The 114,583-nt window shown below is 70.5% G+C and carries 99 protein-coding genes and 2 tRNA genes (2 of these 101 only partly in view); 63 read left to right on the top strand and 38 right to left on the bottom strand.

Translation table 11 applies throughout. From position 1 onward, the window contains the following. Positions 1–669: the 5' portion of a Dyp-type peroxidase gene (locus tag AB0K67_RS30310; RefSeq protein ID WP_364067133.1), read on the bottom strand. The gene continues 702 nt to the left of window position 1, outside the view; the window shows 669 of its 1,371 coding nt (coding positions 1–669); it begins with the start codon at positions 667–669; its stop codon lies beyond the left edge, outside the window. A gap of 246 nt (positions 670–915) precedes the next feature. Here AB0K67_RS30310 and AB0K67_RS30305 point away from each other — a divergent pair, with 246 nt between their 5' ends. Further along, positions 916–1,311, top strand: coding sequence for a hypothetical protein (locus AB0K67_RS30305; RefSeq protein ID WP_364067132.1), 396 nt, complete (start codon positions 916–918; stop codon positions 1,309–1,311). Here the strand turns inward: AB0K67_RS30305 and AB0K67_RS30300 are convergent, their stop codons facing one another. Together AB0K67_RS30300 and AB0K67_RS30295 are read right to left on the bottom strand one after the other, a co-directional pair. Then, positions 1,312–1,806: a DUF523 domain-containing protein gene (locus AB0K67_RS30300; RefSeq protein ID WP_364067131.1), complete on the bottom strand. Its 495-nt coding sequence runs from the start codon at positions 1,804–1,806 to the stop codon at positions 1,312–1,314. Then, complete coding sequence (locus AB0K67_RS30295) at positions 1,776–2,459, bottom strand: hypothetical protein (RefSeq protein ID WP_364067130.1); 684 nt, start codon at positions 2,457–2,459, stop codon at positions 1,776–1,778. The genes AB0K67_RS30300 and AB0K67_RS30295 overlap by 31 nt, the downstream gene beginning before the upstream one ends. Positions 2,460–2,518: 59 nt before the next feature. Between AB0K67_RS30295 and AB0K67_RS30290 the strand changes: the two genes are divergently transcribed. The 8 genes from AB0K67_RS30290 to AB0K67_RS30255 all read left to right on the top strand — a co-directional run bounded on the left by AB0K67_RS30290 (position 2,519) and on the right by AB0K67_RS30255 (position 7,700). Beyond that, positions 2,519–3,088, top strand: coding sequence for a TetR/AcrR family transcriptional regulator C-terminal domain-containing protein (locus tag AB0K67_RS30290; RefSeq protein WP_364067128.1), 570 nt, complete (start codon positions 2,519–2,521; stop codon positions 3,086–3,088). 110 nt (positions 3,089–3,198) lie between these two features. After that, positions 3,199–3,561 carry a hypothetical protein gene (locus AB0K67_RS30285; RefSeq protein ID WP_364067127.1) on the top strand — a complete coding sequence of 121 codons (363 nt, stop codon included), beginning with the start codon at positions 3,199–3,201 and terminating at the stop codon, positions 3,559–3,561. Then, positions 3,558–3,935, top strand: a complete 378-nt coding sequence (locus AB0K67_RS30280) for a hypothetical protein (RefSeq protein ID WP_364067125.1) — start codon at positions 3,558–3,560, stop codon at positions 3,933–3,935. The genes AB0K67_RS30285 and AB0K67_RS30280 overlap by 4 nt, the downstream gene beginning before the upstream one ends. Positions 3,936–3,966: 31 nt before the next feature. Then, positions 3,967–4,572: an SRPBCC family protein gene (locus tag AB0K67_RS30275; protein WP_364067124.1), complete on the top strand. Its 606-nt coding sequence runs from the start codon at positions 3,967–3,969 to the stop codon at positions 4,570–4,572. A gap of 275 nt (positions 4,573–4,847) precedes the next feature. Further along, entirely contained in the window at positions 4,848–6,083 is a 1,236-nt protein-coding gene (locus AB0K67_RS30270) for an MFS transporter (protein ID WP_364067122.1), read from the top strand. Then, on the top strand, positions 6,080–6,910 hold the full coding sequence (locus AB0K67_RS30265; RefSeq protein ID WP_364067120.1) for a metal-dependent hydrolase: 831 nt from the start codon (positions 6,080–6,082) through the stop codon (positions 6,908–6,910). The genes AB0K67_RS30270 and AB0K67_RS30265 overlap by 4 nt, the downstream gene beginning before the upstream one ends. A 32-nt stretch (positions 6,911–6,942) precedes the next feature. Then, positions 6,943–7,170, top strand: coding sequence for a helix-turn-helix domain-containing protein (locus AB0K67_RS30260; protein ID WP_364067118.1), 228 nt, complete (start codon positions 6,943–6,945; stop codon positions 7,168–7,170). Then, on the top strand, positions 7,167–7,700 hold the full coding sequence (locus AB0K67_RS30255) for a Clp protease N-terminal domain-containing protein (RefSeq protein ID WP_364067116.1): 534 nt from the start codon (positions 7,167–7,169) through the stop codon (positions 7,698–7,700). The genes AB0K67_RS30260 and AB0K67_RS30255 overlap by 4 nt, the downstream gene beginning before the upstream one ends. Before the next feature lie 123 nt (positions 7,701–7,823). Here AB0K67_RS30255 and AB0K67_RS30250 read toward each other — a convergent pair whose 3' ends face one another. Then, the gene (locus AB0K67_RS30250; protein WP_364067114.1) at positions 7,824–8,717 is read right to left on the bottom strand and encodes an RNA polymerase sigma-70 factor; all 894 of its coding nucleotides are present in this window, start codon (positions 8,715–8,717) and stop codon (positions 7,824–7,826) included. A 74-nt stretch (positions 8,718–8,791) separates the two neighbouring features. Here AB0K67_RS30250 and AB0K67_RS30245 point away from each other — a divergent pair. Further along, a tRNA-Ala gene (locus AB0K67_RS30245) sits at positions 8,792–8,864 on the top strand. Positions 8,865–8,915: 51 nt separating this feature from the next. On the opposite strand, the gene AB0K67_RS30240 is transcribed toward AB0K67_RS30245, so the two are convergent. Next, a complete protein-coding gene (locus AB0K67_RS30240) occupies positions 8,916–9,104 on the bottom strand; it encodes a hypothetical protein (protein ID WP_364067112.1) in 189 nt (62 codons plus the stop codon). After that, positions 9,068–9,316 (bottom strand): VOC family protein, encoded by a 249-nt coding sequence (locus AB0K67_RS30235; protein WP_364067110.1) that lies wholly within the window; start codon positions 9,314–9,316, stop codon positions 9,068–9,070. Before AB0K67_RS30235 ends, AB0K67_RS30240 begins: the two co-directional genes overlap by 37 nt. Position 9,317: 1 nt before the next feature. Between AB0K67_RS30235 and AB0K67_RS30230 the strand changes: the two genes are divergently transcribed. Next, a complete protein-coding gene (locus AB0K67_RS30230; RefSeq protein ID WP_364067108.1) occupies positions 9,318–9,866 on the top strand; it encodes a WYL domain-containing protein in 549 nt (182 codons plus the stop codon). A 198-nt stretch (positions 9,867–10,064) separates the two neighbouring features. Here AB0K67_RS30230 and AB0K67_RS30225 read toward each other — a convergent pair whose 3' ends face one another. Next, positions 10,065–10,268, bottom strand: coding sequence for a DUF4236 domain-containing protein (locus tag AB0K67_RS30225; RefSeq protein WP_364067106.1), 204 nt, complete (start codon positions 10,266–10,268; stop codon positions 10,065–10,067). A gap of 159 nt (positions 10,269–10,427) precedes the next feature. On the opposite strand from AB0K67_RS30225, the gene AB0K67_RS30220 reads away from it, so the two are divergent. Next, complete coding sequence (locus AB0K67_RS30220; protein ID WP_364067104.1) at positions 10,428–11,186, top strand: metallophosphoesterase; 759 nt, start codon at positions 10,428–10,430, stop codon at positions 11,184–11,186. A gap of 39 nt (positions 11,187–11,225) precedes the next feature. Here the strand turns inward: AB0K67_RS30220 and AB0K67_RS30215 are convergent, their stop codons facing one another. Then, complete coding sequence (locus tag AB0K67_RS30215) at positions 11,226–14,630, bottom strand: alpha-L-arabinofuranosidase C-terminal domain-containing protein (RefSeq protein WP_364067102.1); 3,405 nt, start codon at positions 14,628–14,630, stop codon at positions 11,226–11,228. Between the two features lie 229 nt (positions 14,631–14,859). On the opposite strand from AB0K67_RS30215, the gene AB0K67_RS30210 reads away from it, so the two are divergent. The 21 genes from AB0K67_RS30210 to AB0K67_RS30110 all read left to right on the top strand — a co-directional run bounded on the left by AB0K67_RS30210 (position 14,860) and on the right by AB0K67_RS30110 (position 37,567). Next, positions 14,860–15,867, top strand: coding sequence for a LacI family DNA-binding transcriptional regulator (locus tag AB0K67_RS30210; RefSeq protein ID WP_364067206.1), 1,008 nt, complete (start codon positions 14,860–14,862; stop codon positions 15,865–15,867). A 77-nt stretch (positions 15,868–15,944) separates the two neighbouring features. Next, entirely contained in the window at positions 15,945–16,940 is a 996-nt protein-coding gene (locus AB0K67_RS30205; protein WP_364067100.1) for an ABC transporter substrate-binding protein, read from the top strand. Positions 16,941–17,038: 98 nt separating this feature from the next. Next, a complete protein-coding gene (locus AB0K67_RS30200; protein ID WP_364067098.1) occupies positions 17,039–18,550 on the top strand; it encodes a sugar ABC transporter ATP-binding protein in 1,512 nt (503 codons plus the stop codon). Further along, positions 18,547–19,587: an ABC transporter permease gene (locus AB0K67_RS30195; protein WP_364067096.1), complete on the top strand. Its 1,041-nt coding sequence runs from the start codon at positions 18,547–18,549 to the stop codon at positions 19,585–19,587. The genes AB0K67_RS30200 and AB0K67_RS30195 overlap by 4 nt, the downstream gene beginning before the upstream one ends. Continuing rightward, positions 19,584–20,579: a galactofuranose ABC transporter, permease protein YjfF gene (gene yjfF, locus AB0K67_RS30190; RefSeq protein ID WP_364067094.1), complete on the top strand. Its 996-nt coding sequence runs from the start codon at positions 19,584–19,586 to the stop codon at positions 20,577–20,579. The genes AB0K67_RS30195 and yjfF overlap by 4 nt, the downstream gene beginning before the upstream one ends. A gap of 272 nt (positions 20,580–20,851) precedes the next feature. Then, on the top strand, positions 20,852–21,961 hold the full coding sequence (chvE, locus tag AB0K67_RS30185; protein WP_364067092.1) for a multiple monosaccharide ABC transporter substrate-binding protein: 1,110 nt from the start codon (positions 20,852–20,854) through the stop codon (positions 21,959–21,961). 68 nt (positions 21,962–22,029) lie between these two features. Next, positions 22,030–23,559 (top strand): multiple monosaccharide ABC transporter ATP-binding protein, encoded by a 1,530-nt coding sequence (mmsA, locus tag AB0K67_RS30180; protein WP_364067091.1) that lies wholly within the window; start codon positions 22,030–22,032, stop codon positions 23,557–23,559. Positions 23,560–23,564: 5 nt separating this feature from the next. Further along, the gene (gene mmsB, locus AB0K67_RS30175; RefSeq protein WP_364067089.1) at positions 23,565–24,833 is read left to right on the top strand and encodes a multiple monosaccharide ABC transporter permease; all 1,269 of its coding nucleotides are present in this window, start codon (positions 23,565–23,567) and stop codon (positions 24,831–24,833) included. A gap of 75 nt (positions 24,834–24,908) precedes the next feature. Further along, complete coding sequence (locus AB0K67_RS30170) at positions 24,909–25,922, top strand: LacI family DNA-binding transcriptional regulator (protein ID WP_364067087.1); 1,014 nt, start codon at positions 24,909–24,911, stop codon at positions 25,920–25,922. A 37-nt stretch (positions 25,923–25,959) separates the two neighbouring features. Continuing rightward, on the top strand, positions 25,960–27,597 hold the full coding sequence (gene araB, locus AB0K67_RS30165; RefSeq protein ID WP_364067085.1) for a ribulokinase: 1,638 nt from the start codon (positions 25,960–25,962) through the stop codon (positions 27,595–27,597). Continuing rightward, a complete protein-coding gene (locus AB0K67_RS30160) occupies positions 27,594–28,265 on the top strand; it encodes an L-ribulose-5-phosphate 4-epimerase (protein WP_364067083.1) in 672 nt (223 codons plus the stop codon). Before araB ends, AB0K67_RS30160 begins: the two co-directional genes overlap by 4 nt. Further along, positions 28,262–29,722, top strand: coding sequence for an L-arabinose isomerase (gene araA / locus AB0K67_RS30155; RefSeq protein ID WP_364067081.1), 1,461 nt, complete (start codon positions 28,262–28,264; stop codon positions 29,720–29,722). Before AB0K67_RS30160 ends, araA begins: the two co-directional genes overlap by 4 nt. A gap of 97 nt (positions 29,723–29,819) precedes the next feature. Continuing rightward, on the top strand, positions 29,820–31,028 hold the full coding sequence (locus AB0K67_RS30150) for an FAD-binding protein (RefSeq protein ID WP_364067079.1): 1,209 nt from the start codon (positions 29,820–29,822) through the stop codon (positions 31,026–31,028). Between the two features lie 91 nt (positions 31,029–31,119). Continuing rightward, a complete protein-coding gene (locus AB0K67_RS30145; RefSeq protein WP_364067077.1) occupies positions 31,120–31,902 on the top strand; it encodes an LLM class flavin-dependent oxidoreductase in 783 nt (260 codons plus the stop codon). 44 nt (positions 31,903–31,946) lie between these two features. Then, positions 31,947–32,339 carry a DUF3224 domain-containing protein gene (locus AB0K67_RS30140; RefSeq protein WP_364067076.1) on the top strand — a complete coding sequence of 131 codons (393 nt, stop codon included), beginning with the start codon at positions 31,947–31,949 and terminating at the stop codon, positions 32,337–32,339. Between the two features lie 101 nt (positions 32,340–32,440). Beyond that, a complete protein-coding gene (locus tag AB0K67_RS30135) occupies positions 32,441–33,526 on the top strand; it encodes a methyltransferase (RefSeq protein WP_364067075.1) in 1,086 nt (361 codons plus the stop codon). A gap of 77 nt (positions 33,527–33,603) precedes the next feature. Then, the gene (locus tag AB0K67_RS30130; protein WP_364067073.1) at positions 33,604–34,659 is read left to right on the top strand and encodes a 3-oxoacyl-[acyl-carrier-protein] synthase III C-terminal domain-containing protein; all 1,056 of its coding nucleotides are present in this window, start codon (positions 33,604–33,606) and stop codon (positions 34,657–34,659) included. After that, positions 34,656–35,159 carry an isoprenylcysteine carboxylmethyltransferase family protein gene (locus tag AB0K67_RS30125; RefSeq protein WP_364067072.1) on the top strand — a complete coding sequence of 168 codons (504 nt, stop codon included), beginning with the start codon at positions 34,656–34,658 and terminating at the stop codon, positions 35,157–35,159. The genes AB0K67_RS30130 and AB0K67_RS30125 overlap by 4 nt, the downstream gene beginning before the upstream one ends. A 6-nt stretch (positions 35,160–35,165) precedes the next feature. After that, positions 35,166–35,711, top strand: a complete 546-nt coding sequence (locus tag AB0K67_RS30120) for a TIGR03086 family metal-binding protein (RefSeq protein WP_364067071.1) — start codon at positions 35,166–35,168, stop codon at positions 35,709–35,711. Between the two features lie 207 nt (positions 35,712–35,918). After that, positions 35,919–37,403, top strand: a complete 1,485-nt coding sequence (locus AB0K67_RS30115; RefSeq protein ID WP_364067069.1) for a von Willebrand factor type A domain-containing protein — start codon at positions 35,919–35,921, stop codon at positions 37,401–37,403. Between the two features lie 91 nt (positions 37,404–37,494). Further along, positions 37,495–37,567: transfer RNA gene (locus AB0K67_RS30110), tRNA-Ala, on the top strand. A 44-nt stretch (positions 37,568–37,611) separates the two neighbouring features. Here AB0K67_RS30110 and AB0K67_RS30105 read toward each other — a convergent pair. Next, positions 37,612–38,598: a helix-turn-helix domain-containing protein gene (locus AB0K67_RS30105; RefSeq protein WP_364067068.1), complete on the bottom strand. Its 987-nt coding sequence runs from the start codon at positions 38,596–38,598 to the stop codon at positions 37,612–37,614. 71 nt (positions 38,599–38,669) lie between these two features. On the opposite strand from AB0K67_RS30105, the gene AB0K67_RS30100 reads away from it, so the two are divergent. The 8 genes from AB0K67_RS30100 to AB0K67_RS30065 all read left to right on the top strand — a co-directional run bounded on the left by AB0K67_RS30100 (position 38,670) and on the right by AB0K67_RS30065 (position 48,921). After that, entirely contained in the window at positions 38,670–39,938 is a 1,269-nt protein-coding gene (locus AB0K67_RS30100; protein WP_364067067.1) for an MFS transporter, read from the top strand. Next, on the top strand, positions 39,935–40,594 hold the full coding sequence (locus AB0K67_RS30095) for a peptidyl-tRNA hydrolase (protein ID WP_364067066.1): 660 nt from the start codon (positions 39,935–39,937) through the stop codon (positions 40,592–40,594). The genes AB0K67_RS30100 and AB0K67_RS30095 overlap by 4 nt, the downstream gene beginning before the upstream one ends. Positions 40,595–40,825: 231 nt before the next feature. Then, positions 40,826–41,596, top strand: a complete 771-nt coding sequence (locus tag AB0K67_RS30090; RefSeq protein WP_364067064.1) for a hypothetical protein — start codon at positions 40,826–40,828, stop codon at positions 41,594–41,596. Positions 41,597–41,633: 37 nt separating this feature from the next. Next, on the top strand, positions 41,634–43,805 hold the full coding sequence (gene ftsH, locus AB0K67_RS30085) for an ATP-dependent zinc metalloprotease FtsH (RefSeq protein WP_364067063.1): 2,172 nt from the start codon (positions 41,634–41,636) through the stop codon (positions 43,803–43,805). Between the two features lie 130 nt (positions 43,806–43,935). Beyond that, on the top strand, positions 43,936–44,595 hold the full coding sequence (locus tag AB0K67_RS30080) for a DUF937 domain-containing protein (RefSeq protein WP_364067062.1): 660 nt from the start codon (positions 43,936–43,938) through the stop codon (positions 44,593–44,595). Positions 44,596–45,588: 993 nt separating this feature from the next. Beyond that, positions 45,589–46,170 (top strand): nucleoside triphosphate pyrophosphatase, encoded by a 582-nt coding sequence (locus tag AB0K67_RS30075; protein WP_364067061.1) that lies wholly within the window; start codon positions 45,589–45,591, stop codon positions 46,168–46,170. Positions 46,171–46,180: 10 nt separating this feature from the next. Then, positions 46,181–46,915 (top strand): EI24 domain-containing protein, encoded by a 735-nt coding sequence (locus AB0K67_RS30070; protein ID WP_364067059.1) that lies wholly within the window; start codon positions 46,181–46,183, stop codon positions 46,913–46,915. Positions 46,916–47,604: 689 nt separating this feature from the next. Then, positions 47,605–48,921 (top strand): DUF4192 family protein, encoded by a 1,317-nt coding sequence (locus tag AB0K67_RS30065; protein ID WP_364067058.1) that lies wholly within the window; start codon positions 47,605–47,607, stop codon positions 48,919–48,921. Positions 48,922–49,945: 1,024 nt separating this feature from the next. On the opposite strand, the gene AB0K67_RS30060 is transcribed toward AB0K67_RS30065, so the two are convergent. Continuing rightward, complete coding sequence (locus AB0K67_RS30060) at positions 49,946–50,290, bottom strand: hypothetical protein (protein ID WP_364067057.1); 345 nt, start codon at positions 50,288–50,290, stop codon at positions 49,946–49,948. Positions 50,291–50,424: 134 nt separating this feature from the next. Between AB0K67_RS30060 and AB0K67_RS30055 the strand changes: the two genes are divergently transcribed. After that, positions 50,425–51,021 (top strand): DUF1707 and DUF4870 domain-containing protein, encoded by a 597-nt coding sequence (locus tag AB0K67_RS30055; RefSeq protein WP_364067056.1) that lies wholly within the window; start codon positions 50,425–50,427, stop codon positions 51,019–51,021. Positions 51,022–52,060: 1,039 nt separating this feature from the next. On the opposite strand, the gene AB0K67_RS30050 is transcribed toward AB0K67_RS30055, so the two are convergent. The 4 genes from AB0K67_RS30050 to AB0K67_RS30035 all read right to left on the bottom strand — a co-directional run bounded on the left by AB0K67_RS30050 (position 52,061) and on the right by AB0K67_RS30035 (position 58,343). After that, positions 52,061–52,807, bottom strand: coding sequence for a septal ring lytic transglycosylase RlpA family protein (locus AB0K67_RS30050; RefSeq protein WP_364067054.1), 747 nt, complete (start codon positions 52,805–52,807; stop codon positions 52,061–52,063). 900 nt (positions 52,808–53,707) lie between these two features. Further along, entirely contained in the window at positions 53,708–55,231 is a 1,524-nt protein-coding gene (locus AB0K67_RS30045) for an ATP-dependent DNA ligase (protein ID WP_364067053.1), read from the bottom strand. A gap of 1,209 nt (positions 55,232–56,440) precedes the next feature. Further along, positions 56,441–56,815: an FKBP-type peptidyl-prolyl cis-trans isomerase gene (locus AB0K67_RS30040; protein ID WP_364067052.1), complete on the bottom strand. Its 375-nt coding sequence runs from the start codon at positions 56,813–56,815 to the stop codon at positions 56,441–56,443. Between the two features lie 88 nt (positions 56,816–56,903). Beyond that, on the bottom strand, positions 56,904–58,343 hold the full coding sequence (locus AB0K67_RS30035; RefSeq protein ID WP_364067051.1) for a GuaB1 family IMP dehydrogenase-related protein: 1,440 nt from the start codon (positions 58,341–58,343) through the stop codon (positions 56,904–56,906). 96 nt (positions 58,344–58,439) lie between these two features. Between AB0K67_RS30035 and AB0K67_RS30030 the strand changes: the two genes are divergently transcribed. Both AB0K67_RS30030 and AB0K67_RS30025 read left to right on the top strand, forming a co-directional pair. Continuing rightward, entirely contained in the window at positions 58,440–58,892 is a 453-nt protein-coding gene (locus AB0K67_RS30030; RefSeq protein ID WP_364067050.1) for an effector binding domain-containing protein, read from the top strand. A gap of 82 nt (positions 58,893–58,974) precedes the next feature. Next, positions 58,975–59,103, top strand: coding sequence for a hypothetical protein (locus AB0K67_RS30025; RefSeq protein ID WP_364067048.1), 129 nt, complete (start codon positions 58,975–58,977; stop codon positions 59,101–59,103). A gap of 7 nt (positions 59,104–59,110) precedes the next feature. Here AB0K67_RS30025 and AB0K67_RS30020 read toward each other — a convergent pair whose 3' ends face one another. Next, entirely contained in the window at positions 59,111–60,241 is a 1,131-nt protein-coding gene (locus AB0K67_RS30020) for a CaiB/BaiF CoA-transferase family protein (RefSeq protein WP_364067047.1), read from the bottom strand. Positions 60,242–60,431: 190 nt separating this feature from the next. Between AB0K67_RS30020 and AB0K67_RS30015 the strand changes: the two genes are divergently transcribed. The 4 genes from AB0K67_RS30015 (at position 60,432) to AB0K67_RS30000 (ending at position 65,756) form a co-directional block, all read left to right on the top strand. Then, on the top strand, positions 60,432–61,970 hold the full coding sequence (locus AB0K67_RS30015) for a serine/threonine-protein kinase (protein ID WP_364067046.1): 1,539 nt from the start codon (positions 60,432–60,434) through the stop codon (positions 61,968–61,970). Continuing rightward, on the top strand, positions 61,967–62,950 hold the full coding sequence (locus tag AB0K67_RS30010; protein ID WP_364067045.1) for a 2-hydroxyacid dehydrogenase: 984 nt from the start codon (positions 61,967–61,969) through the stop codon (positions 62,948–62,950). Before AB0K67_RS30015 ends, AB0K67_RS30010 begins: the two co-directional genes overlap by 4 nt. 192 nt (positions 62,951–63,142) lie before the next feature. Further along, positions 63,143–64,492, top strand: a complete 1,350-nt coding sequence (locus tag AB0K67_RS30005; protein ID WP_364067204.1) for an FAD-binding oxidoreductase — start codon at positions 63,143–63,145, stop codon at positions 64,490–64,492. Positions 64,493–64,496: 4 nt separating this feature from the next. Then, entirely contained in the window at positions 64,497–65,756 is a 1,260-nt protein-coding gene (locus AB0K67_RS30000) for a cyclopropane-fatty-acyl-phospholipid synthase family protein (RefSeq protein ID WP_364067043.1), read from the top strand. A gap of 129 nt (positions 65,757–65,885) precedes the next feature. Here the strand turns inward: AB0K67_RS30000 and AB0K67_RS29995 are convergent, their stop codons facing one another. The 5 genes from AB0K67_RS29995 to AB0K67_RS29975 all read right to left on the bottom strand — a co-directional run bounded on the left by AB0K67_RS29995 (position 65,886) and on the right by AB0K67_RS29975 (position 70,544). Further along, positions 65,886–66,053: a hypothetical protein gene (locus AB0K67_RS29995; RefSeq protein WP_364067042.1), complete on the bottom strand. Its 168-nt coding sequence runs from the start codon at positions 66,051–66,053 to the stop codon at positions 65,886–65,888. 135 nt (positions 66,054–66,188) lie between these two features. Further along, positions 66,189–67,466, bottom strand: coding sequence for a PHB depolymerase family esterase (locus tag AB0K67_RS29990; RefSeq protein ID WP_364067041.1), 1,278 nt, complete (start codon positions 67,464–67,466; stop codon positions 66,189–66,191). 151 nt (positions 67,467–67,617) lie between these two features. Next, positions 67,618–68,571 (bottom strand): phosphotransferase, encoded by a 954-nt coding sequence (locus AB0K67_RS29985; RefSeq protein WP_364067040.1) that lies wholly within the window; start codon positions 68,569–68,571, stop codon positions 67,618–67,620. Positions 68,572–68,630: 59 nt separating this feature from the next. Next, complete coding sequence (locus tag AB0K67_RS29980) at positions 68,631–68,906, bottom strand: hypothetical protein (protein WP_364067039.1); 276 nt, start codon at positions 68,904–68,906, stop codon at positions 68,631–68,633. A 93-nt stretch (positions 68,907–68,999) separates the two neighbouring features. Beyond that, the gene (locus tag AB0K67_RS29975; protein WP_364067037.1) at positions 69,000–70,544 is read right to left on the bottom strand and encodes a long-chain fatty acid--CoA ligase; all 1,545 of its coding nucleotides are present in this window, start codon (positions 70,542–70,544) and stop codon (positions 69,000–69,002) included. 148 nt (positions 70,545–70,692) lie between these two features. Between AB0K67_RS29975 and AB0K67_RS29970 the strand changes: the two genes are divergently transcribed. The 3 genes from AB0K67_RS29970 (at position 70,693) to AB0K67_RS29960 (ending at position 74,565) form a co-directional block, all read left to right on the top strand. Next, on the top strand, positions 70,693–72,240 hold the full coding sequence (locus AB0K67_RS29970; protein ID WP_364067036.1) for a GMC family oxidoreductase N-terminal domain-containing protein: 1,548 nt from the start codon (positions 70,693–70,695) through the stop codon (positions 72,238–72,240). Positions 72,241–72,376: 136 nt separating this feature from the next. Next, positions 72,377–73,216: an alpha/beta hydrolase gene (locus AB0K67_RS29965; RefSeq protein WP_364067035.1), complete on the top strand. Its 840-nt coding sequence runs from the start codon at positions 72,377–72,379 to the stop codon at positions 73,214–73,216. Between the two features lie 107 nt (positions 73,217–73,323). Beyond that, the gene (locus tag AB0K67_RS29960) at positions 73,324–74,565 is read left to right on the top strand and encodes a cytochrome P450 (protein ID WP_364067034.1); all 1,242 of its coding nucleotides are present in this window, start codon (positions 73,324–73,326) and stop codon (positions 74,563–74,565) included. A gap of 12 nt (positions 74,566–74,577) precedes the next feature. On the opposite strand, the gene AB0K67_RS29955 is transcribed toward AB0K67_RS29960, so the two are convergent. Next, positions 74,578–76,470, bottom strand: a complete 1,893-nt coding sequence (locus AB0K67_RS29955) for a hypothetical protein (RefSeq protein ID WP_364067032.1) — start codon at positions 76,468–76,470, stop codon at positions 74,578–74,580. Positions 76,471–76,916: 446 nt separating this feature from the next. Between AB0K67_RS29955 and leuS the strand changes: the two genes are divergently transcribed. After that, on the top strand, positions 76,917–79,388 hold the full coding sequence (gene leuS / locus AB0K67_RS29950; RefSeq protein ID WP_364067202.1) for a leucine--tRNA ligase: 2,472 nt from the start codon (positions 76,917–76,919) through the stop codon (positions 79,386–79,388). A gap of 1 nt (position 79,389) precedes the next feature. Here leuS and AB0K67_RS29945 read toward each other — a convergent pair whose 3' ends face one another. Both AB0K67_RS29945 and AB0K67_RS29940 read right to left on the bottom strand, forming a co-directional pair. Continuing rightward, entirely contained in the window at positions 79,390–80,358 is a 969-nt protein-coding gene (locus AB0K67_RS29945) for a TIGR03557 family F420-dependent LLM class oxidoreductase (RefSeq protein ID WP_364067031.1), read from the bottom strand. Positions 80,359–80,407: 49 nt separating this feature from the next. Further along, complete coding sequence (locus tag AB0K67_RS29940; protein ID WP_364067030.1) at positions 80,408–80,836, bottom strand: hypothetical protein; 429 nt, start codon at positions 80,834–80,836, stop codon at positions 80,408–80,410. Positions 80,837–80,986: 150 nt separating this feature from the next. Here AB0K67_RS29940 and AB0K67_RS29935 point away from each other — a divergent pair, with 150 nt between their 5' ends. Beyond that, positions 80,987–84,148, top strand: coding sequence for a PDZ domain-containing protein (locus AB0K67_RS29935; protein WP_364067028.1), 3,162 nt, complete (start codon positions 80,987–80,989; stop codon positions 84,146–84,148). Positions 84,149–84,308: 160 nt separating this feature from the next. Here AB0K67_RS29935 and AB0K67_RS29930 read toward each other — a convergent pair whose 3' ends face one another. Beyond that, entirely contained in the window at positions 84,309–85,382 is a 1,074-nt protein-coding gene (locus AB0K67_RS29930; RefSeq protein WP_364067027.1) for an aminotransferase class I/II-fold pyridoxal phosphate-dependent enzyme, read from the bottom strand. 101 nt (positions 85,383–85,483) lie between these two features. Between AB0K67_RS29930 and AB0K67_RS29925 the strand changes: the two genes are divergently transcribed. Both AB0K67_RS29925 and AB0K67_RS29920 read left to right on the top strand, forming a co-directional pair. After that, positions 85,484–86,332, top strand: coding sequence for an aminoglycoside adenylyltransferase domain-containing protein (locus AB0K67_RS29925; protein ID WP_364067026.1), 849 nt, complete (start codon positions 85,484–85,486; stop codon positions 86,330–86,332). Between the two features lie 184 nt (positions 86,333–86,516). After that, positions 86,517–87,902, top strand: coding sequence for a family 43 glycosylhydrolase (locus tag AB0K67_RS29920; protein ID WP_364067024.1), 1,386 nt, complete (start codon positions 86,517–86,519; stop codon positions 87,900–87,902). Positions 87,903–88,827: 925 nt separating this feature from the next. Here AB0K67_RS29920 and lexA read toward each other — a convergent pair. Then, positions 88,828–89,535 carry a transcriptional repressor LexA gene (gene lexA / locus AB0K67_RS29915; RefSeq protein ID WP_364067022.1) on the bottom strand — a complete coding sequence of 236 codons (708 nt, stop codon included), beginning with the start codon at positions 89,533–89,535 and terminating at the stop codon, positions 88,828–88,830. A gap of 28 nt (positions 89,536–89,563) precedes the next feature. Next, entirely contained in the window at positions 89,564–89,815 is a 252-nt protein-coding gene (locus AB0K67_RS29910) for a hypothetical protein (RefSeq protein WP_364067021.1), read from the bottom strand. Positions 89,816–91,925: 2,110 nt separating this feature from the next. Between AB0K67_RS29910 and AB0K67_RS29905 the strand changes: the two genes are divergently transcribed. The 3 genes from AB0K67_RS29905 to AB0K67_RS29895 all read left to right on the top strand — a co-directional run bounded on the left by AB0K67_RS29905 (position 91,926) and on the right by AB0K67_RS29895 (position 96,380). Further along, positions 91,926–92,210 (top strand): LysM peptidoglycan-binding domain-containing protein, encoded by a 285-nt coding sequence (locus AB0K67_RS29905; protein WP_364067019.1) that lies wholly within the window; start codon positions 91,926–91,928, stop codon positions 92,208–92,210. Between the two features lie 874 nt (positions 92,211–93,084). After that, complete coding sequence (nrdR, locus tag AB0K67_RS29900) at positions 93,085–93,540, top strand: transcriptional regulator NrdR (protein ID WP_043614619.1); 456 nt, start codon at positions 93,085–93,087, stop codon at positions 93,538–93,540. Then, entirely contained in the window at positions 93,537–96,380 is a 2,844-nt protein-coding gene (locus tag AB0K67_RS29895; RefSeq protein WP_364067016.1) for a vitamin B12-dependent ribonucleotide reductase, read from the top strand. The genes nrdR and AB0K67_RS29895 overlap by 4 nt, the downstream gene beginning before the upstream one ends. A 96-nt stretch (positions 96,381–96,476) precedes the next feature. Here AB0K67_RS29895 and AB0K67_RS29890 read toward each other — a convergent pair whose 3' ends face one another. The 3 genes from AB0K67_RS29890 to AB0K67_RS29880 form a co-directional block, all read right to left on the bottom strand. Next, on the bottom strand, positions 96,477–97,331 hold the full coding sequence (locus AB0K67_RS29890) for a glycerophosphodiester phosphodiesterase family protein (protein WP_364067014.1): 855 nt from the start codon (positions 97,329–97,331) through the stop codon (positions 96,477–96,479). A 498-nt stretch (positions 97,332–97,829) separates the two neighbouring features. After that, positions 97,830–98,264, bottom strand: a complete 435-nt coding sequence (locus AB0K67_RS29885; RefSeq protein ID WP_364067013.1) for a TIGR03618 family F420-dependent PPOX class oxidoreductase — start codon at positions 98,262–98,264, stop codon at positions 97,830–97,832. 82 nt (positions 98,265–98,346) lie between these two features. Then, positions 98,347–98,748 carry an ester cyclase gene (locus AB0K67_RS29880; RefSeq protein ID WP_364067011.1) on the bottom strand — a complete coding sequence of 134 codons (402 nt, stop codon included), beginning with the start codon at positions 98,746–98,748 and terminating at the stop codon, positions 98,347–98,349. Between the two features lie 37 nt (positions 98,749–98,785). On the opposite strand from AB0K67_RS29880, the gene AB0K67_RS29875 reads away from it, so the two are divergent. Together AB0K67_RS29875 and AB0K67_RS29870 are read left to right on the top strand one after the other, a co-directional pair. Beyond that, positions 98,786–99,997: an amidohydrolase gene (locus tag AB0K67_RS29875; RefSeq protein ID WP_364067009.1), complete on the top strand. Its 1,212-nt coding sequence runs from the start codon at positions 98,786–98,788 to the stop codon at positions 99,995–99,997. A 59-nt stretch (positions 99,998–100,056) separates the two neighbouring features. After that, a complete protein-coding gene (locus tag AB0K67_RS29870; protein WP_364067007.1) occupies positions 100,057–101,142 on the top strand; it encodes a PrsW family intramembrane metalloprotease in 1,086 nt (361 codons plus the stop codon). A 100-nt stretch (positions 101,143–101,242) separates the two neighbouring features. Here AB0K67_RS29870 and AB0K67_RS29865 read toward each other — a convergent pair whose 3' ends face one another. Further along, complete coding sequence (locus AB0K67_RS29865; RefSeq protein WP_364067005.1) at positions 101,243–102,583, bottom strand: MFS transporter; 1,341 nt, start codon at positions 102,581–102,583, stop codon at positions 101,243–101,245. A 46-nt stretch (positions 102,584–102,629) separates the two neighbouring features. Between AB0K67_RS29865 and AB0K67_RS29860 the strand changes: the two genes are divergently transcribed. Beyond that, complete coding sequence (locus AB0K67_RS29860) at positions 102,630–103,223, top strand: helix-turn-helix domain-containing protein (protein ID WP_364067003.1); 594 nt, start codon at positions 102,630–102,632, stop codon at positions 103,221–103,223. Next, complete coding sequence (locus tag AB0K67_RS29855; protein WP_364067001.1) at positions 103,192–103,812, top strand: pyridoxamine 5'-phosphate oxidase family protein; 621 nt, start codon at positions 103,192–103,194, stop codon at positions 103,810–103,812. The genes AB0K67_RS29860 and AB0K67_RS29855 overlap by 32 nt, the downstream gene beginning before the upstream one ends. 149 nt (positions 103,813–103,961) lie before the next feature. Here AB0K67_RS29855 and AB0K67_RS29850 read toward each other — a convergent pair whose 3' ends face one another. Together AB0K67_RS29850 and AB0K67_RS29845 are read right to left on the bottom strand one after the other, a co-directional pair. After that, positions 103,962–104,132 (bottom strand): hypothetical protein, encoded by a 171-nt coding sequence (locus AB0K67_RS29850; protein ID WP_364066999.1) that lies wholly within the window; start codon positions 104,130–104,132, stop codon positions 103,962–103,964. 458 nt (positions 104,133–104,590) lie between these two features. Next, positions 104,591–105,040: a hypothetical protein gene (locus tag AB0K67_RS29845; protein ID WP_364066997.1), complete on the bottom strand. Its 450-nt coding sequence runs from the start codon at positions 105,038–105,040 to the stop codon at positions 104,591–104,593. A 194-nt stretch (positions 105,041–105,234) separates the two neighbouring features. On the opposite strand from AB0K67_RS29845, the gene AB0K67_RS29840 reads away from it, so the two are divergent. Next, entirely contained in the window at positions 105,235–105,486 is a 252-nt protein-coding gene (locus AB0K67_RS29840; RefSeq protein WP_364066995.1) for a hypothetical protein, read from the top strand. A 235-nt stretch (positions 105,487–105,721) separates the two neighbouring features. Here AB0K67_RS29840 and AB0K67_RS29835 read toward each other — a convergent pair whose 3' ends face one another. From AB0K67_RS29835 to AB0K67_RS29810, 6 genes are all read right to left on the bottom strand, one after another. Beyond that, complete coding sequence (locus AB0K67_RS29835; RefSeq protein WP_364066993.1) at positions 105,722–107,416, bottom strand: ABC transporter family substrate-binding protein; 1,695 nt, start codon at positions 107,414–107,416, stop codon at positions 105,722–105,724. Between the two features lie 30 nt (positions 107,417–107,446). Then, on the bottom strand, positions 107,447–109,477 hold the full coding sequence (locus AB0K67_RS29830; protein ID WP_364066991.1) for an ABC transporter ATP-binding protein: 2,031 nt from the start codon (positions 109,475–109,477) through the stop codon (positions 107,447–107,449). Beyond that, complete coding sequence (locus AB0K67_RS29825; protein WP_364066989.1) at positions 109,474–110,385, bottom strand: ABC transporter permease; 912 nt, start codon at positions 110,383–110,385, stop codon at positions 109,474–109,476. The genes AB0K67_RS29830 and AB0K67_RS29825 overlap by 4 nt, the downstream gene beginning before the upstream one ends. Beyond that, the gene (locus AB0K67_RS29820; protein WP_364066988.1) at positions 110,382–111,368 is read right to left on the bottom strand and encodes an ABC transporter permease; all 987 of its coding nucleotides are present in this window, start codon (positions 111,366–111,368) and stop codon (positions 110,382–110,384) included. The genes AB0K67_RS29825 and AB0K67_RS29820 overlap by 4 nt, the downstream gene beginning before the upstream one ends. A 126-nt stretch (positions 111,369–111,494) precedes the next feature. Further along, the gene (locus tag AB0K67_RS29815; RefSeq protein WP_364066987.1) at positions 111,495–113,846 is read right to left on the bottom strand and encodes an AAA family ATPase; all 2,352 of its coding nucleotides are present in this window, start codon (positions 113,844–113,846) and stop codon (positions 111,495–111,497) included. A 64-nt stretch (positions 113,847–113,910) separates the two neighbouring features. After that, a protein-coding gene (locus tag AB0K67_RS29810) for a haloalkane dehalogenase (protein WP_364066985.1) crosses the window boundary here: on the bottom strand, positions 113,911–114,583 show its 3' portion. The gene runs 224 nt beyond the window's last position; the window shows 673 of its 897 coding nt (coding positions 225–897); the start codon falls outside the window, past its right edge; the stop codon is at positions 113,911–113,913.

The following is a 114,583-nucleotide window of genomic DNA, read 5'->3' as shown; positions in this document are numbered from 1 at the left end:
CGCCGGATCCCAGTGCTTCCTCGGCTCCTTGTCCACCTCGTCGGCGAGGAACAGCGGCTGGCTGCGGCCGTCGACGTAGCCGAAGTGCTCGATGCCGTCGCCCGCCAGGTTGCGCATGCCCTGACCGCGCTCCTCGCCCAGCAGCCTGGCGCTCTCGGGCAGGTCGTCGATGATCTCCTGGCGCAGCCGATCGACCGGGGCGCGCTCGGCGTCGCCGATGAGGATGACGGCGTGGATCTCCCGCTGGTAGGTGCGCTCCCACTCCTCGACGGGCGGATCGTTGACGATGGCGACGCGCCGCTTCATGCCGTCGCGGAAGACCGGGTCGCCGAACCTGCGCACCTCTTCGGCCGAGTGGCCGAGGTCGCGGTAGCCGGCCTTGCTGATGCCGACTCCGACGTACGGGGTGCCGGGCCGGCGGCCGGCCGCGAAATCGCGCACCTCCTCAAGGTGGTGGCGGGCCGACTTCATTTTGGTGGTGGCCAGGCGGCGCAGAAACGCCCGCCCTTCGGCCACGTCGTTGAAACGGACGAACAGCACGGACATGTGCTCGCGTACGTGGGCACGCAGGATGTTCGGCTGCAGATTGTCCAGCATGGCCTTGGTGTCGGCGTCGAGCGAGGCCGAATCCCAGGCGAGAGGTCGTTCATTGTCAAGGTCGACAGGCATGCCGCTGTCCCTTTCCCCGTTCACCCGATCACATGAAATCGGACCCCCTGCGCGTTGAGGGAGGAAAGGGCGGCGGAAATCCCCCGGTATTCAACGCGTCCAACCATGACGACTGTCGACGGCCCGGGAAAGTTTCCGGCTCAACGGGATCGCTGCATTTCCCGATGCGGGCTACGCCGCCGGGCGTATCCGGGCCGCCTCCCTGGGGACGATGGCCGGGCGGCCGCGCGGTGGCAGCGTGGTGGCATGGATGTGCTCCGCCGGCTGCTCGGCCGGCTGTCGGTGCTGTACGTGCTGGTCTTCCTGACGTTCGCGCTGGCGCACGCAGGGGTCGCGATCGGCCCCATCCGCGAGCCGGTGATCGTGCCCGCCGTCATCGTCGAGACGCTGTGCGCCGCCGCCCTCGCCGTAGGCGCGTACGGCGCGCTGGCCGGACGGGCGTGGGCCTGGGACGGCCTCCTCTACGGCCACGCGGCCGCGCTGGGCGGGGTGCTGCTCGGCATCGCGGCCACCACCCTGCGCGGAGGCGGCGGGGACGCGGATGCGCCTAGCGCGTTGCTGCTGACCTATCACGCCACGATGGCGGTCGTGCTGACCGCCGGGCTGGTGGGCGCCTTCTACGTCTCCCGGGCGCGCACGTAGTCACCCTTCCAGGGTGCGCAGGTAGCCGGCTGCCGCTTCGAGGTCGTCCTCGCCGAACACGCGGATGCCCTCGGACTCCAGCAGCGCCGTCGTGACGCCCTGGCCTGGCGTACGCCGCCCGGAAAAACTCCCGTCATAGACGGAGAGCGCACCGCAGGAGGGGCTGCCCTCCTTGAGCACCGCCATCCGGATGCCGTTGGCGCGCGCGACCGCGAGCGCTCCCCGCGCGCCGGCCACGAACGCGGCGGTCACGTCGGCGCCGTCGCTCGTCAGCACGCGTGCCGAGCCCGCGAGGACCGCAGCGCCGCCCAGACCGCCCTCGATCTCGGATGCGGGGCGCGGGACCGGCAGCCCGCCCGCCACCTCGGGGCAGAACGGCACCAGCCGCCCCTCCTCCCGCCACCCGGCGAGCAGGGCGGCCGAGCTGGTCTTGGCGCGGCCGTCGTAACGCACCTTGCGGCCCATCAGGCAGGCGCTGACGAGGATCTTCTCCACGTCTTCGATCCTATGAGCGCGATCGGCACCAGCGAGACCGCGGTCAGGCCCGCCACCACCCAGAACGCGTACGCGAACGGCCGGGCGACGCCCGCCGCGGTGAACGCCTGCAGCGCCATGGTGAGCACGGCGACGCCGAACGGCGCGGCCAGGCGGACGGCGATGGTGCTCAGCGTGGTCGCCGCCGGGATCGCGGAACGCTCCAGCGTCGCGAACGCCGCCGCCATCACCGACGTGGACACCAGCCCGTGCCCGAGCCCGACCAGGAACATCGGCGCGAAACCGCCGCCGAGCAGCGCGAAGGCCACGATGCCCGCCGTCGCCACGACCACGCCCGCCGCGCCGATGCCGCGCCCGCCCTTGCTATCGCCGAACAGCCGCAGGTCCAGCAGCGTGCCCGGCGAGCGCAGGGCTCGTACGACGAACGCCGCCACCAGCGCCAGCCCCGCCGGCAGCACCGGCAGCGCGCCGCCGCCCGGCTCCGACAGCCCGTAGACGACGGCCGCGAGCCCGGGGGAGAGCAGCGCCAGACCGGCCAGGTCGAGCGGCTGCGGGCGGTCGCCGGGCTCGGCGGGCAGCAGCACGAGCGCGGCCAGCCAGACGCGCCGCGCGCCGAACCTGCCCGTCGCCCAGCCGGTGACCGGCACCGTCATGGACAGGGCGAGCAGGTAGGCGGTGACCGTCCACTGGACGGCCGCGTGGCGCCCGCACGATGACGCTGTACTCGTACATCGAGCGCAAAGAGGACCTTCTCGCACTGATGGCCGACGAGATCGCCGCCGAGGCCCACGTCGACGAGCCGCTACCGGACGACTGGCGGGAGGCGCTGCTGCTGCTCGCCCGGCGCGAGCGCGACCTGGTGCGCCGCCATCCCTGGCGGGTCGATCTCATCTCCCAGCGCGTCCCCGTCGGTCCCAACGGGCTGCGGCACGTCGAGCAGAAGCCGGCCGCCATCGACCGGCTGGCGGCGAGCGGGGTGGCGGTCGGCCGGCTGACGGCCTGGCGGATCCTCGCGGCGTTCAACGACTACATGACCGGCTTCGTGATCAGGGAGGCGCAGGAGCGCGGTGCGCCCCGCGAGGAGGGGATCAGCGAGGCCGAGCGGGCCGCGCTCGCCGAGCCGTACATCAGGGAGCTGGTCGCGGGCGGCGAGTTCCCCCGGCTCGGGCCGATGATCGAGGAGGGCGTGCAGGGGGCGGACGACAATTTCGAGCGCGGTCTCGGGTGGGTGCTCGACGGCATCGAGGCGCACCTGCGCGGAGGGCCGGAGGGCCGCTCATGAAGCCGACTGCGGGCCGGTCCTGAAGGCGGGCCCTGAGCCGGTCAACGGCCGATCGCGCAGGGGCCGGTCGTCGGCGGGGGCGACGCCCCCGGGCGATAGCCTTACCCCCGATGAACACCACCGTCTCCACGATCGTCATCTCGGGCTCGCTGCTGCTCATGCTGATGAGCCTGATCAACGCGATCCGCAACCGGCCGATGGGCATGGTGCTGCTGGTCGGCTTCGCACTGCTGGAGGTGGCGGTGCTGGTGCAGGCCGGGTTCGTGATCGCCGGAGTGGTGGGCGGCGCGGGACCCGACGACAAGGCCACGCTGTTCGGCTACGTCGGCGGGGAGGTGCTGATCCCGCCCGCGGCGGTGTTCCTCGCGCTGGCCGAGCGCAGCAGGTGGGGCTCGGCGATCCTGGCCGTGGCCGGGTTCGCGATCGCCGTGATGACGGCCAGGCTGCTGCAGATCTGGCAGGGCGTGGCGTGACCGGCTCGATCAGCACCGGCCCCGGGCGCGCGCTGATCGCGGTCTACGGGCTGTTCGCGCTGGCCGCGGGGTCGCGGGCGGGCGTGCAGATCGCCACCAGGTTCTCCGAGGCGCCGCTGGCGTACTCGCTGTCGGCGTTCGCCGCCGCGGTCTACATCCTGCTCACCGTCGCGCTGTGGCGCGGCGCGCGGCGGCTGGCGCTCGTCTCGCTCGGCATCGAGCTGGCCGGGGTGCTCGTCATCGGCACGCTCAGCCTGGTCGATCAGGCGGCTTTTCCCGACGAGACCGTGTGGTCGGCGTACGGCAAGGGTTACCTGTTCATCCCCCTCGTGCTGCCTCTGGTGGGCCTGTACTGGCTGTGGCGCCGGCGTTAACGCCGTCATCGCCTGGGCAGTGGCAGAGCCCATGAGCATGATCGAGCATTCAGAAGACGTCAAGGTCCCCGTGCGCGTCGCGTACGACCAGTGGACGCAGTTCGAGAGCTTCCCCGAGTTCATGGAGGGCGTGGAGTCGGTCAAGCAGCTCAGCGACACCCGCACGCGGTGGGTGGCCGACATCGCCGGTGTGAGGCGCGAGTTCGAGGCCGAGATCGCCGAGCGGCACCCCGACGAGCGCGTCGCCTGGCGCAGCGTCGATCGCCCCCACCACGCCGGTGTGGTGACCTTCCACCGCATCGACGACAACACGACCAGGGTCACCCTCCAGATGGAGTACGACCCCGAGGGCTTCGTCGAGACGGCGGGCGACTGGCTGCAGCTCGTCCGCATGCGCGTGATCGGCGACCTCAAGCGGTTCAAGACGTTCATCGAGTCGCGCGGCGGAGAGACCGGCGCGTGGCGCGGCGACGAGCCGGGGCCGCACCAGGAGGGCTCCACGTACGGTGGCGGCGGCCGGCCGGTCCCGCCCGGCACGGTCGGCGGCGACGGCAGGGAGCCCGGCGGCACGCTGCCTCCTCCCGGCCCGATTCCCCTGAACGAGCCGCCCGCAGGCCCGCCCCGGCCGGTGCTCTGACCAAAACGGCGTCTATTCCCCGAGGCCGAAAGAGCGGTGTACATCACATTCGGCGCCCCACTCAAAACTCGCATTTAACGGCGGATAACCTTATTAAGTCCGGATTGGCGCAGGTCAGGGCCTGTGCCGTGCGACCCGAGAGCGCGCGGAGCGAGTAACAGGAACCCTCGGAACCCCTCCGAGGGTTCTTCAACGCCCGGAATAAACGGGGATTTTGTCCCTGTTAGGGTTGGCATTCGTCCCATGATTTGATGAGTGGAGGATTGTCTTCAGTCATGAGCGTGCTCGCGCAAGAGTCCCGTGGCGGTAGCGGCAGCGGCAGCAGCACCCGCCTCGCTTGGCTCCTCGTTCTGGGAATCGTTCTGGCCGCACTCAACCTGCGCACCGGGGTCACCAGTGTCGGTCCGCTGCTCGATCAGCTCGCCGCCGGGCTCGGCATGTCCAGCGCCGGCACCGGCCTGTTGACGACCCTGCCCGTGCTGGCCTTCGCCAGCGTAGGCGCCGTGACCCCGTCGCTCGCCAGGCGGATCGGGGAGCATCGGCTGCTGCTGCTCGCCCTCGTCACCCTGGGCGCGGGACTCCTCGTCAGGTCGCTGGTGGACTCCGCACCGGTGTTCCTGGTGAGCAGCGCCGTCGCGCTGTCGGGCGGCGCCGTGGGCAACGTGCTGATCCCGACGCTGGTCAAGCGCCACTTCCCGGCGCGTACCGGGATCATGACCACTGTGTACACCACCGCACTCGCGGTCGGCACCATGCTGGCCGCCGCCGCGACCGTGCCGATCGAGCGCGCGGTGGGTGACTGGCACGTCGCGCTCGGCGTGTGGGCCGCCCTGGCGCTCATCGCCGCCGTTCCGTGGCTCGCGCTGCTGCGCAACGAGCCGGCGCGGGACGCCAACGCCAAGCACGCGGGCATCGGCCGCCTGGCGCGCAGCAAGCTGGCCTGGATGGTCGCGATCTACTTCGGCAGCCAGTCGATGATCGCCTACATCTTGTTCGGCTGGCTCGCGACCATGCTGACCGACAACGGCTTCAGCACCGCCGAGGCGGGGCTGATCCTCGGCCTCTTCACCGCGCTGAACATCCCCGTCTCGATCGGCGTGCCCATGATCGCCTCGCGCTTCGGCGACCAGCGGCCGCCCATCGTCGGGCTCATCGCCTTCTACGTGGTCGGCTTCCTCGGCCTGTGGTTCGCGCCCTCGGCGGCCTGGGTGTGGGTGGTGTTCGTGGGCATCGGGATGGGCTCCTTCCCGCTGGCGCTGATGCTGCTGGCGCTGCGCACCCGTACGCCGGAGAGCACCGCCGCCCTGTCGGCCTTCGGCCAGAGCGCCGGCTACCTGATCGCCGGTGCCGGTCCGCTGCTGGTCGGCGTGCTGCGGGATGTGACCGACGGCTGGACGGTGCCGTTCGTGCTGATATTCGTCGTGCTCACCGTCCAGCTCCTCACCGGCCTGTACGCGGGCCGCAACCGCTATCTGGAGGACGAGCGCCCCGCTGCCACAATGGCCGGGTGAAATCCACGCTCGTCACCTTTCCCAGCGGCCTGACCAGCGGCCGCTCGCAGATCGTCGGTACCGTGCCGGTCGAAGGTGGTCGGCACGGTCTCGTCGTTTCCGAAACCCCCTTCCATCCGCTCGACCACACCTGGCCCGACCAGCCCGCGGACCGGGGCACGATCGGCGGCCTGCCGGTCGTCGACTGCGTGACAGGAGCGCTCCCCGAGGACGGGGAGATCCTGCTCGGCACCGACATCCCCGTACGGCGCGGCGCCGAGGGCTGGGAGTGGCTGGTCGTGCACGTCACCGACTCGCCGCTGCCCGTGGGCACGGAGGTGGAGCTCGAAGTGGACCGCGAGCACCGTACGGGGCTGTCGGCCGGTCACACCGCCTGCCACCTCGCCGCGCTCGCGCTCAACGCCGCGCTGGCCGGCCGGTGGCGCAAGGAGGCCCGGCCGGATTCGCTCGGCCACCCCGACTTCGACCAGGCCGCCATCACCTCGTCCCGCATCGAGCCGTACGGCAGCGTGGACGTCTACCGCCTCGGCAAGTCGCTGCGCAAGAAGGGGTTCTCCGCCGACGACCTCGACCCGTCGGCCGTCGCGGATGAAGTGAACGAGCGGCTGGCCGGATGGGTGGCGGCGGACGCCCCCGTACGCGTGGAGGTGCCGGGGCCCGAGCTGACCGCCCGGCGCACCTGGCACTGCTCGCTGCCCGACGGCGAGGCGTCGATCCCGTGCGGCGGCACCCACGTCACCCGTACGTCGGAGCTCGGCTCCGTCTCGATCGCGCTCACGCTGGACGACGCGGCGCTCACCATGAAGACGACTGTCAGCATGTGTTGACAGCCGGCCCCGTGTCAGCACATGCTGACACCATGGACGTAAGAGAGCTGGCCGAGACGGCCGCCGGCCGCGACCCAGGCGACGGCCTGCGCGCCGTGGCCGCTCTCAGAGCGCTGCTCGAGGAGCTGGAGGCGGCCCACGTCTCCAACGCCCGCGCGCAGGGCTGGTCGTGGGAGCAGATCGCCGACGCGCTGGGCGTACGCCGCCAGACGGCGCACCGTAAGCACGCCCGCAGGACGGGGAAGGCAGGGGGTCGATGATGTTCACCAGGTTCACAGAAGGTGCTCGCCGGGTCGTGGTCGCGGCCGGGATCCATGCGCTCGACGCCGGACGGCCCGCGCTCGACGCCGCGCCGATCCTGCTCGGGCTCGCGGAGGTACAGCCGTTCGCGCTGAAGCACTTCACCGCCGACCCGGCCGACGTGCGCCGGCTCGCCGGGCTGCCCGACCCGCGCGCGCTGCTCGCCACGCTCGGCATCGACCTCGACGAGGTGCACCGCCGCACCCGTGCGGGCGCCGAGGACCCGCGGCGATGGAGCCTGCGCCGCTCGCGCGTGCGCCCGCCGCGCGTGACCCTGTACGGGCCGCTCGGCTCGCTGCCTCTCACCCCGGCGGCCAGGAAGGTCGTGGAGGTGGCCAAGTCGCGGCCGGGCCCCGTCACCGGCGAGCGCCTGCTGTGGGGGCTGCTCGCCGACGGCGGCAACGGCGCGCGCCGGATCCTGCGCGCGGCCGGGGTGGACGTGGCGGCGCTGGTACGCGAGGCCGCCATCCCCGCCCGCCGCGCCGCCTGACCGCCCGCCGCGCCGCCTGACCGCGCGCTCCACCGCCCGGCCGCCCCGGCGTGCCGCCTGATCGAGTGCGGCGGAGTCGGGTCACGCCCTCATAGCGCCGCCCGCATGATGGGCGGCGGGCGGTTAGACGGCGGGGCTGAGGTGGGCGAGTTTGTCGGGGTTGGCCATCACGTAGATCGTCTCGATCCGGCCGTCCACGACGACGAGCGAGAGCACGCCGACGACCCGCCCGCCTGCCGACATCACCAGGGCGGGCGCGCCGTTGATCGCCTGGATGTCGTACGACACCTCCGCCCCGGCCGCCTGGCCGACCGAGGTCATGAACCTGGCGATGTTCGCCGGGGTCTTGATGGACAGCAGGAAACGGCTGACGTTGCCGGACCCGGTGATGACCCGCAGCGCCGCCTTGGCCTTGCCGCCGCCGTCGCTGACCATCGCCACCTGGTCCGACAGCAGCGAGATGAGCCCGTCCAGGTCGCCCTCCATCGCCGCGTCGAAGAAGCGCTCGGTGATGCGCCGCCGCTCGTCCCGGTCGACGTCGTAGCGGGGCCGCCGCTCGCGTACGTGGTCGCGGGCCCTGCGGGCGAGCTGCCTGACGGCGGGCTCGCTGCGCCCGACGATCTCCGCGATCTCCGCGAACGGCAGGTCGAACGCCTCGCGCAGCACGAAGACCGCCCGCTCAAGGGGTGTCAGCGTCTCCAGCACCACCAGCAGCGCCAGCTCGACGGAGTCGGCCAGCTCGGCGTGCTCGGCGGCGTCGGGTCCGGTGCTGATCGGCTCGGGCAGCCACGGGCCCACGTACGACTCCCGCCGCGTCTTCGCCTGCCGCAGCCGGTCGATGGCCAGCCGCGAGGTCACCGTGACGAGGTACGCCTTGGGGTCGGCGATGTCCGCCCGATCGGCGCCGGACCAGCGCAGCCACGCCTCCTGGACGACGTCCTCGGCGTCCGTCACGCTGCCCAGGATGCGATAGGCGACGGACATCAGCAGGCCACGGTGCTCCTCGAAGGTCGGCATGAACCCTAAGACGTATCACGGAACCGCGACGTGACACGAGGGCTCCGAACCTCCGTTATAGTTGTGGATCGCAAGGGGCTATAGCGCAGTTGGTAGCGCGCCTCCATGGCATGGAGGAGGTCTGGGGTTCGAATCCCCATAGCTCCACCCGATCGAAAGCCTCGCCGTCCGGCGAGGCTTTTCGCATCTCCCGGTCGTTCAGCGTGCGGAGAGCTCGTCGAGCACGGCCAGGTAGTGCGGGTTGCGCATGGCGCCGAGCACATTGCCCCACGGGTCGACCACCGACGCCGTCACGAAGCCCGAGCCGTCGCCCTGCTCTCTGATCGCCCGGTGCTCCTTGGCGCCCATGCTCAGCAGCCGCTCCACCGTGGCCTCCAGATCGTCCACGTGCCAGTACGCGATGGCGTCCGCGGGCCGGTCGGTCGTGCCGGGCCCTGCGGCGCAAGGTGGGCGTAGCGGGCGTCGATGATGCCGAACTCGTGCTGGTAGTCGCCCAGGCGGAACTCGACGTATCCGGGCCGGTGGTAGTACGGCTCGATGCCGAGGAACTCGGTGTACCAGGACTGCGCCGCCTCCAGGTCGGCGGCCCAGAACGTCAAAGTGGCGATTCCGCGGAGCGTGTCGGTGGCCACCGCGCGCCGGGATCTGGAGGCGCTGCCGGCGGCGGGCGTCCCCGTCTATCCGCAGGCGGGCCGGGGCGGCGGGTGGCGGTTGCTGGGCGGGGCGCGTACCGACCTGAGCGGATTGTCCTCCTCGGAGGCGCAGGCGCTGTTTCTGCTCGCCGGGCCGGCCGCGCACGCGACGCCCGAGGTGAAGTCCGCGCTGCGCAAGCTGCTGCGGGCGTTGCCGGAGACGTTCAGGGAGGAGGCGGAGGCGGCGGCGAGCGCCGTCGTGGCCGATCCCGCCGCGTGGGGCGCGGTGGGCAAGGAGCCGCCCGGCCTGATCAGGGTGCTGCGGGACGCCACCTGCACGGTCCTCGGCGAGGAGGAGGATGGGCGGGACAGGGTGCGGGTGGCGGCGCCGATGGCCCTGTCGCTCGCCGAGCAGCTCGCCGGGTGGGGCGCGCGGGCCGAGGTGGTGGGGCCCGATGAGGTCGGGGCGGAGCTGGCGCGCATCGGCGCTGAGCTGGTCGCCCGCTACGCCTCCTGAGCGGGGAGGCCAACGCAGGCGCGGAGCCGGTGGCTCACTACACCCCCTGAGCGGGGCGACCGGTGTGGCGCACCTCGCCGGCGTGGCGAGAACCCTCGTGCGGTGAGCAGGGCCTGAACGCGGCGGGAAAGCAGAGGGCCGGAGGTGGAAGCCTCCGGCCCGTTTTCTATGTCAAGCGGCCGGGACGGCCGCCGAGGGTCAGGAGTAGTGGCGCGGGCGGCGCCGGCCGAACGACTTGCCGACGTGGAAGCCGCCGGGCAGGTGCACCGACACGTGGCGGCGGCCGTCGGTCGTGGCCGAGACGTGGAAGCGGCGCCCGCCGAAGCTGCTGCTGATGCCGTGTCGCGAGAGGTCGACCCGGAACGGACCGAGTTTGACCGACTTGCTGTAGTGCCAGCCCATGTGCCTCCTCCGCCGTCATGCGCTCTGCCAGAAGAACGTCCGGCGCGGCGGCCGGGTTCCCGGCCCGACTGGTCGGGCGTTCGCGCGCGCAAGTGGACCTCGGCCCGGCCGGCACCCCGGGTCTACGGTGAGAGCAGGTTCCGGCGAAGGGTCATCGACATGTTCGTGATCGCTCATCTGAGCGACGTCCACATCGGCGCGACTCCCGAGGCCGTCAGCCGTACGGAGGCGGTCATGCGGTATCTGGACGCGCTGCCGGGCGAGCTCGACGCGGTGCTCGTCACCGGCGACATCGCCGACCACGGCCGCGCCGAGGAGTACGAGACCGCCGCCAAGCTGCTCGCCTCCCGCCACGCCGTGCTGATCGGCCCCGGCAACCACGACGTGCGCGCCGAGTTCCGCCGCGTCCTGCTCGGCGATCAGGGGGAACGGAGCACCCGGCCGGTCAACCAGGTGCTGCGCACCCCGAACGCGATCTACGCGATGTGCGACTCCTCGATCCCCGGCCAGGACGCGGGCCGCCTGGACGACGAGACGCTCGGCTGGCTCGGCGGCGTGCTGGCGGGCAGTGGCGGGCTGCCGGTGTTCGTGGCCTTCCACCACCCGCCGGTCCAGCTGCACGGCCCGGCCATCGACGGCATCAGGCTGCACGAGACCGGCCGCCTTGAGGCGCTGCTCGCCGAGCACCCGAACGTGCCCGCCGTGCTGGTGGGGCACGCCCACACGGCCGCCGTCACCACGTTCGCGGGCCGGCCGCTGCTGGTGGGCGGCGGCGTGGTCTCCACGCTGACGTGGCCATGGGAGGGCGGGGTGACCTTCGACGACTGCATCGACTACGCGCTGCCGCCGCTGATCGCCTTCCACGTCTTCGATGAGAACGCGGGCCGGGTGACCACCCACTACCGCGTCGTGCCGTGAGAGCGGCGGCGGGCCTGTGCGGAGGCCCGCCGCCGGGTCTCACCGCTCGCTGAGCTCGATGAACGTCACCGAGTATGCCGGGAAGTCGTAGGTGAAGGCCGAGGAGAAGCCGTTCACCCGCTGCCGCCGCGGCGAGATGCGATCGGGGTCGGAGATCGAGTTGACGTCGGACGGCTCTCCGGTCAGCGACGTCACGGTGGCCGACGGGCGCAGCCGGGCCGTGCCGAGGTCCACGCTCGCGCGTACGGCGCCGTCCTGGGCGTTGACGACCTTGAGCGTGATCGTCTTCCCGTCCCTGGAGACCACCTGGTACAGCGGCTCGACCCGGGAGTCGTCGACGAACTCGTTGATCTTCTCGCCGTCCAGCCAGGTCGTGATCGTGCGCCCGCTGACCTGCACCTTCAGCCGGTAGTCGCGGCCGGTCTCGACGGTGGTCGGCGACGTGGCGATCGACGACTTACCGCCGCCCACGGCCTTCTCGACGGCGGACTGGGTGTTGTTCCAGCCGCCGACGTTCCACCAGTAGAAGTTGCCGCTGTCGCGGACCCCGAACATGAGCAGGAAGCCCTCGGCCCCGGCGGTCTTGCGTGCCGTCACCTCAATCGTGTAGTTCGACCAGTCGGCCGAGCCCGCCGTGGAGCGGGCGTCCTCGACTTGGGCGGTCTGCACGTACGCGCCGTCCTCGACGGCCCAGGTGCCGAGGCCGGGCGACCAGCGGTCCGCGCCCGCCGAGAAGTCGTCATCCAGCAGCACGGTGCCGTCGGCCGCGGTGACCTTGACGTCGTCGTAGCGGACGGCGGTGTTCCACGCGCCCAGCCCGACGGCGCCCTTGATGTCCTCGACCGGCCTGGGCTCGCCCTCGAACCTGCTGGGCACGATCCGGTCACCGACGTTCGTGGAGAACAGCCGCTGCACGTGGTAGCTGGGCGAGCCGTACGCCTCGTCGTTGTCGAACCAGATGAGGTCGGGCGTCCAGTCCACATAGTCCACGTTGGCGAGCAGCGGCGCGTACGACGCGAGCCGGACCACGTCGGAGTTGCGCTCGATGCCCGTCAGGTACGACGCCTCGCTGAGCGCGTTGTAGAAGGTGTTGCCCCGGGAGGCGTACTCGCCCACGAACACCTTCGGCCCCTCGCGGTCGTAGGAGTCGTAGCGGCGGTTGTTGGCGAGGAACCAGTCGGGGTTGTTGTAGTAGTGCTCGTCGACCAGGTCGGCCTTCTGGTCGCGGGCGAACTGCCACATCCGGTCGAACCAGGCGCCCTGCGAGGTCTGCCCGGCGTTCGAGATGATCTTAATTTCCGGATGCTTCACCCTGATGGCATCGGCGAACTTCGGATAGTTGGTGAAGAACTCCTCGTAGATCTCCTCGTTGCCGAGCCCGATGTACTCAAGGCCGAAGGGCTTCGGATGCCCCATCTCGGCCCGCTTCTTGCCCCAGGTGGAGGTGACGGGGCCGTTGGCGAACTCGATCAGGTCGAGCGTGTCCTGCACCCAGCGGGCCAGCTTGGCCTCGTCGGTCAGCGGGCGGTTCTCGCCGCAGCCGTTCACGCCCACCGACAGCACCGGCAGCGGCTTGGCCCCGATGTCCTCGGCGAACTGGAAGTACTCGTAGTAGCCGATGCCGTAGCTCTGGTTGTAGCCCCAGAAGTTGAAGTTGGTGGGCCGCTCCTCGACCGGGCCGATCGTCTCCTTCCACTGGTAGATGCGGCGCCGGTCGCCGGTCTCCGCGTACGGGTCGTAGGTGCCGACGTTCGTCACGCAGCCGCCGGGGAAGCGCAGGAAGCTCGGCTTGAGATCGGCGATCAGCTCGGCCAGGTCGGCGCGCATCCCGTGCCCCTTGAACGTCTTGCGCGGGAACAGCGAGACCATGTCGAGGTCGGTGCGCCCGGCGGGCGCCTGGACGACGAGCCGCCCGGCGTCGGTGGTGGCCGAGGCGGTGAACGACGCGCGGTACTTGGCCCAGCCGCCCGCCTTGACGCGCACAGTGGCCCGGCCCAGCACCTTCGTGCCGTCCTCGACCGTCACCGTGAGCGTGGCGGGCTCGGCCCGCCTGGCCCACAGCGACAGGTCGTAGCGCTCGCCGGCCTTCAGCGGCACGCCGCGGTTGAACCCGGCGTTGCTCACCCCGGCCGTGCCCCCGCCGGTCACGTCGAGCCGCAGGTAGTTGCGGTTGTTGGAGTTGAGCGGCTCTTCGCCGGAGACGGTCAGCGTGGCGGTGGCGCCGCGCTCTGCCTTGCTCCAGGCGGTCAGGCCCGTGTAGCCGGGCTCGTCGATGGAATTGAACTCGAACGAGCGGTTCTGCACCAGCTCGGCGTACAGGCCGCCGTCGGCGGCGTGGTTGATGTCCTCGTAGAAGACGCCGTACAGGTCGGGGCTGACCTTGGTGCCCTTGGCCCGGGTGTCCACGGTGAGCTCGCCCGTGCTGTAGCGCTCGATCCGGAACTTCGCGGCCTCACCGGGCGCCGCCATCACGAGCGCGCCGCCCTTGACGGCGACGGCCTGATCGCCCGAGGCGAGCCTGACCTTGCCGCCGCCCGCGTCGGTGAGCCGGAAGACCGAGCCCTTCCCGCTCAGCCGCAGCTTGGCCGCGGCCTCCAGATACGTGCCGCCGGACTCCTTGAGCTTCACGCCGTCGCCGCTCGGCTCGGCGGTGAAGGCGAGGCTCGTCATGTCCGCCGACGCCGAGGCGCGCACCGTGCCCGAGCGGTCCGCGCTCAGGTACGGCAGCGCCGGAGCCCGCAGCGTGAACGTCCCCTCCGGCACCACCGCCCGGCCGGGAGCCGCCTTGATCGCGAAGTATTCGAAGCCCACCCGCATGGAGGTGCCGTTCTGGGCCGAGAGCCCGAACAGCCCGACCTGCCCGACCGACAGCCGGGCGGTCATCTTCGCCGCCTGCACCCAGGCGGAGCCGTCCCAGTACGAGGAGACGAACTCGTCGCCGGTCCTGGCCAGCTTGAGTATCTCCGCGCTTGAGCCGGGCCTGGCCGCGAACTGCGCGGTGAAGGCCGCCCCGACCTCGGTGGCCGTCTCGATCACCGGGCCGCCCGCGAAGCCCACGTGGGCGAGGCCCGCGCGCACGTAGTTGTCCCAGTCCTGCCAGGCCAGCAGGCCCGCGCTCTGGTAGTCGAGCGCCACGGGGGCGCTGAGCTTGGTCACCACCTCGAAGTCGCCGTCGGGGACGTCCACGAGGAACAGGTTCCTGGCGTTGTTGGTGGCCTGGTGCGTGTCGCCGGTCGAGGTGTCGAGGCGTAACGCGCCGCCGGACAGGCTCCAGCGGGAGTCGTCGGGGGAGAGCACGCTCCAGTCGGGCCCGAGCGTGGTGCCGTCGAACTCGTCCACGATCGCGCCGTCGGGGATCGGATCGGGGGCGGGATCGGCCGGGGCGCGGGCCGGTGCGACCAGGGAGGCGGCCACGAGCAGGGCCGACAGGGCGATGCGCGACATGAGCGGGGGGCTCCTCATGGGTTGTTAGCGTTAACACATAAGTGAGCGTTAACAACTGCGATCGGCGATTAGTTAAGGACGTCCGACCAGGGGCGTCAAGAGGCGGCTGTGTAACCCGACCGTAATCCGGCGAGCCCTTGACGGGAGTGATTGTGAGCGTTCACAGTCGGGGCCAAGCCAGGAAAGGAGCACGGCTGTGAGATCCACCCTGGGGCGCCGCCCGCCGGTCATGGCCGACGTGGCCAAGGAGGCCGGCGTGTCGCATCAGACGGTTTCGCGCGTGCTCAACGGCCATCCGAACGTCCGCAGCGAGACCCGTACGCGGGTGCTCCAGGCCATCGACAAGCTCGGCTACCGCCGCAACCTCGTCGCCCGCGCCCTGGTCACCAAGCACTCGAGGACGCTCGGCGTGGTCAGCTTCGACACCACCCTGTACGGCCCGGCCAGCACCGTCTACGGCATCGAGCAGGCGGCCAGGGCGGCCGGCTACTTCGTCAGCGTCGTCAGCCTCACCTCGATCGACCGGGCCGGCGTCCGCGACGCCCTCGACTACCTGGCCGAGCAGGGCGTGGACGGCGCCGTGGTGGTCGCGCCGCAGCGCTCGGCCGCCGAGGCGCTGGCCGACCTGCCGCCCGGCATGCCCGCCGTCGCGGTCGAGGGAGCGATCGGGGGCGAGGCCGGCGGCGGACAGGCCGGTGACGTCTCGGTCGTCTGCGTCGACCAGGTCGCGGGCGGCAGGCTCGCCACCGAGCACCTGCTGTCGCTCGGCCACGAGACGGTCTGGCACGTCAGCGGCCCCTCCGACTGGCTGGAGGCCGAGGGGCGCCTGGCCGGGTGGCGGGCAGCGCTGGAGGAGGCGGGCCGGGAGGTCCCGCGCCCGCTCGCCGGCGACTGGAGCCCGCGCTCGGGATACGAGGCGGGCCGCAGCCTGGCGCACATGAGGAACGTCACGGCGGTCTTCGTCGCCAACGACCAGATGGCGCTGGGCGTGCTGCGGGCGTTCACCGAGCAGGGGGTGAGAGTGCCCGAGCAGGTGAGCGTGGTCGGCTTCGACGACGTCCCCGAGTCGGCGTACTTCTCGCCGCCGCTCACGACCATCAGGCAGGACTTCGACGCGGTGGGCAGGCACGGCATCGAGGTGCTGATACGGCAGCTCGAAGGCGGCCACGACGGGCGGGAGCGGCTGGTGGTGCCGCCCTCGTTCGTGGCCAGGGCCAGTACGGCCCCCGTGGCCTGAGCCGCCGCGGCAAGGCAGGACGCGCTGCCCCCCGAGCCGGGGTGTTAGCGCTCACACCAGGAAGGAAACCCCCCCACGTGTTCAAGAGGATCTCGGCGCTGATGCTCGCCGGGCTCACCGCGCTCGCGGTGACGTCCTGCGGCAGCGAGGGCGGCGGCACCGGTGGCGACGCAGGCGCCGGTGGCGGGAAGGACGACGCGATCGTCATGGGCTTCTCCCAGGTCGGCGCGGAGAGCGGCTGGCGTACCGCCAACACCAAGTCCGTGCAGGAGGCGGCACAGGCGGCGGGCATTGAGCTCAAGTTCTCCGACGCCCAGCAGAAACAGGAGAACCAGATCAAGGCGATCCGCTCGTTCATCCAGCAGCGGGTGGACGTCATCGCCTTCTCCCCGGTGGTGGAGTCGGGCTGGGACCCGGTGCTGAACGAGGCCAAGAGGGCGAACATCCCGGTCATCCTGACCGACCGCGCGGTGGACTCCCAGGACACCTCGCTCTACAAGAGCTTCCTCGGCTCGGACTTCGTCGAGGAGGGCAGGAAGGCCGGTCAGTGGCTGGTCGAGGAGTACAAGGACTCCGACGAGACCGTCAACATCGTCGAGCTGCAGGGCACGACCGGCTCGGCCCCGGCCAACGACCGCAAGGCCGGCTTCGCCGAGGTCATCGGGAAGGACCCCAAGTTCAAGATCATCGCCTCGCAGACCGGCGACTTCACCCGGGCCAAGGGCAAGGAGGTCATGGAGGCCTTCCTGAAGGCCCACCCGGACATCGACGTCCTCTACGCGCACAACGACGACATGGGGCTCGGCGCCATCGAGGCCATCGAGGGCGCGGGCAAGAAGCCCGGCGAGGACATCAAGATCATCACCGTGGACGCGGTGCGCGACGGCATGCAGGCGCTCGCCGACGGCAAGATCAATTTCATCGTCGAGTGCTCGCCGCTGCTCGGCCCGCAGCTCATGGACCTGGCCAAGAAGATCGTGGCGGGCGAGCAGGTGCCGCCCAGGGTGGTGACCGAGGAGACCACCTTCACCCAGGAACAGGCCAAGGAAGCGCTGCCCAGCCGCCAGTACTGACCGGGCGCCGCAGGGCGTGACGACGAGGAGCGGCGGCCCGGCGCAGGCGTCCGGGCCGCCCCTCATGCACGGAAAAATCCACGGAAGGGGAAAGGCACATGGCCGTACCCGCGCCGGTCCTGACGATGAGCGGGATCGGCAAGAGGTTTCCGGGGGTGACGGCCCTGGACGGCGTGAACCTGCGGCTGCTGCCCGGCGAGGTGCACGCGCTGATGGGCGAGAACGGAGCGGGCAAGTCCACCCTGATCAAGGTGCTCACCGGCGTGTACGCCGCCGACGCGGGCACCATCGAGCTGGACGGCAGGCCCGTGGCGTTCGGCAGCCCGCTGGAGGCGCAGCAGGCCGGCATCAGCACGGTCTACCAGGAGGTGAATCTCTGCACGAACCTGTCCGTCGCCGAGAACATCCTGCTCGGCAGGGAGCCGCGCCGCCTGGGCCGCATCGACTGGCGGCGCATGCGGGCCCGCGCGGGCGAGCTGCTGGCGCGCCTTGAGCTCGATCTCGACGTGGCCGCGCCGCTGTCGTCGTACTCGCTGGCCGTGCAGCAGATGGTGGCGATCGCGCGGGCCATCGACATCGACGCGAAGGTGCTGATCCTGGACGAGCCGACCTCCAGCCTGGACGCCGACGAGGTGCGGCAGCTGTTCAGGGTGATGCGGCGGCTGAAGGACGAGGGCATCGCGATCCTGTTCGTCTCGCACTTCCTCGACCAGATCTACGAGATCTCCGACCGCATGACGATCCTGCGCAACGGCCGGCTGGTCGGCGAGTACGCCACCCGCGAGCTGCCGCAGGTCGAGCTGGTCGCGAAGATGATCGGCAAGGAGCTGGCCGCGCTGGAGCGGCTGCACGGCGCCTCCGAGGTGGCGGAGCGGCCGCTGGTCGAGGCGCGCGACCTCGGCCGCACCGGGGCGATCGAGCCGTTCAGCCTGACCATCCACGAGGGAGAGGTGGTGGGGCTGGCCGGGCTGCTCGGCTCCGGCCGTACGGAGATCGCCCGGCTGCTGTTCGGCGCGGACCACGCGAGCACCGGCGAGATCGCGATCGGCGGCCGGCCCGCCTCGCTGCGCACGCCGCGCGCGGCGATGAACCACAAGATCGCCTTCTGCTCGGAGAACCGCAAGGCCGACGGGCTGATCCCCGACCTCACCGTGCGCGAGAACATCATCCTCGCGCTCCAGGCCACCCGGGGCTGGACCAGGCCGGTGCCCCGCGACCAGCAGGACGAGCTGGTCAGGAAGTACATCGAGGCGCTCAAGATCAGCCCGCCCAACCCCGACCACCTGGTACGCGACCTCAGCGGCGGCAACCAGCAGAAGGTGGTGCTGGCCAGGTGGCTGATCCTGGAGCCCAGGCTGCTCATCCTGGACGAGCCCACCCGCGGCATCGACGTCGGCGCGAAGACCGAGATCCAGCGCCTGGTGGCCGAGCTGTCCGGCGGCGGGATGGCGGTGCTGTTCATCTCGGCCGAGCTTGAGGAGGTGCTGCGGCTCAGCCACAAGGTCGAGGTGCTGCGCGACCGGCGGCTGGTGGCCGAGCTGCCCAACGACGCCGGCCTGACCACCGACGTGCTGATGGAGACGATCGCGAGCGGAGGGCGGACCTCATGAGACGCCTGATCTGGCCGATCGCGGTGCTCATCGCGCTGCTGGCGCTGAACGTGTTCTTCACGCCCGGCTTCTTCTCGATCGAGGTCAAGGACGGCCACCTCTACGGCAGCCTCATCGACATCCTGCGCTTCGGCGCGCCGCTCATCCTGGTCGCGCTCGGCATGACGCTGGTCATCGCGACCGGCGGCATCGACCTGTCGGTGGGCTCGGTGGTGGCGATCTCGGGCGCGCTGGCCTGCCTGCTGATCAGCGGGGACGCGAGCGTGTTCACCGCCGTTGCGCTGGCGCTCGGCCTGTGCCTGGTGCTCGGGCTGTGGAACGGGTTCCTGGTGGCCGGCATCGGCATCCAGCCGATCATCGCCACGCTGATCCTCATGGTGGCCGGGCGCGGGCTCGCCCAGCTCATCACCGACGGGCAGATCATCACCGTCAACAGCCCGGCGTACAAGGAGATCGGCGCCGGCTACTGGCTGGCCCTGCCGTCCGGCATCATCATCGTGGCGGTCGTGCTGGCCATCACCGCGTTTCTGACGAGGAGGCTGGCGCTGGGCGTGCTCATCGAGTCGGTGGGCGGCAACGCCGAGGCGAGCAGGCTCGCCGGCATCAGGTCGCGCGGGATCATCGTCATGGTCTACGCCTTCGCCGCCCTGTGCGCGGGCGTCGCCGGCCTGATGATCAGCTCGAACGTCTCCAGCGCCGACGGCAACAACGCCGGCCTGTGGATCGAGCTCGACGCGATCCTGGCCGTGGTGATCGGCGGCACCTCGCTGGCCGGCGGGCGCTTCTCGCTCGGCGGCACCGTGCTGGGCGCGCTCATCATCCAGTCGCTGACCACCACGATCTACTCGATCGGCGTGCCGCCGGAGACGACGCTGCTGTTCAAGGCGCTGGTGGTGACGGCGGTCTGCCTCATCCAGTCGCCGTCGTTCCGTGCGAAGGTGCTGCGCGGGCGAGGGCGCGGGCGTGCGGCGCCGCCCCCGGTCCCGGCCCCAGCCGCACAGGAGGAGACGAGCGCGCCGGACGGAGTGAGGTCATGAGCACGATGAGCGGGACGGCGGCGCTCGGGCGGGTGTCCGTGCCGTCGAAGTACCTGCCGGTCCTGGTGACCGGCTGCCTGTTCGTGGCGATGTTCGTGGCGGGCGGCATCCGCTACGAGGGCTTCGCCCACGGGCAGGTCATCTTGAACGTCTTCATCGACAACGCGTTCCTGCTGGTGGTGGCCGTCGGGATGACGTTCGTGATCCTGACCGGCGGCATCGACCTGTCGGTCGGCTCGGTGGTGGCGCTGTCGACGATGATCGCGGCCAGCCTCATGGAGGGGCCCGGGTGGCCGCCGTACCTGGTGGTGCCGCTGGTGCTGCTCATCGGCTCGGCGCTCGGGCTGGTGATGGGCTACATCGTGCAGGCCTTCGACATCCAGCCGTTCATCGTGACGCTGGCGGGCATGTTCCTGGCGCGGGGCCTGTGCTACACGATCGGCACCGACTCGATCCCCATCCGCGACGCCACGTTCACGGCGTTCGCGCAGGCCAGGATCGATCTGTTCGCCGATCTGTGGATCTCGCCGAGCGTGGTGATCGCTGCCGTGGTGGTCGCGGTGGCGGCGTACGTGCTGCACTACACCCGCTTCGGCCGGTCGGTCTACGCGACGGGCGGCAACGAGCAGTCGGCGATCCTCATGGGGCTGCCGGTGGGCCGTACGAAGATCATGGTCTACACGATCAGCGGGTTCTGCTCGGCCCTGGGCGGGGTGCTGCTGACGTTCTACATGCTCTCCGGTTACGGGCAGCACGCCGCGGGCATGGAGCTCGACGCGATCGCGGCGGTGGTCATCGGCGGCACGCTGCTGACGGGCGGCAGCGGGTTCCTGCTGGGGACGGTGCTCGGCGTGCTCGTGCTCGGCCTGATCCAGACGATTCTGAGCTTCGAAGGGACGCTGTCGTCGTGGTGGACGAAGATCGTCATCGGCGCACTGCTCTTCGTCTTCATCCTCCTGCAGCGGCTGTTCTCGGTGCGGACGCGGAGGTGAAACGCTGGTAACCGGTAAGAAACCTGCCCATTTGCCCGCTCCGACGGGTGTCACGCCTGGTCAGAGGGGAGGCGGGCGGCTCGCGCAATCGACTGGAAAGTTACCATCAGGTTATGCCCGGGCGTTGACATGGTCGTTGTTAGCGATAACAATCGGGCGAAGCAGGTGTGTGCTTTGTTGTGGTTCGTCCGGTTCTACGGACGGATCTCCTTACTTTATCCGGCAGCAGCCGCGTTCCAGCGCTGCCGCGACCCCCATGGAAAGGGACACTCATGAGGTTGGGACGAATCGGGGGCGTGGTGTCGGCCATCGCGCTCGCCGCGACCATGACGGCGTGTGGATCGAGCACGAAGACCATCGACGCCGAGACATCGGCTTCGGCCGCCGCCGGCAACGCGGGCGCCCTGATCGGCGTCACGATGCCCACCAAGTCATCCGAGCGCTGGATCCACGACGGTGACAACGTCAAGAAGCAGCTCGAGCAGCTCGGTTACAAGGTCGACCTCCAGTACGCGGAGAACGACATCCCGACGCAGGCCAACCAGATCGAGAACCAGATCACCAAGGGCGCCAAGCTCCTGATCATCGCCTCGATCGACGGTACGGCCATCACTTCGCAGCTCCAGCAGGCGGCCGACGCCAACATCCCGGTCATCGCCTACGACCGGCTGATCCGCAACAGCCCGAACGTCGACTACTACGCGACCTTCGACAACTTCAAGGTCGGCGTGCAGCAGGCGACGTCGCTGCTCAAGGGCCTCGGCGTCGAGGACGGCAAGAAGGGCCCGTTCAACGTCGAGCTCTTCGCCGGCTCGCCCGACGACAACAACGCCACGTTCTTCTGGAACGGCGCGATGTCGGTGCTCCAGCCGAAGATCGACGACGGCACGCTGGTGGTCAAGAGCGGCCAGACCGACTTCAAGCAGGCCGCCATCCTGCGGTGGGACCCCGCCACGGCGCAGAAGCGCATGGAGGACATCATCACCAGCACCTACACCGGCGGCACCAAGGTCGACGGCGTGCTCTCGCCGTACGACGGCCTGTCCATCGGCATCCTGTCGGCGCTGAAGAGCTCCGGCTACAGCAAGCCGTACCCGATCGTGACCGGCCAGGACGCCGAGCTGCAGTCGGTGAAGTCGATCATCGCCGACGAGCAGTACTCCACGATCTTCAAGGACACCCGCAAGCTCGCCGAGCAGACGGTCAAGATGGCCGACGCCGTGCTCAAGGGCCAGCAGCCCGAGGTGAACAACACCAAGGACTACGACAACGGCAACAAGGTCGTGCCCTCGTACCTGCTCGACCCGGTGATCGTCGACAAGAGCAACTACAAGGACGTCATCGTCGGCAGCGGCTACTACACCGAGGACCAGCTCAAGTAAGGGACCGTGCCCCGGGGACGGCGTCTCGATGACGTCCCCGGGGCGGTATCCCTGAACGCGAGGGGCATATGACCGAGCACATCTTGCAGATGAGCGGGATCACCAAGACGTTCCCGGGCGTCAAAGCGCTCCAGGACGTCAACCTGTCGGTGCGCAGGGGTGAGATCCACGCCATCTGCGGCGAGAACGGCGCCGGCAAGTCGACGCTGATGAAGGTGCTGTCGGGCGTCTACCCGCACGGCACCTACGAGGGCGAGATCACCTTCGAGGGCAAGCGCTGCGAGTTCGGCGGCATCCGCGACAGCGAGCACGCCGGCATCGTCATCATCCACCAGGAGCTGGCGCTCAGCCCGCAGCTGTCGATCGCCGAGAACATCTTCCTCGGCAACGAGCGCGCCACCCGCGGCTTCATCGACTGGAACCGCACCAACTACGAGGCCGCCGAGCTGATGAAGCGGGTCGGCCTGCGCGAGAACCCGACCACGACGATCTCCGACATCGGCGTGGGCAAGCAGCAGCTCGTCGAGATCGCCAAGGCGCTGTCGAAGAAGGTGAAGCTGCTCATCCTCGACGAGCCCACCGCGGCGCTCAACGACGACGACTCGGCCCACCTGCTGGACCTGCTGCGCGGGCTGCGCGACGAGGGCATCACCTGCGTGATCATCTCGCACAAGCTCAACGAGGTGATCGCGATCGCCGACTCCGTCACGATCATCCGCGACGGGCGCACGATCGAGACGCTGGACATGGCCACCGACAACGTCACCGAGGACCGCATCATCGCGGGCATGGTGGGCCGCGCGCTCGACAACCGCTTCCCGCCGCACGAGCCGAAGATCGGCGACGAGGCGCTGCGCATCGAGGACTGGACGGTCTACAGCCCGGCCCAGCCGGACCGCAAGGTGGTCGACGGCGCCTCGCTCATGCTGCGGCGCGGCGAGATCGTCGGGCTCGCGGGGCTCATGGGCGCCGGGCGCACCGAGCTGGCGATGAGCGTCTTCGGCCGCACGTACGGGGTGCACATCTCCGGCAAGATCTTCAAAGACGGCAAGCCGGTCGAGATCCGCAACGTCCAGGACGCGATCAGCCACGGCATCGCCTACGCCTCCGAGGACCGCAAGCGCTACGGGCTCAACCTCATCCAGGACATCAAGACCAACATCAGCGCCGCCGGGCTCAAGAGCCTGGCCAAGCGCGGCTGGGTGAACGAGAACGAGGAGTACCGGGTCGCCGAGGAGTTCCACAAGAGCATGAACATCAAGGCCCCGAGTGTGGACAGCATCGTGGGCCAGCTCAGCGGCGGCAACCAGCAGAAGGTCGTGCTGTCGAAGTGGATCATGACCGAGCCGGACGTGCTCATCCTCGACGAGCCCACCCGGGGCATCGACGTCGGCGCCAAGTACGAGATCTACACGATCATCAACAGGCTGGCCGACCAGGGCAAGGCCATTCTGGTGATCTCCTCTGAGCTGCCCGAGCTGCTCGGCCTGTGCGACCGCATCTACACGCTCTCCGAAGGACGCATCACCGGAGAGGTGCCCCGCCAGGAGGCCACCCAGGAAAGCCTCATGTATCTCATGACCAAGGGACAGGAGTAGCTCCCATGAGCAGCATCACGCCCACCGGCCTGCGTGAGGCCGGAGCCGCGGGCGAAGGAGGAAAGGCGCCCAGGCAGCCGGGCCGGGTGTCGCTCGGCGGCGTATCGCTCAACCTGCGATCGAGCGGCATCTACATCGCCTTCGCGCTCATCATCGTGCTGTTCTCGGTGCTCACCGACGGCGCGCTGCTCCAGCCGCAGAACATCTCCAACATCATCGTCCAGAACTCCTACGTCCTGATCCTCGCGATCGGGATGATCCTGATCATCATCGCCGGGCACATCGACCTGTCGGTCGGCTCGGTGGTGGCGGTCACGGGAGCTCTGGCCGCGGTGCTCATGGTCAACATGGGCTGGCCGTGGCCGCTGGCCCTGCTCGCCACGCTGGTGGCGGGCGCGCTCATCGGAGCCTGGCAGGGCTACTGGATCGCGTACTTCGGGATCCCGGCGTTCATCGTGACGCTGGCCGGCATGCTGCTGTTCCGCGCGCTGACGCTGACCGTCCTCGGCAACCAGGGCATCGGGCCGTTCCCCGACCAGGTCCGTACGCTGGCCAACGGCTTCACCGACGGCTACCTCGGCAACATCGGCCTCGGCCCGCTCGGCGGCGCCGACCTGTTCAGCCTGCTCATCGGCATCGTCGCGATCGCCGGCATGGTCGCCGCGCAGTGGCGCACCAGGAGCGCGCGCAAGGGTTACGGCCAGGCCGTCGAGCCCATGGCGCTGTTCGTGCTGAAGATGGCGGCGGGCGCCGCGATCATCCTGTTCCTGGTGGTGCAGCTCGCCCGGTTCAAGAACCTGCCGTGGGTGCTCGTGCTGCTGGCGATCCTCGTGCTGGGCTACTCGCTGATGGCCAACCGCACGGTCTTCGGCCGGCAGATCTACGCCATCGGCGGCAACCTCCAGGCCGCGATCATGTCCGGCGTGAAGGTCAAGTCCGTCGTGTTCTGGATCTTCGTGAACATGGGCGTGCTGTCGGCCATCGCCGGCATCATCTTCGCCGGCCGGCTCAACCAGGCGGGCCCGACCGCGGGCAACAGCTTCGAGCTCGACGCGATCGCCGCGGCGTTCATCGGCGGCGCGGCCGTGCAAGGCGGCGTCGGCAAGGTGGTCGGCGCCATCACCGGCGGCCTGATCATGGCGGTCATCAACAACGGCATGTCGCTGATCGGCTCCCCGAGCGAGCGGGTCATGCTCGTCAAGGGCGCGGTGCTGCTCGCGGCCGTCGCGTTCGACGTCTGGACCAAGCGCAGGGCGGGTGCCGCAGGACGCTGAGAGCTCATGGGGAGCCCGCCACCAAGATCACGCGGGCTCCCCTGAGTAAGATCCCCCCGAGCGAAAGGAGAGACCGTGACGACCCCCAAGCGTCGCGTGCCGGTCATGGCCGACGTGGCCAGGGAGGCGGGCGTGTCGCACCAGACGGTCTCCCGGGTGCTCAACGACCATCCCAACGTCCGGCCGGACACCCGCGCCCGCGTGGAGGCGGCGATCAGCCGGCTGGGCTACCGCCGCAACCTCGCCGCCCGCGCCCTGGTCACCAAGCGCTCGCGCACCCTGGGCGTGGTCAGCTTCGACACCACCCTGTACGGCCCGGCCAGCACCATCTACGGCATCGAGCAGGCGGCGAGGACCGCCGGCTACTTCGTCAGCATCGTCAGCCTGAAGTCGATCGACACCGCGAGCGTCGGCGACGCCATCGACTACCTCGCCGAGCAGGGCGTGGACGGCGTCGTGGTGGTGGCGCCGCAGCGCTCGGCCGGGCGCGCCCTGGAGAACCTGCCCGCCGGCATGCCCGCGGTCGCGGTCGAGGGCACGCACAGCACCGATGTGTCGGTGGTCTGCATCGACCAGGCCGAGGGCGCCAGGCTCGCCACCCGCCATCTGCTGGAGCTGGGCCACGAGACGGTCTGGCACGTGGCAGGCCCGCAGGACTGGCTGGAGACCGAGGGCCGCATCGAGGGCTGGCGCTCGGCGCTGGAGGAGGCGGGCCGCCCGGTGCCCGAGCCGCTGGCCGGTGACTGGAGCCCGCGCGCCGGCTACGAGGCCGGCAAGAGCCTGGCCGGCATGGACGGCGTGACCGCCGTGTTCGCGGCCAACGACCAGATGGCGCTCGGCGTGCTGCGCGCCCTGTCCGAGAAGGGAGTGCGGGTGCCGGAGCAGATGAGCGTGGTCGGCTTCGACGACATCCCCGAGTCCGAGTTCTTCTCGCCGCCGCTCACCACGGTCAGGCAGGACTTCGACGTGGTGGGGCGCCACTGCATCGAGGTGCTGCTGCGGCAGATCGAGGCGGGGCCGGCCGCGTTCGAGCGGCTGGTCGTGCGGCCGAGCTTCGTGGTGCGGGCCAGCACCGCCCCTGTCCGGTAGATGATGGGCATGCCCCCGGAAACCCCTGGAGTTCAATGTGAACGCTAACAAGTACGTCGTCGGAGTGGACTTCGGCACGTTGTCAGGACGTGCCGTCGTCGTACGCGTCAGCGACGGCGCCGAGCTGGGCAGCGCCGTCCACGAGTACGCGCACCGCGTCATCGAGCAGACCCTGCCCGGCACCGACGTGCGCCTCGGCCCCGACTGGGCGCTGCAGTCGCCGCAGGACTGGCTCGACGTGATCAAGAACGCGGTGCCGCAGGCGATCGCCGCCGCGGGCGTGCCGGCCGCCGACATCATCGGCATCGGCACCGACTTCACCGCCTGCACCGTGCTGCCGACCACGGCGGACGGCACGCCGCTGTGCTTCGAGACGCCGGAGGTGCCGCACGCCTGGCCCAAGCTGTGGAAGCACCACGCCGCGCAGCCGCACGCCGACCGCATCAACGAGCTGGCCGCACGGCGCGGCGAGAGCTGGCTGCCCCGCTACGGCGGCAAGATCTCCTCGGAGTGGGAGTTCGCCAAGGCGCTGCAGGTGCTGGAGGAGGCCCCCGAGGTCTACGCCAGGGCCGAGCGCTGGATCGAGGCCGCCGACTGGATCATCTGGCAGCTCACCGGCGTGGAGAGCCGCAACATCTGCACGGTCGGCTACAAGGGCATCTTCCAGGACGGCAGCTACCCGTCGCGGGAGTTCCTGGCCGAGCTGAACCCGGGCTTCGCCGACTTCACCGACAAGCTCGCCACCGGCCAGGTCGGCGACGACGTGAACGGCGTCACGCTGGCCCCGCTGGGCGGCCTGGCCGGCCGGCTCACCGCGCAGGCGGCCGAGTGGACCGGTATCCCCGAGGGCGCGGCCGTCGCCGTCGGCAACGTGGACGCCCACGTCACCGCGGCCGCCGCCGACGCCGTCAGGCCCGGCCAGATGGTCGCCATCATGGGCACCTCCACCTGCCACATCATGCCGAGCGACCGGCTGGCCGAGGTGCCCGGCATGTGCGGTGTCGTCCAGGACGGCATCGTGCCGGGGCTATGGGGCTATGAGGCCGGGCAGTCCGCGGTCGGCGACATCTTCGCCTGGTTCGTGGAGAACTTCGGCACCGAAGGCCACGACGAGCTGACCGCGCTGGCCGAGAAGCAGGCCGTCGGCCAGCACGGGCTGGTCGCGCTCGACTGGTTCGGCGGCAACCGCTCGGTGCTGGTCGACCACAACCTGTCCGGCGTGATCGTCGGCCAGACCCTGGCCACCAAGCCCGAGGACGTCTACCGGGCGCTCATCGAGTCCACCGCCTACGGCGCGCGGATGATCGTCGAGACGTTCGAGCAGTCCGGCGTGCCGGTCGAGGAGTTCGTGGTGGCCGGCGGGCTGCTGAAGAACTCCTTCCTCATGCAGGTCTACGCCGACGTGCTGCGCCGCCCCCTGTCGGTCATCGGCTCCGACCAGGGCCCCGCGCTCGGCTCGGCCATCCACGCCGCGGTCGCCGCCGGCGCCTACCCCTCCATCGAGGAGGCCGCCGCGGCGATGGGCAAGCGCACCGAGCGGGCCTACGAGCCCGACCCGGACCGCGCCGACGCCTACGACCGGCTCTACGCCGAATACCGCAGGCTGCACGACTTCTTCGCCGACGGACGGATGCTGCACACGCTGCGCGCGATCAGGAACGAGGCAAGCGCATGACTTCCCCCGATGTGACCACTCTCCGCAAGACGGTCGCGGACCTGCACGCCGAGCTGGTCCGCTACAACCTGGTGGTGTGGACGGCCGGCAACGTGTCGGGCCGCGTGCCGGGTGAGGACCTCTTCGTCATCAAACCGTCAGGCGTTTCCTACGACGAGCTGACCCCGGACAACATGGTCGTGTGCGACCTGGACGGCAACCTCGTCGAGGGCGAGCACTCGCCGTCCAGCGACACCGCCGCGCACGCCTACGTCTACCGCAACATGCCCGACGTGGGCGGCGTCGTGCACACCCACTCCACGTACGCCTCGGCCTGGGCCGCCCGCGGCGAGGCCATCCCGTGCGTGCTGACCGCGATGGCCGACGAGTTCGGCGGCGAGATCCCGGTCGGGCCGTTCGCGCTCATCGGCGACGACTCCATCGGCAAGGGCATCGTCGAGACGCTCAAGGGCCACCGCTCCAAGGCCGTGCTCATGCAGAACCACGGGGTGTTCAGCATCGGCAAGGACGCCAAGGCCGCCGTGAAGGCCGCCGTGATGTGCGAGGACGTGGCCCGTACGGTGCACATCGCCCGCCAGCTCGGCGACCCGCTGCCCATCGCGCAGGACGACATCGACCGCCTCTACGACCGCTATCAGAACGTCTACGGACAGAGGAGCCCGCGTTGACAATCTGGTTTCTGACCGGCAGCCAGGGGCTGTACGGCGAGGACACGCTGCGCCAGGTGGCCGAGCAGTCCCGGCGCATCGCCGAGCAGCTTCCCCTGCCGGTGGAGTGGAAGCCCGTCCTGACCGACGCGGCGGCCATCCGGCGGGTGATGCTGGAGGCCAACGCCGACGACGACTGCGCCGGCGTGATCGCGTGGATGCACACGTTCTCCCCGGCGAAGATGTGGATCGCCGGGCTGGACGCGCTGCGCAAGCCGCTGCTGCACCTGCACACGCAGGCCAACGTCGAGCTGCCGTGGGCCACCATCGACATGGACTTCATGAACCTCAACCAGGCCGCACACGGCGACCGTGAGTTCGGGTTCGTCCAGACGCGCCTCGGCGTGCCGCGCAAGACGGTGGCAGGGCACGTCAGCGACCCTGCGGTGGGCGAGCGCATCCTCGCCTGGCACCGGGCCGCGACGGGCCTCGCCGAGCTGCGCACGCTGAAGCTGGTCCGCTTCGGCGACAACATGCGCGACGTGGCGGTGACCGAGGGCGACAAGGTCGAGGCGCAGCTCCGCTTCGGCGTCTCGGTCAACACCTACGGCGTCAACGACCTGGTCGAGGCCGTGGACGCCGCCTCCGACGCCGAGGTGACCGCGCTCGTCAAGGAGTACGAGGAGCAGTACCGCGTCGTGCCGGAGCTGCTCGGCGAGCGCAACGAGTCGCTGCGCTACGCGGCCAGGATCGAGCTGGGCCTGCGCGGCTTCCTGGAGGCGGGCGGCTACAAGGCGTTCACCACGAACTTCGAGGACCTCGGCGGGCTGCGCCAGCTCCCCGGCCTGGCCGTGCAGCGGCTGATGGCCGACGGCTACGGCTTCGGCGGCGAGGGCGACTGGAAGACCTCGGTGCTGGTGCGGACGCTGAAGGCCATGACCGGCGGCAAGGGCGGCACCTCCTTCATGGAGGACTACACCTACAACCTGACGCCGGGCCAGGAGCTGATCCTGGGCGCCCACATGCTGGAGGTCTGCCCGTCGATCGCGGCGGACACGCCGTCGTGCGAGATCCACCCGCTCGGCATCGGCAACCGCGAGGACCCGGTGCGGCTGGTCTTCGACGCCGAGCCCGGCCCGGCCATCGTGGTGGGCCTGGCCGACATGGGCGACAGGTTCCGCCTGGTGGCCAACGAGATCGACGTGGTCGCCCCGCCGCAGCCGCTGCCCAAGCTGCCGGTGGCGCGCGCGGTGTGGAGCCCGCGCCCGAACCTGCGCACCTCCACCGAGTCGTGGCTGACCGCGGGCGGCCCGCACCACACGGTGCTGTCGAAGGCGGTGGGCCGCGAGGAGCTGACGGACCTGGCCGACATGCTGGGCGTGGAGCTGGTGATCATCGACGCCGACACCACGACCGAGCGGTTCGCCAAGGAGCTGCGCTGGAACCAGGCGTACTACCGGCTGGCCCAGGGCCTGTGAGCCCGGCGGGTTCCCGCGCCGGGCTCACAGGCCCGGCGCGGGGACTCGCGGGCACCCGCCGGAGGGCGGCGGGCGATGTTGTGGGAAGGTGAACCGCGTGACGCTGACCAATTGGGCTGGAAACACCACATTCCACGCGAAAGAAGTCCATCATCCGACGTCCCTCGACGAGCTGCAGCGGCTCGTCGCGGGCAGCAGCAGCGTACGGGCGCTGGGCAGCGGCCACTCCTTCAACCACGTCGCCGACACCACCGGCGACCTGGTGGTGCTGGACCGCATGCCCGAGCTCGTGGAGATCGACAGCGCCGCCGCCAAGGTGCGCGTCGGCGCCCGCATCACCTACGCCCAGCTCGCGCCGCTGCTGCACAAGGCCGGGTTCGCGCTGGCGAACATGGCCTCGCTGCCGCACATCTCCGTCGCCGGCTCGGTCGCGACCGGCACTCACGGCTCCGGCGTCACCCAGCCGGGCCTGGCCTCCGCCGTGTCCTCGATCGACCTGGTCACCGCCGACGGCTCGCTGCTGACGCTCTCGCGCGGCGACGCCGACTTCCCCGGCGCGGTCGTCTCGGTGGGGGCGCTCGGCATCGTCACCTCGCTCACGCTCGACCTGGTGCCCGCGTTCGAGCTGCGCCAGTACGTACGCGAGGGACTGACCCCCGACGCGCTCGCCGACTTCGACGCGATCATGGCGAGCGGCTACAGCGTCAGCCTGTTCACCGACTTCCGCGACACCCGCGTGTGGCTCAAGCGCGAAGACGAGCTGACCGACCCCGACTGGTACGGCACCACGCCCGCCGACGGCCCGCGCCACCCGCTGCCCGCCATGCCGCCGGACACCTGCACCGGCCAGCTCGGCGTCCCCGGCCCCTGGTACAACCGGCTGCCGCACTTCCGCGCCGACTCCCCGCCCAGCGGCGCGGGCGACGAGCTGCAGTCGGAGCTGCTGCTGCCCAGGGAGCACGCGGTCAAGGCGCTGCGCGAGCTGTTCGCGATCGGCGACCGCATCCGCCCGGCCCTGCAGATCTCCGAGATCCGCACCATCGCCGCCGACGAGCTGTGGCTGAGCCCGTTCAACGGCCGCGACACCGTCGGCATCCACTTCACCTGGGTCAGGGACGTCGACACCGTCATGCCCGTGCTGGAGCTGGTCGAGCGGACGCTGGCGCCGTTCGACCCGCGGCCGCACTGGGGCAAGCTGTTCACCCGCTTCCCCGAGTGCCCGCCGCGCTTCAAGGAACTGGCGCGCAGGCTCGATCCCACGGGCAAGTTCGGCAACGCGTTCACCCGCGTACTGCTGGGGGAGTAGCGCATCCGCGCGGGGCTGCGCCGCATGACGTAGCCCCGCACCGGTCCGCGAGACGATGTGCCGCGCCCGCCCGTCGGCGATCGTGAAGTGCATGACAGACCACCCCTTCAGATTCGGCGCCGTCGGTGGGCGGGCGCCCGATGCCGCCGCGTGGACCGGCCTCGCCCGCAGGGCCGAGAGCCTGGGATACGGCACGCTGCTGGTGCCCGACACGCTCGGCACGTTCTCGCCGTTCCCCGCCCTGGCCGCGGCCGCCGCGGCGACCACGACCCTGCGCCTCGGCACGTACGTGCTGAGCGTCGCCAACCGCACCCCGCGCGCGGTCGCGTGGGAGACCGAGACCCTTCAGACGCTCAGCGGCGGCCGGTTCGAGCTGGGGCTCGGGGCCGGGCGGCCGGACGCCGAGCAGGACGCGGCGGCGCTCGGCGTGCCCTACGGCACCCCGGGCGAGCGCGTCGAGCGGGTCATGCGGACCATCGACGCCGTCGGGAACACGCGGATCCTGGTGGCCGCGTCAGGCCCCAAAATGCTGCGCCTGGCCGCGCAGAAGGCCGACACGATCGCGCTCGGCCTGCCGGTCCACTACACCGAGGAGCAGGTGGCGGCCAGGCTGGACGAGCTGTACGAGCTGTCCGGCGACCGTTTCCACGACCTGGAGCTGGCCATGAACCTGGCCTTCGCCGGCGAGGACCCGCCCGGCTGGGTAGCGAGCCGCTTCGGGCTCACCGGCACCGGCGTGCTCATCGGCACGCCCCAGCAGATGGCGGACACGCTGCTGCGCCGCCGCGACAGCCTCGGCGTGTCGTACGTCTCGGTGAACGCCCAGTGCATGGAGGCGTTCGCGCCCGTCGTGGAACGCCTGGCCGGAACCTGACAGGAGTTGACAGGTAAGCCTGCCAGGCTGTCCTCATGACCCGGATGACAGCCAAAGGGACTTTCGATATCACCGTCTGGACGCCGCAGCCGCCGGTGCACGAGCGCGACGGCGTCACGATCCAGCTCGTCACCCTCAACAAGACCTGGCACGGCGACCTGACCGGCAGCAGCGTCGTCACCATGCTGACCGCCACCACGCCGGTGGAGGATTCGCGCTCGTACGTGGCGATGGAACGCTTCGAGGGCACCCTGCACGGCCGGTCGGGGTCGTTCGTGGTGCAGCACGACGGCGTGAGTGACGCGGGCGCTCAGTCGACGCTGGTCAGGGTCGTGCCGGAATCGGCGACCGGCGAGCTGCGCGGGCTCAGAGGCCAGATCGGCATCTCCATCGCCCCCGACGGCACCCACTCGTACACCTTCGACCACACGCTCTGAGCGCATCTTCGGCCGCACGTTCCGAGCCGCCCCGCCGTACCGAACAGTGGCGGTAAAACCGGTGGCCTCTCGGGCGCCGCCCGTGAAACGGTCGAGTCCTGATGATCCGATGGAACGAGGCAGGACACGAGCGATCGGCGCCCTGGCGATCCGTGCTCGGCGCGCCGCCACCCGCCCGCGTGGTCGTCGCCGACGACCGCACCAGAGCCGCCACCGCGTATCGGCTGGCCTGCGAGGGCACCGCGCTGCTGTGGCGCGGCGACTTCCACAACGCGCGGCAACTGCTGGCCGCGATGGGGCGGCGCGGCAAGCCCGCCGCCCCTGGCAGCGACTTCCACCGCTACCGTCAGGCCCGTGCGCAGCGCGCCCGCACCCTCGGCATGCTGCTCATCCCGTACGACGCGGGTCACGTGGTGCCGCTGCGCCGCGCCCCCGACGTACGGGCGGCCTGCGCCGCCGTGCACGGCCCGCACGCCCCGCCCGCGGTGGGCCCGCTGCGCGAGCTGCTCGGCCTGATCGGCGCGCACGAGTGGCGGGTGAAGGGCGTGCACGTGCCCGCGCTCGGCGCCCGCGTCCACCCGCACTACGGCGTCTTCTCCCCGGTCAGGAGCGAGTACGTCGACCTGGTGGCGCAGGCGCCGCTGCCCGGCGACCGGCTGGCCTTCGACATCGGCACCGGCACAGGCGTGCTCGCGGCCGTGCTGGCCAGGCGCGGGGTGCGCCGCGTGGTGGCCACCGACCTCGACGCGCGGGCCGTCGCGTGCGCCGGCGACAACCTCGGCAGGCTGGGGCTGGCCGACCGGGTCGAGGTGATGAAGGCGGACCTGTTCCCGCCCGGCCGCGCGCCGCTGATCGTCTGCAACCCACCGTGGCTGCCCGCCAAGCCGGTCACGCCGCTCGACCACGCGGTCTACGACCCGGGCGGCCGCATGCTGCGGGGCTTCCTGGACGGGCTCGCCGAGCATCTGGAGCCCGGGGGCGAGGGCTGGCTCATCATGTCGGACCTGGCCGAGCACCTGGGGCTGCGCGGCCGGGGCGAGCTGCTCGCGGCGTTCGAGCAGGCGGGCCTGCGGGTGGCCGGCCGCCTCGACGTGACACCGCGCCACGGACGTTCCCGTGATCCGGACGACCCGCTGCACGCCGCCCGCGCGGCCGAGGTGACCTCGCTCTGGCGGCTGCGCCGCTGACCGCCGCTGTCTGCCCGGGTCCCGGACGCGTGGCCCGGCCGCCTGGTATGGCCGGACACCGGCCCCGGCGCGCCCGCATGTTAGCCGGGGCCTCTCCGCGGCAGAGGAGACGTATGCATATTGCGGGAGTACAGACCGTTTTGCCCGAACATCGTTACGGGCAAGCGGAGATCACCGAGGCGTTCTCCCGGCTGACCGACTGCGACGAGGAGCTGCTTCGCCGGTTCCACGCGGCCACCGGCGTCCAGGGCCGCAACCTCGCCCTGCCCCTCGCCGACTACGCCAAGCTCGACTCCTTCGCGCGCGCCAACGACGTCTACGTCGAGCGCGCGCTGGAGCTCGGTGAGCAGGCACTTGCCGGGGCGCTGCGCAAGGCGGACATCCCTCCTGAGAAGGTCGATCTTCTGCTGTTCTGTTCGACCACCGGGCTGTCCACGCCCTCGCTCGACGCCAAGATTGCCCAGCGGATCGGGCTGCGGCCCGACGTCAAACGGGTGCCGGTGTTCGGGCTCGGCTGCGCCGCCGGCGCGTCCGGGCTGTCCCGCCTGCACGACTACCTGCGCGGCTGGCCGGCACACGTCGCCGTGCTGGTCTGCGTGGAGCTGTGCTCCCTGACCATCCAGCGTGACGACACCTCCATCGCGAACCTGATCGCCAGCGGGCTATTCGGCGACGCCGCCGCCGCGGTCGTCGCCACCGGGCGCGGGCCCGGCCCCGAGGTGGTCGCCACCCGCAGCCGCCTGTATCCCGACACCGAGCACCTCATGGGCTGGAACGTCGGCGACCACGGCTTCCGCATCATGCTGGACGCCGACCTCACCTCCTTCGTCGAAGAGGTGCTCGCCGCCGACATCAAGGCGTTCCTCGCCGACTACGGGCTGACCACCGACCAGGTCGCCAACTGGATCTGCCACCCCGGCGGGCCCAAGGTCATCGAGAAGATCGTGGACACGCTCGGCCTGCCGCCGAAGGCGCTCGACGTGACCTGGCGATCCCTGCGCGAGAACGGCAACCTGTCGTCGGTCTCCGTGCTCCACGTCCTGCAGGAGACCCGGGGCCGGCCCGGCACGCCCGCCGTGCTGATGGCCCTCGGCCCCGGCTTCTCCGCCGAGCTGCTGCTGCTGCACTGGTGAGCGCTTATCTCGTCCTCGTCGGGCTGGTCGTCCTGGAACGGCTGGCCGAGCTCGTCGTGGCCCGGCGCAACCTCGCCTGGGCCCGCGCGCGGGGCGGCGTCGAGTACGGCAGGGGGCACTACCCGTTCATCGTGCTCCTCCACGTGGCGCTGCTGGCCGCCGCGCCCGCCGAGGTGTGGGCTTTGCACCGGCCCTTCCTGCCCGCGCTCGGCTGGCCGATGCTGGCCCTCGTCGTGCTGGCCCAGGGGCTGCGCTGGTGGTGCATCCGCACGCTCGGGCACCAGTGGAACACCCGCGTCGTGGTGGTGCCCGGCCTGCCGCTCGTGGATCGCGGGCCCTACCGGTGGTTCCGGCACCCCAATTACGTGGCCGTGGTCGCCGAGGGCATCGCGCTGCCGCTGGTGCACACCGCCTGGGTGACCGCCGTGGCGTTCACCGCCGTCAACGCCGCGCTGCTCGCCGTCCGCATACGCGTCGAGGAGCGGGCTCTGGCACTCTGAGGTGCCATGGACGAAGTGCTGACCATGATGCGCGAGGCGGCCGGACGTACCGCCGACCTCGTCGAGAGCGTGTCCGGCGACGAGCTCTCGCGACCCACGCCCTGCTCCGAGTACGACGTCAAAGGGCTGATCAACCACCTGGAATGGGCCATGACCCTGTTCGAGTCGGTGGGGGAGGGCGGCGGGTTCCCGCCGCAGAAGGAGTACACCGGCGACTTCCGCGCGCGGGCCGAGCGCATGCTGGCCGTCTGGGAGCGTCCCGAGACGTGGGAGGGCACGTGCGAGGCCATGGGCGGCCTGCCCAAGACGACGCTGGCCCGCATGGCGCTGACCGACCTCGTCGCCCACGGCTGGGACCTCGCCAAGGCGACCGGCCGCGACTTCCAGGCGTCGCAGGCGGCGGTGGAGCTGCTGGTGGAGTTCGTCGCGCAGCAGGCGCCTGTGGGGCGGAAGATGGGCGCGTTCGGGCCCGAGGTGAAGGTGCCGGACGACGCTCCCGCGTTCGACAGGTTCCTCGGCCTCATCGGGCGGGACCCGGCCTGGAAGCCGTGACGCCCTGAACGGGCCGTGGCCGCCTTGCGCGCGGGCCGCGATGCTGAGCGGCGCCGTGTCACGTCGCCGTCCCCTTCTCGCGGGCTCGCCGCCTCAGGGATCTCACCCGTCACAAAGCATCACGTGCTGATCGCGGTTTGTGCTCGCTTGTATCACCGGCCCGGCCGGGCTGTGCGGCATTCCGTCGTACGGCTCGGAGGTGTTGAGATGAAATTTCGGCCTTTAGCGGCGAGCATCGGCCTGGTAGCGCTCCTCGGCCTGGCGGCCTGTGGCGGTGGCGGCGCCACGAGCGGCGACACCAGGCCCGCGCCGGCCCGGCAACCGGGCGTACCGGAAAGCCGGATGACCGCCACGACCGCACCCGATGAGCAGAACGAGCGGGACGAGCAGGAGACCACGACGGCGCAGATCTCCACGTTCGCGCTGGACGTGGACACCGCCTCGTACGGCTACGCCCGCCGCGCGCTCGAGGAGGGCCGCTGGCCCGCTCCCGCCGAGATCCGGCCAGAGGAGTGGGTCAACGCCTTCAGGCAGGACTACGCGCAGCCCTCCGACGACGGCTTCACCGTGCACATGGACGGCGCCATGCTGCCCGGCCGCGACGAGGCCGTGATGCGGGTGGGCCTGCAGACCCGCGCCTCCGACCCGGCGGCCCGCCGGCCCGCGAACCTCACGTTCGTGGTGGACGTGTCCGGCTCGATGGCCGAGCCGGGCCGGCTCGACCTGGTGAAGGCGGCGCTGCTCAAGCTGCTCGACCAGCTCGCGCCCGGTGACCAGGTCTCCATCGTGTCCTTCAGCGACGACGCCGACGTGCTGGCCAGGATGACCCCGCTCACCGCGAGGGACGAGCTGCGCGCCGCCGTCGGCGAGCTGGCCATCGGCGGCGGCACCGACCTGGAGTCCGGCCTGGTCGCCGGCTACCAGGAGGCGGCCAAGGCGTACCGGCCGGCCGCCACCAACCGCGTCATCGTGCTCTCCGACGGCCTGGCCAACCAGGGCGACACGCAGTGGCGGTCGCTGCTCGACCGGGTCAAGGACTACGCGGGCAGGCAGATCACGCTGCTCACCGTCGGCGTCGGCCGCGAGTACGGCGACGAGCTGATGGAGCAGCTCGCCGACAATGGCGACGGCATGGCCGTGTACGTCAGCACCCAGGAGGAGGCCGACAAGCTCTTCACCACGCAGCTTCCCGCCACCATCGAGCTGCGCGCCCGCGACGCCAAGGCCCAGGTCGTCTTCAACCCCTCCGTGGTGGAGAGCCACCGCCTCATCGGCTATGACAACCGCACCATCGCGGCCGAGGAGTTCCGTGACGACGCCCGCGACGGCGGCGAGATCGGCCCCGGCCACTCCGTCACCGCCCTGTACGCGGTCAAGCTCAAGCCCGGCGCGCGCGGTCAGGTCGCCCAGGCCACCGTGCGCTGGCAGGACCCCGACACCAGGGAGGCGTCGGAGGCGAGCGAGACGCTGTCCTCCGGCGACCTGGCCGGCGACCTGTGGGGTGAGGCGTCACCGCGGCTGCAGGTGAACGTCGTGGTGGCGGCGTTCGCCCTGTACCTGCGCGACAGGAAGGCGTTCGGCATGGACCTGCCCGAGCTGGCGAAGCACGCCGGCCGGCTCGCGCCCGTGACCGAGGATCCGATGGTGTCCGAGCTGGCCACGCTCATCGAGAAGGCCAGGTCGATCGCATGATTCCGGTCCCGGGGTTCCGGCTCCTTGCCGGGGCCCCGGGAAAAGGCGTGCAGAGAGGGTCTCAAAGTCGGATACACTCGTACAGGCACGCGGGGCTATGGCGCAGTTGGTAGCGCGCCTCCATGGCATGGAGGAGGTCTGGGGTTCGAATCCCCATAGCTCCACAGCGCGTGACGAGGCCGCTCCCGGGGTTCGGGAGCGGCCTTTTTCACGCCTTCTCTTCGGCGGCCGCGGCCCGTACGTGGTCGGCGGCGCGGAACGTGCGGCGGTAGGCGAGCGGCGCGACGCCGACGGCCGCGTGCAGGCGCTGGCGCAGCGAGACCGCCGTGCCGAAGCCCGCCCGCCTGGCCACCTCCTCCACGCCCAGGTCGGTCGTCTCCAGCAGGTGCCTGGCGTGGCGGACCCGCTGGCCGGTCAGCCACTTCGCCGGGCTCTGCCCGGTCTCCTCGCGAAAGCGCCGGGTGAACGTACGGATGCTCATCTTGGCGTGCTCGGCCAGCGCGGCGAGGTCGAGCGGGGCGTCGAGGTTGGCGAGCATGTACTCACGGGTGGCCGCCGTGCCGCCGCCGGCCTCGTCGGGCAGCGGCCGGTCGATGTACTGCGCCTGGCCGCCCTCGCGCCACGGCGGCATCACGCACCGCCGGGCCGCGGCGTTGGCCACCTCGCTGCCGTGGTCGCGCCTGATCACGTGCAGGGCGAGGTCGAGCCCGGCGGCCACGCCGGCCGACGTCAGCACGTCGCCGTCGTCCACGAACAAGACGTCGGGGTTGAGCGCGACCCGCGGGAAGAGGCGAGCGAAGCGCGGCGCCTCGGCCCAGTGCGTGGTGGCCGGCCGGCCGTCCAGCAGCCCGGCCGCCGCCAGCACGAACGAGCCCGTGCAGATCGACATGACGCGGGGCCGCCCCCGCAGCGCGGCGCGGAGCGTGCCGGAGATCGTGCCATCCCGCAGCACCGCACCGCCGTGGACGCCGGGCACCACCACGGTGTCGGCGGTGTCGAGCACGTCGAGGTCGTGGTCGGGCAGCACGGTGTAGCCGGCCTCGCAGCGTACCGGCATGCGGCCCTCCGAGCAGGTCACCACCTCGTACAGGCGCTCGCCCGACGGCGTGCGCGCCGCATGGAAGACCTGGCCGGGCACCCCGAGGTCGAGCGGCGCGAAGTGGTCGAGCACCAGCACGGCGATGCGATGAACCATGGCCGGATTCTTGCACATATTGGCTTTCCGGCCACTCGTGGCGATGCGCGGTGATCCTCCAGGATGTCCGCATGACTGTGCGCACCACCCCCGCCACCCGCCGCAGGGTGCATCGGGCCTGGTACGTGGCGGCCGTCGCGTTCGTGGCCATCCTGGGCGCGGCCGGCTTCCGCGCCACCCCCGGGGTGCTGATCACCCCGTTGCAGGAGGAGTTCGGCTGGTCGGCGGGCACGATCTCGTCGGCGGTCTCGATCAACCTGGTGCTCTACGGGCTGACCGCGCCGTTCGCCGCAGCCCTCATGGACCGCTTCGGCATGCGCCGCGTGGTCGCCGCCGCGCTGCTGCTGATCGCCGCGGGCAGCGGGCTGACCGTGCTCATGACGGCGAGCTGGCAGCTCCTGCTGTTCTGGGGTGTGCTGGTGGGCCTGGGCACGGGGTCGATGGCGCTGGTGTTCGCCGCGACGGTGGTGGACCGCTGGTTCGTCCGCCACCGGGGGCTCGTCACGGGCGTGCTGACCGCCGCGGGGGCCACCGGGCAGCTCATCTTCCTGCCCCTGCTCGCGCACCTCGCCGAGGGGCCCGGGTGGCGCGTCGCCTCGCTGACCGTGGCAGGGGCGGCGCTGGCCGTGGTGCCGTTCGTGTGGTGGCTGCTGCGCGACCGTCCCGAGGAGGTCGGCACCACCGCGCTCGGGGCGGAGCCCGGCGCCGTGCGTCCCGCGCCGCCCACCGGGGTCAATGCGGCGGTCAGGGCCGTCACCGTGTTCGCGAGCGCGGCGCGTACCCGCCCGTTCTGGCTGCTCGTCGGCGGCTTCGCGATCTGCGGCGCCAGCACGAACGGCCTGGTCGGCACCCACTTCATCCCCGCCGCTCACGACCACGGCATGGCCGAGCCGGTCGCCGCGAGCCTGCTCGCCGTCATCGGGATCTTCGACATCGTCGGCACCGTCGCATCCGGCTGGCTCAGCGACAGGATCGACCCCAAGGTGCTGCTCGGCGTCTACTACGGACTGCGCGGCCTGTCGCTGATGGTGCTGCCCGGCCTGTTCGCGGCCACCACCGAGCCCAGCATGCTCATCTTCATCGTCTTCTACGGTCTCGACTGGGTGGCCACCGTGCCGCCGACCGTCGCCCTGTGCCGGAAGATCTACGGCACCGACGGCGCCGTGGTGTTCGGCTGGGTGTTCGGCTCGCACCAGGTGGGCGCCGCGATCGCCGCCGTCGGCGCCGGACTGACCCGCGACCACCTGGGCGCCTACGACCTCGCCTGGTACGCCGCGGGCGCCCTGTGCCTCCTCGCCGCCGGCATGTCACTGGCCATCGGGCATGCTAGAGGGCGATGAACGCCGAGCTTTATGTGTTGCCGCTGGTCGTGCGGATCGAGCGCGCCACGCCCCCCGAACGCACCGATGCCCTGGAGGCCGCCGCCAAGGCGGTGCTCGACCTGCTGGCCGACCCGGGGGAGTGGGCCGCCGAGGTGCACGCCTGGGAGGCGACCGGGAAGATCCGCAAGGTGGTGCGCAGGGCCAGGGGCGCCGAGTGGCGCCGCGCCGTCGCGCTGCCCGGCCGTACGATCGAGCACCGCACCGCCGAGGTGCGCGTGCACCCGCCCGTGCCGCTCGACGGCTGGCCCCGCGACCTGGCCAGGCTCCAGGTCAAGGGCACCGAGCTGACCGACACCGTCGCGCCGGGCCCCGCCGAGCCGCCCATCCTGTGGGAGAACCCGGCGCTGGAGATGTCCGCGGGCAAGGCCATGGCGCAGGCCGGGCACGCCGCCCAGCTCGCCTGGTGGGCCAGTGACGAGGGCGAGCGGGCGGCCTGGCGGGAGCAGGGGTTCCCGGTGACCGTGCGCAAGGCGGAGAGCCCGGCCGCGTTCGAGGCCATGGCGGCGGCCGGGCTGCCGGTGGTGCGGGACGCGGGGTTCACGGAGATCGAGCCGGGCTCGTGCACGTTCGTGGCCGACGCGCCGTGGCTGGCCGGACGGGTGGCCCGACCCTGAGGCTGATCGAGGAGGGTGGCCGCTTTCTGCCCCGACCAGACCGAAAAGGCGCCTTTCCGGAAACGCCAAGATTGCACTTCGGTAGCTTCATGGGCGCAATGCCGGGATATGTCGTACGCTCCCGTCGTGCCACATGGGGAAGATGAGGTCAAGGGTTCCCAAGTGAGACCGCCCGTGCGTCGCGGGATCCCGGCTTCTCCCCCCAAACGCTCCCGCATCGGTGACATTCGGATGCGGGTGGTGTACCGGGGGCTGGCCGTGGCCGGCGCCGTCGTGGTCGTCGCCGCGACGCTGGCCGTGGTGCTCCCGTCCGAGCCGGACGAGGTCGCGGCGGGGCCGGTTACCGCGCCGCCGGCCGCACCGTCCTCGTCCGGCTCCGCACCTGTGCCCCCGCCCACTGCGTCTCCGTCGGCCACTCCCGTCAAGGAGCGGGCGACGCCGCGTCCGGGCACCTCGCTCGCGCCCGGCTACACGGCCATGGAGGCCCTGTACGCCGACCCGCGCGTGCCCAGGCTGACCCGCTCCGTCAAGCGCATGCCCCTGCGCTCCCCGGGCAAGCGCTTCATCAAGGACCGCAGGGCCGGCCTGCTGGTGCCGAGGCTGCCCCGGCCGTGGAAGAGGTACGGGGCGGCGCCGTTCACCACCAAGCAGGTGCTGCCCAAGCAGCGCGGCACCGCGTTGCGCGGCGTCTTCGTCACCTGCCCCCTTCCGATCATGAAGCAGAAGTCCCCGCGCGACACGGCGCTGCTGGCCGCCCGCTGGACGCTCAACCACCACCCCAAGGGCTCGCGCATCACCTGGCTGGCCTCCCAGCCGGTCAAGCGCGGATGGATGCTCGCCTACCGCGTCACGTACGGCAAACACAGCTCCCGCGCCGCCGTCGTCGTGGTCGACGGGGGAATGAGCAAGCCGGGACTGGCGTTCGTGTCAGTGCCGGATTCGCAGCGCAAGCAGTGGCGCGACATCGGCCGCGTGGCCTCAGGGGTGCGTGTTCTAGGCTAGAAAGATCATGAAAGCGGCGATGTTGGGGAGTGACGCCGTGGAACGCTCTGGACCGCCGCAGGCGCCGAATAAGGGCAAGGGTAAACCGCCCTGGCGTTCGGAAGGCCTGCCCGGCACGCCCGGAGGCCGGCCCAAGATCAATTGGTGGCGCTTCATCGTCACCTTGCTCGTGGTGTACGCGGGTTTCTTCGTCGTGTCGTCGTTCGTCGACAGCGGCTCGGTGGAGACGATCTCGTACACCGAGTTCACCAAGCAGGTGAACGCCAAGAACGTCAAGGACATCTACGCCCAGGGCCTGTCGGTCGAGGGCGACCTGCGCACGCCGGCGAAGAACCCCGAAGGCGGCGCCACGTACACGCGCTTCGCCACCGAGATCCCTGCCTTCGCCAACACCGACCAGCTCGACGAGCAGCTCGCCAACGGCCAGGTGGAGATCACCTCCAAGCCGATCACCCGCGGCTTCTTCTCCAACCTGCTGCTGTCGCTGCTGCCCGTGCTGCTGTTGGCCGGCCTGTGGATCTGGATCATGCGGCGCGGCGCCAGCATGATGGGCGGCGGCCTGGGCGGGCTCGGCAAGTCGAAGGCGGCCAAGCCCGTCGACGCCAACCAGGTGCGGGTCACGTTCGAGGACGTCGCGGGCATCGACGAGGTCGAGAACGAGCTCGTCGAGATCGTCGACTACCTCAAGGACCCCGCCAAATACCGCAGGCTGGGCGCCAAGCTGCCCAAGGGCGTGCTGCTCGCCGGCCCTCCCGGCACCGGCAAGACGCTGCTGGCCAGGGCGGTCGCCGGTGAGGCCAAGGTGCCGTACTTCTCCGCCAGCGCATCCGAGTTCATCGAGATGATCGTCGGTGTGGGCGCCTCGCGGGTGCGCGACCTGTTCGAGGAAGCACGCAAGGTGGCGCCGTCGATCGTGTTCATCGACGAGATCGACGCCATCGGCCGCGCCAGGGGCGGCGCCGGCGGCATCGGCGGCCACGACGAGCGCGAGCAGACGCTCAACCAGATCCTCACCGAGATGGACGGCTTCTCCGGCGCCGAAGGCGTGATCGTCATCGGGGCCACCAACCGTCCCGAGATCCTCGACCCGGCGCTGCTGCGTCCCGGGCGCTTCGACCGTACGGTGCAGGTGGGCCTGCCCGACGCGGCCGGTCGCACCGCGATCCTCGCCGTTCACACGCGCGGCGTGCCGCTCGACGGCGAGGTCAGCCTCGAACAGATCGCCAAGACCACGCCCGGCATGACCGGCGCCGACCTGGCCAACCTGGTCAACGAGGCGGCGCTGCTCGCCGCCAAGCGCGGCCGCGAGAAGGTCACCATGTCCGACTTCGCCGACGCGCTGGAGAAGCTGCAGCTCGGCGCGGCCCGCAGCATCGTCATGCCGGAGGAGGAGCGCACCCGCACCGCCTACCACGAGGCCGGTCACGCGCTGCTCGGCATGCTCCAGCCCGGCGCCGACCCGGTCAGGAAGATCTCCATCATCCCCCGCGGCCGGGCGCTCGGCGTCACGCTCTCCACCCCCGACACCGACCGCTACGCCTACGACGAGCAGTACCTGCGCGGGCGCATCACCGGCGCGCTCGGCGGCATGGCGGCCGAGCAGGTGGTGTTCGGCGTCATCACCACCGGCGCCGAGAACGACCTCGAACAGGTCACCATGATCGCCCGTGGCATGGTGGGCCGGTGGGGCATGTCGGAGAAGGTCGGCCCGCTGACCATCCTGCCCAACGACGGCCAGCAGCCGCAGGCGTCGCCCGTCACGCTCGCCATGGTCGACGAGGAGGCGCGGCGGATCGTGGACGAGTGCTACGAGCGCGCCGTTCAGATCCTCACCGACAACCGCGACAAGCTCGAGGCCATCGTGGGGGCGCTGCTCGAGCACGAGACGCTGGACGAGACCGAGGCGTACGCGGCGGCCGGGCTGCCGAGGCCCGACGAGGACGGCAAGCCGGACGCCTCCGGCGGCGAGGGCGACAAGCCGGCCGCGTCCCCCGACGGGGACGGCAAGCCGGCCGCGTCCTCGGACGGTGACGGTATGTCTCCCGCGTCCCCCGACGGGGACGGCAAGCAGACCGCCTCCGCCGACGGGGACGGGAAGCCGGCGGCCGCCTCCGACGTGAACGGGAAGCCGGCCGCCTCTTCGCGCCCGACGGCCTCGCCGCAGCACTCGCCCGCGGAGGTGCGGCGCACGGCGGCGGAGGGGCGCTGACGTTTGCCGCAGGGCTCTGCTGACGGGTTGCCTCAGAGCTCTGCTGACGGTCGCCGCACGCTCTGCAGACGGTTCCCGCAGGGCTCTGAGCGACGGCGTGTCCTTTCCAAAATTTAGGACATTCCGGACGTTGCTTGGAGTCCTGCTCGGGAACGTTTCCCGAGACAAGTGTGATCGGGGGACCGTCGTGACACTTAATGACGAGCTTCTCGCCGGACTCGGAGCCCCAGGGCTGGAACAGATCGCGGGGATGCTCGGTACCGACCAGCTCACGGCCCGCAAAGTCACCGAAGCCGTGTCCGGAACGATCGTGGGCGGCCTGGCGTACAACGCCGCACACCCGGACGGCGCCGACGCCCTGCGCGGAGCGCTCGACGACCACATGGACGCCGACCCCTTCAACGGCGATGTCGCCTCTCTGACCCGCGACGGACACAGCATCCTCGGTCACATCTTCGGCGCCCAGGCCACCGAACGGGCCGCCGCCCGGCTCGCCCAGCTCGCCGGCGTCGGCTCCGCGCGCATCATGAAGCTGATGCCCCTGATCGCCCCCATGATCATGTCCCTGCTCGCCAACCGGGCCGTCGAACGCGGTATGGACTCCGCTGCCCTCGCCGACGACCTCGACCGCGAGCGGACGTCTCTCTCGGGCGGGCTCGGAGAGCTCATCGACGAACTGCTGGGCGACGTCCTCGACGGGAGCGGCATGCCGCGGCCGCCCGCGCCGTACCCGGCGTATCGGACGGAACGGGAAGTGACGCCGGGGAGCACGTACAACGCGGACTGGTGATCGTTCGCGTGCTGTTCGTTTTCCGGATTCTCCCTACAACCCCGACTGGAGCTTCCACCTCGACCCCGACACGATCTCCTTCTTCGACCTCACGACGGAGGTCTGCGACGCCGGCACCCAGTACGTGGAGGACCACCTGGACGAGGTCGGGGGCGCGTTCCTGCCGGGCAACGTGTGGTGCCCGTGGCGCTCCCACCTGGTGGAAGAGGTCAGCGGCTCCTGAGGGCGCTTCGTAGCGACTGACGGCGCGGCACTTTCGATGGCCGGGAGTGCCGCGTTCTTCATGTTTGTCTGGGCCGGTGTGCCGCGCGCTCGTTCCGGCTCGTGCGACGCGTTCGTTCTGACTGGCGTGCCGCGCTTGATTTGGCCGGCGTACCGCGCTCATCGCGTTGAGCCCACCAGCACCCGGCCGCTTCCATCGCCTCTATCGCCGGGCGCAGGGCTCGGTGCCCCGCGAAGCCGCCTCCAACGCGTCCATCGCCGGGCTCGGAGCGCGGCGTGCCTCGAAGCAGCGTCTATGAAGCAGCGTCCATCGGCCCGGCGTGGTGCGTCCCGAAGCCGCTCCATCGCAGGCTCCCGGTGCGGCGCGCTCCCGAACCACCGCCTCGCCGACCGCGCGAGGAAGCCGGGTTCCGGTGCGGCCCCTGCCCGCAGCCGCCGCCCGCGCCTCGTATTGGTGCCCGGAGCCGCCGCCCGCGCCTCGCGTTGTTGCCTGCAACCACGCGAGGCGCCATCACGCCGCAACTGGCACCTGCGGCCCGCCTCATCGCCCGCACCGTCTGGCCGCACGCACGCTCGCCTGCCCGCGCCACGCCGACGTTGATTCACCGATCTGTGCGGTCGCCTCGTCGTTCGGTGGCGTCGGCGACCGTCTGTCCTGGGCCGTGGGTGCTGGGGCGGTTCGCTGCGGGATGGACGACCCGCCCGGGTGGCTGCTTGACAACGAGGGCCGGGAGTGACATGGGGCCGTCCTGCGGCCGGTAGGCTGTTGTGGTGATCGTTCTGGCTTCAGCCTCCTCCGCACGCCTGGCTCTCTTGCGCAGTGCCGGGCTCGACCCGAAAGTGATCGTCAGCGGCATCGACGAGGATTCCTACTCCGCCTATTCTCCCGCCGCGCTCAGCCTGGTGCTGGCCAAGGCGAAGGCGGAGGCGGTGGCGAGCGGGCTCGACGAAGGACTGGTCATCGGCTGCGACTCGATCCTGGAGCTCGACGGCCGCCCGTACGGCAAGCCCGCGACCCGCGAGGAGGCCATGGAGCGGTGGCGCCTCCTGCGCGGCCGCACGGGCCGTCTCGTCACCGGTCACTGCGTCATCGACGTCGCCGCGGGCCGCCAGGCGGCCGAGGTCGGCACCACGGTGGTGCGCTTCGCGCAGCCGTCCGAGGAGGAGATCGCCGCGTACGTCGAAACCGACGAGCCGCTCAACCTGGCCGGGGCGTTCAGCATCGAGGGACGCGGTGGCTGGTTCGTGGACAGCATCGAAGGCGACCACGGCAACGTGCTCGGGATCTCCCTGCCGCTGCTGCGCGAGCTGTTCGCCGAACTCGGTTACTCGATCACGTCGTTCTGGCGCTAGCCTGCCGGGCATGCGAGCAGTGCGTGATTTCACCGGCGGGGTCGGCTTCTTCTTCGAAGGGCTCGGGTGGGTCGCCAGGCATGGCAGATGGTGGCTGTTCGGGCTGATTCCGGCGCTGATCGCGTTCGCGGTCTACGTGATCGCGTTAGTCCTCCTCGGGACGAACGCCTCCGACCTGGCCACGTTCCTGACGCCGTTCGCCGATACGTGGAGCTGGCGGGAGATCTTCCGCGGGGTGGTGGCCGTCGCGCTGGTCCTGGGCGGGCTGGCGGTGGCTGTGCTGACGTTCACGGCGGTGACCCTGACCATCGGCGACCCGTTCTACGAGCGGCTGTCGACCGAGGCGGATCCCTTGGAGTCGGAGGACGACCAGCCGTGGTGGCGTACGCTGCCGCGATCCATCCGCGACAGCCTGGTGACCCTCTTCTACATGCTGCTCTTCACGGTCCCGCTGTTCTTCCTGGGGTTCGTGCCCGTGGTCGGCCAGACCGTGGTGCCGGTGCTGGGTGCGCTCGTGTCCGGGTTCTTCATGACCGTCGAGCTCACCACCTTGGCGCTGGAACGTCGTGGCATGGCGCGCAAGGAGCGTTTCGCGTTGTTGCGGGCTAATAAGGCCAGTGCGCTGGGGTTCGGGGTGGCGGTCTTCGTGCTGTTCCTGGTGCCGTTCGTGGCGGTGATCGCCATGCCGGCGGCGGTGGCGGGGGCGGCTCTGCTCGTACGGAACCGGTTGGCGCCTGTCGCCTGACCTGCGTACGGGGGCCTTGTCCACCTGCGTACGGGGGCCTTGCCCACCTGCGTACTGGGGCCTTGCCCACCTGCGTACGGGAGTTCTGCCTATCTGCGCGCTGCGGGCGACGAGGCCGCAACCCGTGATCCACAGCAAAGAGTCTGAGACCACCTGATGGCGCGATGCCCGCGGTGCGGGCGATGAGGCCGTAAGCCGCTATCCACAGGGTCGCCTCGCGCCTCTTCCGTCGTCCACAGAACCGCATTCGGCCAATCCAGAGCCTTCGCCGCCCGGCACCCTATGGGGCCATGACGACGAACCGCTCGCCTCGCCCGGCCTCTCGTACCCCCATCACCTCCAGCTCACCATCGGCGTTCGTCCCGGCGCCACGCTCGCCCATCACCCGTGCCTCCACACCCACCACGGAAGTCACCGGCACGTGGGGCTTTACACCCTCAGCCCTGGAGAGCTCGGAGCTCAAGACCGCAGCAACCGCGAAGACCGTCCAAGACGGGCCTGCCGCGGAGACCTCAGAGCCCGACACCTTCAGTCCTGCTGCCCTGTACCCCAACAGGACCGACACCCGCAGAGCCGAGTCCGACAGGACCGACGCCGACGGGCTGGATGCCGACCGCCGTGACATCAACGGGACAAGCACCGACAGGGCGGACACCGACGGGCAGGAAACCGACCGCGGGGACGCCGTGATGACGGACACCACCGCCATGAAGACGGCCGGCACGGACGCGAGTGCCACGAGGACGGCCGGCTCGGGCGCGAGCGGCACGAGGACGGCCGGCTCGGGCACGAGTGCCACGAGGACGGCCGGCACGGGCGCGAGTGCCACGAGGACGGCCGGCTCGGGCGCGAGTGCCACGAGGACGGCCGGCACGGACACGAGCGCGAAGAAGGGAACGGAGGAGGGCAGCCCGGACGGTGACATCTCCGACCCCTTCAAGTTCTCGTCCGAGCCGTGCCTGACGCTCACCTGCCCCACCGACATCCTGGCCGCCGTCCCCTACCTGGTGGGCTTCCACCCCGCCACGAGCCTCGTCGTGGTCGGCCTGGCGAACGGGCGCGCCAAGATGGTGGCCAGGTGGGGCCTGCCCTTCCCGCCCGGCACCCTCAACGCGATGGCCCCGCTCATCGACCGCGAAGAGGTCACCGACCTCGTGATCGTCGGCTACGGCCCGGGTGACCTGGTGACACCGGCGGTCGACGAGGCCAGGAACCTCGCGATGGCGACCGGCGTGCACGTGGGGGAGGCCCTGCGGGCACATGAGGGCCGCTACTGGTCCTACATCTGCGACGTACCGACCTGCTGCCCGGCTGAAGGCACCCCTTACGACCTCTCGACGAGTCCGATCGCGGCCGAGGCGACCGTACACGGGCTGGTGGCCCTCCCCAACCGCGAAGCGCTCGAACGTACCGTCGCCCCTGTGACGGGCCCCGTGCGGACGGCCATGCGCAAGGCCACGTCCGAAGCGATCGCCGGCTTCAGAGCGGACCTCATGGCCGCCCGCGACCTCGACACCTTCGCCCGGGACTTCGTCGCCGACGGCTTGGCCAGGGTCCGCTCGGCCCTGGAGATTCATACGGGAGGAGGCCGGCTCAACGACGAGGAGGCGGCGAAGCTGGGCCTGGCCTTGGCGGTCATGAGAGTGCGAGACGAGGCATGGACCCTCATGCACGAGTCCCACGCCGCGCTCTGGAGGGACCTGACCCGCCGCCTGGAGCCGCGCTTCGTACCCCCGGCCGCGTCCCTGCTCGCCATGGCCGCCTGGCGCGCCGGCGACAGCGTCCAGGCCACGGTAGCCCTCGAACGCGCCCTGACCACGGACCCCGGCTACTCGATGGCCAACCTGCTCATGCACGCACTTCACAACCTGCTCTCCCCGTCCATCCTGCGCGACCGCCTCCCCACCCCTGCAGAACTGGACACCGCCATGGGCCCCGTCAGCCCCGCCTGGCTCCTCCCCCTGATCAACCTCCTGGACGAAGAAGGTCCAGACCCCACGGAGTAACGCACCTCGCCAGGGGCCGAAGGTACGCGCTCAAAGCCACCCACCTCAGCACCCGGCTCACCCCTCAACACACACCGCGAGGCACGGTCGCCTAGGAGCCCGCAACCCATCACCACGCAGCCACGCCGACGTCCGACTGTCACGGCACGAGGTCGCCGACGACAGCTCGCCTTCGGCCATGCACCTCCGCATGCGGGAAGAAGGGCCGGTGCTCGATTGTCACGGCACGAGGCCGCCGACGACAGCTCGCTTCCGGCCCCGTCCCCGCCCGCATGCGGAAGGAAGGTCTGCATGATCACCCGTTGGACCGCCTGAACAAGGAGGTCGAACGTCGCACCGCCGTGTTCGGCATCGTCCCCAACCCCCGAAACACTGCTGCGGCTGGGCCGGTATCCCCTCACCCGCCATCCTCAGAGCTACGTTCCTGTGTCTCAGAGGCTGATTGCGGTCCCCTCGGCTGGGGTGTGTCCCGGCGTCATCTTTGGCTGGAAGGCGTCCCGGCATCGCCATCGGCCGGGAAGCGTTCCGGTACCGCCGTCGGTTGGGTTGTGTGCCTGCCGCGCCATCCGCTGGGCTGCATCCCCATGCAGCCTTCATCAAGCGGTGGCTTTCGCTGCCTGTCGCTGGGCGGTATCCCCGTCTGCCTGTCGCTGGGCGGCACCCCGTCTCCCCGGCGGCTGGGTGGCACCCCGCTCCCTGGCCGCTGGGTGGCATCGTGGTGGGCGCGTTTGCTGGGCGGCCTCCTCGTGTCCGCGTTCGCTGGGTGACGCTGCCGGGCCGTCGTCCCACTACGGCATCGCCCGTACCGGGTTGTGCATTGCCGACGTTCTGTTCCTCAGGATGCGGTCGCTGGCGGGGGAGAGCAGCTGACGAACTTGGGAAACTCCGGCTGCGAAAGAACCCTGCGGCCGTAACCCCGGTGGGTCGCCGGCGAACTCGGGAAACGCTAGCTGATCAGAGCAGGTCACCAGGGGACTTTTGGGCATGACGACAGTCGGGGTAGCGCTCGGCGACGGAGAGGAGGCTAAAGGGAGCCTTCTTCTCTTTTGCGGCGCTCGTTGTAGGTGCGCATCCGCTGCGGGTACCCCGTCAACTGCACGTCGTACACCGGCAAGGCGAGATCGCGGGCGACCTTGTGGATCACGGCGGGGGAGCCGACCCTGCGCCTGGTCCACTCGCCGTCGTCGGCCACCGCCACGGCGGTGGTGTCGGTGGCGAAAGTCTCAGGTTCGACGTAGAACTCGACGCCTCGCCGCGAACGGGCAAAGGCGATGAGCGCCTCGATGTCGGCGTCAGTCGCCTCGCGGTCGAACTTCGCGATCTTGCGGCCGCGCAGTCGACGAATGCCGTAGCGGTCTCGCCATCTCATGAATCCTTTTTATACCGTCTCGGGCTCGAGCGCGTCGGGGACGATCTAGGGGACGCATCCGGGATTCTCCTGATGCACGAACCGCTCAGGCGACGCAGTATGTCAGTATCAGCTCGATACTCTGAGGGAGAGGCATGGCGAATATGGCTGGGGTGCCGAAAACCCCCGGGCCGGGGCGGATGCCGCCAGCTCATCTGCGCGTCACCAACCAGGACCGCGAACACGTGGTGGAGCACATCAAAGCCGCCTACGCGGACGGACGCTATGACAAGCTTGAGTTCGACGAGCGTTTGGAACGCGCGATGACCGCGCGCACGCACGGCGACCTCATGCCCATCATGAATGAGATCTACGGCCCGAACGCCGTGCCACAGCTCGCCCCCATGCCGCCCGCTCCGGTGGCGCAGGAGGGTCCGGCCGAGAGCCACGAGCGCCTCGGCGGCGCCCTCGCCCACCTGATCCCGCTCCTCGGGTTCCCGATCGTCGGCCCGCTGCTCCTGCTGGTAACGGGCGCGAAAACCTCGCCCTACATGCGCAAGCACGCCCTCGAAGCGCTCAATTTCCAGATCACCGTGGTCGGGGCCACGATATTGCTGCCGTTCACCGTCGTCGGGATCGTGCTCTTGCCGTTCATCCTGGTCTTTGGGGTGGTGCTTTCCGTGGTCGGCGGCGTCAAGGCCCTGCAGGGGGACGATTTCCGTTACCCGATGACGCTCCGCCTGGTGAAGTGACCGGGCCGGGGTCTCACCTTCAGTTTCCGGGGCGTTTCTGTACGTCGTCGCGTCGTCCCGCCGAGGTTCGTGCATCTCGGCGGGTGTACTGCTTTTTGGTGCGATATGGGGGTCGAGTGAGTCGCGTCCCTGATATATATCAGGGTGGATTTCGGTAAATGTCCTGCTCAGGCGGCTGCGGTTAGGGTCTTCTGTTTGTGGCGATGGGCGGGTGTTGGCCGGCGCAGCACGTGGTCGTCGTCCGCTCGGCAGAACTCGCGGGCTCGCGGGCTCACGAGATCACGGGCTAACGACGCTTGCGGCTTACGGCGGCCGTGGGCTTATGGCCGTTTGGGGCTCACGGGTGCGGGCTCATGGGTTCACAGGCTCATAGCGTTCGGCAGGCCACGGCGTTTGGCAGGGCTCACAGCGTCCAGCAGGGTCCCGGTGTTTGGCAGGGTCACGGTGTTTGGCAGGGCTCGCGGGTTCAGGGCGTTCGGCAGGGCTCACGAGCTGACGATCTCGCGGACTTACGGCGTTTTGAGAGCTCACGACGCTCGCGGGGTTACCTTGCGGGCCCACAGCGTTCGCCAAGGCTCGCGAGTCCGCGAATCTCCGGCGCTCGCGGGCTCGGGATGCGCTGTGCGTAACCCTGTACTCCTGTGCAGCTCGGCCGTACCCCGTGCAGGGCCCGCTTCGTGTGGTCGCAGGCGCGGTGGGGTGTCGCGGGCTTCCGTGCGGTCTTTGGTGCTCCGTGTCAGCGGCGAGCTTCCCTGTGGCTCTGCGGTTCTCCGTGACCCTTATTCGGTCGGCCGGAGCGTGTGAGCCCTCCCCGAGATGCGCACTTGCCGAACCTCGAAAGCCTCCTCATCCCGCGCGAGTCGTGCGCCTGTGGCTACCCCGAGGCTTCTTCAGTGCGCTACTCCAGCGCTCCTGTAGAGCGTCGGTTCGTGGGGCATGAGGTCGGTGGTGCGGTGGCAGGCGGGGTTGTTCTGCCTTGGCTTCGGGCCGTGGGTGGTCGGCCCCGCAATGCTGCGGGAGGCGTGTAAGCGTCCTGCGGTCAGCGGGCGAGGACCTCGTACTTGACCTGCATGACCCCGGCGCTGGTGTTGCCGATGGCGGCGAAGGCGGCCGTGGAGAGGTCGAGGCAGCGGCCTCCGACGTACGGGCCTCGGTCGTTGATGCGGACCGTCACCGACTCGCCGGTTCTGGGGTTGGTGACGCGGACCTTACTGCCCAGCGGGAGGGTTTTGTGGGCGGCCGTCATGGCGTTGGGGTTGAAGCGTTCGCCGCTGGCCGTCATCTGGGGCTCGCCGTAGTAGGAGGCGCCGCAGGTGCCTGAGGAGATGACGCGGAGCTTCGGCTTCTTGGGCTTCGACGCTGCCAGTCGGTTCGGGGTGCTCTGCTCGGTAGAGGTGGTACGGGTGCCGCTTGAGGGTCTCTGGTCGGCCGCAGAACGTCGGTGGGTGGATGAGGGGCGTTCGGTGGAGGTGGGTGCCGATGGCGAGGGAACCGCGGCTTTGGGGAGGGTGGCCGAGTTCTGGTGGTCGGGGGAGGTGGTGAGGTCTGGCTGGGTGGCCCTCGCCAGGTCCTGGGTGGGGGCGGGCGACGGGAATGCCTTCGTGGTCGGGGAAGGCGGGGTGAGGGCCGCTGCGGGCTTGGGGGAGTCGTCGTTGCCGATCATGGCCCAGGCGGTGGTCGAGGCGGCTGCCGCGATGGCCACGCCGGCTGTGATGGCGGCCCAGCGGCGCTGGCTCGGGGAGAGCTTGCGGGTCTGCGGGGACGGCTTGCGAGAGTGCTGGCCCAAGGTAAACCACGGTCCTGGATAGGGGATAGGGCAGGGAAAGGCCGGGCCGGCAGGGGTGGATGGCGTACGGCGGCCGATCCGACGGCGGGGCAGGGGCCCGCGCGGTCGGGGACGAAGATATGCGACAAACAGCAGGTAAAGGCAACTTAATGGGACATCCAGTGATGTTTCTCACCGTGGTTAAGTCCGTCCCAAAGGGTGGATCTTGATCCAGGCGGTGCGGGAGGTCGCCCGCCGACCGCAACCACGAACGCGAGCATCGTCGGCTTCTTCGCGCGGACGGTGGGCTGCACGTCGGCTGCGGTGGGGCTCGTTCGGGACGCTCGTCGGGGGCGGTGACGCAGAGTCGCGAGCGCAGCGCAGATCGTGGGTGAAGCGGAGGGGGCTGAACCGCTCCGGTTGAGGGATGAACGTGGTGGCGAGGGCCCGTTCAGCCAAGGGCAGGCCAAGCGCTCCGGGAGAGCTGAAGCGCTCTGGGTAGGGCACGGCACCTCAGGCAGGCCGAGACCTACCAAGGCAAGCCAAGGCCAGCAAGCCCTGTCAGGGCGGTCCAAGACCCGTGAAGGCAGGCCAAGACTTGTTAGGGCGCAAGACCCGTCAAGGTGGGCGGGACCTTTCAAGGCGGGCCTCAAGGCGGGCCAAGACCTTTCAAGGCGGCCCAGACCTGTCAAGGCGAACCAAGACCTGCGAGGGTAGGTCAACGCCTGTCAGGGCAGACCGAGGCAGGGATGCGTGTCGGGCTTGGCCAGAGTCCCCTGGGTGCCCATAGGCGCGGGCGCTCTCAGCCGGTGGAGGGTCTGGCGCGCTTCTCACCCGACGACCTGATCCTGGAGCGCGGCGCTGCCGAGAGCCCCACGGTGCACGGGCGAGGGTTCTTTCCCGCAGTGCGCGGGCGTGCGTTCAGAGGAGGAGGGCGCGGACCGTGTCGACGGTGTCGGCTTCCTCGGGACGTTTGTCCGGGCGGTAGCGCAGGACGCGGGCGAAACGGAGGGCCATGCCGCCGGGGTAGCGAGGCGAGCGCTGCACGCCGTCGAACGCGATCTCCACGACCAGCTCAGGGCGCAGCCGTACGGTCCACGAGTCGGTGGGCCCCTCGGCCAGCTCCAGGAAGCGCTCGGTCTGCCAGGCGAGCAGCTCGTCCGTGAGCCCCTTGAACGTCTTGCCGAGCATCACGAACCCGCCCTCCGGGTCGCGTGCACCCAGGTGGAGGTTGGAGAGCTTGCCTTCGCGGCGGCCGTGGCCCCATTCGGCGGCAAGGACCACCAGGTCGAGCGTGTGGCGGGGCTTGACCTTGATCCAGCCCGCGCCGCGTCGCCCGGCCGCGTACGGCGAGTTGAGCGACTTGACCACGAGCCCCTCATGCCCTGCCTTGACCACGTCGGTGAAGAACTTCTCCGCCTCCGCCACGTCCCCCGTCACCAGGCGCGGGGTCAGCAGGGCCGGCGGCACCGTACGGGCCAGGACCTCCTGGCGCTGCGAATAGGGCAGATCGAGCAGGTCGGCGCCGTCGACGCGCAGCGCGTCGAAGAAGAACACGCTCAGCGGCGTGCGCTCGCGCAGCTGAGCGACGTTGGTCTTGGAGGAGACGCGCGCCGAGGTCACCTGGAACGGATGCGGGCGGCCGTCCGGGCGCAGGGCGATCACCTCGCCGTCGAGTACGAGGTCGCCGGACGGCATCTCCAGGACCGCCTCGACCAGCTCGGGGACCTGCGGGGTGATGTCGTCGAGCGTACGGGTGAAGACCCGCACCTCTTCGCCGGAGCGGTGGGCCTGCACGCGGATGCCGTCGAGCTTCCACTCCAGCGCGGCCGGGGCGCCGGCCTTGTCCAGGGCGGCGGCGACGTTGGGGGCGCTGCCCGCCAGCATCGGCGCGACCGCTCGCCCCACCTCCAGCCGGAACGCCCGCAGCGCCTCCACCCCGCCGCTCAGCGCCGCCGCACCGACGGCGGGCAGCGAGCCGCGCAGGGTCAGCGCCCGGCGTACGTCGGCTGACGGCGCACCCGACGCCTTGGCCACCGCCTCGATCATGACGCCGTCGAGGGCCCCCTGCCGCAGCTCCCCGAACAGCAGCCGCCGCATGAACTGCTGCTCCTGGCTCGTCAGCCCCGCGAACAGCTCGGCCACCAGCGCCTTGCGCGCCGCCTGCGAACCCTGGCCCGACACCGCCTTGATCCGGCTGAGCAGCGCGTCGACCGACGTCAGCGTGGCGGTGGCGGCCAGCTTGGGCTGCGGGATCTCCTCCAGCGTGCGCCAGCCCACGCCCACCTGGCGCTGGGGCAGCTCGCCCGACAGGTAGGAGATCGCGATCTCCGCCTCGTCCGGGCCGACCCGGCCCAGCAGCTCCGCCAGGTGGCCGATCTTGCCTAGCCTGGCGGACGTGCGCGTCACCGCCTCGGAAACCCGGACCACGTCGATCAGAAGCACAGGCCTATGGTGCCTCACGGGGGTGACATTTCCCCACCTGATATCGGCATATCTGCAGAGTGTGTCGGTAAAGCGGGTGAAGGCCCTGGATATGGTGCTGTGGCGAAAAAGGGGATCTAGTCGGCTGTTGGTGTGGCGGTAATACTCCGCCTCCGCGCGCGGGCGGGAAATGCGAGGGGAGAGTGGGTGGATACGGGGCGGTGGACAGGCGAGGGCGGGTCTCCGTAGTGGAAGCGGTACGCGGGCGTGCGTCGGTAGATGTCCGCGGCCGAAGGGGGCGGCGCGTCGGGAGGTGTACGTGGTCGAAGGGGGGCGGCGCGTCGGTAGGTGTCCGTGGTCGAAGGGGGCGGCGCGTCGGTGGGTGTCCGTGGCGGAAGGGGGCGGCCGGGCGCGCGTTGGTGGGGACGCCCGGAGTAGGAACGGGGTCGCGAACGTTGCGAGCGGGCGTGGGCGCCGCCGTGGCTGGGCGTCGATGGCGGGGCGTCGATGGCGGGGCGGGGTCAGTGGCGGGACGGGATGCCGGTGGCGGGACGGGATGTCGGTGGGACGGGGTGGGTGGCAATCGGGGTTCATGGCGCGCGTGCTTGCCGAGGCGGGAACGCTGCCGGGGACCCTCGTGGCGGGTGCCTGCGGCTGGGAACGAGTGCGCAAGCGCGAAGGGGTCGATGGGGGCGGGTGTCGGACGCTGGTGGGGGGAGAGCGTCTGCGCGGAAGCGGGTGCGCGAAGTCCCGGTCAGCGCCCGGGGCGAAGACGATGCCCCGAGCGCGAGGAGTGAGTGGGTGGCCGGGTCGTGGGGGCGCTGATACGCGGGGTGCGCGGCGTGGGCCGGAGGCGGAACGGGTGCCGCGAACGTCTGCGGTGGGTGATCGCGGCCGGGACAGGTGCTGCTGCGCGTAGGGGCGTGCGTTCGCGGTCGTGCGAGCTCGTCGGGCCGAGCGTTCGCCAGCAACAACTGCTCGGGGCGGTGTCGCGGTGAGACCGTGTGCGCGGGGAGAGCGGGTGCGCCGTAGGCCCGTGTGCGCGGGGAGAGCGGGGGTACGCGGTGGGACCGTGTGCGCGGGGAGAGCGGGGGTACGCGGTGGGACCGTGTGCGCGGGGAGAGCGGGTGCGCCGTGGGCCCGTTAGCGGGTGCGCGGGAAGGGGTGGGTCCCGGGGCCGTGCGGGGCCGGGGCGTCCTTTCGTTGAGGGCGCCCCGGCTCAAACGGACGTCAGTTCACGCCGAGCAGGTCGACGACGAAGATGAGCGTCTCGTTCGGCTTGATGCGCGGCGGAGCGCCGCGGGTGCCGTACCCGAGGTGCGGCGGGATGACCAGCTTGCGCCGGCCGCCCACCTTCATGCCCACGACGCCCCGGTCCCAGCCGCTGATGACGTGCCCGGCGCCCAGCGGGAACTCGAACGGCTGGCCGCGGTTCCACGACGCGTCGAACTCCTCTCCGGACGAGAACGAGACGCCCACGTAGTGGACGCGTACCTTCTGGCCGGCCTTCGCCTCGGGGCCGTCGCCGACGGTGATGTCCTCGATTTCGAGATCGGCGGGCGGGTTGCCACCGGGGAAGTCGATCTCGGGCTTTTCGAGTGCCACGAATAGGCTCCTGTTGTCGTTGAACACGGACCCGACGACTCTATGCGGTGGCGCGGCGCGGTCGTGCAGAGCCACCCGTCCCCAGATGTCACCAGCTCTGGTGCAGCGGCATGCCCTCGGCGTACCCGGACGTGCTCTGGACCCCGACGACGGCCCGCTCGTGGAATTCTTCCAGGTTGGACGCCCCCGCGTACGTGCACGCCGACCGCAGCCCGGCCACGATGGCGTCGATCTGATCTTCGACGCTTGGCCGCTTGGGGTCGAGGTACATGCGCGAGGTGGAGATGCCCTCCTCGAACAGCGCCTTCCTGGCCCGCTCGAACGGGGTGTCGTCGGCGGTCCGCAGCCGGACGGCGCGCGCGGACGCCATGCCGAAGTTCTCCTTGTACTTGCGGCCGTTGGCGTCGGTGTGGGTGTCGCCGGGCGACTCGTACGTTCCGGCGAACCAGGAGCCGATCATCACGTTGGAGGCGCCGGCGGCCAGGGCGAGCGCCACGTCGCGCGGGTGCCGCACGCCGCCGTCGGCCCACGCGTGCCGCCCGAGCCTGCGGGCCTCGGCGGCGCATTCGAGCACGGCGGAGAACTGCGGCCGACCCACGCCGGTCATCATCCGGGTGGTGCACATGGCGCCGGGCCCGACGCCGACCTTGACGATGTCGGCTCCGGCGTCGACCAGGTCGCGTACGCCGCCGGCGGTCACGACGTTGCCCGCCGCGACCGGCACGCCGGGGTCGAGGGCTCTGACGGCGCGCAGAGCGGAGATCATCTTCTCCTGGTGGCCGTGCGCGGTGTCGACGACCAGGCAGTCGATGCCGGCGTCGAGAAGCTCCTTGGCCTTGGCGGCCACGTCGCCGTTGACGCCGACGGCGGCGGCGATGCGCAGCCTGTTCTGATCGTCGACGGCTGGCTGGTAGAGGGTGGCGCGCAGCGCGCCCGTACGGGTGAGGATGCCGACCAGCCGCCCGTCGCCGTCGACGATGGGCGCGAGGCGGTGGCGGCCCTCGTGCAGCCGCTCGAACGCGCCGCGCGGGTCGAGCCCGGCGGGCAGGGTGAGCAGCTCGCTCGACATGACCTGGGAGAGCTGGGTGAACATGTCGACGCCCTGGCAGTCGGCCTCGGTGACGACGCCGACGGGGCGGTTCTCCCAGTCGACCACGATGACCGCACCGTGCGCCCGCTTGGGCAGCAGCTGCAGGGCCTCGCCGACGGTGGCGTGCGGGGTGAGGGTGAGCGGTGTGTCGTGGACGAGGTCGCGCTTTTTGACCCAGTCGACCACGTTGGCGACGACGTCGAGGGGGATGTCCTGCGGGATGACGGCGATGCCGCCCCGCCGTGCCACGGTTTCGGCCATGCGCCGGCCGGCGACCGCGGTCATGTTGGCCACGACGATGGGGATGGTGGTGCCCGTGCCGTCGTTCGTCGAGAGGTCGACAGCGAGCCGCGAACCGACCGCGGAACGCGACGGCACCATGAACACGTCGCTATAGGTCAGGTCGTAATGGGGCTCGAGGTCGTTGAGAAATCTCACGTTCATCCATCTTATGTGCTGACTGGTCAACAGGGGTTTTCCCCCTTTCCGGGGGCCTTATGATCGGCCCGGACACTTTTGGGGGAGGGAGGGTCTGTGAACGTCACGGAAAGGGCCGAGCTGATCGTTGTCGGCTACGTCGTTCGCACCACCAATGCCGACGAAATGGATCCGGCGCGCGCGAAACTGCCGGCGGTGTGGCAGCGGGCGGGCGCTCCTGGAGCTTTCGCCCATGTGCCGGGCCGTGTCGACGAGAACCTGTACGCGGTGCTCACCGACTTCGAGAGCGATCATCACGGGGCCTTCACGCAGATCGTCGGCACGGGCGTGCGCACGGTGCCGCGCCTGCCGGAGGGGATGGTGGCGGTCCGCGTGCCGGCCGGGCAGGCGATGAAGATCGAGGTACGCGGGCCGATGCCGCAGGCGCTGACCGACACCTGGCAGCAGGTGTGGAAGCACACCGAGTCGGGCGGTGCTCCGGCGCGCGCCTTCACCACGGATCTCGAGGTGCATCACCCCGAGGGCGTGGACCTGTACATCGCGGTCTGACGGACCGGATGCAAAGGTGCATCGCGGTCTGACGGATCGCGTTCAGAGGTACGCAGCGGTCTGACCAGACCGCATCCGAAGGTTGAGAGACCGAGCACGGCGGCCGCCGTGCTCGGCGGCCACGGCCAGGCCGGGCGGCAAGGGCGCGCGGCTGCACGAGGCGATCACGCTCAAGGACTACGCGCCCGCCGCCCGCCGGCACTCCGGCTGACGGACGGTCAGGCGAGCACTCCCTGCTCGCGGAGCTTGGCCGCCTGCTCAGCCGGGAGCCCCCAGCCGGACAGGTCCTCAAGGCGGGTGGCGGGGGACAGGTCGGGAGCGGGCACGCCGAGCAGGCGCGGCGCGGGCATCGGCTGGACGACGCCGCCGACGTCGGTGAACGAGCCGCGCGCCACGTTGTGCGGGTGCGCGGCGGCCTCGGCCATCGACAGCACGGGCGAGACGCAGGCGTCGGAGCCGTCGAAGACCTCCTCCCACTCGGCGCGGGTGCGCTTGCGGAACTCCGCGGCCAGCCGGTCGCGAAGGGCCGGCCACTGGGCGGGGTCGTTCCGGTCGGGGAGGCCGGGATCACCGTCCAGACCCATGCGGCGCAGCAGCTCGGCCCAGAACTTCGGCTCCAGCGCGCCGACGGCGAGGTACTGCCCGTCGGCGGTCTCGTACGTGTCGTACTGCGGGGCCCCGGTGTCGAGCAGGTTGGTGCCGCGCGGGCCCCAGGCGCCGCTCTGGACGGCCTGGTAGAACATGGCGAACAGCACGGCGGCGCCGTCCACCATGGCCGCGTCGATCACCCGGCCCTTGCCGGTGCGCTCCCGCTCGTACAGGGCGAGCAGCACGCCGTAGGCCAGCATGAGCCCGCCGCCGGCGAAGTCGCCGAGTATGTTGATCGGCGGGGTGGGCTTGCCGCCCGCGCGGCCGAGCATCGACAGCACGCCGGAGATCGCGATGTAGTCGATGTCGTGCCCGGCGGTCGGGGCGAGCGGCCCGTCCTGGCCCCAGCCGGTCATCCTGCCGTAGATCAGCCGCTCGTTGACGGCGTGCAGGTCGTCGGGGCCGATGCCGAGCCGTTCCGCCACGCCGGGGCGGAAGACCTCGATCACCACGTCGGCGTTCCTGGCCAGCTCCTTGAACGCGGCCACGCCCTCGGGCGACTTCAGATCGAGCCCGATCGTGTGCTTGCCGCGGTCCATGACGTCCCTGCGGGGAGCGTCGCGCACGGCGCCGACCCGGTCGACGCGCAGCACGTCGGCGCCGTGGTCGGCGAGCATCATGCCGGCGAACGGTCCTGGGGCGAGCCCGGCGAGCTCCAGCACGCGCACGCCGGTCAGCGGACCTCGGCTAGTCTCGGGCATCGGCCTCTCCTTGCTTGGGATCCCGACCAAGTAGAACAACATTCGGTGATCTTCTGCAAGCGGCCTTGCCGACCTCCCCGCGAAGTCCGGGCAGGTATGGGAAACTTGCCCACTGTTCGGGTGGTCTACAGGTGGCCGTCGATGACGGCTGCCTGCAGCAGGCGCACACGCGCCGCTACAGGGGTAGGACATGGTTTCGGAGAGCAACCGGCTCATCGCAGGGCGCTACCAGTTACTGCGCGAACTGGGCCGCGGCGGGATGGGTGTGGTCTGGGAAGGCCGCGACACGCTGCTCAACCGGCAGGTGGCCATCAAAGAGGTGCTGCTGCCGGACAGCCTGTCGCCGGCCGACAAGGAACGCCAGCTCCTACGGACCGCTCGCGAGGCCCGTACGGCGGCCAAGCTCAACCATCCCAACGTCGTCGCCATCTACGACGTGGTCGAGGAGGGCGGCCGGCCGTGGATCGTGATGGAGCTGGTCAGCCACCCGTCGGTGGAGCAGGTCGTGCTCACCACGGGTGCGCTGCCGGTGCGGGAGGCGGCGAGCCTGGGCCGTCAGGTGCTGTCGGCGCTGCGCGCCGCCCATGAGGCGGGCATCCTGCACCGCGACGTCAAGCCCAGCAACATCCTGTGGTCGGAGAAGGACGGCCGCGCGGTGCTCATGGACTTCGGCATCGCGACCGTCGAGGGCGACGTCTCACTGACCAGCACCGGCATGGTGACGGGCTCGCCGAGCTTCCTCGCGCCGGAGCGGGTACGCGCCGAGAACGCGGGCCCGGCGTCCGACCTGTGGTCGCTGGGCGCCACGCTGTACGCGTGCATGGTCGGCCGCTCGCCCTTCGACCGCGGCGACGCGATGTCCACGCTCAACGCGCTCCTCACCGAGGAGCCCGACTACCGGCGCATCCCGCCGATCATGCACCCGATCCTGAAGGGCCTGCTGCAGAAGGAGCCCGAGGACCGGGTGGACGCCGACGAGGCCGACCGGCTGCTGCAGGCCATCATCGCGGCCAAGCCGGCGCCCGTGGACTTCGACGATCCGGATCGCAAGCGCGGTGGCGGCCGCGCCCTGCTCGCCGCCGCCGCGACGGTGGTGCTGGTGCTCACGGGCGGCGCGGTCGCGTACTTCAGGACGGCCTCGCCCGCCGAGGGCACGCCGCGCGCCACCACGCAGCCGGCCGCCGCGACCAAGCCCATCACGCCGACGGCCACGCCCACGGCGACGCAGACGAGCGCGACGCCGACCCCCACGCCCAGCGCCGCCAGGCGCGCCCCCCTGGTGCGGGTGTGGAAGTCGCGCGACGGCTGGGCCATCCTGCGGCCGACCGGCTGGCGGGGCGCGCTCGGCGAGGCGTACACGGAGTGGACCCGCCGCGACCGCAACGCCCACCTCGGCGTGGAGGCCGTCTACAGCCGGCTCGACCCTCACCAGCTCATGCGCGACTCGCAGGAGACGTTCCGGCAGAACGCGCGCACGGTGGTCAACCGCGGGCAGCGCACGGTCATGCACAAGGGCATCAAGGCCGTGGAGTGGGAGTTCACCTGGATCGCGGGCGAGCAGAACGACGCCGCCTGGGTCCGGCCCGGCACGCGCTACCACGAGATCCGCAGGGCCCTGGCCACCGACGAGGCCGCGTACGTGCTGTCGTGGACGGTCACCGAGGACCAGTGGCTGCGTAACAGGGCACTGATGCGGCAAGTGATCGGCAGCTTTACTGTGAGGGCATGACCCCCTGGAACCTGCTGGCCCTGCCTCCGCTTCCCGAAGAGCTGCTCCGCGGCCTGCTCGCGCCGCTCGGCGACCGGGTGGAGGTCAGGGTGCCCGCCTCCCGCGACCGCGCGGCGCTGCTCGCCGCGCTGCCGGAGGCGGAGATCGTGCTGGGCGACTGGACCGGCGAGCTCGTCATGGACGCCGAGGCCGTCAAGGCGGCGCCGCGCCTCGCGTTCGTGCACCAGCCGTCGGTCGGAGTCGACGGCCATGACCTCGACGCGCTGGCGGCGGCCGGGGTGCCGCTGGCCAACACGCCGGGCGTCAGCGCCGTGGCGGTCGCCGAGTGGTGCCTGGCCGCCACGCTGGCGCTGCTGCGCAAGCTGGCCGAGGCCGACGCCGCCGTACGCGCGGGCAAGTGGCCGCAGCAGAGCCTGCAGCCCCACGAGCTGCGCGGCCGGCGGGTCGGCGTGGTCGGCTACGGCCCGATCGGCGCCGGCTGCGCCGCGATGTTCCGCGCGCTCGGCTGCGAGGTGTCCTACTGGACCCGCACGCCGCGCGAGGACCCCGGCTTCGCCGACCTCGACACGCTCGTGTCCACCTCCGACGTCGTGGTCGTCGCGATCGCGCTGTCGGCGCAGACCCGCGGCCTCATCGACCCCGGCCGCATGAAGCAGGGCGCGCTGCTGGTCAACGCGGCCAGAGGCGGCGTGGTGGACCAGAAGGCGCTGGTGGCGGCCCTGAGCGAGGGCCGGCTGGGCGGCGCCGCGCTCGACGTGTTCGACGTGGAGCCGCTGCCGCCCGGTGACCCGCTGCGCGAGCTGCCGAACGTGCTGCTCTCCCCGCACGTGGCCGGCGTGACCGCCGAGTCGACCGGCCGCCTGCTCACCGTCACCCTCGACAACCTCGCCGCCGCCGTCGAGGGCCGCGAGGTGGACGGCGTCCTGAACGGCGTTCGGCCGGTGATCGTCCGAAAACTTCCGCAATCACCTACCAATTAGGCGATTCACCTGGCACGATAAACAGTTTTCGTGTCTTTAACGCACCCCGGTCTGTTCGGGCCGGGCGGGTGGAGATACCGTGCTACGGACGATCTCTACCAGCTCAAGGGGGTGCTACGTGAACGAGCGACGCGTACCTGAAGGGCGCGGCGCCGGCACGGCACCGACGGAGGAGGGGCCGTGACGACGACGATGTCGACACACCGACGGGCAGTAGAGCAGATTCGGCAGTCGTACGCCGAGATCCCGGGCGACGCGGCTCCCCGGCTGGCCAAGGCCACGTCCAACCTCTTCAGGTTCCGCGACGGCGGCAGGACGGCCAAGCTCTCGGCCAAGGATCTCGACGAGGTCATCAGCGTCGATCCCGAGACGATGACCGCCGAGGTGCAGGGCATGACCACCTACGAGCACCTGGTGGACGCCACGCTGCCGTACGGGCTCATGCCGTACGTGGTGCCGCAGCTCAAGACCATCACGCTGGGCGGCGCCGTGACCGGGCTCGGCATCGAGTCCACGAGCTTCAGGGACGGCCTGCCGCACGAGTCGGTCGAGGAGCTGGAGATCCTCACCGGCGACGGCCGCATCGTCGTCGCCCGCGACGACAACGAGCACCACGAGCTGTTCCGCGCCTTCCCCAACTCCTACGGGACGCTGGGCTACGCGCTGCGCATCAGGATCAAGCTGCGCAAGGTGCAGCCGTACGTGCACCTCACCCACGTCAAGTTCACCGACGCGGGCAAGTGCATGCTGGCCATGCAGGAGATCTGCGACAGCATGGTGTACCAGGGCGAGAGCGTCGACTTCGTCGACGGCGTCTTCTTCGGCCCCGGCGAGATGTACATCACGCTCGGCCGCTTCGCCGAGCGCGCCCCGTACGTCTCCGACTACACCGGCATGCGCATCTACTACCAGTCGATCAGGCAGCGCAGCCGCGACTGGCTGACGATCCGCGACTACCTGTGGCGCTGGGACACCGACTGGTTCTGGTGTTCGCGCGCGTTCGGCGTGCAGCAGCCGGTGGTGCGCTCGCTGATGCCGCGCCGCTGGATGCGCTCCGACGTCTACCGCCGCCTGGTCGCGCTGGACAGGAAGTTCGGCCTGACGGCCCGCATCGACCGCTGGCGTGGCAAGCCGGTGAGCGAATCGGTCATTCAGGACGTCGAGACGCCCGTCGAGCGCGGGGCCGAATTCCTGGAGTTCTTCCACGAGAAGGTGGGCATGACTCCCGTGTGGATGTGCCCGCTGCGCGCCGGGTCTCGGTGGCCGCTCTACCCGCTCGAGCCGGGCAAGCTCTACGTCAACTTCGGATTCTGGGGAATGGTGCCGCTGCCAAAGGGCCAGTTCGACGGTTACTACAACCGGCTCATCGAGCGTTCCGTGCACGATCTCGACGGCCACAAGTCGCTCTACTCGACCTCGTACTACGCGCGTGAGCAGTTCTGGCAGCTGTACAACGGCGACGCCTATTGGCCGGTCAAGCAGGCATACGACCCCAACGGACGCCTGCTCGACCTGTACGAAAAGTGTGTGCGGGGAAGGTGAGCAGATGGCTCTGGCAACCATCTTTGAGAAGATCGTCGGCCCTGAGGCGAACATCGCGTTCACGGCGTACGACGGCAGCAAGGCGGGGCCCGACGGCGCCGACCTGGCCATCGAGGTCAAGTCGCCGATCGCGGTGGCGCACCTGGCGCACGCGCCGGGCGAGCTGGGCCTGGCGAGGGCGTACATCTCGGGGCACATCGATGTCCAGGGCGACATGTACACGCTGCTGGACCGGATGTGGAACATCACCACCAACGACCTGACGACCGCCGAGAAGATCGCCGCCGTCCGCTCGCTGGGCATCAAGCCGCTGCTCATGCGGGTGCCGCCGCCTCCGCAGGAGATGCGGCAGAGCGCGCTGGCCAGGCTCGGCTCCCGGCACGCCAAGCAGCGTGACGCGGAGGTCATCCACCATCACTACGACGTCTCCAACCGCTTCTACGAGTGGGTGCTCGGCCCGTCGATGGCCTACACCTGCGCCTGCTTCCCCAGCGAGGACGCCACGCTGGAGGAGGCCCAGTTCGCCAAGTTCGACCTGGTGGCGCGCAAGCTCGGGCTCAAGCCGGGCATGCGCCTGCTCGACGTCGGCTGCGGCTGGGGCGGCATGGTCATCCACGCCGCCAAGCACTACGGCGTCAAGGCGCTCGGCGTCACGCTGAGCCGCCAGCAGGCCGAGTGGGCGCAGAAGGCGATCGCCGACGCGGGGCTGCAGGACCTCGCCGAGGTCCGCCACATGGACTACCGCGACGTCACGGAGACGGGCTTCGACGCGGTCAGCTCGATCGGCCTGACCGAGCACATCGGCAAGGCCAACGTGCCGCGCTACTTCGAGTTCCTGTACGGCAAGCTCAAGCCCGGCGGCCGCCTGCTCAACCACTGCATCACCCGGCCCACCGGCAAGGAGAAGACGTTCAACAAGGGCGGCTTCATCAACCGTTACGTCTTCCCCGACGGCGAGCTGGAGTCGGTCGGCTGGCTGATCCGGCAGATGGAGGACCTCGGCTTCGAGATCCGCCACCAGGAGAACCTCCGCGAGCACTACGCCAAGACGCTGCGCCACTGGTGCGACAACCTCGACGCCAACTGGGACGACGCGGTCGAGGAGGTCGGCATGGGCACCGCCCGCGTGTGGGCGCTCTACATGGCCGGCTGCATCGTGGGCTTCGAGCGCAACAAGGTGCAGCTGCACCAGGTGCTCGGGGTCAAGCTCGACGAGAAGGGCCGCTCCGGCGTGCCGCTGCGCCCCGCCCGCGACTGGCCCTGATCCTGATGTGAACCGGCATGGCGCCGGGCGTGCCGGCCGCGCGCCCGGCGCTGATCCGGTTCATGGCACGGAACACAGCACGGCTCCCGGACCACATGGCCCGGGAGCCGCGGTGACACCCCCGTGACGTCAGGAGACGGCGGCCTGCTCGCCCGTCGTCGCCGTGCAGCGGTGCCGGTCTTTGGCATGGCGCTCTTTCGCGTGCCGCCCCCGGCTCGGAGGGAGCTCCTTCTGGGCGTCCTCCAGCGTCTCCTGTGGCTGCTCCTTCGGATTGTGGGGCTTAGCGTGCCTGCCCACGTGCTGTCTCCTTCGTTGTCCCCCAACTGCTTAAAGTGACCGTATGGCTACCCTCAGCGCCGGGGCAAGGGGGTTATCCGGTAAAGGAGAAGTCGTTACCGACAAGCGACCAAGCCATCCGCGCGTCCGCGCTGATCAGGTAGAACAGGCGGTTCCGTTCAGGGTGAAAGCGGCCGGTTCGCCGGTGTCGCCGTTGTGCGTGCCCTGGAAGCCGAACGACGCCGAGCCGCCCGGCGCTATCGAACCGTTATAGGAGACGTTGCGCGCCGTCACCTGGCCGCTGTCCGGCGTGATCGTGGCGTTCCACACCGACGTGATCGTCTGGCCCGCGGGCAGCGTGAAGCCCAGCGTCCAGGACGACAGCGGCGACTGACTGGTGTTCGTCACCTTCACCTCGGCGGTGAAGCCGGTGTTCCAGGTGTTCATCGTGTACGTGACCTGGCAGTCGCCCGGCGGCTCAGGCGTGATCGTCGGGTTGGGGCCGGGGTCGTCGTCGGCGAGGCCGAAGAAGTCGATGACCATGGCCGCCATCCCGCTCTGCGGCAGGCTGTGGCCGACGCCCTGCAGGCTGATCGCCTCGACCGGGGCCGTCGTGCCGGTGCCGCCGTAGCGCGTCCTGGTCCAGCCGGAACGCGGCTGGTCGGTGAGGCTGGGCGTCTGGCCCAGGCCGTGGACGTTGGTCCACTGCTTGATCTGCTCCTGGAAGTTGGGGTAGCGCAGCGTGGCGTCCTCGGTGCCGTGCCAGATCTGCATGCGCGGGCGGGGGCCGCTGTAGCCGGGGTAGGCCGCGCGTACGAGGTCGCCCCACTCCTGCGGGGTCTTGCTGATCTGGCCATTGGCGCAGGCGCTGTTCCAGCTCGACCCGTCGGTGGTGGCGAAACAGCCGAACGGCACGCCGCTGAACGCCGCCCCCGCCGCGAACACGTCGGGGTAGGCGCCCAGCAGGACGTTCGTCATCATGGCGCCGGAGGAGGCGCCGGTGACGAACGTGCGCGCCGGGTCGGTGTTGTAGCGCTGCTGGACGTACCTGACCATGGAGACGATCCCGACCGGGTCGCTGCCGCCGTCGTGCCGCAGCGCCTGCGGCGATGAGACGTCGAAGCAGGAGCCGCTCCGCGTCGCGGACGGATAGATGACGATGAACTTGTGCTGGTCGGCGAGCCGGGCGAACTCCGTGCCCGAGTAGAAGGCGGGGCCCGACCCGGTGCAGTAGTGCACGGCCACCAGCAGCGCGGGACGGTCGGGGACGCCGTCGGGGACGTACAGGTGCATGCGAAGGTTGGTGGGGTTCGTCCCGAACCCGGTCACCTCGGTGAGCTGCGCCGAGGAGGCCGGGGGTGCGGTGATGAGGCCGGTGACCACGAGCGCCGCGAGGGCGATCAAGGCGCCGGCCAGTCGAGCTCTCAGCTTCATCGAGATCCTCTCGCAACTGCGGCCGAAATATTGCGAGTGTGAGCAGAAAATTTCGGTCTCGCAATGGGCCTCGTGCGGGCCGCCAGGCTCAGAGGCCGTGAGCTGCCGCGAGAGCGTCTCGGAAGCGAGAACTCTATGAAACTTTCGGCCGTCAGGCGTCGCCGGCCAGCTCCTCCAGCGTGTCCTTGAGCCCCTGCCAGGCCACCGCGGCGTCGGGGGTGCGGGCGTGCGGACTCCGGAACCACCGGACGAAGTCGGCCACGTCGTCCAGCGCCCAGCGCAGCCGGTAGAGCGTCATCAGCCGCTCGTCGGGGGTGCGCCCGGTGGCCTCGGCGTAACGCGCGCGGTCCTCGGCGGTCTCGGCGACCAGCCACAGGTCCCGCTCAGCAGCGGCCACGCCCACCGTGTCCCAGTCGACCAGCAGCAGCCGGCCGCGCGAGCGCAGCAGGTTGCCGGGATGGGGCTCGCCGTGCGTCACCACCGGCTCGCCCGGCTTCTCCGCCAGCAGGTCGAACTCCTCAAGCGCCCGCCGCAGCGTCCCCGCGTGGCTCGTGACCAGCTCCCTGGCCGGCTCGGAGTAGGGGCCGCCGAGCCAGGGCAGGTCGCCGTCCTCCTCCGCGGCCAGCCGCTCCAGCAGGGCGCGGCCCGACGGCTGCACCGGGGCGAGCGGGGCGGACAGCGGCGGCGGGGTGGCGTGCAGCGCGGCGAGCAGGTCGATGACGGCCGCGCGCTCGGCGTCGTCCTGCTCGTCGCCGAACTCTCCCGAGCGTCCCTCCACGTACGGGTACACGCTCATCGCGTAGCGGCGGCTGTCGAGCCTGCGCAGGGTGGCGCCCTCGTCGTCGCGCAGCGGTGACACCACGAAGTCGAGGCCGGCCTGCTCGCGCAGCTCCGCCGCCGTGTCCAGGGCGAGCCGCACCTCGTCGTACGCCCGCCGGCGCACGTCGACCACGGTCACGAACCAGCGCCCGCCCCGGCCGTCCGCCACCCAGTGGTAGTCGCCGAACCCGACAGGTGCGTATTCGAGCGTCGCCGCATCGACGCCCCACGCCTTCAGCGCGGGCCGCAACATCGCCTCATCGAAGTCCTGTGGCCGATCCCGCATGCCCAGCAAGCTACCGGGACCGGCCCCGCGCCTTCATCCCGATTGATCGGATCGCTCAATCAGCTCGGTGGCGGCGAGCACGTCGGTGACGGCGTGGTCGGCCTCGTCCGGGCGGGGCACGAGCCCGTGGTCGATCCGTTCGTCACGATCCCGAGCGTCCATCCGGCGGCGCGTAACCGGGCGAGCCCGTCCAGCACCTCCGCAGGGCACGTCACCAGCCACGGCACCGCCTCCGCGCCCAGGCGCCGCTGGGCGGCGAACTCCGCGGCCCAGCGCTCGAACGCGGCGTGCCGGTCGATCAGCGTGTTGTCCAGGTCGAAGAGGGCGAGGGGCATGCCCGCGCGCTACCAACCGCGATCAAGAACCCGGTCGTGAGCAGGGCGCCGCCCGCACGACCGGGGCGGCGCCCGTCGAGCGCCCTTACGGCCTCAGCCCGCCGAGCGCAGCTCGCGCTTGAGGATCTTGCCGGTGGCCGTCATCGGCAGCGAGTCGCGGAACTCGATGATGCGCGGGTACTTGTAGGCCGCCATGTTCTCCTTGCACCAGGCGATCAGCTCGTCCTCGGTGATCGTCGCGCCGGGGTTGCGGATGACGTACGCCTTGATCTCCTCGCCGTGCGACTCGTGGGGGACGCCGACGACGGCGGCCAGCGAGACGTCGGGGTGCGTGACCAGCACCTCCTCCAGCTCGCGCGGGTAGACGTTGAAGCCGCCCCGGATGATCATGTCCTTGGCGCGATCGACGATGGAGTAGTAGCCGTCGGCGTCGCGGGTCGCGATGTCGCCGGTGCGGAACCAGCCGTCCCGCATGACCTCGGCCGTCGCCTCGGGCCTGCCGTAGTAGCCCTTCATGATGTTGTGGCCGCGGATGGCGATCTCGCCGGGGCCCTCGCCCTCGATCGTCTTCCAGTCGCCGTCCACCAGCTTCATCTCCACGCCCCAGATGGGGGTGCCGATGGTGCCGGGCTTGGCGGGCCTGCCGGGCTGGTTGAAGCTGGCGACGGGCGACGTCTCGGAGAGCCCGTACCCCTCCAGGATGCCGATGCCGAAGGTGCGCTCGAAGTCGTTGAGCACCTCGACGGGGGAGGCCGCGCCGCCCGCGACGGCGACCCGCAGCGAGCGCGGCACCTCCATGCCCTCGGAGTGGATCTTCGTCAGCATGCCCCAGTACATCGTGGGCACGCCGGCGAAGAACGTCACCTTCTCCTTCAGCATCGTCGCCAGCGCCTCCGCGGGGTCGAAGCGCGGCATCAGCACGACGGTCGCGCCGCGCAGGAAGCCGGTGTTCATCACCACGGTCTGGCCGAAGGAGTGGAAGAGCGGCAGCACCGCGAGGTAGACGTCGCCGCCTTCCTCGGCGGGGAACATCTTGTCGCTGACCATGGCGTTCATCACCATGTTCTGGTGGCTCAGCTCCGCGCCCTTGGGCCGGCCGGTGGTGCCGGAGGTGTAGAGGATCACCGCCGTGTCGTCGGGGGCGGTCTGCACGGTCTCGAACTCGGATGGCAGCCCGTCGATCGCCGCCCAGATCGACTCGCCGTACTCGGACTCGGTGGCGAGCGGGGTCGCGGGCAGCACGAAGAAGTGCTCACAGCGCTCGGCCGCCTCGAAGCCCGCCTTGCCGCGCTCGCCGAGCGGGAGCTCGGGGGTGCCTTCGAAGCAGAACAGCGCCTTGGCGTCGCTGTCGTCGAGGTGGTAGGCGATCTCGCGCGACTGCAGCAGCACATTGAGCGGTACGACCGTGGCGCCGGCCTTGAGGATGCCGAAGTAGACGAACGGGAAGTACGGCAGGTTCGGGCAGGCGAGGGCGACCTTGTCGCCCTTGGTGATACCGCGCGCCACCAGAAGGTTCGCGACCTGGTTGGCCACTGTGTCGATCATGGAGTACGGCAGCCGCATGTCGCCGAAGACGATCGCGGTGCCGTCGGGGGTGTTCCTGGCGCTGTCCTCCAGGACGATCGACAGGTTGAGCATGACGCCTCCCTATAGAACGGCTTCGCGGTCATCTTGTCAGGACCCCCATACCGACCGGTAGGTAGCGCGGGTCACAAGTGGATATGGACGCGTTCCCCGGGCGTGGAGTAAGCAAGGGGCAGGTGATCGAGCCCCGTGGAGGAGACCAATGGAGTACGACTACGTCATCGTCGGGGCCGGCTCTGCGGGGTGCGTCCTGGCCAACCGGCTCTCCGCGGATCCGGGGCTGTCGGTGGCGCTGATCGAGGCCGGCGGCAAGGACGACAAGCTGGAGATCCGCATGCCGGCGGCGTTCTTCAAGCTCTTCAAGACCGAGTACGACTGGAACTACTCCACGGTCAAGCAGGGCGAGCTGTCCGGCCGCGAGCTCTACTGGCCGAGGGGCCGGGTGCTGGGCGGATCGTCCTCGCTGAATGCCCAGATGTGGGTGCGCGGCTGCCAGCAGGACTACGACCAGTGGGGCATCCCGGGCTGGGCCTACGACGACGTGCTGCCGTACTTCCACAAGGCCGAGCACCGCGTCGGCAGCAACCGCGGCGGCGTCTACGGCACCTCCGGCCCGCTCTACATCTCCGAGCTGCGCAGCCCCAACGAGACCACGGCCGCCTTCCTGCGGGCCTGCGAGGAGCTGGGCATGACCCGGCTGCCCGAGCTGAACGGCCGCTCCAACGAGGGCTACAGCCCCACCCCGGTCACCCAGCTCAGGGGCCGGCGGTGGAGCTCGGCCGACGCCTACCTGCGCTCGGCGGGCAACCGGCCCAACCTGCACGTCATCACCGGCGCCACCGTGTCGCGGGTGACGTTCGACGGCAGGCGGGCGACCGGCGTCGAGCTCAGCGGCGGCCGCCAGGTCAAGGCCAGGCTGGAGGTGGTGCTGGCGGCCGGGGCCATCGGCTCGCCGTACCTGCTGATGCGTTCGGGCGTCGGCGCGGCCGGCGAGCTGCGCGACGCCGGGGTGCCGGTCGTGCACGACCTGCCCGAGGTCGGCAAGAACCTCCAGGACCACCTGGTGACCGGCGTGTACGTCGAGTGCCGCAAGCCGGTGACGCTGACCAAGGCGGAGTCGCTGCCCAACCTGCTGCGCTACCTCGTGCTGCGCTCCGGCATGCTGACCACGAACGTGGGCGAGGCGGTGGCGTTCATCAGGACCTCGCGGGACGAGCCCGCGCCGGACATCGAGCTGGTGTTCGCGCCGGTGCCGTTCAAGGACCACGGGCTCACCCCGCCGACCGGCCACGGCCTGACCGTCGGCGTGGTGCTGCTGCAGCCGGAGAGCCGCGGCAGGGTCGGGCTGAACGGCCGCGACGTCGTCATCGACCCCGCCTACCTGACGGCCGAGGCCGACCTCCGGCGGCTGGTCGCGGGGTTGAAGCGGGCCAAGCAGGTGGTCGCGACGGAGGCGATGAAGCCGTACGCGGGCGGGCCGATGGAGCCGTACTGGGGGCCGGAGACGGACGAGGAGCTGGCCCGGTGGGTACGCGAGCGCGCCGAGACCCTCTACCACCCGGTCGGGACGTGCAGGATGGGCGACGACGACGGCTCGGTGGTGGACCCGGCGCTGCGCGTGCGTGGCGTGGAGGGGCTGCGGGTGGCCGACGTGTCGATCATGCCGACGCTCAACCGCGGCCACACCCACGCCCCCGCCATCATGATCGGCGAGAAGGCGGCGGACCTGATCAGAGGCCACAAGGCTTGAGCCGTTCACCCGGCTGCCGCGCATCAGCCCGGCTCCGCCGGCGTTCTGACGCCGCGGTTTACCGGCGGGCATCCTCGCTGGTCAGGTGGCGAGAAGCCCGGGCCGGGCGACAGGGCGCGTGCTAGGTTTCGCTCTCATGGAGATCAGGACGATCCACGCCAACGGTGTGGAGTTCGCGTATCTGACACTGGGGGAGGGGCCGCTGGCGCTGTGCCTGCACGGCTTCCCCGACACCGCGCACACCTGGCGGCACCTGATGCCCGCGCTGGCCGAGCGCGGCTATCGCGCGGTCGCGCCCTTCATGCGCGGCTACGCGCCCACGGAGGTCCCCGCCGACGCCGCGTACGAGACCGCCGCGCTGGTGGCCGACGTACGCGCCCTGCGCGAGGAGCTCGGCGGCGGCGAGGACGCCGTCATCATCGGCCACGACTGGGGCGCCTTCCCCGTCTACGCCACCGCCGGCCGCTTCCGCCGCGCCGTCGCGCTCGCCGTGCCGCCGCCCGGCGCGATGGGCGCCGCCTTCCTCGACTACGAGCAGCTCAAGCGCTCGTTCTACATCTACCTCTTCCAGACCCCGCTGGCCGAGCAGGCCGCCGCCGTCCCCGGCTTCTTCGAGAACCTGTGGCGCGACTGGTCGCCCGGCTACGACGCGAGCGAGGACCTCGCCTTCGTCCGGCGCAGCATCGGCGAGCCCGCCAACCTGTCCGCCGCCATCGGCTACTACCGCGCCATGCTCGGCACCACGCCGCCGTCCGGCCGCTACCCGGACGTCGAGCCTGCGGTCACCGGCCCCGTCCTCTACCTGCACGGCGCACAGGACGGCTGCCTGGCCGCCGGCCTGGCCAAGGACGCCGTCAACCACCTGCCCGATGGCTCGCGGGCCGAGCAGGTCGACGGCGCCGGGCACTTCCTCCACCTCGAACGTCCCGCCGAGGTCAACCGCCTCATCCTCGACTGGCTCGGCCCCGCCTCCTGACGCCTCTCCGCGGCCGCTCGCCGCGGCCGGCCAGGTCCTGCCGCCGCGCACGTACACCGTACGTAAGAAGCATTGACGTAAGTGGATGCTTTTCCCATGATTGCCACATGAGCGTCCTGGACTTCGATCTGTCGGACCGCGACTTCTGGGCCCGGCCCATGAGCGAACGGGAGGAGGCGTTCGCGCGGCTGCGCAGCCTGGACGGCCCCGCCTTCTTCGAGGAGATGGAGATCTCCTACGCGCCCAAGGGTCCCGGCTACTACGCCCTGGTCAAGCACGCCGACATCCTGGAGGCCAGCCGCAACCCCGAGATCTTCTGCTCGGGCGACGGAGGCGCGACGAACATCCCCGACATGCCGGCGGAGTTCGCCGAGTACTTCGGCTCGATGATCAACATGGACGATCCCCGCCACGCGCGGCTGCGCAGGATCGTCTCGCGCGCCTTCACACCGAAGATGATCAAGCAGTTCGAGGCCGACGTGGAGGCCGCCGCCGCGGGCATCGTGGACGACCTGCTGGCCAAGGGTCCGGGCTGCGACTTCGTGACCGAGGTGGCCGCCCGCCTGCCGCTGAAGATCATCTGCGACATGATGGGCATCCCCGAGCGGGACTACCAGTACGTCTTCGACCGCTCCAACGTCATCCTCGGCGGTTTCGACCCCGAGTACACCGGCGGCGACCTCGACCAGATCGCCGAGCGCCTGCTCACCGCCGGCATGGAGCTGCAGCAGCTCGTCCAGGACCTCGCCGCGCACCGCGCCGAGCATCCCACCGGCGATCTCACCTCGTCACTGGTGAACGCCAATATCGACGGCGAGCGGCTGACCATGCAGGAGCTGGGCTCGTTCTTCATCCTGCTGGTCGTCGCGGGCAACGAGACCACCCGCAACGCCATCTCCCACGGCCTGCACATGCTGACCGAGAACCCCGACCAGCGCGCGCTGTGGCTGGAGGACATCGACGGCCGCGCGCCCGGCGCGGTCGAGGAGATCGTCAGGCTCGCCTCCCCGGTGAACTTCATGCGCCGCAAGCTCACCAGGGACTACGAGATGAACGGCCACCTCTACCGCAAGGGACTGAAGGTCGTGCTGTTCTACTGGTCCGCCAACCGCGACGAGTCGGTCTTCCCCGACCCGCTGCGCTTCGACATCACCCGCAACCCCAACCCGCACGTCGGCTTCGGCGGGCCGGGGCCGCACTTCTGCCTGGGCGCTCACCTGGCCAGGCGCGAGATCACGGTGATGTTCCGCGAGCTGCTGCGCAGGGTGCCGCGGATCGAGGGCGGCGAGCCCGACCGCCTGCACTCCAGCTTCATCAACGGGATCAAGCACATGGAGTGCAGGTTCTAGCCGGCGCGGGTGCTAGCCGGCGTCGGTGAGCCTGATCTGGTTCATCACCGTACGGATGTCGGGCAGCAGCGACTTCTTGTCGGCCGGGATCGACATGAACACGATGGCCGGCTTGGCGGCTCCGGTGTTCACGGCGATCGTCGCGATCGTCGCCTTCTCGGTGTCGGAGGTCAGCGAGTACGCGATCAGCCGCCCGGTCTGGTCGCCCACCTTGATCGGCTGCTGGGCGATCTTGCGGACCTTGTTGCCGGTGGGGAAGAACCGCTTGCGCGCGTCCAGCACCACCTGCTTGATCACCGGCTCCAGGTTGTCCTGCTCGTAGTAGGAGGCCATCCGCTCCTGGAGCGGGCCCGCCATGATCACGGCGTAGCGCTGCGGCGCGACCTGCACGTACTGGCGGTGGGTGAAGTTGTAGGTGCCGTTGATGGTGGCGGCGGGGCGCTGGTCGAGCTGCCATTCACCGCCCAGGCGCGGCACCGAGATGCCGGCCGAGGCGACCGCGAGCCGGCCGGTGACGGGGCTGGCCTTGCCGGGGTACCTCGGCAGCGGGCCGATGGACGTGGCGGTCTTGGTGGCGGTCGGCTTCTTCGACGCGGTGGCCTCCGTCGCCGCCGTCTCGCCTGCGCTCGCCGCGTCGTCGGAGGCGAGCGGGCCCCACAGGAACGCCCACAGCAGCGCCGCGACCAGCGCCACCACGACCGAGCCGCCGAGCGCGTAGACCCAGACCGGCTTGCCGGAGTCCTCGTCGAGGTCGTCCTGCTCGCCCATGGCCTGGTAGTTGTCGCCGAACACCGTGTTCCAGAGCTCCTGCTGGCGCTCCGGCGGCGGCGTGCGCGAGCCGCTGATCTGGCCGGCGGTGACGAACCTGTGCTCAGGGTCTGACGGGTCGCGGCTCAGGTTGGAGCCGGGGCGGGCGGACTGGTCTTCGGCGGCGGGCGAGCCGGTGTGTGTCGAATCCATGGAGGTGGAGGGGACCGCGCGTTCGTTGAGGAGGTTCTCGGTGTGCTGGGCGTAGGTGACCGTACGCTCGTCGGCCGGATGTGACCGGTGCTGCTGGGACTGCGGCTGGTCGTGGGACTGCCGGGGAGGCGGCAGGTCCTGTCGCGGGGTGTTGCTCTTGTCGTACATCACCGTGCGTTCCGCCGGTGGCGGGTCGGCCGGCTTGTCGGCGGGCGGCCACGGGGCGGGGCTGGACAGGTTGGACCACGCGTCGTGCGACGGCGCGGGCGGCTGCGCCCAGGCGGGCACGGGGTCGGCGGGCTGCCCCGGTGGCGGGGTGCCCTTCGAGGAGACCTCGGGCCAGCCGCCGGGCCCCGCGGGGCTCTGCGGCGGCGGCACGGGCTCGGGCCACGACGTCTGCGTGTCCTGCGGGTTCGCCTCGGGCCATGAGGTGATGGGGCCGCTCTGCGGGGACGACTCCGGCCATCCGCCGCCGCGCGGCTGCTCGGGCCACGACGGCTGCTCGGGGGCGCGGCCGCCGCCCTCGTGCCGGCCGCCGTCATGCCGTCCGCCGTCGTGCGGGCCGCTGCTGGGACGGCCGTCCTCGAAACGGCGCTCTATGAGCCCGCCGTCGTGCCGGCCCGGCTGGGGGCGGGCGGATTCGGGGCGGACGGGCTCGATGAGGTCGGGCCGCGTGTTGTCGGGGCTCGTGGACGCGGGCTCGTAACCGCCGGCGTCCCTGCGCGCGCCCCGGGGGCGCGGCGCGGCGGGCGGCTCGGGCCACGAGGGGTCCTTGCGCGGCGGCTCTGGCCAGGACGGCTCCGGCGTCCGCCGCGGCGGCTCAGGCCAGGAGGTGGGCGCCTCGGCCGCGGGCGGCTCGGGCCAGGCGGGCGCGGGAGGCGTCTCGCGCCTGGGCGGCTCGGGCCAGGACGAGGGCATATGAGGTCCGGAGTTCTCCGTTGCCATTGCCGCCGGTCCTCCCGAGTTCGTGTCCGGATGTCCCGTTATATCCGGATTTGACGTGTCACGCATGATCCCATGGGATTTTCCAGGAGACCCCGGTGGTTCCGCAGCGAAACGAGCGAAGCCATGCGGATCGGTAGGCGGATCCTGCAGGGGCAGGTCGTTCTCCGGTCTATCTCGCTCAGCTGGGTACACCACGGCGACAAGGCTATTCTTACGGGACGAATGAGGTCACAACGGATACATCACCATCAGGTCTCGCCGGACCTGAAGGATCCATTGTGCCCGCAGAGCCCTGCCGAGTGCCTGCAATCAGCCGAAGACGTGCGCTAGGCTTGACACATGCGTTCCGCGACCCTGCTTCTTAGCGGGCCGCGACGGCCCTGAAGTTCTCGCCGTCGCGGCTCCACCCCTCGTTGTGTGCACGAGGGGTTTTCTTATGGGTCCGAATCAAGTCCAGAAGGGCAGTAGCCGTGAGTGAGTATGACCCGCAGGCGCTGCAGGCCAAGTGGCAGCAGCGATGGGAGGAACAAGAACCCTACCGTGCCAGCGAAGACCCCGCGGACCCCCGCGAGCGCCGCTACATGCTGGACATGTTCCCCTACCCCTCGGGTGACCTCCACATGGGCCACGGCGAGGTGTTCGCCATCGGCGATGTCGTAGCCCGCTATTGGATGCAGAAGGGCTACAACGTCCTGCACCCGATCGGCTGGGACTCCTTCGGCCTGCCCGCCGAGAACGCCGCGATCAAGCGCAACGCGCACCCCGCCGAGTGGACCTACGCCAACATCGAGACGCAGGCCAACTCGTTCCGCCGCTACGCCGTCTCCTTCGACTGGTCGCGCCGCCTGCACACCAGCGACCCCGACTACTACCGCTGGAACCAGTGGCTGTTCATCCGCTTCTTCGAGCGCGGGCTGGCCTACCGCAAGGGCGGCCTGGTCAACTGGTGCCCCAACGACCAGACGGTGCTGGCCAACGAGCAGGTCGTGGGCGGCAAGTGCGAGCGCTGCGGCGCCGACGTCATCAGGCGCGAGCTGACGCAGTGGTACTTCAAGATCACTGACTACGCGCAGCGCCTGCTGGACGACATGGACCAGCTGACCGGCTGGCCCGAGCGGCTGCTGACCATGCAGCGCAACTGGATCGGCCGCTCCGAGGGCGCCGACGTGCAGTTCGAGATCGAGGGCCGCGACGAGCCCGTCACGGTCTACACCACGCGCCCCGACACCCTGTACGGCGCCACGTTCTTCGTGGTCGCCGCCGACGCGGCGCTGGCCGACGAGATCGTCACCGACGAGCAGCGCCCGGCGTTCGAGGCCTACCGCGCCGAGGTGGCCAAGCTGAGCGACATCGAGCGCCTGTCCACCGAGAAGGAGAAGACCGGCGTCTTCCTGGGCCGGTACGCGATCAACCCGGTCAACGGCGAGCGCATCCCGGTCTGGGCGGCCGACTACGTGCTGTCCGACTACGGCCACGGCGCCATCATGGCGGTGCCCGCCCACGACCAGCGCGACCTGGACTTCGCCCGCAAGTTCGACCTGCCGGTGAAGGTCGTCGTCCACACCGGCCTGGCCGACCCCGGCGAGACCGGCGTGGCCACGCCGGGCGAGGGCACCCTGGTCAACTCCGGCCCGCTGGACGGCCTGTCGAAATCCGAGGCCATCCGGAAGATCATCGAGATCCTGGAGGCCGAGGGCAAGGGCCGCGGCGCGGTCAACTACCGGCTGCGCGACTGGCTGCTGTCGCGCCAGCGGTTCTGGGGCACGCCGATCCCGATCATCCACTGCCCCGACTGCGGCGAGGTGCCCGTCCCCGACGAGCAGCTGCCGGTCACGCTGCCCGACATGCGCGGCGAGGCGCTGGCGCCCAAGGGCGTCTCCCCGCTGGCCAGCGCCACCGAGTGGGTCAACGTCGAGTGCCCCAAGTGCTCGGGTCCCGCCAAGCGCGACACCGACACGATGGACACCTTCGTCGACTCGTCGTGGTACTTCCTGCGCTACTGCTCGCCGGGCTACACCGAAGGCCCGTTCGACCCCGAGCAGGTGCGCAAGTGGGGGCCGATCGACCAGTACGTCGGCGGCATCGAGCACGCGGTGCTGCACCTGCTGTACTCCCGCTTCTTCACCAAGGTCCTGTACGACATGGGCATGGTCGACTTCACCGAGCCGTTCATGCGCATGCTGAACCAAGGGCAGGTGATCAACGGCGGCAAGGCCATGTCGAAGTCCCTGGGCAACGGCGTGGACCTGGGCCAGCAGATCGACGAGTTCGGCGTCGACGCGGTACGCCTGACGATGATCTTCGCCGGTCCGCCGGAGGACGACATCGACTGGGCCGACGTCTCACCGGCGGCCTCGCAGAAGTTCCTGGCCAGGGCGCTGCGCGTGATGTCCGACGTCACCAGCGAGCCGGGTGTCGCGTTCGACGGCGGTGACGCCGAGCTGCGCAAGGTGACCCACCGCACGATCGACGAGGTCACCAAGCTGATCGAGGCTCAGCGCTTCAACGTCGCCGTGGCGCGCATGATGGAGCTGACCTCGGCCACCCGCAAGGCCATCGACTCCGGCCCCGGCCCCGCCGACCCGGCGGTGCGCGAGGCCGCCGAGACGCTGGCGATCATGCTGTCGCTGGTCACCCCCTACACCGCCGAGGAGGGCTGGGAGCGGCTGGGCCGCACCGGTTTCGTGGCGTTCGCCGGGTGGCCGGAGGCCGACCCCGCGCTGCTGGTGCAGGAGTCGGTCACCTGCGTGGTGCAGGTGGCGGGCAAGGTACGCGACCGGCTGGAGGTCTCGCCCGACATCACCGAGGCCGAGCTGCGCGAGCTGGCCCTGGCCTCGGAGAAGGTCGCCGGTTACCTGAACGGCGCGCCGCGCAAGGTGATCGTCCGGGCGCCCAAGCTGGTCAACATCGTCCCGTAGGTCACACCTCGCGCAGGGCCGGCAGCAGCTCCTTCTCGGCCCAGTCGAAGAAGTGCTGCTGCCGGTCGTGCCCGATCTGCACGAGCGCCACGTGGGTGAACCCGGCGTCGGCGAACTTCCTGATGCCCCGCACGACGGCCTCGACGTCGTCGCCGCACGGCACGCTCTCGGTCACGTCCTCGGGGCGGACCGTTTTCGTCGCGGCGGCGAAGTTCACCGGGCCGGGCAGCTCGGCCATGACCTTCCAGCCGCCGACGCTCGACCAGCGCCACAGCTCGTGCGGGCGCTGGATCGCGGCGTCGCGGTCGGTGTCGTAGGAGATGGCGAGCTGGCCGTAGACCGGCTTGCCCTCCCCGCCCGCGGCCTTGAACTGCCGCACCACCTCGGTCATCGGCTCGTTGATGACCAGCACGTCGCCATACTGGGCGGCCAGCTCGGCCGACTGGCCGCCTGATGCGGCGATGCCGATGGGGACGGGCTCGTCCGGCAGGTCGTACAGCTTGGCGGAGTCCACGTCGTAGAACTCGCCCTGGTGGGTGACGTACTCGCCGCTGAACAGCTTCTTGATGATCAGCACGGCCTCGGCGAACATGCGGTGCCGGGTGTCCACCGGCGGCCAGCCCTCGCCGATCACATGCTCGTTGAGGTTCTCGCCCGCGCCGAGCCCGAGGGTGAAGCGCCCCTTGCTCAGCACGCCCATCGTGGCGGCCTTCTGCGCCACCACCGCCGGGTGGTAGCGCATGATCGGGCAGGTCACGTACGTCATGAGCGGCAGCCGCTCGGTCACCTGGGCGGCCGCGCCGAGCACCGACCAGCAGTAGGGCGAATGCCCCATCTCCTCAAGCCAGGGGAAATAGTGGTCGGAGATGACGGCGAAGTCGAAGCCGATCCGCTCGGCCGCCGCGGCGTAGCCGACCAGCTCGTGGGCCGGCGTCTGCTCGGACATCAAGGTGTAGCCGATCTGTACCATGCGTCCCGGCTACCCCGCTTTGCTCACATTAGCGGCGGCGAAGCGGAGATCAATGATGGTCGCGCTCGCACAGTTCCTCGATCACCAGGCTCAGCCCGATGCCCAGCAGCCACACGTCCTTGACCACGCCGATGCCCTCATGGCTCGGGCGCAGGCTGCCCTCCTTGCGCATGCCGGGCGTGCGCAGGTAGAGGCCGACCAGCCCTGCCGCGAAGCCGGTGAGCGCCGCACCGGCCAGCAGCGACGGCACGAACGGCGCGAGCAGCGCCGCCCCGAGCGCGATCTCGCCGCGCGCCAGCAGCCGGACGAACTTCGCCGGCTCCATCTTCCCCAGGAACGGGTACGTCGTGGCCGCCATGCCGTGCAGACCCGCCGCGGCACCCTCGTCGGCCCCGAGCATGTCGATCCCCGAGTTCAGGATGACGGCCCCGGCGGCCAGGCGGGTGGGCATGTGGTGGGCGCGGGTGAAGATCCTCATCGGTGCCTCACAAGGTCGGGAAAAATGGGCAGGCGTCCCCTTCCCTTGGGGGCTGCGTACATCCCGACCTTGGGATTTCCCTGGGTGTGACGTGCCCTCGGGTGGAAGAATTCTTGGGCTTCGCTTGGCGTCGGCGATTAATGTGCAGGGGTGACAAATGGCGCATACCTGAGATACCCGCACCTGCACGGTGACCTGGTCACCTTCGTCGCCGACGACGACGTCTGGCTGGCCCCGCTGGAGGGAGGGAGAGCCTGGCGCTTCACGGCCGACCGCGTGCCGGTCTCCAATCCGCGATTCTCCACCGACGGCAGCCGCATCGCGTGGACCAGCACCAAGGAGGGCGCCGCCGAGGTGTTCGCCGCCGAGCTCGACGGGCCGGAGGGCGAGCGGCTCACCTACTGGGGCGGGGCGGCCGCCACTGTGGTGCGCGGCTGGACCCCCGGTGGTGACGTGCTGGCGGTCAGCGCGGCCGGGGAAAGCTCGTTCTCGCGGCGCTGGGCGTACGCGGTGCCGCTTGACGGCGGGCCGGCCACGCGGTTGCCGTACGGGTGGGTCAGCGACGCCGCCGTGGACGGAACGCGGGTCGCCACCGTGTCGTCGCTGTGGCGCGAGCCCTCCCATTGGAAGCGCTACCGGGGCGGCACCGCCGGCAAGATCTGGGTGGACGCCGAGGGCAGCGGCGAGTTCGTCCGGCTGTTCGCCGACAGCACCGCCCAGTACTGGTCGGTGAGCTGGGTCGGCGACCGGCTGGTCTTCCTGGCCGACATCGACGGCGTCGGCAACGTCTACTCGTCCCTGCCCGACGGCTCCGACCTGCGCAAGCACACCTCACACGAAGAGTTCTACGCCCGCCACGCCACCAGCGACGGGCAGCGGGTGATCTACTCGCACGCCGGTGACCTGTGGCTGCTGGAGAGCCTGGACGCCGAGCCGTACAAGCTGGACGTGCGGCTCGGCGGTCCCCGGCCCGGGCGCGCCAAGCGGCCCGCGCCGCTGCGGGTGGGCTCGTACGCGCCGGACGCCACCGGCCGGGCCAGCGCCGTCGAGATCCGCGGCACGGCCCACTGGGTGACCCACCGCGACGGCCCCGCGGGCGTGCTGCGCGCCGAGCCCGGCGTCCGCGTACGGCTGCCGCGCGTGCTCGACGCCGACGGCAAGGCCGTGTGGATCTCCGACGCCACCGGCGAGGACGCCCTGGAGATCGGCACCCCCGGCGGCGAGATCAGCACGCTGGCCGCGGGGCAGCTCGGCCGCGTGCTGGAGCTGGCCGCCGCACCCGACGGCAAGCACGTCGCCGTCGCCAGTCACGACGGGCGGCTGCTCGTCGTGGACGTGGAGAGCGGGAACATCAGGGAGCTGGACCGCACCGACCAGGGCGACATCTCCGGCCTGACGTTCTCGCCCGACTCCGGCTGGCTGGCCTGGGAGTTCCCGCACGAGGAGCTGTTGACGCAGATCAAGCTGGGCCGCGTGGACGGCAGCTCGGTCATCGAGGCCACCCCCGCCAGGTTCAGCGACTACAGCCCCGTCTTCACCAAGGACGGCAAGCACCTCGCGTTCCTGTCCGCGCGCACGTTCGACCCCGTCTACGACACGCACGTGTTCGACGTGTCCTTCCCGTACGGGGTCCGGCCGTACATCCTGCCGCTGCAGGCCACCACGCCCTCGCCGTTCGACCCCTCGCTCCAGGGGCGCGGCTTCAACGGCGAGGACGACAAGCCCGCCAAGGGCGACGACAAACAGAGCGACGACGCGCCGCCGCGCACCGAGGTGGACGCCGAGGGGATCTTCGACCGCGTGGTTCCCGTGCCGGTGCAGGCCGCCCGCTACGGCAACCTGCGCGCCGCCAAGGACGCGCTGCTCTGGCTGCGCTACCCGGTCGCCGGCCGGCTCGGCGACGGCAGCGAGCAGAACCACGAGATCGTGCTCGAACGCTACGACCTCAAGAAGCGCTCCAAGTCGGAGCTGACCAGGGAGGTGCGCTCGTTCGAGGTCAGCGGCGACGGCTCCCGGCTCGTCACCAACGGCAAGAACGGCCTGCAGACCAGGGCCGCGAGCGAGGGCGACGAGGCCGTCACCATCGACCTCGACCGGATCAACGTGCAGATCGACCCGGTGGCCGAGTGGCGCCAGGGCTTCCGCGAGGCCGGCCGCCTCATGCGCGACCACTTCTGGCGCGCCGACATGGGCGGCATCGACTGGCAGGGCGTGCTCGACCGCTACGAGCCGCTCGTCGAGCGCATCGGCGCGCACTCCGAGCTGATCGACCTGCTCTGGGAGACGCAGGGCGAGCTGGGCACCTCCCACGCCTACGCCATCGGCTCGGGCGGCGGCTCCGACCCGCGCCGCCGCCAGGGCCTGCTCGGCGCCGACCTGACCAGGGACGAGGACGGCGTCTGGCGCGTCACCCGCATCCTGCCCGGCGAGACGTCCGACCACGCCGCGCGCTCGCCGCTGCTCGCCCCCGGCGTCGCGGTCCGTCCCGGCGACGCGATCGTCGCCGTCGGCGGACGCCCGGTCGATCCGGTACGCGGGCCGCTCGCGCTGCTGGCCGGCACCGCGAACCAGCCCGTCGAGCTGACCGTGCGGCCCGCATCGGGCGGGGACGTGCGCCGGGTCGTGGTCACCCCGATCGACGACGAGACCCCGCTGCGCTACCACGACTGGGTGGCCGGTCGCCGCGCGTACGTCAAGGAGGCGTCCGGCGGGCGGCTCGGCTACCTGCACATCCCCGACATGCAGGCGCCCGGGTGGGCGCAGTTCCACCGCGACCTGCACACCGAGATCGCCTGCGACGGGCTGATCGTGGACGCGCGGGAGAACGGCGGAGGCCACCTGTCCGAGCTGGTCCTGGAGAAGCTGTCGCGCAAGGTCACCGGATGGGCGCTGGTCCGCGGCTACCGGCCCATGCGCTATCCCGAGGACTCGCCGCGCGGGCCCGTCGTGGCCATCGCCGACGAGTTCGCCGGGTCCGACGGCGACATCTTCAGCGCGGGCATCAAGAACCGGGGGATCGGGCCGCTCGTCGGCGTGCGGACGTGGGGCGGCGTGATCGGCATCGACTCCCGCTACTCGCTCGTGGACGGCACCGTGGTGACCCAGCCGCGGTACTCGTTCTGGCTGGAGGGACCCGGCTGGGGGGTGGAGAACCACGGCGTCGATCCCGACGTCGAAGTGGTGATCACGCCGCAGGACCGGGTCGCCGGGCGTGACCCGCAGCTCGACAAGGCGATCGAGCTGGCGCTGGCGGCGCTGGAGGAGAACCCGCCCGCCACGCCGCCCGAGCTGCCGCCGCTGCCCGCCTCCTGACCCGCCTTCCGGCCGGGCCATCGGTCGCCCGCCACCTGGCCGCCGCGCATCCGGTACGGCCTACCCGCCTCTTCCCGGCGGGCCGCCCCTTCGGGCCTGCGCCGTCATGGCCCGGCCGCCTTCATGGCCGGGCGCTGTGGCGGGCGGCCCGGCCGGTGGGTCAGCGCACGGTGGCCAGGCGGGTGAGGATCTCGTCGAGTATGGCCTCGGTGGTCGCGAAGTTGAGCCGTACGCAGTGCTCGCCGCCGGGACCGAAGCCGGCGCCGTCGTTCAGCTTGACCTTGGCCTCGCGCTCGATCACCTCCGCCATGCCCGGCCGCCCCACCTCCAGCCAGGCCAGGTACGTCGCATCAGGCACCCGGTAGCGGAACGTGCCGGGCAGCCGTTCGGCGATCGTGCGGCGGTTGCGGTCGAGCAGGGCCAGGGTCTGGGCCAGCCAGGCGTCCCCGTGCCGCCAGGCCGCGACCGTGGCCTCGACGCCGAACACGCTGGGGGAGCCGTACACGAAGGGCGGCTGTGCCTCAAGGGCGGCGCGGACGCCCGCGTGCCCGAGGTGGGCGACCGAGCAGCGGATGCCGCCCAGGTTGAACGCCTTCGTCGCCGAGGTGAGGGTGACCGTGCGTTCCGGGAGGACGGTGGCGAACGGGATGTGCCGGTGCGGCTCGTACACGAGGTCGGAGTGAATCTCGTCCGCGATGACCAGCAGGTCGTGGCGTTCTGCGCACTCGGCCAGCGTCTCAAGCTCGGCGCGGGTGAAGGCGCGGCCGGTCGGGTTCTGCGGGTTGACCAGTAACAGCACCCGGCAGCCCGACAGGTCGGGCACCTCGAAGCGCCAGGTGTCACCGTCAGGTTCGAGGCGGATGGGGTGGAGGGGACGGTCCATGACCTGCAACGTGGTCAGGAACGGGTGGTAGGCGGGGGTGTGCACGGCCACCCCGTCGCCGGGCCGCGTCCAGATCTGGAGCAGCACCTGCAGCGCCTGGTTGAGATCGTTGAACGAGCGGACGAGCGAGGGGTCGGCGTCCCAGCCGTACCGGGCGGACATGCGCTCGGCGAACGCCTCGGCCAGCGGGCCCGCGGTCGGGTCGAGCAGCCAGGCGGGGTAGCCGAGGTCGCCGGCCGCACGCTTGGCGAGGACCTCCTGGACGGCGGGGGCCGTGGGCAGGTCCATGTCGGCGACCCAGGCGGGAATGACGCCCGGTTCCACCGCCGCCCACTTCAGCCCATCATGCACTGATTTAAGGTCTATTGGGGGATATGCGTCCTCCACGCGGCCATTCTAGGATCTTTCAATGTGATGAGGCGGTGGCGCGGCTTATGGCAGGCTGGGCGGCCATGACTCCCCACCCGAAGATCGGCGCCATCGTCGAGACGTACCTTTCCGTGGCCGACGCGGAGGCCCCCGGGCTGGTGGAAGGGCTCTACCTCGAAGGCTCGGCGGCGCTCGGCGACTACCAGCCCGAGACCAGCGACGTCGACTTCGTGGCCGTCACCACCGAGCCGCCCGCGCCCGGCGTGCTCGAACGCATCCACACCCGCCTCGGCGCCCACCCGTTCCAAGGCATCTACCTCACCTGGGACGACCTCGGCCACGACCCCGCCGAGCTGGGCGAGCGCCCGCAGGCCGAGGGCAGCAGGCTCAACCGGCGCGGCGAGCCGAACCCGGTCACCTGGCACACCCTCGCCCGCCACGGGCTGACCTGCCGGGGGCCGAAGCCCGAGGAGCTGGAGATCTGGAACGATCCCGCCGTGCTGGCCGCGTGGATCGACGGCAACCTCGACCGTTACTGGCGGCGGCTCGTCACCCGCGCCTCCCACCTCGTCTCGCCGTGGGGGCTGACCTGCCTCGGCGGGTACGGCACGGTCTGGGTGGTCACCGGCGTCTCCCGCCTGCACTACACGCTGGCCACCGGGGAGATCGCGTCCAAGACGGCCGCCGCGCTGCACGCGCTGGAGACGTTCCCCGAGCGGTGGCACCGGGTGGTGAACGAGGCGCTGCGGCTGCGCCGCGACGACTCCGCGCAGCCGTCGCTGGCCGGGCTGGTCTCGGGGCTGGCCGAGCACTTCGGGACGCCGCGCCGCTCGCTGTACGGCTCGCCGTTCGAGCGGCGGCGGGACGTACTGGAGTTCGCCGATCAGGTGATCACGGCGGGGCACCGGCTGTACCAGGCGCGGGGGGATTGACCGGGCCTCGGGCTCGGGGTACGAATGCGATCCCGACGACGCGGAACCCGGTGGCGCAGTGTTAGCGCTAACACCAGCTCCCTTCCACGCCCGGGGCTCCCGGCCGGGCCGCGTGATCGAAAGGACGCCTATGACCGCACTCTTACGGACAGCCCTCGGCCTGCTCTTGGCCACAATGCTCCTCGTGATCCTTCCACCGGGCGCCGCCCACGCCTCCCCGGCCGTGCAGTACACCAACCCCATCGCCGCCCAGCGCGCCGACCCGCACATCTTCCGGCACACCGACGGCTACTACTACTTCACCGCCACCGTCCCCGAGTACGACCGCATCGTCCTGCGCCGCGCCACCACCATCCAGGGCCTGGCCACCGCCCCCGAGACCGTCATCTGGCGGCGGCACACCACCGGCGAGATGGGCGCCCACATCTGGGCACCCGAGATCCACTTCATCAACGGCAAGTGGTACGTCTACTTCGCCGCGGGCCGCGCCGACGACGTCTGGCGCATCCGCATGTACGTCCTGGAGAACGCCGCCGCCAACCCCCTGACCGGCACCTGGACCGAGCGCGGCCGCATCGTCACCCCGTGGGACACGTTCTCGCTCGACGCCACCACTTTCGTCGCGGGCGGCGTGCGCTACCTGCTCTGGGCGCAGCAGGAGCCGGGCATCGCCACCAACTCCAACCTCTACCTCGCGCGGATGGGCGCCGACCCGTGGACCATCACCGGTCCCGTCACCCGGCTCACCGTGCCCACGCTGGCGTGGGAGACGCGCGGCTACAAGGTCGCGGAAGGGCCCGCCGTGCTGCAGCGCAACGGGCGGATCTTCCTGACGTACTCCGCGAGCGCCACCGACGCCAACTACTGCATCGGCCTGCTCACCGCCTCCGCCTCCGCCGACCTGCTGCAGGCGTCGTCGTGGACCAAGAGCCAGACGCCCGTCTTCGCCAGCAACGCCGCCACCAGCCAGTACGGGCCGGGGCACAACTCCTTCACCATCTCCGAGGACGGGCAGAGCGACCTCCTCGTCTACCACGACCGGAACTACCGGGACATCTCCGGCGACCCGCTCAACGACCCGAACCGGCGCACCCGCGTACAGAAGGTGTACTGGCGCTCCGACGGCACGCCCGACTTCGGCATCCCCGTGGCGGACGGGGTCACGCCGGTGCGGCTCATGGCGTACGACGTGGCCGGGGCGGCCGTACGGCACTGGGAGTTCCGTGCCCGCCTGGAGAGCGACGTCACGCCGCTGGCCGACTCACAGTTCAGAATCGTCAGCGGGCTGTCCGGCAGCGGCACCGTCTCTCTGGAGTCGGCCAACTTCCCCGGCTACTACCTGCGGCACCGCAACTTCGAAACGTGGGTGCACCAGCGGGACGGCTCCGCCCTGTTCGACGCGGACGCCTCGTTCATCCGGCGCAGCGGTCTGGCCGGCAGCGGCACCGTCTCGTTCGAGTCGGTCAACTATCCCGGCTACTACCTGCGGCACCGGGCGGGGACGGTGTTGGTGGAGCGGGACGACGGGACGAGCGCGTTCCGCAGCAGCGCCAGCTTCATCTTGGAGTGAACGCCGGGGCGGCGGACAAGGGTGGCCAGGGCCGGCGGCACCAGAGCGCGGAAGAGCAGCGACACCAGGAAGCGCGAGGAACCGCCGGCCCGGTCACCCATGCGACATCGGGACCGCGAAGCTGTGCGACAGGCGGAGGCACGAGAGGAGGATGTACCTCGGCTGTACCTCGGCGAGCGATCGGAAACGGTCTCGTGACGCACGTCGCCGCCCGCGCGGAGGAACACCCTCTGCTCGGACGGACGCCGCCTGCGCGGACGGGAGAGCGCCTGCGCGAACGGAAACCGCCTGGGCGTACAGGCACCGCTTGGTGTGCGGACATCGCTTGCACGGACGGACACCGCCTGGGCGGACGGACACCGCTCGGGTGCGCAGACACCGCTTGGGCGCGCAGAGACACCACGAACGTCCCGACGCCCAAACGCCGCAGCCGCACTGACGGCGCAGACACCGCGAACGCGCAGGCGTCCAGTACCGCAGACGCCGCCCGGACCGGAAGCATCGCCGTCCGGACGGGACGCACCGCCGCCCGGACCCGACGTACACCCGGACCCGACGTACACCGCCTTGACCGGACGCGCCGCCGCTCGGACTGGCCGTACACCGCCTGTACCGGACGCGCCGCCGCTCGGACTGGCCGTGCACCGCCTGGACCGGACTGGACGTACAGCCACCCGGACTGGCCCCTAGACGTACCGCCGCCCGAACTGGACATGTACCGCGGGGACCGGACGCCGCCCGACCTGCAGACGTCAGGAACGCACCGACGGCGGAGAGGTGGAGACACCGCCCCCGCGTGGAGACGTTGGGACACCGCCCGCAGGGGAGGTGGAGACACCGCCCCGCGTTAGGAGACGCACACCACGAGACCCTTCCCGCGAAGAGTCAGATACGAGTGGGACCCGAGTGAGGAGAGACCAGGAGGTCAGAGGCGGCGGAGTACCGCTACCACCTTGCCCAGCACGCTGGCCTCGTCACCGGGGATCGGCTCGTAGTTGGGGTTGTGGGGGACGAGCCAGACGTGGCCGTCCTTCCGCTTGAAGGTCTTCACTGTGGCCTCGCCGTCGATCATCGCGGCCACGATGTCGCCGCTCTCCGCGACGGGCTGCTGGCGTACGACCACCCAGTCACCGTCGGCGATAGCGGCCTCGATCATCGAGTCACCGGTGACCTGGAGGAGGAACAGCGTGCCCTCACCGACGAGCTGCTTGGGCAGCGCGAAGACGTCTTCGACGCTCTCTTCGGCGAGGATCGGGCCACCGGCGGCGATGCGGCCGACGAGCGGGACGTAGGCGGCGGTCGGGCGGTTGACCGTGGGCTCCTCGGTGCCCGCGTCGGGGTCGACCCACAGCACCGGCTCGCCCGGGAGGCGGACCTCCAAGGCGCGCGGGCGGTGCGGATCGCGCCGCAGGTAACCCTTACGCTGAAGGGCGGTGAGCTGGTGCGACACGCTGGACGTGCTGGTCAGCTGCACCGCCTCGCCGATCTCACGCATGGAGGGCGGATATCCGCGCTGCTGCACCGAGTCGCGGATCACCTCGAGGATCTTGCGCTGCCTAGGTGTCAAGCCCAGCGCGTCTCGTCGGCGCACCGCGAGGTCATTGACCCCGTTTGTGCCATCCCGCTCGGTCATGCTCTTCCTCCTCGCCTGGCGGCCCGCCTCACCGGCGGACCTCCCGGTGTGTGGTCCTGATGTCGCACACAGCGACCGTATCGCTGTTGAAGATCATCTTCAAACAATTGTTCGAGTCTTCCTCGAAATTGTCGCCAGTGTGGTGTACAACATCGTACGGGAGTTCGATCGACACCGTGTTCGATTCGCCGATCTTATTTGCCCTTTTCCTCAGGCCGCACGGCAGGAGGTCATCCATGCGAACGCCCACAAACTCGGACACGACCAGCGAAGACGTCAACCGGCTCACCTTGATCGCCGAAGCGACGCGGAGTGACGATCGACGGACAGACAATACGCGGGCGGGGGGTAGTGTTCGCGTGAATTCCGGCAAGAGGTTGGGGCCCCGTGGGAGTCGTGGGGGGAGGCCCCATTTGCACCTCGTACCACCGCCGCGCACCGGCGAAGACGTCGAGCAGTCGGCACAAAACAACGGGATTCCGGACGAGATAGGGATTACGGGAACGCGCCGTGCATCGGGAAGTCGCGACACGCCCGACAGCATCGGCGACGCGCTTCGAAACGAAAGACGCCCGGCCGGGGCGAGCCGGGGGAGCGGCGACCTGGGAGGCTCCGCGCCGTCCAGGAGCGGAGAAGCAGCGGCGGGTAGCGCGGAGACGAGCGACACGCCGGCCGGCCGGGCCGTAGCAAATCCTGGCAGGTCGCGCTGGTGGCAGCGCGGCGGGGATGGGCTGCGCGACGAGGCGTCCCAGCCCGGCAGGCCAGGCCGGTGGCAACGCGGCGGGGACGGGCTGCGCGACGAGGTGTCCCAGCCCGGCAGGCCAGGCCGGTGGCAGCGCGGCGGGGATGGGCTGCGCGACGACGTGCCTCTGCCCGGCAGACCACGCCGACGCGGGACGAACGCCAGCGGCCTACCCCCCGACCCCACCCCCTCCCGGGCTCGCGAGGGCAGTGCCCGCACCGCGTCCACGCCCGTCACCGGAGGCGGCGAGGGTCCCGGCGATCTCCAGCGAGGTGACGGCGCGGGCGGCGAGTCCTCGGCGGCCGGTACCGGGAGCTGGGACGCTCCTGCGCCTCTCCGTAGTGGCGACGGCAGGGGTCACGCCCTGCCGTCGCCCGCCGTCGGACGTAGCAACGCTGCCGCCCGTCTCCGGTGGGACGATGGCATGAGCCGCGCATCCTCGGAGGACGGAGCCGGGAGCCCCGGCGGTCCTACGCGGCGTGGTGATGGCGTAGGCCGCGCATTGCCAGGGACCGCGGGTAGGAGTGGGGACGCTCCTATGCGTGCTCGGCGCAGAAGTGGCAGGGGGCGCGCCTTGTTGAGTGCCGCTGGTGGGAGCGGCGGTGCTCCTGAGGCTCTCCGGCGCGGTGACGGCGGTGCTCTCGAAACTCTTCGGCGCGGTGATGGTGGTGGTCACGCCGTGTCGCCGTCCACCGCCGGACGCAAAGACGACGCTCCTGCTCGTTCCCAGCGCGGTGATGGCAGGGGGCGCGTCTCCTCGGCGGGGGCCGGAGTAGGGGGCGGCGCTCCTGCTCGCCTGCGGCGTGGTGATGGCACGGGCCGCGTTTCGTCACCGGCCTCCGCTGGAATCGGCGGCCCCTCTGGGCCGTCTCGGCGTGGTGAGGGCAGGTCTTCTGGGTCGCTCCGGTGTGGTGAGGGCAGGTTTGACACCCCTCTTGGCCGTGTCCTCGCTTCCCGGAGCGTGCAGGGCAAGGCCATTGGTGGCATCGCCCTCTTCCGGCGCTTCTGGAAGCGAGCCGACGCTGGTGAGGTCGGTGGCGTACCCCAGCGGGCTCGGCTGACGCTTATTCAGGGAGAGGCCGGGACGCGTGAGTCGGAGCGAGCCGGCAGATCCGGGCGACGCTCTGCGCCGGCCACCAAGGAACACGGCGGCGCGCTTTCATCGGGCCGAACCAGCGGGGCCGCGAGGCCAGGGGCGAGCGCGACCAGGCGGGGGAAGGCGGCAGGTCGGCAGGCGGAGGCTGACCCCGAGGCGGGATCGCAGCGCGAGACGACGGGCGAGCGCGAAAAGGTGGCTCTCGCTTCCCGCCGGGGCAGCGTGGTCCAGCGGGGCGGCGCGGCTCGGCGGGGCGGCATGGCTCAGCGGGAGAGCACCCTCGGGCGTGGGAACGCTGCCGTGCAGGACGGCGCGGTCTGGCGGGAGAGCCGGGTCGGGCGCGACGGAGCGGTTGGACTAGCTAGTGAGGCCGGGAGGGGAGGCCCGGCTGAGAGGGACGGTGCGGCTCGGCGGGGGAGTTCGGCCGGGCGGGGGAGCGCCGGGAGGCCCGTGAGCGTGGGCGGGCGGGAGCGAGGCGGTGCGCCTGGGCTGGGGAGGGCCGGGGCGAGGCGGCAGGCGGCTTCTGTGCGGTTGACGCGGCGCGGACGGATCGTGCTGGTCGTCGCGGCGGCGTTGCTGTCGCTGGGCGGCTTCTGGCTCGGCACGCGGGCCGCTGGTTACGCGGCGGTGCAGGTGGTGGTGACCGACCACACCGGCCTGCCGTGGGTGGAAGTGCACAAGGGGGATACGTTGTGGAAGATCGCTGATGCGCTCGCGGAGGGGGAGGACCCCGCTGCTCCGGTGGAGGAGATCAAGCGGCTGAACGGCCTGCCCGACTCCTTCATCCAGCCCGGCAGCCGTCTGTACGTGCCGAGAAACGCCGCCGCGTTACGGTGATCGACCCCCAAGGCGATCGCTCCGGGACAACAGCATTCCGGGCGAGCCCGCCACCGTGTTCGGTGTTCGGGTGGGGTGCACTATGACGATTACTTCCGGGTGGGGTGCGCTACGGCGGTCAGCCCCTGAAGGGGTGCGCCACGCCGGTCAGTTTCCGAGGGGGTGCGCTACGGCGGTCAGCCCCTGAGGGGGTGCGCCACGCCGGTCAGTTTCCGGGTGAGGGTGCGCAACCGCGATCAGCTCACCGGTGGGTGCGTTACGCCCATCAGCTTCCGGATGAACGAGCCGCGATGATCAGCGCCCGGGTATGTGCGCCACGCTGATCCCTCGACACTCCGACCCCCGAAGATCCCGGCAAGGCCGCACCCCGCCTGGCAGGGGAGCACCCGGAGGGCGGGGCAGTGCGGCCGGAGGGGAGAGCTTGGGGCCCGTGTAGGTGGGAGCGCGTGAGTCGGGTGCGGAATGCGTTGGCAAGCGTGACTGGTTGGTCGGATGAAACGGCGGTCATCGCGACGGGAGGAAGCGTGGCGAGTGTCGGTCGGTCTCGCTGTGAGATTCGTTCACGTGCGAGGCCGAACACAACCGATGTGACGCTCTCACCTGCGAGAAGATCACCCGCGGCGGCGCGACACGCCCGGGACGCGTGAGCCCGGTGGGCTGATCAGCGACTTCGGCGGAAAGAGTCGGCTCGAGTTGCGTTCATGGCGGCGCGCTTCTACGGTTGGACCACAACATCTAGTAGTTTCACCGATGTAGTTCACCACACCTTGTGTTTCCGTGACCGCTCCATGGGGTGCCGTGGAGCGTGCTTCAGCGTCCCGTCACGGGGTTTTCTGCGGCGTGTGGTGGCCGCAGGTCTTGGAGGCGAAAAAGCGTGCACTGTCCGTTCTGTCGCCACCCTGACACCAGGGTCATCGACAGTCGCTCGACGGACGACGGTGCGGCCATCCGGCGCAGGCGGACCTGTCCCGAGTGCGGACGCAGGTTCACCACGCAGGAGACCGTACTGCTCATGGTGAGCAAGCGCAGCGGAGTGACGGAGCCGTTCTCGCGTGACAAGGTCGTCGCGGGCGTACGGCGGGCCTGCCAGGGCAGGCCGGTCAGTGAGGATTCGCTGGCGCAGCTGGGGCAGCGGGTGGAAGAGGCCATCAGGGCGAAGGGTGCGGCCGAGATCCCGTCCAACGAAGTGGGGCTGGCCATCCTCGGGCCGCTGCGCGAGCTGGATGAGGTGGCGTACCTGCGGTTCGCATCGGTGTATCGCGGTTTCGAGAGCCTGGCGGACTTCGAAGCCGAGATCAAACAGTTGAAGGCGGAGAAGGGGGAGTCATGACGGAGACGGCCAGCGGTTCAGTGGCGCGCGGGGGCAAGCGTCCGCGTAAGGGCCTGAAGATGAAGCGGATCTTCACCAAGCCCGGTGTGCACCCGTATGACGAGATCAAGTGGGAGCGCCGGGACGTCGTCATGACGAACTGGCGCGACGGGTCGGTCAACTTTGAGCAGCGAGGTGTCGAGTTCCCCGACTTCTGGTCGGTGAACGCGACGAACATCGTGACGACCAAGTACTTCCGTGGCGCCGTGGGCACGCCGCAGCGCGAGTGGAGCCTCAAGCAGCTCATCGACCGGGTCGTGGGCGTCTACACGAAGACGGGTCTCGAGCACGGCTACTTCGCGAGCGAAGAGGACGCCGAGATCTTCGACCATGAGTTGAAGTACGCGTTGGCGCACCAGATATTCGCGTTCAACTCGCCGGTGTGGTTCAACGTGGGCACGCAGTCGCCGCAGCAGGTGAGCGCGTGCTTCATCCTCTCCGTGGACGACACGATGGAGTCGATCCTGGAGTGGTACAAGGAAGAGGGCGTGATCTTCAAGGGCGGCTCCGGGTCGGGTGTCAACCTGTCGCGGATCCGTTCCTCGAAGGAGTTGCTGTCGAGCGGCGGCACGGCCAGCGGGCCGGTGTCGTTCATGCGCGGCGCCGACGCGTCGGCGGGGACGATCAAGTCCGGCGGCGCCACCCGCCGGGCCGCCAAGATGGTCGTGCTCGACGTCGACCACCCCGACATCGAGGAGTTCATCGAGACGAAGGCGCGCGAGGAGGACAAGATCCGCGCGCTGCGCGACGCCGGGTTCGACATGGACCTCGGCGGCAAGGACATCGTCTCGGTGCAGTACCAGAACGCCAACAACTCCGTCCGCGTCTCCGACGAGTTCATGCGCGCGGTGGAGAACGGCGGCGAGTTCGGCCTGCGCGCCCGCCTGACCGGCGAGGTGATCGAGAAGGTCGACGCGCGGACGCTGTTCCGCAAGATGGCCCAGGCCGCCTGGGAGTGCGCCGACCCCGGCATCCAGTACGACGACACGATCAACGACTGGCACACCACCCCCGAGACCGGCCGCATCACCGCCAGCAACCCCTGCAGCGAGTACGTCCACCTCGACAACTCCTCCTGCAACCTGGCCAGCATCAACCTGCTGAAGTTCCTGCAGGACGACGGCTCCTTCAACATCGCCGACTTCGTCAAGCTGACCGAGCTGATCATCACCGCGATGGACATCTCGATCGTCTTCGCCGACTTCCCGACGGAGAAGATCGGTGAGACGACGCGGGCGTACCGGCAGCTCGGCATCGGCTACGCCAACCTCGGCGCGCTGCTGATGGCGACCGGCCACGCCTACGACTCCGACGGCGGCCGGGCGGTGGCGGCGGCGATCACGTCGCTGATGACCGGTGTGTCCTACCGGCGCAGCGCCGAGCTGGCGAGCGTGGTGGGCCCGTACGAGGGCTACGCCCGCAACGCCGAGCCGCACAAGCGGGTCATGCGCAAGCACGCGGCGGCCAACGACGACCTGCGCACCATCGGCACCATGGACGCCAAGATCCACGCCGAGGCGACGCGTCAGTGGTCGGAGTGCCTGAAGCTGGGCGAGAAGTACGGCTACCGCAACGCCCAGGCCAGCCTGCTGGCCCCCACGGGCACGATCGGCCTGATGATGGACTGCGACACGACCGGCATCGAGCCGGACCTGGCGCTGGTCAAGTTCAAGAAGCTCGTCGGCGGCGGCTCGATGCAGATCGTCAACCAGACGGTCCCGCGGGCGCTCAAGCAGCTCGGCTACCAGCAGGAGCAGATCGAGGCCATCGTCGAGTACATCGCCGAGCACGGCCACGTCGTCGACGCCCCCGGCCTGCGCCAGGAGCACTACGAGGTGTTCGACTGCGCGATGGGCGAGCGGGCGATCGCTCCCATGGGGCACGTCCGGATGATGGCGGCCACGCAGCCGTTCCTGTCCGGCGCCATCTCCAAGACCGTCAACCTGCCCGAGTCGGCCACGGTCGACGACATCGAGCAGGTCTACCTCGAGGGCTGGCGGCTCGGACTGAAGGCCCTCGCCGTCTACCGCGACAACTGCAAGGTCGGCCAGCCGCTGTCGGCCGGCGACAGCGCGAAGAAGCAGGAGCAGAAGGCCGAGCCGGAGGTCAAGGTCGTCGAGGTCAACCGGCCGACCCGCCGCCGCATGCCCAACCAGCGGCCGAGCACGACCACCCGGTTCACGGTGGGCGGCGCGAAGGGCTACATGACCGCCTCGTCCTACCCGGACGACGGTCTCGGCGAGGTCTTCCTCAAGATGTCCAAGCAGGGCTCGACGCTGGCGGGCGTCATGGACGCCTTCTCGGTGGCGATCTCCATCGGCCTCCAGTACGGCGTGCCGCTGGAGACGTACGTCAGCAAGTTCGTCAACATGCGGTTCGAGCCGGCCGGGATGACCGACGACCAGGACATCCGGATGGCCACCTCGGTGATGGACTACATCTTCCGCAGGCTGGCCCTTGACCACCTGCCGTACGAGGAGCGGGCGGCGCTCGGCATCTTCTCGGCGGCCGAGCGGGCGGCGCAGCAGCGCGGCGAGGACCCGGCGGCGCTGCAGGAGGCGGTCGACCGCGAGGCGCTCGCGCAGTCGGCTCCGATCGAGTCGGCGGCCGCCGCGGCTGCCGCCACCGCCGAGCCGAAGGCCGAGAAGGAGCTGCCGGCCGTCAAGCAGGAGCTGACGCTGGAGAGCCACCGGCGCTTCACGGCCGACGCGCCGCTCTGCATGACCTGCGGTACGAAGATGCGCCCGGCGGGCAGCTGCTACGTCTGCGAGGGCTGCGGTTCGACCAGCGGCTGCAGCTGATCTGACGCCGCTGATACGGGCGGTCGCGTGACGACCATGTGAACGAGGGGGCCCGGATTCCGATCCGGGCCCCCTCTGCGTTGCTTACGCGGTGGCTCAGAAGTCGAGCACTGAGCGCAGCACGTCGGGTTTGTTGGTGATGATGCCGTCCACCCGGTACGTCACCATCCGCCGCATGACGTCGGGGTCGTCCACCGTCCAGGTGAGGACGTCCATGCCGAGCTTGTGGACCTGGCGCACGTACCCGGCCGTCACATCGTCGTACGGCGGGTTGATCTGGTCGGCGAACGAGGCCAGCCCCGGCAGCTCACCGGTCGAAGGCGTGCCCAGCAGGCCGATCGGCACCTGCGGCATCAGGCGCGCGAACCGGCGCATGGAGTTCCAGTCGAACGACTGCACCACCAGCCGCCCCGGCGCCAGCCAGGAGGAGTGCCGGCGCAGCTCGGCGGCGATGCGGCTCTCGATACCCGGGTAGAGGCTCGGGGACTTGACCTCGAGCAGCAGGCCGATGCCCTCGTCGCGCATCTCCTCCAGCGCCTCGCCCAGCGTGGGCACGGGCTCGCCCTTGTACTTGCCGGACTTCCAGGAGCCGGCGTCGAGCTTGCGGATCTGGGCGAGGGTGAGATCGCCGACGTTCCACGGAGCGAGGTCCGGGAAGCGGCTCTCCACGTCGGTGGTACGGGTCAGCGTGGTGTCGTGCATCAGGACCAGGTGGTGGTCCTTGGTCTCCTGAACGTCCAGCTCGAACATGTCGGCGCCTTGGTCGGCGGCCAGGCGGAACGCGGCGAGGGTGTTCTCCGGCGCGTACGCGGAGGCACCGCGGTGGGCGACGGCGGTGACCGTCGCCGCGGCGCTCTCCACCGCGCTGGTCGCGTTCGCACCGGGGGCGGCAGGGGTGGGGAAGATGAGGGACAGTGAGGCAATGGTCAGCACGGCGAGCCGCTGAATCATGAGTCTCCTCTGGTGGGAAGAGATGACGACTCGACGGTGACAAGATCTTGTGACTTCGAGTTGAGGGGAGGGTAACCCAGCGGTGCCGCACGGATGAGCAATAGACACGCGGATCGAAGGTAAAGAAATCCGCGGGTTGGCCGACCTCGGGGAGGTTCGCGCGGCATTACGCGACATACCGTGCCAAGGGGGCAGGCGGCGGGGAGGGACGTTCCGCGCGGACGGCGCAGGCGGGTGGTTCTGTGCGAACGGCGCAGGCAGGCGGTTCCGCGCAAACGGGGGCGTGCGGGTGATTTCGTGTGGACGGTTGCGTGTGGGCGATTCCGTGTGAAGGGTGCAGGCGGGTTGTTCTGTGCAAACGGGGGCGTGCGGGTGGTTTTGTGTGGACGGTGGCGTGTCGGGGGTTCTGCGCAAAGGGCGCAGGCGGGAAGTTTCGCGTGAACGGTGGCGCGCGGGGCGGCTCTGCGCGAACGGTGGCTCGTCCGGCGAGGCGCGGCGTCAGCCGATGGGCAGGGACGTTCCGTACAGGCGGCTCACACGGATCCTGATCACGAGGCGCTGGTCCGCCACCATCCGACGCAGAAACGCCTCCTCCTGCCCCGGCCCCGAGACGGCGGACGGCGGCTGCATCGCCAGCAGCTCCCTGCCCACCTCGTCGCCCGGCTCGGTGCTCACCGGCGACAGCTCGGCCTCCCCCTCGGCCACGACGAAGGCCATGAAGTCGTCGCTGGCGACATACAGCGCGCAGCGCGGGTCCTTATGGAGCCGGCGCACCTTGAGCCGCCCGGCGATCGTGGAGATGCGGACGACGCGCTGCTGCGGGTCCCAGGTGTAGGCGACGGTCGACAGATGGGGGTGGCCGCTGCTCTGGTTGGTGGCCAGCGCGCCGAAGCGCTGCGCGGCCAGGAGGCCGGACAGTTGCTCATCCCGCATGGACTGGGGCGCGGGCCCCGCTCCCGGACCGTACTTCTCCGCCATTCACCGACCCATCGGCTAGATAAGGGGAAATATCACCTTATATCGAGATGCCGAGCTGGCGGCTGAAGGTCTGCAGGTCAGAGATCACCCAGTATTCGGCGAATCGCCCCTCCCGGGCCCGCAGAATGTCGTGCCCGCTGAAGGCGACCCCGGTGCCCTCGGGCGCCGTCGCCCCGGGCAGCCCACCCCGGTAGATCCCCGCGAACGTCCACCGCGCCGCCACGAGATCGCCGTCCACGATCGGCCCCACGTCGAGGGTCAGGTGCACGCCGGCGAACGGCTCGTGCGCCTGCCGCAGCGCCTCGGCGAGTCCTTCGGGCCCCGAGACGTCCATGCCGGGCCAGTGACCGACGAAGTCGGGGGTGACCAGCTCGCCGGTCAGGGAGAAGTCGCCGTTCCACAGCTCGAAGAGCCATCGTCGGTAGAGGTCGGCCGGCATACGTCCCCCCTACCCGGTGACCTGTAGGTTACGACTCATGAACCTCGCCATTACCAGTGGATACGTTGTGCCCGTCGACGGCGACCCCATCGACGGGGGAACCGTCCTCATCCAGGACGGCAAGATCGCCGCCGTCGGCCGGGACGTCGCGATCCCCGAAGGCACCCGCGTCGTCGACGCCGCGGGCCGCTGGGTGCTGCCCGGCTTCGTGGAGGCCCATGGTCACCTCGGCGTGTACGAGGAGGCCGAGGGCTGGGCGGGCCAGGACACCAACGAGATGACCGACCCCAACGGCGCCCGCCTGCGCGCGCTCGACGCCATCAACCCGGCCGACATGGCCTTCGGCGACGCGCTGTCCGGCGGCGTGACCACCGCCGTGATCAAGCCGGGCTCCGGCAACCCCATCGGCGGCCAGACGGTCGCGGTCAAGTGCTGGGGCAGGACGGTCGACGAGATGCTGATCAAGGAGCCGGTCAGCGTCAAGAGCGCGCTCGGCGAGAACCCCAAGCGCGTCTACGGCGAGCAGAAGAAGCTGCCCTCCACCCGCCAGGGGGTCGCCGCGGTGATCCGCGACGCGTTCATGAAGGCACAGGACTACAAGGCGAGGAAGGCCGCGGCGGCGGACGAGGGCAAGCCGTTCGACCGCGACGCGACGCTGGAGACCCTGGTACGCGTGCTCGACGGCGAACTGCCCTGGTGCCAGCACACCCACCGCGCCGACGACATCGCCACCGCGCTGCGGCTGGCCGACGAGTTCGGCTACCGCCTGGTGATCAACCACGGCACCGAGGGCCACCTGCTGGCCGACATCCTGGCCGAGCGGAACGTCCCGGTCATCATCGGCCCGCTGTTCACCAGCCGGTCGAAGGTCGAGCTGCGGGAGCGCTCGCTGCGCAACCCCGGCATCCTCGACCGGGCCGGCGTCGAGGTGGCGATCACCACCGACCACCCCGTCGTGCCCATCCACTTCCTCGTCCACCAGGCCACGCTGGCGGTCAAGGAGGGGCTCGACCGGGCCGCCGCGCTGCGCTCGATCACCGTCAACCCGGCCCGCATCATGGGCATCGACGACCGGGTGGGCGCGCTGCGTCCGGGCCTCGACGGCGACGTGGTCATCTGGGACGGCGACCCGCTCGACGTGATGAGCCGCGCGGTGCAGGTTTTCATCGCGGGCCGGGAAGTGTATTCCTACGCAGACGGCGAATCCGTGGTGGCAGATCCTTATTACCGGGAATCGAGCGACCGTTAAGCGTGCGTGACGGCCGGGGCGCATAGCCGGTCGGGGAGACGGGAAGAGAGGGCACCACCATGACTGCTCCGCTGCTCGCCCAACGCCCCAGCAAGGCCCTGCTGATCGGGCTTGTCGCCTCCGGTCTCCTCGCGCTCATCGTGCTCGCGGTGATGCTGCACGCTGGCGGTCCCGTCGGGTTCGGCCTGTCCGCGCTGCTGGGCCTTGCACCCCTTCCGGTGCTCCTCGCGGCCGTGCTCTCGCTGGACAGGCTCGAGCCCGAGCCGAAGCTCAACCTGGCCTTCGCCTTCGCCTGGGGCGCGGGCGTGGCGATCGTGGCGGGCATCGCGCTGACGCTCGCCGGCCAGGAGCTGTTCACCAGGGCCGGGTACGCCGCCGCGACCGTCCGCGACGTGGGCTCCATCGTGCTGGCCCCGGTGATCGAAGAGGCGCTCAAGGGCTCCGCTCTGCTGCTGCTCCTGCGCAGGCGCGCGGAGATCGACGGGCTGACCGACGGCATCGTGTACGCCTCCATGACCGGCCTCGGCTTCGCCACCGTCGAGAACGTCGGCTACTACCTGCTGGCCTTCGGCGAGGACGGCCCCGGCGCGGCCGTGCAGCTCTTCGTGATGCGCGGCCTGATCGACCCGCTCGGTCATCCGATCTACACCTCGATGATCGGTCTCGGTGTCGCATACGCGCTGACCCGCGGCACCGCGGGCAGGTACGCCGCCATCCCGCTCGGCTACCTGGGCGCGGTCTTCCTGCACGGCCTGTGGAACGGGGCGGCGAGCACAGGGTCGCTGAACGTGCTCGGCGGCGCGTACCTGGTGATCATGGTGGCGCTGATCGTGCTGATCGTGGTGACCGTCAACGAGCGCCGCCACCTCATCGCGAAGATGGCCTACTACCTGCCCGCCTACCAGGCCACGGGGCTGATCAGCGACGCCGATCTGCGCATGCTCACCACGCTGTCCACCCGCAAGGCGGCCCGCAGGTGGGCCAGGAAGGCGGGGCTCGGCCGGGCCATGAGCGACTACCAGCACGCGGCGACCGAGCTGACCATGCTGCACGTCAGGGCCGAGCGCAAGGGAATGGACCCGGCGCGGTTCGCGGCCGAGCGCGACGCGTACCTGGCGGCGATGGCCAGGTCGCGCCGCTGGTGAGGGGCGCCGGTACGAGCGGCGCGGCGGGCGCGGGTGAGGCTCGCACGGGCGGCACGAAGGGCGCGGGTGAGGCTCGTACGAGCAGGACGGCCGGCGGGGGTCAGGCTCGTACGAGCAGGACGGCGGGCGCGGTCAGGCCGGTGAGCAGGATCGCGGCCGTCACCGCGACCGTCGTGCCCTGCGACAGGCCGAAGGCCGCCACAGCGGCCGCCATGCCGGCCGCGCCCAGCGACGAGCCGATGTACCTCGCGGTGTTGTTGGCCCCCGAGCCCATGCTGACCCGGTGGGCGGGCACGCTCTCGATCGCCAGGTGGCTGATGGAGGAGTTGATCAGCCCTGAGCCCGTCCCGCTGACCGCCAGCCCGGCAACGAGCAGCGGCAGCGACAGCGAGGTGGCCAGGCTGAGCAGGCAGAGGTAGCCGGTCGCGCTGAGCGCGAGGCCGAGCGCGAACCGTTCGGCGGTGCGCAGGCGTACGCGGGCGGACAGCAGCGACGTGACGAAGGACATCCCCGCCCAGACCGCGAACAGCCAGGCGGTGTCCAGCGCGGTCAGCCCGTACGACGCCTGCAGCAGCGTCGGCAGGTAGCTGAGCAGTCCCACCACCGCCGTGCCCACGATCACCGCACCGCCGGTCGCGACCAGGAACAGCGGACGCCGGAACAGCGCCATGTCGAGCAGCGGCTCGCGCCGGCGCAGCTCGACGGCCACGAACGCGGCGATCAGCACCGCGGCCGCCCAGAACGCCCACACCACGACAGGCCGCGACCAGCCCAGACGCCCCTCGGTCACGCCCGCGACCAGCGCCGCCAGGCCGAGGGTGAGCAGCACCACGCCCGGCAGGTCCGGCCGGCGCGGCGCGGGCGCGCGCGACTCGTCGAGCGCCCTTGCCGACACCACGGTCAGGGCCAGCGCGGCGGCGGCGGTCAGCCAGTAGACCGCCCGCCAGCTCACCGCCGTCGCCACCAGGCCGGACAGCAGCGGGCCCGCCATCGTGCCGAGCCCGATCATGGCGCCGTAACGGCCGGTCGCGCGCACCCGGGCGGCGCCGGTGGGGAAGGCGTGTCCCACGATGCCCAGGCCGGCGGCCAGCATGGCCGCGCTCGCCCCGCCCTGCACGAGCCTGGCCAGCACGAACGTCACCACGCCCGGACTCGCCGCGGCCAGCACGCTCGACGCGGCGAGCACGCCGCTGCCGATCACGAGCACCCTCCTGCGCCCGTAGTCGTCCGCGAGCCCGCCCGCGACCAGCAGCGATGACGACAGCCCGAGCGCGATCGAGCCGAGGATCCACACCGGCCCCGTCGGCCCGGCCTCCAGCGACCGCGCGATCTGCGGCAGCGTCACCATCGGCGAGGAGAAGTTCGTCATGGCGAGGAACGGAGCCGACGTCGCCACGGGAAGCGTCCACGGCCGGGGAACGGCCACCGAAGGTTCGGTCATTGAACTCACACCGCGCACGGTAGCACGGTTCGGTGAATGAACTAACATGTGGGGCGTGGCGCTCGGAAAGGACTACGCAGGCCAGGACTGCTCGCTGGCCAGCGCGCTCGAAGTGATCGGAGAGCGGTGGACGCTGCTCGTCGTCCGCGACGCCCTGTACGGCGTGCGCCGCTTCGCGGACTTCCAGGCCCACCTCGACATCCCGAAGGCCGTGCTGTCCCAGCGCCTGTCCACGCTCGTCGCCGCCGGCGTCCTCGAACGCCGCCGGTACCAGGACTCACCGCCGCGCCACGAGTACGTCCTGACCCCCATGGGTCACGAGCTGTGGCCGCCCGTGCTGGCGCTGATCGGATGGGGCGAGCGGCACCTGTCCGAGCGCGGCCCGCGCCGGCTGTTCCACCACGTGGCCTGCGGCATCCGGCTCGATCACGCGTCCCGCTGCCCGTCCTGCGATCGTACGGTCCCTCTTGAGGAGATCGAGATCCGCCCGGGTCCCGGCCTGCGCCACGACGCCAGGCAAGATCCGGTCAGCCGCGCCCTTCAGACCCCGCACCGGATGCTTTCCCCCATTTCTGAAAAGATTGGGGAAACCCCCGAAGGGAGATCACATGACGTGGACGGAGATCGAGTCGGAGGCTGAGCTCCGCGAGCTGCTGGGAGAGGTCAAGCCCCGGGCCGCCACGAAGGACCGGCCTCGCCTGCACCAGCGCGACCGCGAGTGGCTGGCGGCCTCGCCGTTCTGCCTGATCGCGACGTCCGACGACACCGGCGCCTGCGACGTCTCGCCCAAGGGCGACCCCGCGGGGTTCGTCCACGTCATCGACGACACCACGATCGCCATCCCGGACCGGCCGGGGAACCGCAGGGCCGACGGATTCCGCAATATCCTGAAAAATCCGCACGTAGGGCTGATCTTTCTGATTCCGGGGCGGAACGAGACCCTCCGCATCAACGGCCGCGCCCGGCTCGTCCGCGAAGCGCCGTTCTTCGACGAGATGATCGTCAAGGGTCACCGCCCGCATCTCGCGCTCGTCGTCGAGATCGAGCAGATCTTCCACCACTGCCCCAAGGCGTTCCTGCGCTCGTCGCTGTGGAAGCCGGACACCTGGAACCCCGGCGCGCTGCCGTCGCACGCGCGGATCATCAAGGACGTGCAGCCGGTGGAGGAGACGCTCGAAGAGCTCGAACGTTACTACGGCGACTCTTACAAGGAGCGCCTGTACGGCTGAGTCGAAAGGGCGCCTGAACGGCTGAATCGGAAAGGCGCCTGCACGGTGGATCAAGACCGCTTGAAGCGCCTGAGCGGCTGCATTCGCCGCCTCGCGGTCCGGGCCCGGGTCGCGGCCCGGACCGCGGTGAGGCTCGGCGAACGGGGGTCTCAGGCGGCGGGGGTCGGCCCGCCCGGAAAACGGATGACGTTTCTGCCGGTGTAGGCACGCAGGTCGACGACCTTGGCATCGGCAGGGGGCTTGCGACGGCGATCCGCCGACCGGATGTCGCGGATCTTGTGCCTGGCAACAGCTGGCGGCACCACCACAAGCCTCTTCATCGTGAGCCCCCCGTGATAGTCCTGTTACCTATGTTATCTACAGATACCCCCGTAAGTTCGGTGTAAGGAGCAAGTCAGTAGGGAAGCCGGCGACCCGCCGGCGACCGCAGGTCGAGCTCCAGCGCCGGCCGGGGGCGCCGCTTGGCCGACTTCGTGACTCTGACGCGTTTCATGGTGTTTCCCCCTTCCGAAGCGCGTCCTTCTCCTTAACGTCCGTGTGCCGCGTCGGCGACGCGATGACGGCTCCTTGCCCGCCGCCATGCGCGCCAACCTAATCCGGGCCGCCTGCTCGCTCAACGTATTTCTACGAAGACGGCAGGAGTCTCTCGTGACGGGTGAATGGTCGCGGCGGGTGCTGATTCGTTTGAGAACGGGGACCGGCGCGTCTCTCGCGTCCCCTCTTCCGCACCCTACCCCTGACTCGCCACCTCATCAGCGCCGCTCATAAGGCCTGGTCATCAGCCCTGGCAGTTGCCCCACGACTTGCGCCCGCCCCACGCGGTGACGCGGTTGTCGGGGTCGCGCGTCCAGCCGCTGTAGCGCACACACTTCCAGGCCCCGTCGATGTGGCCGGTCTCGGCGTAGTAGCGGTAGCGCTGGACGTCCTCGCTCCGGCCGCCGCCGCGCACTTCGAGGTAGGCGCCGGTGGTCGTGCGGGCGCCCACGTAGGCGGTCTTGATGGCGGCCACGCAGTTCTTGCCGCTGCGCTTGTTGTACATCAGGTAGACGTGGCCGAACACGGCTCCGCGCGGGGTCTTCATCGCCCGGTGGCCGTCCTTGACGCGGTGGAAGCCCTTGCCGCAGACGCGTTCGGGGGTGTACGCGGCCGCGGCGGCGTACGCGGGGGCGGGGACGGCGGCGATCCCGGCGGCGGCGAGCGCGGCCGCGATGATCGTTCGGGTCAGCACGAAGAACCCTTCTGGAAGGTGAGCATGAGCAGGACGATCTTTACTGTGATTTGACCGAAATTTCAACCGAAACGATCGGATGCCCGTCATGTCGGGACTAGTGGTGAAAGGCCGGAATATAGAGCGCTCTTGGGGAAGGGGGACCGCGTAACCGGGTATGCGACCGGGCGGACCGACCGATTGAGGGGATCACCATGGCCGTCTGCGAGACCTGCGGAAACGACTACGACATGGCCTTCGAAGTGCGCGCGCAGGGAGCCGTGCACACCTTCGACTGCTTCCAGTGCGCGATCGAGGCCATGGCGCCCATCTGCGAGCACTGCGGCACCAAGGTCATCGGGCACGGCGTGCAGTCGGGCGAGCACTGGTACTGCTGCGCCCACTGCGCCCGCCAGGAGGGCACTCAGGGCATCGTCGACCGCGTGATGGCCGGCACCGCCACCTGACCCCGCCCCGATGTAGCAACGCCGCCCAAGGAGGAAGCGCGACGTGCCGCGCCGCCGCGCCCGAGCCGAGCGCGGCGGCGCGACGAATCGCGGCCTGGTCAAGGTGGACGAGCCTGAGGCCGGGGCCAGGCGGCGAAGCCTGAGCGTGGCGCGCGGCCGGGATCAGGCGGCGAAGCCTGAGCGTGGCGCGCGGCCGGGATCAGGCGGCGAAGCCTGAGCGCGGCGCGCGGCTAGGTCAGGCGGTGAAGCCGATGTCCTCGTACTGGAGGTCGAAGAAGCCGCGCGCCCCCACGTTGGCCAGCGTCTCGCGGACGGCCACCATCTGCGGGCGCTGGTAGAGCGGCAGCACGTTCACCAGCGGCCAGAGCAGCTTGTCGGCCTCGTTGGTCAGCGCACGCGCCTGCACCGGATCGAGGCTCTGCGCGGCCCGGCTCATCGCCTTGTCGATCTCCGCAGACCCGGTACGCCCGAAGTTCGCGTTCCAGTTCTGGCCGTTGGTCGCGTTGGCGTAGATGCCGTAGCTGCTGGAGACCGGGAACGGCGTGCCGATGTAGGCGAACGGCGTGATGTCGAAGTTGCCGGGGATGACGTACTTGGTGAAGAAGTCGTCGCTCGGCACCGCCTTGATGGTGAGCTTCACCCCGATCTGCGCGAGCATGCTCTGCGCCAGCTCGCCCTCGGCCTTGCTGATCTGCACCCCCGACGGCACCACGAACCGCAGGTCGAGCGTCCTGCCCTGCCTCTGCCTGACCTGGCCGTTCAGCTTCCAGCCCGCCGCGTCGAGGAGCTGCTTGGCCTTCTCGGGGTTGTAGACGCCGAGCTCACCGGCGTTGTCCTGGTAGCCCTCCTGGGTGTTCATGAAGAAGTGGTTGTTCAGCACGGTGATCGGCCAGTCGAGGCCCTGCAGGTCGGACTGCGCGATGGCCTGGCGGTTGATGCCGAGCTGGATGGCCTGGCGGACCCGTACGTCCCTGAGCAGGTCGCTGGAGCCGTTGAAGGTGAAGTGCCGGAAATCGGGGCCGGCGGCCGTGCGCACCTGCGCGCCCGTGGTGGCCTTGGCCCGCGCGTAGTCGGGGGCGGACGGCCCGATGTCGATGATGTCCAGCTCACCGTTGCCGAACGCGCTGATCAGCGAGTCCTGCTCGGAGGCCCGGAAGATGATCCGGTCGAGCTTGGCCCGCCGGCCCCACCAGGCGTCGTCGCGGACCAGCGTGATCGTCTTGGCCGTCTGGTCGAACCCGCCGAACTTGAACGGCCCCGCCGTCACCGGGATCTTGTTGAGCCACGCGGTGTTGAACGACTCGGGGTTACGGTTGGTCGAGGCCGGCAGCAGCGGCCCGAACAGCGCCTGCCAGTCGCCGAACGGCCGTTCGAACGTCACCACCACCTCGTAGTCGTCCTTGCCCCGCGCGACCTTCTCGATGTCCTGGTAGCCGGTGGAGGAGACGATGCGGTAGTCGGGGTCGCGCCCGTTGAGCGCCTGCCACTGGGCGCGGTAGTCGGCCCACGTGATCGGCTTGCCGTCGGACCACTTGGCCTTCGGGTTGAGCCGGTACGTCACCACCTGCTTGGGCTTCTGGCTGGTCACCCGGGCGTCGAGCACGTAGTCGGTGTCGACCGAGATCTCCGCCTTCTCGTTGGAGACGAACGGCCCCGGCAGCAGCGCGTTGCTGACCACCGCGGCCATCGCCAGGTTGCCGTCGACGTGGTTCCTGTTCCACTGCGTGGGGAACTCGTTGATGCCCCAGCGCAGCGTCCCGCCGTCCTTGACCTTCTCGCGCGGCTGCGGGTTGATGTCGTACGCCTTGAGCTCCCGCTCATCCCCGGCGCTGTCAAGGCCACTCGCGCCGCTGCCCTGCTGGTCGCCGCAGCCCGCCAGCAGCAGCGCACACGCCACGGCGGCCGACACGAGTCGACGTGATCGTTTCATCGAGCGTATCCCTCCCGGATCGAGCGAGGTCTAGACGACTTCGCGCCTGTCTGCGTAGTGGCAGGCCGCCCCCTGGTCCTCGTCGCCCACCATCCGCACCTCGGGCTCGACCTCGACGCAGAGCCGGCGCTCCGCATCGGTCAGCTCGGCGCGGAACTTGGGGCACCTGGTGCGGAAGCGGCAGCCCGAGGGGGGATGGGCGGGGCTCGGCAGGTCTCCTTCGAGGAGGATCCGTTCGCGGGAGCGCTCGCGTACGGGGTCGGGGAGGGGGATGGCCGACAGCAGCGCCTGCGTGTACGGATGCATCGGTGTGCCGTAGACCAGCTCCACCCGCCCGATCTCGGCGATCCTGCCGAGGTACATCACGGCCACCCGGTCGGCGATGTGCCGCACCACCGCCAGGTCGTGCGCCACGAACAGGTAGGACAGCCCGAGCCTGGTCCGCAGCGAGTCGAGCAGGTTGATCACTCCAGCCTGGATCGACACGTCGAGCGCGGAGACCGGTTCGTCCAGCACCAGCAGCCGGGGCTCCAGCGCGAGCGCCCTGGCGATGGCGATGCGCTGACGCTGGCCGCCGGAGAAGTCCTGCGGGTAGCGGGCCGCGTGGGAGGGGTCGAGGCCGACGAGCGCGAGCAGCTCACCGACCCGGCGCGCCGGGTCGGGCCTGCCGTGGGTGCGCAGCGGCTCGGCCAGGATGTCGTGGACGGTCATGCGGGGGTCGAGCGAGGCCAGCGGGTCCTGGAAGACGACCTGCATGTCGCGGCGGATCTCGTTGCGTTCGGCCCTGGTGAGCTTGGCGGTGTCGTGGCCGAGCACGACGATGCCGCCCTCCTGGGGCGCGGCCAGCTCGAGTATCTGCGTCAGCGTGGTGGTCTTGCCGCTGCCCGACTCGCCGACCAGGCCGAACGTCTCGCCCTGGCGGATGTCGAAGCTGACCCCCGCCACGGCGTGCACGGTGCCCACCCGCCGCTTGAAGATCGCGCCCTTGAGCAGCGGATAGTCCTTGACCAGGTGGCGCACCTCCAGCACCGTACGCTCGCCGCGCACCGCCAGATGGGTGCCCTTTTCGGGGGCCGCGTGCCTGCCGGGCGGCCGGGGGTGCACCTCCTGCCAGCGGATGCACGCCGCCCGGTGGCCCTCGCCGACGTCGAAGAGCGGCGGCTCGGCCTTTTCGCACTCGTCGATGCGCATCGGGCAGCGCGGTGCGAACGGGCAGCCGGACGGCAGCTCGCTCGGCGACGGCGGGTTGCCCTCGATCGGCGTCAGCGGCCGGCGGGCGCCCGCGTCCACGCGCGGGATCGAGCCGAGCAGCCCCACCGTGTACGGCATCCGCGTCCGGTAGAAGACGTCGTCCACGCCGCCCACCTCGACGGGCCGCCCCGCGTACATGACGAGCACCCGGTCGGCGAACCCGGCCACCACCCCCAGATCGTGGGTGATCATGATGATCGCGGCACCGGTCTTGGCCTGCGCCCGTTTGAGTACCTCCAGCACCTGCGCCTGGATGGTGACGTCGAGCGCCGTCGTCGGCTCGTCGCAGATGATCACATCGGGGTCGTTGGCGATGGCCATCGCGATCATCACGCGCTGCCGCATGCCGCCGGAGAACTCGTGGGGGAAGGCGAGCGCCCGCTCCGACGGGTGAGGGATGCCGACGAGGTCGAGCAGCTCGACGGCCTTGACCAGCGCGGTCTCCTTGCTGACCCGCTGGTGGACGCGGACGGCCTCGGCGATCTGGTCGCCCACGCGGTAGACCGGGGTGAGCGCCGACAGCGGGTCCTGGAAGACCATCGACATGGTCTTGCCGCGGAAGGAGTTGAGCGTGCGCTCGGGGGCGCCGATCAGCTCGCGGCCGTGCAGGCGTACCGAGCCGGTGACCCGCGCGCTCGGCGGCAGCAGCCCCATCACGGCGGCGGAGGTGACCGACTTGCCGGAGCCCGACTCGCCGACGATGCCGAGCACCTCGCCGGGGCGTACGGCGTAGCTCACCCCGCGCACGGCGGGCACGTCGCCGAACGACACCGTGAGGTCGCGTACCTCCAGCACCGGCTCGGCCGTCATCGCGCCCTCCGCGATGAGGAGGGGTCGAACGCGTCCCGCAGCGCGTCGCCGACGAGGTTGACCGCCAGCACCGTGATCACCAGCAGCCCGGCCACGAACCAGAATGTCCACGGCGCGTAGACCGCGGTCTTGGAACCATCGGCGATGAGCGTGCCGAACGACACGTCGGGCGGCTGGATGCCGAACCCGAAGTACGACAGCGAGGTCTCGGTGAGTATGGCGCTGCTGACGTTGAGCGTGGCGTCCACGATGAGCAGCGAGGACAGGTTGGGGATGACGTGGCGGAAGATGATCCGCACCGGCGGTACGCCCATGTAGCGCGCGGCCTGCACGTACTCGCGCTGTTTGATCGAGATCGCCATGCCCCGCACGATCTTCGAGGTGACCATCCACAGGAACAGCGCCAGCATGATCACGAACAGCGGCCACTGTCCCGCGCCGAACAGCGGCGACAGGATCGCGAGGATGAGGAACGCCGGCAGCACGAGCAGCAGGTCGGTCACCCAGCTCAGCGCCCGGTCGGTCCAGCCCATGAAGTAGCCGGCGAACGCGCCCACGATCGCTGCCAGCGCCGTGGACACCAGCGCCGCCAGCAGCCCCACCACCAGCGACTTCTGCATGCCGCGCATGGTGACGGCGAAGACGTCGGCGCCCGTTTGGAGCGTTCCGAACCAGTGGCGCGCCGACGGCGGCTGCAGGAACGCGGTGAAGTCTTTGTCGGTGTACGTCCACGGGCTGAACAGCGGCCCTGCGAAGGCCAGCAGGAACATCAGCGCGAGCACCGCGAACCCGATGCGCCCCTGCGTGGAGGCGAAGAAGCGCCTGGACACCACGCGCGCCCTGGACGGCGCCCTGACGACCGTGCCGTCGGACAGCTCTTCCGCGAGCTCCTCGTCTGACAGCGTCATCCGGCCCGCACCCTCGGGTCGAGCGCGGCGTGCAGCAGGTCGGCGGCCAGCGAGGCGCACAGCACGGCGACGGCGGCCAGCAGCGAGATGGCGGCGACGGTGTTGACGTCGTTGCTGAAGATCGAGTTGATGAGCTGCTCGCCCAGGCCGTGCCAGCCGAAGATCTTCTCCGTGAACGTGGCCCCGGTCAGCAGCGCGCCGAAGGTGAACGCGAAGTAGGTGACCACGGGGATCATCGCGGTGCGCAGCGCGTGGCGGGTCAGCGCCTTGCGCCTGCTCAGCCCCTTGGCCCTGGCCGTGCGGACGAAGTCGGCGCCCAGCACGTCGAGCATCATGTTGCGCTGGTAGCGGCTGAACACCGCGATCAGCCCGACCGACAGCGAGATCGTCGGCAGCACCAGATGTTGCAGCCGGTCGGCCACGTGGCCCCAGAAGCCGGTGGTGAGCCCGTCGCTGTATTCGCCGCTGACCAGCAGCAGCGGGCGGCCGAACACGTTTTCGTTGGCCCACGACGCCACCAGGATCAGCATGTTGGCCAGCACCACCACGGGCACCGCGAGCACCACGAACGACAGGCCGGTGGACAGCCGGTCGAACCAGCCGTACTGGCGGACCGCGGCCAGCGCGCCGGTGGCCACGCCGAGCAGGCTGCCGCACACCAGGCCGAGGATGACCAGCCGGAACGTCACGCCCATGCGGCGCTTGATGTCGTCGTTGACCGGCGCGCCCGCGACCGTCTTGCCGAAGTCGCCGCGCAGCACCCCGCCCGCCCAGGTCGCGTACCGTTCGAGCAGCGGCGTCTTGTCGTTGAGGTTGAGCGCCGTGAGCTGGGCGTCGACGACGGCGGGCGGCGGCTTGGGAGTGCGGTCGGCGTAGTTGGAGCGCGGGTCGAGGGCCATGGCGGCCAGGAGGTAGGCGAGACTGGCGGCCACGATCACGAGCACGGCGTAGTTGAGCAGCCTGCGGGCCAGGAACCCCGCCATCGCCCTCCCCTCCTACGCAGCCGAACGTGCCGACACGCCACCGAATGTGGCCCATCGTAGCCATATTGCTACACGAAGTGAGGGGGTGGCGCACCTGATGCGCCGAAGAAAGTCGGGCCGGGAGCGTCAGCGGCCGGCGAGCTCGTCCACCGCGGTGCGGACGTCCTCGCCAGTGATCGTGGTGAGGTCCGCGGCGCTGGCCGATCCGCCGCGCGCGGCGTGGGCGGCGAGCCGGACGTCGCGGCGCATGGCCGCGCGCTCGAACAGCGAGCGGGCGAAGCGGCCGTTGCCGAGCCCGTCGATCAGCCGTTCTTCGCACACCCAGGCGAACACCTCGTCGAGCCTGCTCAGCGCCTCCTCGTCGAAGGTGTCGCCGGCCTGCTCGGCGAGCAGCACCGCGATCTGCCGCAGCTCGGCGGGGGTGTAGCTGGGGAAGGCCACGCGCTGGTTGAAGCGGCTGGCCAGGCCGGGGTTGGTGGCGAGGAAGGCGTCCATCTCGCGCTCGTAGCCGGCCAGCACGATGACGAGCCGGTCGCGGTCGTCCTCGGCCCGCTTGAGCAGGGTCTGCACGGCCTCGGCGCCGAACGCGTCGCCGCCCTGGTAGCCGGGGTTGACCAGGCTGTAGGCCTCGTCGATGAAGAGCACGCCGCCGAGCGCCCTGTCGATCAGCTCGTTGGTCTTGATCGCGGTCGCGCCGAGGTGCTGGCCGACCAGGTCGGCGCGGTGCGCCTCGACCACGTCGGGCCTGGCCAGCAGGCCGAGCGCGGCGAAGATGCGGCCGAGCACGCGGGCGACCGTGGTCTTGCCGGTGCCGGGCGGTCCGGTGAAGACGAAGTGGCGCATCTGCTGCGGCGTGGGCAGGCCGCGCTCCTGGCGCATCCTGGCCACCTGGAGCTGGGCGGCGATCGCGTGCACCTGCCGCTTGACCGGGGCGAGGCCGGCCATCCTGTCGAGGTCGGCCAGCGCCTCCTCCAGCGTGGGCGTGGCGACGTAGCCGCGGAAACGGGCGGTCAGCTCCTCGAACGCCTTGGTGACGTCGGCCGTGGTGGTGGTGACGAGGTCTTCGGTGGTCGGGGTGCCGCCCGCGCCCACCACGCGCACGTCGCGGGCCTGCGCGGCGGCCTCCACCAGGCTGCGCGCGAAGCGGGCGTTGCCCAGCTCGTCGACCAGGCCACGGCGGTGGACGTCCTCGTAGAGGCCGAGCAGCACGCGCCGGGTCTCGGGCGTCATCGTGTCGCCCCTGCGCCGCTGCAGCAGCTCGGTGACCTCGACCAGCTCGGCGGGGGAGTAGCCGGGGAAGCGCACCCGGGTGGCGAACCTGCTGGCCAGGCCGGGGTTGCTGGACAGGAACGCGCTCATCTCCTGCTCGTAGCCGGCGAGGATGATGATCAGCCGGTCGCGGTCGTCCTCGGCCCGTTTGAGCAGGGTCTGCACGGCCTCGGCGCCGAACCTGTCGGGCTGGCCGTCGGATGAGTTGATCAGCGCGTACGCCTCGTCGATGAAGAGCACGCCGCCGAGCGCCCTGTCGACGAGCTCGTTGGTCTTGATAGCGGTCGCGCCGAGGAACTCGCCCACCAGGTCGGCCCGCTGCGCCTCGACGACGTAGGGGGTCTCCAGCAGGCCGAACGCGTAGAAGATCTTGGCGAGCGCGCGGGCGACGGTGGTCTTGCCCGTGCCCGGCGGGCCGACGAAGACGAAGTGCCTGGTGGGACGGCCGGTGGAGTAGCCGGCCTCGGCGCGCAGGCGGCCGGCCTCGATGGAGGCGGCGATGGAGCGCACCTGCTCTTTGACCGGCGCGAGGCCGATCATGCTCTCCAGCTCGGCGAGCGCCTCCTCGACGGAGATCTGCGGGGGAGCGGCCTGCTTGTCCTGCGGGGCCTCGGGGCGGCCCTCGCGCGCCCTGACGCGGACCTGCTGCTCCTCGGCGGCGGCGGTCTCGGCCCTGACCCGGCGGGCCAGCAGGAACCGCTGCACGAGCACGGCCGCGGCGGCGGCGTACGCCACCCAGACCGCGATCGTGTCGGAGACGAGGGCGACGGCGGCGGCGAGCACCCCGGCGGGCACGAGCGCCATCAACGTGGTCACCCACGGCGTCACCCAGCGGATCAGATGGGCGGCCCCCGCGACGGGCAGTGACAGCGCGACCATGAGGTGCACGGTGCCCGCGCCTGGCGGGAACAGCGTCGCGAAGACCGGCAGCGCCAGCACCACCCATCCGGCGACGACCAGCACGGTGGCGGCGGCCCTGGGAAAGCGCATGGTCAGCGCGACGAAGGCGAGCAGCAGCAGCACCAGGGGGAAGGTCTGCAGGAGGTCCCAGCCGAGCGCGGCGCCGACGCCCATCGCGGCCACGAGCACGACCGCGTAGACGACCCGGCGCACGGCCGGGGGAATCTGGAAATAACGCAGCCGAACCTTCTCGAACAGATCCCGCGCCACGGCCCTCCCCGCGGTCTGGGTCCTGCCGGACTCACGCATCACGCCTCCCCGGTCCGCCCCCGGTTATACCGCACCGGGCCGACGGTTGGGCGGTCCTGACACGCTAGGTCGAGGTCACGAAACGGGCGATGTGCCGGCCGAGCTCGGCTCCCGCGTCCTCTTGCAGGAAGTGCCCCGCGCCGTTGATCACGGGATGCTCCAGGCCGGAGGCGCCGCGTAGCGACTTGCGAAGAATGGGCGCCATGCCCCCGGTGATCGGATCGCCGTCGGAGAACGCCACCAGCACCGGGCGGTCGAGCGTGGTGAGGATCTGCCAGGCAGCGCGGTTGGCGGGCGCCGCGGGGTCGTCGGGCGTGGTGGGCACCAGCCCCGGCATGGCGCGCGGCCCCGCCTTGTACGGCTCGTCGGGGAACGGCGCGTCGTAGGCCGCCCGCACCCGCGGCGGCAGCGTCGTCTTGCAGCCCGCCTGGACCAGCCTGGCGACGTCCAGCACGCGCGCCTTGCGCACGGTCTCCCTGAAGCGGTGCCAGACCTCGGGCATGGGAATGTCACCGGTCGGCAAGCCCGTGTTGGCCGCCACGATCCTGGCCACCCTGCCGGGGTGCTCGGCGGCCAGGCGCAGCCCGATGAGGCCACCCCAGTCCTGCCCGACGATCGTCACGCCGGTCAGGCCGAGCGCGTCGTACAGCAGCGCCCTGGTCCACTCGACGTGGCGGGCGTAGGTGTGGTCGGCCGGGTCGGCGGGCTTGTCGGAGCGGCCGAAGCCGATGAGGTCG

Source organism: Nonomuraea sp. NPDC052634, from assembly GCF_040678535.1.
GTDB lineage: Bacteria > Actinomycetota > Actinomycetes > Streptosporangiales > Streptosporangiaceae > Nonomuraea > Nonomuraea fastidiosa.
This window is presented reverse-complemented; position numbering and strand designations above follow the sequence as displayed.

Coding starts and splice junctions, on each gene's coding strand:
- AB0K67_RS30305 (WP_364067132.1), top strand. CDS start 916: ATGGATGTGCTCCGCCGGCTGCTCGGCCGGCTGTCGGTGCTGTACGTG.
- AB0K67_RS30295 (WP_364067130.1), bottom strand. CDS start 2,459: ATGACGGTGCCGGTCACCGGCTGGGCGACGGGCAGGTTCGGCGCGCGG.
- AB0K67_RS30290 (WP_364067128.1), top strand. CDS start 2,519: ATGACGCTGTACTCGTACATCGAGCGCAAAGAGGACCTTCTCGCACTG.
- AB0K67_RS30285 (WP_364067127.1), top strand. CDS start 3,199: ATGAACACCACCGTCTCCACGATCGTCATCTCGGGCTCGCTGCTGCTC.
- AB0K67_RS30275 (WP_364067124.1), top strand. CDS start 3,967: ATGAGCATGATCGAGCATTCAGAAGACGTCAAGGTCCCCGTGCGCGTC.
- AB0K67_RS30270 (WP_364067122.1), top strand. CDS start 4,848: ATGAGCGTGCTCGCGCAAGAGTCCCGTGGCGGTAGCGGCAGCGGCAGC.
- AB0K67_RS30260 (WP_364067118.1), top strand. CDS start 6,943: ATGGACGTAAGAGAGCTGGCCGAGACGGCCGCCGGCCGCGACCCAGGC.
- AB0K67_RS30255 (WP_364067116.1), top strand. CDS start 7,167: ATGATGTTCACCAGGTTCACAGAAGGTGCTCGCCGGGTCGTGGTCGCG.
- AB0K67_RS30250 (WP_364067114.1), bottom strand. CDS start 8,717: ATGCCGACCTTCGAGGAGCACCGTGGCCTGCTGATGTCCGTCGCCTAT.
- AB0K67_RS30225 (WP_364067106.1), bottom strand. CDS start 10,268: ATGGGCTGGCACTACAGCAAGTCGGTCAAACTCGGTCCGTTCCGGGTC.
- AB0K67_RS30220 (WP_364067104.1), top strand. CDS start 10,428: ATGTTCGTGATCGCTCATCTGAGCGACGTCCACATCGGCGCGACTCCC.
- AB0K67_RS30215 (WP_364067102.1), bottom strand. CDS start 14,630: ATGTCGCGCATCGCCCTGTCGGCCCTGCTCGTGGCCGCCTCCCTGGTC.
- AB0K67_RS30210 (WP_364067206.1), top strand. CDS start 14,860: ATGGCCGACGTGGCCAAGGAGGCCGGCGTGTCGCATCAGACGGTTTCG.
- AB0K67_RS30200 (WP_364067098.1), top strand. CDS start 17,039: ATGGCCGTACCCGCGCCGGTCCTGACGATGAGCGGGATCGGCAAGAGG.
- AB0K67_RS30195 (WP_364067096.1), top strand. CDS start 18,547: ATGAGACGCCTGATCTGGCCGATCGCGGTGCTCATCGCGCTGCTGGCG.
- yjfF (WP_364067094.1), top strand. CDS start 19,584: ATGAGCACGATGAGCGGGACGGCGGCGCTCGGGCGGGTGTCCGTGCCG.
- chvE (WP_364067092.1), top strand. CDS start 20,852: ATGAGGTTGGGACGAATCGGGGGCGTGGTGTCGGCCATCGCGCTCGCC.
- mmsA (WP_364067091.1), top strand. CDS start 22,030: ATGACCGAGCACATCTTGCAGATGAGCGGGATCACCAAGACGTTCCCG.
- mmsB (WP_364067089.1), top strand. CDS start 23,565: ATGAGCAGCATCACGCCCACCGGCCTGCGTGAGGCCGGAGCCGCGGGC.
- AB0K67_RS30160 (WP_364067083.1), top strand. CDS start 27,594: ATGACTTCCCCCGATGTGACCACTCTCCGCAAGACGGTCGCGGACCTG.
- AB0K67_RS30145 (WP_364067077.1), top strand. CDS start 31,120: ATGACAGACCACCCCTTCAGATTCGGCGCCGTCGGTGGGCGGGCGCCC.
- AB0K67_RS30140 (WP_364067076.1), top strand. CDS start 31,947: ATGACAGCCAAAGGGACTTTCGATATCACCGTCTGGACGCCGCAGCCG.
- AB0K67_RS30135 (WP_364067075.1), top strand. CDS start 32,441: ATGATCCGATGGAACGAGGCAGGACACGAGCGATCGGCGCCCTGGCGA.
- AB0K67_RS30130 (WP_364067073.1), top strand. CDS start 33,604: ATGTTAGCCGGGGCCTCTCCGCGGCAGAGGAGACGTATGCATATTGCG.
- AB0K67_RS30120 (WP_364067071.1), top strand. CDS start 35,166: ATGGACGAAGTGCTGACCATGATGCGCGAGGCGGCCGGACGTACCGCC.
- AB0K67_RS30115 (WP_364067069.1), top strand. CDS start 35,919: ATGAAATTTCGGCCTTTAGCGGCGAGCATCGGCCTGGTAGCGCTCCTC.
- AB0K67_RS30105 (WP_364067068.1), bottom strand. CDS start 38,598: ATGGTTCATCGCATCGCCGTGCTGGTGCTCGACCACTTCGCGCCGCTC.
- AB0K67_RS30100 (WP_364067067.1), top strand. CDS start 38,670: ATGACTGTGCGCACCACCCCCGCCACCCGCCGCAGGGTGCATCGGGCC.
- AB0K67_RS30095 (WP_364067066.1), top strand. CDS start 39,935: ATGAACGCCGAGCTTTATGTGTTGCCGCTGGTCGTGCGGATCGAGCGC.
- AB0K67_RS30090 (WP_364067064.1), top strand. CDS start 40,826: ATGCGGGTGGTGTACCGGGGGCTGGCCGTGGCCGGCGCCGTCGTGGTC.
- AB0K67_RS30070 (WP_364067059.1), top strand. CDS start 46,181: ATGCGAGCAGTGCGTGATTTCACCGGCGGGGTCGGCTTCTTCTTCGAA.
- AB0K67_RS30065 (WP_364067058.1), top strand. CDS start 47,605: ATGACGGACACCACCGCCATGAAGACGGCCGGCACGGACGCGAGTGCC.
- AB0K67_RS30060 (WP_364067057.1), bottom strand. CDS start 50,290: ATGAGATGGCGAGACCGCTACGGCATTCGTCGACTGCGCGGCCGCAAG.
- AB0K67_RS30055 (WP_364067056.1), top strand. CDS start 50,425: ATGGCGAATATGGCTGGGGTGCCGAAAACCCCCGGGCCGGGGCGGATG.
- AB0K67_RS30020 (WP_364067047.1), bottom strand. CDS start 60,241: ATGCCCGAGACTAGCCGAGGTCCGCTGACCGGCGTGCGCGTGCTGGAG.
- AB0K67_RS30015 (WP_364067046.1), top strand. CDS start 60,432: ATGGTTTCGGAGAGCAACCGGCTCATCGCAGGGCGCTACCAGTTACTG.
- AB0K67_RS30010 (WP_364067045.1), top strand. CDS start 61,967: ATGACCCCCTGGAACCTGCTGGCCCTGCCTCCGCTTCCCGAAGAGCTG.
- AB0K67_RS30005 (WP_364067204.1), top strand. CDS start 63,143: ATGTCGACACACCGACGGGCAGTAGAGCAGATTCGGCAGTCGTACGCC.
- AB0K67_RS30000 (WP_364067043.1), top strand. CDS start 64,497: ATGGCTCTGGCAACCATCTTTGAGAAGATCGTCGGCCCTGAGGCGAAC.
- AB0K67_RS29990 (WP_364067041.1), bottom strand. CDS start 67,466: ATGAAGCTGAGAGCTCGACTGGCCGGCGCCTTGATCGCCCTCGCGGCG.
- AB0K67_RS29985 (WP_364067040.1), bottom strand. CDS start 68,571: ATGCGGGATCGGCCACAGGACTTCGATGAGGCGATGTTGCGGCCCGCG.
- AB0K67_RS29980 (WP_364067039.1), bottom strand. CDS start 68,906: ATGCCCCTCGCCCTCTTCGACCTGGACAACACGCTGATCGACCGGCAC.
- AB0K67_RS29975 (WP_364067037.1), bottom strand. CDS start 70,544: ATGCTCAACCTGTCGATCGTCCTGGAGGACAGCGCCAGGAACACCCCC.
- AB0K67_RS29970 (WP_364067036.1), top strand. CDS start 70,693: ATGGAGTACGACTACGTCATCGTCGGGGCCGGCTCTGCGGGGTGCGTC.
- AB0K67_RS29965 (WP_364067035.1), top strand. CDS start 72,377: ATGGAGATCAGGACGATCCACGCCAACGGTGTGGAGTTCGCGTATCTG.
- AB0K67_RS29960 (WP_364067034.1), top strand. CDS start 73,324: ATGAGCGTCCTGGACTTCGATCTGTCGGACCGCGACTTCTGGGCCCGG.
- AB0K67_RS29955 (WP_364067032.1), bottom strand. CDS start 76,470: ATGGCAACGGAGAACTCCGGACCTCATATGCCCTCGTCCTGGCCCGAG.
- AB0K67_RS29945 (WP_364067031.1), bottom strand. CDS start 80,358: ATGGTACAGATCGGCTACACCTTGATGTCCGAGCAGACGCCGGCCCAC.
- AB0K67_RS29940 (WP_364067030.1), bottom strand. CDS start 80,836: ATGAGGATCTTCACCCGCGCCCACCACATGCCCACCCGCCTGGCCGCC.
- AB0K67_RS29925 (WP_364067026.1), top strand. CDS start 85,484: ATGACTCCCCACCCGAAGATCGGCGCCATCGTCGAGACGTACCTTTCC.
- lexA (WP_364067022.1), bottom strand. CDS start 89,535: ATGACCGAGCGGGATGGCACAAACGGGGTCAATGACCTCGCGGTGCGC.
- AB0K67_RS29895 (WP_364067016.1), top strand. CDS start 93,537: ATGACGGAGACGGCCAGCGGTTCAGTGGCGCGCGGGGGCAAGCGTCCG.
- AB0K67_RS29890 (WP_364067014.1), bottom strand. CDS start 97,331: ATGATTCAGCGGCTCGCCGTGCTGACCATTGCCTCACTGTCCCTCATC.
- AB0K67_RS29885 (WP_364067013.1), bottom strand. CDS start 98,264: ATGCGGGATGAGCAACTGTCCGGCCTCCTGGCCGCGCAGCGCTTCGGC.
- AB0K67_RS29880 (WP_364067011.1), bottom strand. CDS start 98,748: ATGCCGGCCGACCTCTACCGACGATGGCTCTTCGAGCTGTGGAACGGC.
- AB0K67_RS29875 (WP_364067009.1), top strand. CDS start 98,786: ATGAACCTCGCCATTACCAGTGGATACGTTGTGCCCGTCGACGGCGAC.
- AB0K67_RS29870 (WP_364067007.1), top strand. CDS start 100,057: ATGACTGCTCCGCTGCTCGCCCAACGCCCCAGCAAGGCCCTGCTGATC.
- AB0K67_RS29865 (WP_364067005.1), bottom strand. CDS start 102,583: ATGACCGAACCTTCGGTGGCCGTTCCCCGGCCGTGGACGCTTCCCGTG.
- AB0K67_RS29860 (WP_364067003.1), top strand. CDS start 102,630: ATGTGGGGCGTGGCGCTCGGAAAGGACTACGCAGGCCAGGACTGCTCG.
- AB0K67_RS29855 (WP_364067001.1), top strand. CDS start 103,192: ATGACGTGGACGGAGATCGAGTCGGAGGCTGAGCTCCGCGAGCTGCTG.
- AB0K67_RS29850 (WP_364066999.1), bottom strand. CDS start 104,132: ATGAAGAGGCTTGTGGTGGTGCCGCCAGCTGTTGCCAGGCACAAGATC.
- AB0K67_RS29840 (WP_364066995.1), top strand. CDS start 105,235: ATGGCCGTCTGCGAGACCTGCGGAAACGACTACGACATGGCCTTCGAA.
- AB0K67_RS29835 (WP_364066993.1), bottom strand. CDS start 107,416: ATGAAACGATCACGTCGACTCGTGTCGGCCGCCGTGGCGTGTGCGCTG.
- AB0K67_RS29830 (WP_364066991.1), bottom strand. CDS start 109,477: ATGACGGCCGAGCCGGTGCTGGAGGTACGCGACCTCACGGTGTCGTTC.
- AB0K67_RS29825 (WP_364066989.1), bottom strand. CDS start 110,385: ATGACGCTGTCAGACGAGGAGCTCGCGGAAGAGCTGTCCGACGGCACG.
- AB0K67_RS29820 (WP_364066988.1), bottom strand. CDS start 111,368: ATGGCGGGGTTCCTGGCCCGCAGGCTGCTCAACTACGCCGTGCTCGTG.
- AB0K67_RS29815 (WP_364066987.1), bottom strand. CDS start 113,846: ATGCGTGAGTCCGGCAGGACCCAGACCGCGGGGAGGGCCGTGGCGCGG.